Here is a 115,343-nt window from a genome sequence, read left to right as displayed (position 1 = left end):
GTCGACGCCGCGATCTTCCTGCTGGTGGTCAAGGTGCTGGCCGACGAGCACCCGCCGCGGCGGGACCTGATCGGGGGAGCCGTGATCGCGGCGTCGGGCCTCGCGGTCGTGCGGCTGCTCGGCACGACCGTCGTCGCGGGGAGCGTGAGCAAGAACCCGCTGTTCACCTCCGTCGCCGTGCTCGTCACGCTGCTGGTGTGGGTCAACCTGATCGCACGGATCGTCCTGCTCGCGGCGGCATGGACCGCCGACCCGCCGTACGTCGAGCCCTCGGGCGAGCCTCAGGCGGTGTGAGCGGTCAGCCTGCCTGGCGACGTCGTCCGGCCACCGCGACTCCTGCGCCACCGGCCAGGATCAACGCGGCCGCCAGCGCGGCGAGCCCTCCGGAGGACGACGACCCGGTGACCGCCAGGATCGGGCCTGTCGTCGGGGCGGGCGTGGGTGACGGGCTCGGCGGCGGCGGCGCGGTGACCGTGAGCGTCGCCGACTCCGACTGGGTCCCCGGGAACACGATGCTCGACGCGAGGACGCGGAAGCGAGCACCGTTGTCGGCCAGGGTCGACGTGAACGAGTACGTGGGTTCCGTGGCGTCCGGGATCGGGGACCACGTCGTCCCGCCGTCGTTGCTCCGCTCCCACTGCAGCCCGGTCACGTCGCCCTGCGTGGTCACGGAGAACGTCACGGCCGCGCCCGGGCCGACCGACACGTCGGCCGGGGTCGTGACGCTCGGCGCGGTGAAGGGCGAGACGGTGCCGTCGCCGGCGTTCGTCACGTAGACGTGCAGGCCGTCGCTCGACGCGGCGACCCCCTCCGAGCCCGTGCCCACCACGGCGGTGCCGCCGAGGGCCGGGTCCGCGCGGTTGAGCACGCGCAGGAGGCCGTCCGTCTCCGAGACGTAGACGCGGTCGCCGTCCGGGGACACCGCTGCCGTGCGGCCGCCCGGCCCGATGGGGAGCGTCTCGATCACGGTGTTGCTGGACGTGGAGATCACCGACAGCGTCGCGGACGTCGCGTTCACGACGTACATCTCGCCGCGCACCGGGTTGTACGCGATGCCCCACGGGCCGACGCCGACCGGGATCGCTGCGGCGGCGGGTGGGCAGGCGAACGTGGTCGTGTCGACGACCGCGACCGAGTTCAGCGCGTTCTGGGTCACGTAGGCGGTCGTGCCGACGAGCACGACGCCGCGGGTCGGCGTCTGCAGCTCGCAGCCCTGGGCCGCGCCCCCGGCCGCCGGCCAACGCGTGAACTGCCCGGTCGCGTTCGTGGCGTAGACGAACGACGCATCCGCGGCCACCCCGCTCGGGTTGCCCAGCGGACCGGTCAGACGCGTCACCGTCGCGGACGCGGGATCGACGAGGTCGACGGACGGGATGGTCGGGCCGTCGCCCGTGGTCGACGTGTAGACCGTGGTCGGGGAACCCGGGGACGTGGTGACACCGAACGGGAGAGGCGACGTCGGGATCGTCGCGACGACCGCCCCGGTGGCCGGGTCGATGACGCTGAGCGTCGAGTCGTCATTGTTGGCGACGAACGCCTGGCTGCCGTCCGCGGAGAACGCGACGCCGAGCGGGCGCGCGCCGACGTCGATCAGTGGGTCGGCGGCGGCACCGGCGCTGGTCGCGGCCAACGGGGTCGCGACGACGGCGAGCAACGTGGCGGTGACGGCCACGCTGCCGGCTCGGCGAGAGTGCATGGGCTGCTCCGGGATCGGCGACGCTCACCGCACGCTATCAACCGGACATGCCGGTCACGACCCGGGGTGTGCTCAGCCGGCGTCGAGCGCCGCGTGCAGTTCCGGGAGCCGCGCACCCAGGACCGCGAGCCGTGCGCGCGTGGCCGCCGGCTCACCGACCGTGCCGAGGCGCAGCATCCCCGGGTCCCCGGCCGCCTGCGCCGCCGCGATGCGGTCGGCAGCGTCGGTCATGCGGACCACCACATGCTCGAGCACCGCGTGCGGGTCGAGGTCGCCGTAGCTGTCGGCGATCGTGCGCAGGACGTGGGCGGCCTCGGCGGGGTCCGCGTCGGGGAACAGGACGGCGGTGTTCCACGCGAAGATCGCGACGTCGTCCAGCGGGATCCCCGGTCCGGCCACGTCCCAGTCGAAGACACCCGCCAGGTCGTCGCCGTCGAACGCCATGTTGTACATCGCGCTGTCGTGGTGGCAGACGATCTCGCCGGGCCGCAGCGCACGCTCCACGAACCGCCATCGCCGGCTCTCGCGCGGGAAGCCGGCGACGACCGCGTGGTACTCGCGCAGCCAGTGCATGGCCGACCGGACCTGGGCGTCGCTGAGCGTCTCCCGGCCGATGTCGAGCACCCGTCCGGGCAGGAACGTGAGGATCTCGCGGTCGCGGGCGTCGATGCCCAGCACGCGCGGGATGCGGGGGAGCCCGGCGTCGGCCAGGAAGTGGAGCAGCTCGTGCACCGCGGGCGTCCACGGGCCGGTCGGGCGGCGGACGGTGTCCCCGACGCGGACGGCCCCGCCGACGTTTCCGCCGGGCAGCGGGATCTCGTCGGCGGGGCCGTCGGGCGTCACGATGGAGTCAGAAGGCACGCGTGATCATCGCGCGCTTCGCTGGTTCCACGCGACCGAGTTCCGGTCGAGTCAGAACGCGCGGGTGATCATCGCGCGCTTGACCTCTTGGATCGCCTTGGTCACCTCGATGCCACGCGGGCACGCCTCGGTGCAGTTGAAGGTGGTGCGGCAGCGCCACACGCCCTCCTTGTCGTTGAGGATCTCGAGGCGCTGGGCGCCACCCTCGTCGCGGCTGTCGAAGATGAACCGGTGCGCGTTGACGATGGCGGCGGGGCCGAAGTACTGCCCGTCGGTCCAGAACACGGGGCAGGACGAGGTGCACGCGGCGCAGAGGATGCACTTGGTGGTGTCGTCGAACCGCTCGCGCTGCTCGGCGCTCTGCAGGCGCTCCTTGGTCGGCTCGTTCCCGGTGGTGATGAGGAACGGCATGATCTCGCGGTAGGAGGCGAAGAACGGCTCCATGTCGACGACCAGGTCCTTGATCACCGGGAGGCCCTTGATGGGCTCGACGATGATCGGCTTGCTGGGGTCGAGGTCCTTGAGCAGCGTCTTGCAGGCGAGCCGGTTGCGACCGTTGATCCGCATCGCGTCCGAGCCGCACACGCCGTGCGCGCAGGAGCGACGGAACGTCAGCGAGCCGTCCTCCTCCCACTTGACCTTGTGCAGGGCGTCGAGGACGCGGTCGGTGCCGTGCGCGCGGACCGTGAACTCGTCCCAGTACGGCTCGGGGGCGCCGGCGCCGTCGTCCGGCAGGTAGCGCCGGATCTTCAGCGTCACGTCGAACGACGGGATCGCGCCGACCTCGGAGACAGGAGCGTCAAGAGTCGCGGTCATCAGTACTTACGCTCCATCGGCTGGTAGCGGGTCATCGTGACGGGCTTGGAGCCCAGCACGAGCTGGTAGTCGTCGAACAGCGTCGTGTGCGCGAAGGAGCCCTTGTGGTCGCCGTCGCCCTCGGTGCCCCACAGGCGGTGCCCCTTGACGGGCAGCGGCCGGCGATAGGCCATCGTGTGGCGCATGTAGTTCTTGTCGTCGCGGTCCGGGAAGTCCTCGCGGAAGTGCCCGCCGCGCGACTCGTCGCGGTTCAGGGCGCCGACGACGACCGTCTCGGCGATGTCGAGCAGGAAGCCCAGCTCGACGGCCTCGAGGAGGTCGGTGTTGAACATCTTGCTCTTGTCCTGCACCGACACCCGGCGGAAGCGCTTGTGCAGGGCCTTGATGTCGGCGAGCGCCTGGGTCAGCGACTCCGACGTGCGGAAGACCTGGGCGTTCAGGTCCATGGTCTCCTGCAGCGCCTTGCGGATGTCCGCGACGCGGTCGCCGTCGGGACGCGTGCGGATCTCCTCGAGACCGGCGACGACGGTGGCCGCGGGGTTCTCGGGGAGCTCGACGAACCGTGCGGTGAGCGCGTACTTCGCGGCCGAGATGCCGGCGCGCTTGCCGAACACGTTGATGTCGAGCAGCGAGTTGGTGCCGAGGCGGTTGGAGCCGTGCACGCTCACGCAGGCCACCTCGCCGGCCGCGTACAGGCCCCGGATGACGTCGGTGGAGTTCCGCAGGACCTCGGCCTCGATGTTGGTGGGGATGCCACCCATCGCGTAGTGGGCCGTGGGGTACACGGGAACCGGCTCGGTGTACGGCTCGATGCCGAGGTAGGTGCGCGCGAACTCGGTGATGTCCGGGAGCTTGGCGTCGATGTGCGCCGGCTCCAGGTGCGTCAGGTCGAGCAGGACGTAGTCCTTGTTGGGGCCCGCGCCGCGGCCCTCGCGCACCTCGTTGGCCATGGACCGGGCGACGATGTCACGCGGTGCCAGGTCCTTGATGGTCGGGGCGTAGCGCTCCATGAAGCGCTCGCCCTCGGAGTTGCGCAGGATGCCGCCCTCGCCGCGCGCCGCCTCCGACAGGAGGATGCCGAGGCCCGCCAGACCGGTCGGGTGGAACTGGAAGAACTCCATGTCCTCCAGCGGGATGCCGCGGCGGTACGCCAGCGCCATGCCGTCGCCTGTGAGGGTGTGCGCGTTGGACGTCGTCTTGTAGATCTTGCCCGCGCCGCCGGTGGCCAGGACCACGGACTTGGCCTGGAACACGTGGATCTCGCCGGTGGCCAGCTCGTAGGCGACGACGCCCGAGACGTTGACCTCCTCGCCGTCCGGCACGTGGCCGGCCGCGAGGTCGTGGTCGACCAGCAGGTCGAGGACGTAGAACTCGTTGAAGAACTCGACGTCGTTCTTCACGCACTGCTGGTAGAGCGTCTGCAGGATCATGTGACCCGTGCGGTCCGCGGCATAGCAGGACCGGCGCACGGCCGCCTCACCGTGGTTGCGGGTGTGCCCGCCGAACCGGCGCTGGTCGATCCGGCCCTCGGGCGTCCGGTTGAACGGCAGGCCCATCTTCTCCAGGTCCAGCACCGCGTCGATGGCCTCCTTGGCCATGACCTCGGCGGCGTCCTGGTCCACCAGGTAGTCACCGCCCTTGACGGTGTCGAACGTGTGCCACTCCCAGTTGTCCTCCTCGACGTTGGCCAGCGCGGCGCACATGCCGCCCTGCGCCGCGCCCGTGTGGGACCGCGTCGGGTAGAGCTTGGAGATGACGGCCGTGCGCACGCGCGTCGAGGACTCCAGGGCCGCGCGCATGCCGGCGCCGCCCGCGCCGACGATCACGACGTCGTACTGGTGGGTCTGCATCGGGGTCGATGCCTTCCTGTTGCTTGCGGGGGGTCGTCAGGCCGTGCAGAACGACGGAAGGAGATCCGCCGGCGCGCCCGACGGGCACGGGTCGAACGTGAAGATGACGAGCGTGCCGAGCACGACGACGATGACGAACGCGAGGTACAGCGACGCCTTGAGGGCCAGGCGGACACCGTCGCGCTCGGCGTAGTCGTTGATGATCGTCCGCACGCCGTTGGTGCCGTGGATCATCGCGAGCCAGAGCATCAGCAGGTCCCAGACCTGCCAGAACGGCGACGCCCACTTGCCGGCGACGAAGCCGAAGTCGATCGCGGAGACGCCCTCACCGGCGACCAGGTTGACGAACAGGTGCCCGAAGATCAGCACGATGAGGATCACGCCGGACGCGCGCATGAACACCCAGCCGTAGAGCTCGGTGTTCCCGCGCGTGGTCAGGCGTGCGGGGCGGGGCTTGGGAGGGCGCGGCGCCTTCGGGTCGGCGATCGTGGTCATCACTCGCCTCCGAACACGTGCATGAGGTGCCGGGGCAGGAAGCCGGCCATGGTGACGACGAACAGGCCGATCACGACCCAGAGCATCACGCGCTGGTACTTGGGGCCCTTGGCCCAGAAGTCCACGAGGATGATCCGGATCCCGTTGTACGCGTGGAACACGATGGCGGCGACGAGGCCGGCCTCACCGAGTCCCATGATCGGGTTCTTGTACGTGGCGATGACGTCGTTGTACGCCTCGGGCGAGATGCGCACGAGCGACGTGTCGAGCACGTGCACGAGCAGGAAGAAGAAGATGGCGACGCCGGTCACACGGTGGGCGACCCACGACCACATGCCTTCCCGCCCGCGGTAGAGCGTTCCGGCCGGCACCTTCCGGGCAGCCGGCGCTGGGGGCGCTGCAGGCACTGGGGGGCCTCCCTGGCGAGTCAGAGGTTCGGACGACGGCGTCCTTGTCTCGTCAACTGTAGTGAACCGATCAGTACGCAACCCGTCGGCAGAGGCCCGCTGTGAGGTATTGCACAGCGCAGGACGGCATCTCGGGGCTCGCTACCCTGGCGCCCATGTCGACTCCGCCCTCAGTGGTCCCCGGATTCCACGCCGTCGTCCCGGCCGGGGGTGCGGGAACCCGCCTGTGGCCGCTGTCGCGCGCCGGCCACCCCAAGTTCCTGCTCGATCTCACGGGATCAGGCCGCACGCTGCTGCAGGCCACGGTCGACCGGCTGCTGCCGCTCACGGGCACCGGGGGCGTGCTCGTCGTGACGGGCACCCGGCACGCCGACGCGGTCGCTGCGCAGCTCCCCGAGCTCGGTGCCGACGACGTGCTCGCGGAGCCGTCGCCCCGCGACTCGATGGCCGCGATCGGCCTGGCCGCGGCGGTCCTGCTCGAGCGGCACGGTGAGGACGTGGTCCTCGGGTCGTTCGCCGCCGACCACGTCATCGACGGCACCGAGGCGTTCGAGCAGACGGTGCGCGAGGGCGTCGTGGCGGCCCGGGCCGGGAACGTCGTGACGATCGGCATCGCCGCGACCGGCCCGTCGACCGCGTTCGGCTACGTCCGCTCGGGGGCGCCCCTCGGACTGGCCGGCGCCCCGACCGTCACCCGTGCTGCGGGCTTCACGGAGAAGCCCGACGCCGTCACCGCGACCGCGTACCTGGCGACCGGCGAGTACCGCTGGAACGCCGGCATGTTCATCGTGAAGGCGCGTGTGCTCCTGGACCACCTGGCCACCCAGCTGCCGGCCCTCGCGGCGGGTCTGCAGGAGATCGCCGCCGCGTGGGACGGGCCGGACCGCGGGGAGGTCCTCGACCGGGTCTGGCCGGGGCTGACCAAGATCGCGATCGACCACGCGATCGCCGAGCCGGTGGCCGCCGCCGGCGGCGTGGCCGTCGTGCCGGGCGACTTCACGTGGGACGACATCGGCGACTTCGACTCGCTCGCGCAGCTCCTGCCGGTCGACACCCTCGGCGACGAGGGTCTCGTCCTGCGGATCGACGCCGACGGTGCGTTCGTCGTGCCGGGCACCGGGCGGACCGTGTCCGTGGTCGGGCTGGCCGACGCGGTGGTCGTCGACACCCCTGACGCCCTGCTCGTGACCACGCGGGCGCACGCGCAGTCCGTCAAGGGGGCCGTGGACGCCTGGCGGGCGCGCGAGCGCGAGGACCTGCTCTGACGCGGACACCCTCCACCTGTCCCGAGCGGCGCGGCTAGGGTCGAAGCCGTGCCTGATGCCCTCGTCGCTCCGCTGACCAGCCTCCGACCCGACCCGACGGAACCGATGTCGGCCCGGCTCGCGGCCATCCTCGCGGGACTGCGCGACGAGCTCATCGCCATCCGTCGCGACATCCACGCGCACCCCGAGCTGGGCCGCACCGAGGTACGGACCACCGCGCTCCTGGCCGAGCGGCTGCGCGCCGCCGGGCTCACCCCCCACCTGCTGCCGGGCAGCGGCCTGCTCTGCGACATCGGTCCCGGGCCGGCCGCGAGCGGGCGCAAGCGGATCGCCCTGCGCGCGGACCTCGACGCCCTGCCCGTGCAGGACACCAGCGGCGTGCCGTGGGCGTCGACCGTGCGCGGGGTCACCCACGCCTGCGGGCACGACGTGCACACCACGGCGGTCCTCGGCGCCGGGCTGGCGCTCGCGCAGGTCGCCGACGAGCTCCGCACCGGCGTGCGGCTGGTGTTCCAGCCCGCCGAGGAGGTGCAGCCCGGAGGGGCGCTCGACGTGGTCGCGGCGGGCGGGCTGGACGGCGTCGCGGAGATCTACGCGTTCCACTGCGACCCGAAGGTGGACGTCGGACAGGTCGGGACCCGCATCGGGCCCATCACGTCCGCCAGCGACGAGGTGACCGTGACCATCTCCGGGCCGGGCGGGCACACGTCGCGACCGCACCTGACTGGCGACGTGGTCTTCGCGCTCGGCCAGGTCATCACGCAGGTGCCGGCGATCCTGGGCCGGCGGCTGGACCCGCGCTCGGGGGTCAACCTGACCTGGGGCGCCGTGAAGGCGGGATCGGCGCACAACGCGATCCCCTCGACGGGCACCGTGAAGGGAACGCTGCGGTGCCTCGACGTGCGGGCGTGGGAGAAGGCGTCGGAGGTGTTCCACGCCGCCGTCGAGCAGGTCGTCGCGCCGTTCGACGTGACGGTGGACGTCCGGCACCATCGCGGTGTGCCGCCGGTCGAGAACGGCGAGCACGCGACGGGGATCCTCGAGGCCGCCGCGCGCGACGTCCTGGGTGCCGGGTCGGTGCTGCTGACCGAGCAGTCGCTGGGTGGCGAGGACTTCGCGTGGTACCTGACCAAGGTGCCCGGGGCGATGGCCCGCCTCGGCACGCGGACGCCCGGCGGCCACACGTTCGACATCCACCAGGGCGACCTGCGGGTCGACGAGCGCGCCATCGAGGTCGGCGCGCTGCTTCTCGCGCGGACAGCAGTTCTCGCGGGCTGAGACGGAAAGTCCGTCACCTGGGCGAACACATACCAAGTCGGTAACGGAACCTGGGCGGATACCAGTCGGTAACCTGCGCGACACCTCGGCATCGTTATGGTCCGAGAATCAATGCCGGGCAGCCCCAGACCTTGTGGTGGCACACCGTCGTGCCACCCGCACGGTCGGCCCAGCCGGACCGGCTGCTGACGAGATTCAGGAGAGTCGCGTGAAGAAGATCATTCGAGTGGCCGCGCTCGGCGGGGCGGTCGCCCTTGCGCTTGCGGCGTGTGGCAGTGCACCCGAGGAGACGAACGAGTCGGCCGGCGGCGAGACGTCCGCCGCGACCGTCGACTTCAAGGCCTGCATGGTCTCGGACGCGGGCGGTTTCGACGACAAGTCGTTCAACCAGGCCGGCTTCGAGGGGCTGACGCAGGCCCAGGACGAGCTCGGTGTCGAGATCGCCAGCGTCGAGTCCGCTGCCGACACCGACTACACGCCGAACATCGACAGCCTGGTCGCCGAGAACTGCGACCTGATCATCGGCGTCGGCTTCCTCCTCGAGGACCCGATCCAGACCGCCGCTGAGGCGAACCCGGACGTCAACTTCGCCCTGGTCGACAGCTCCTTCTCCGACGCCGACTTCGCGCCCGTCACCCTGGACAACGGCAAGCCGATCCTCTTCGACACGGCGCAGGCGGCTTACCTCGCCGGCTACGTCGCCGCGGCGACCTCCACCACCGGCAAGGTCGCGACCTTCGGTGGCATCCAGATCCCGTCCGTCACGATCTTCATGGACGGCTTCGCCGACGGCATCGCCAAGTTCAACGAGGACAACGGCGGCTCCGTGCAGCTGCTCGGCTGGGACAAGGCGACGCAGCAGGGCGTCTTCGCCGGCAACTTCGACAGCCAGGACGACGGCAAGAACATCGGCCAGTCCTTCATCGACCAGGGCGCGGACATCATCATGCCCGTCGCCGGTCCGGTCGGTCTGGGCACCGCGTCCGTCGCGCAGACGGCCGGCAACGTCTCGATCATCGGTGTCGACGCCGACTGGTTCGAGACCACCGAGTACGGCCCGATCGTCCTCACCTCGGTCATGAAGGAGATCGGCCCGGCCGTCTTCGACACGATCAGCGAGGCCGTGGACGGCAGCTTCAGCTCCGACCCGTACGTCGGCACGCTGGAGAACGAGGGCCTCGGCCTGGCGCCGTTCCACGACTTCGAGTCGAAGGTCCCCGCGGACGTCGTCACGAAGCTCGACGAGCTCAAGGCGTCGATCATCTCCGGTGACATCGTCGTGGAGTCCGACGCGTCCCCGAAGTGATCTGACGCAGGACCGCAGGACGACGGCCCGGGCCCAGCGCCCGGGCCGTCGGCCTGTCCAGCACCGACCTCGCGAGGGGATGGATAGTGTCTGAGGACAGTCGTGACGTCGAAGGAGACGACCGGTGAAGCTGGAGCTGCAGGGCATCACCAAGACCTTCGGGTCGTTGGTCGCCAACGACCACATCGACCTCGTCGTCGAGCCGGGGGAGATCCACGCGCTGCTCGGGGAGAACGGTGCCGGCAAGAGCACGCTGATGAACGTGCTCTACGGGCTGTACGACCCCGACGGTGGCCAGATCCTCGTCGACGACGCGCCTGTGACGTTCGCCGGCCCCGGCGACGCGATGGCCGCCGGCATCGGCATGGTCCACCAGCACTTCATGCTCGTCCCGGTGTTCACCGTCGCGGAGAACGTGGTCCTGGGCCACGAACCCGTGCGCGGCGGCGGGCTGATCGACCTTCCCGAGGCGCGTCGCCGGGTCAAGGAGATCTCCGACCGGTTCGGCTTCCACGTCGACCCCGACGCGTACATCGAGGACCTGCCCGTCGGCGTCCAGCAGCGCGTCGAGATCATCAAGGCCCTGTCCCGGCAGGCCAAGGTCCTCATCCTCGACGAGCCCACGGCCGTGCTCACGCCGCAGGAGACCGACGAGCTGATCGTGATCATGCGGCAGCTCAAGGAGTCCGGGACGTCCATCGTCTTCATCACGCACAAGCTGCGCGAGGTCCGTGCCGTCGCTGACCGGATCACCGTCATCCGGCGCGGCAAGGTGGTCGGCAGCGCCGAGCCGACGTCCACCGAGACCGAGCTCGCCTCGCTCATGGTCGGCCGGTCCGTGTCCCTGGGGGTCGCCCGCACCACCGCGGTGCCCGGCGAGGCGACGGTCCAGGTCCGCCACCTGACCGTCATCGACGAGGCCGGCGTGCGGCAGCTCGACGACATCTCGTTCGACGTGGCCCGCGGCGAGATCGTCTCGATCGCCGGCGTCCAGGGCAACGGCCAGACCGAGCTCACCGAGGTGATGCTCGGGCTGCAGGCGCCCGTCGCCGGGTCGGTGAAGCTGGACGGCATCGAGCTCGTGGGCAAGTCCGTCAAGGACGTGCTCGCCTCCGGTCTCGGGTTCGTCCCGGAGGACCGCTCGACCGACGGCGTCATCGCGGACTTCTCCATCGCGGAGAACCTCATCCTCGACCTGCACCGGCAGGAGCCGTTCGCCCGGGGCGTCGCGCTCAAGCCCGCCGCCGTGCGGGCCAACGCGGAGAAGCGGATCGCGGAGTTCGACGTCCGTACCGGCTCGATCGACGCGCACGCGAGCACCCTGTCCGGCGGCAACCAGCAGAAGGTCGTGCTGGCGCGCGAGATGTCGCGGCCGCTGCGGCTGCTCATCGCGTCGCAGCCGACCCGTGGCCTCGACGTCGGCTCGATCGAGTTCGTGCACTCCCGGATCGTGGAGGAGCGCGACAACGGCACCCCCGTGATCATCGTGTCGACGGAGCTGGACGAGGTGCTCGCGCTCGCGGACCGCATCCTCGTCATGTACCGCGGACGGATCGTCGGCGACGTGCCGGGCGGGACCGACCGCGACGTGCTGGGCCTGATGATGGCCGGCGTCCCGCTCGAGGACGCCGTGCGGCAGGCCGCCGAGCACCACACGACGCTCGGTGAGGCCGACCTCGAGGCGGTCGACGAACCGACCGCCGCCGAGCCCCCGCCCACGACGACGACCACCGCCGACACGGCGTTCCCCCAGGAGGAGCTGTGAGCAGCCAGACGCCGGCCCCGCTGCCGGACGCCCAGGTCCCGCCGCCCGGGCAGACCGGCGTCGTCGAGCCGGCCGAGGAGTCCGACGGCGGTCGCCGCATCCTGCACGAGATGCTGTCGAGCAGCTGGCTCGTGTCGGTGCTCGCGGTCGTGCTGGCCCTGATCCTCGGAGGCCTGCTCATCGCGGCGGCCGACGCCGAGGTGCAGGCCGCGGCCAGCTACTTCTTCTCGCGTCCCGGGGACCTCATCTCCGCGGCGTGGACGGCCGTCTCCGAGGCCTACGCAGCGCTCTTCGCAGGTGCCATCTACGATCCCCGGGCCGAGACGTTCCAGCGGGCGATCCGCCCGCTGACCGAGACGCTCACCGTCGCGACGCCCCTGATCCTCGCCGGTCTCGGCCTCGGCATCGGCTTCCGGGCCGGGCTGTTCAACATCGGTGCCCAGGGCCAGATCATCCTCGGTGGCATCTTCGCCGGGTTCATCGGGTTCACGTTCGACCTCCCGTTCCCGCTGCACCTGCTGCTCTGCGTCATCGGCGCCGCGCTCGGTGGTGCGCTGTGGGCGGGCATCGCCGGTGTGCTCAAGGCGCGCACCGGCGCGCACGAGGTCATCGTCACGATCATGCTCAACAACATCGCGATCTACCTGGTCGCGTACCTGCTGAGCATCGACGCGTTCCAGCGTCCGGGCAGCAACAACCCGGTCAGCCCACCCATCCCCGACAGCGCGGCCTACCCGCTGCTGCTGGGCAGCGGGTACCGGCTGCACACCGGCTTCCTGGTCGCCATCGCCGCCGCGGTGTTCACCTGGTGGCTGATGGAGCGCTCGACGATCGGCTTCCGGTTCCGCGCGGTCGGGTCCAACCCGCACGCGGCGCGCACCGCGGGCATCTCGGTGAACGCGACCTACGTGTGGGTCATGCTCACGGCCGGTGCGTTCGCCGGGCTCGCGGGCTCGGCCCAGGTGCTCGGCACGGAACGGGTGCTCACCGCCGGGGTCGCGGCGAGCTACGGGTTCGACGCCATCACGGTCGCGCTGCTCGGTCGCTCCAAGCCGCTGGGCACGGTCTTCGCGGGCATCCTGTTCGGCGCCCTGCGCGCCGGCGGCGTGGTCATGCAGGCCCGCACCGGGACGCCCATCGACATCGTGCTCGTCGTGCAGTCCCTCATCGTCCTGTTCATCGCGGCCCCGCCGCTGGTCCGGGCGGTGTTCCGGCTGCCGTCACCGGACACGCCACGCGCCCCGAAACCGGTCGCGCCCGTCACCGCGAAGGAGGTCAGCGCATGAGCGCCCCCACGATCGATGCGACGGCGTCGGCGTCCGCCCGTCCTGCCTCCGAGCTGGTCCTGCCCCCGATCAAGTGGCACGCGCCGATCGCCTACGCGACGGTCGCAGCTCTCGGTCTCGTGGTCTTCGGGCTGCTCGCACCGACCGGCGAGCACAGCACGTTCGCCATCTCGACCCCGCGCGACTTCATCCAGTTCACGCCGTTCTCCGTGCCGTCGAAGCTGACCGCGATCATCCTGTGCCTCGCGGCGCTCGCGCTCGCCGGGGTGTCGTTCTACGAGACGCGCCGCCGGGAGAAGGCCGGTGCCTGGCTGCCGATCACCTACGGGTTCCTCATGGTGTTCGCGTTCCTGGTGTGGGCCGTCGCGGGCAAGGACAGCGGGCTGCCGCTGACCGGCCTGCTGCAGGGTTCGCTGTTCCTCGCGATCCCGCTGGTGTTCGGCGCCCTGGCCGGTCTGCTCTGCGAGCGGTCCGGCATCATCAACATCGCGATCGAGGGCCAGCTGCTGGGCGGCGCGTTCCTCGCGGCCGTCGTCGCCACCCTGACGGGCAGCGCGTACGCGGGCCTGATCGCCGCCCCCGTCGCGGGTGCCCTGGTGGGCCTGCTGCTGGTGCTGTTCTCGATCAAGTACGTGGTCAACCAGATCATCGTCGGCGTCGTGCTGAACGTGCTGGTCATCGGCGTGACCAGCTACCTGTTCTCGACGGTGCTCAAGGAGAACCCGGACACCTGGAACAACCCTCCGGGGCTCCCGGTCATCAGCATCCCGGTGCTCTCCCAGATCCCGATCATCGGGCCGGTGCTGTTCCGGCAGACCGCGCTCGTCTACATCATGTACGTCGTCGTGATCGTGCTGCAGATCATGGTCTTCCGGTCCCGGTGGGGCCTGCGGCTGCGGTCCGTCGGGGAGCACCCCAAGGCGGCGGACACCGTCGGCATCAAGGTCAACCGGACCCGCTTGCGCGCCACGGTGCTGGGCGGCGCGGTGGCCGGTCTCGGCGGTGCGTTCTTCACCGTCGCGGCGGGGCTGGCGTTCGGCAAGGAGATGACGAACGGCAAGGGCTACATCGCGCTCGCCGCGATGATCCTGGGGCGCTGGAGCCCCAAGGGTGCGCTGGCGGCCGCGCTGCTGTTCGGGTTCGCCAACAACCTGCAGCTCCAGCTGAGCATCATCCAGACGCCGATCCCCAGCCAGATCATGCTGATGACGCCCTACATCGTGACGATCTTCGCCGTCGCGGGGCTCGTCGGACGGGTGCGCCCGCCGGCCGCCGAGGGCATCCCCTACACGAAGTGAGCGTTCCTGTGGACATCGATTGGGACGCCCTGCGTTCCGCAGCCACCGAGGTCATGCACAAGGCGTATGCGCCGTACTCCCACTTCCCGGTGGGCGCCGCCGCGTTGGTCGACGACGGCAGGGTGGTCGTCGGCTGCAACGTGGAGAACGCCTCGTACGGCGTCACGCTGTGCGCCGAGTGCTCGCTCGTCTCGGGGCTGCACGTCTCCGGCGGCGGGCGGCTGGTCGCGTTCACCTGCGTGGACAAGCACGGCAACGTGCTCATGCCGTGCGGCCGGTGCCGGCAGCTGCTGTGGGAGCACGGGGGAGCGCGGCTGCTGGTGGAGACCGTGCACGGCATCAAGCCGATGACCGAGGTGCTCCCCGACGCCTTCGGGCCGGCCGACCTGGAGGAGCGAGCATGAGCACCGAGTCGTTCGACGCCGTCGACGTCATCGTCACCAAGCGCGACGGGCACCGCCTGTCCGACGCGCAGATCGACTGGGTCATCGACGCGTACACGCGCGGGGTCGTGGCCGAGGAGCAGATGTCGGCGCTCAACATGGCGATCCTGCTCAACGGGATGGACCGCGCCGAGATCGCCCGCTGGACCGCGGCGATGATCGCGAGCGGCGAGCGGATGGACTTCTCGGGGCTGTCCCGTCCGACGGCGGACAAGCACTCGACCGGCGGGGTGGGCGACAAGATCACGCTGCCGCTGGCGCCGCTCGTGGCGGTGTTCGGGGTCGCCGTCCCGCAGCTGTCCGGTCGCGGCCTCGGCCACACCGGCGGCACGCTGGACAAGCTCGAGTCGATCGCCGGCTGGCGGGCCGCGCTGAGCAACGACGAGATGATGGCGCAGCTCGACGACGTCGGCGCCGTCATCTGCCAGGCGGGCTCCGGGCTCGCTCCCGCCGACCGCAAGCTCTACGCGCTGCGCGACGTCACGGGCACGGTCGAGGCCATCCCGCTGATCGCGAGCTCGATCATGAGCAAGAAGATCGCCGAGGGCACCGGCGCGCTGGTCCTCGACGTCAAGGTGGGCTCCGGGGCGTTCATGAAGGACGTCGACCGCGCCCGCGAGCTGGCCCGGACGATGGTCGCGCTCGGCACCGATGCCGGGGTGCGGACCGTCGCGCTGCTCACGGACATGTCGACGCCGCTCGGTCTGACCGCGGGCAACGCTCTGGAGGTCCGCGAGTCGGTCGAGGTGCTGGCCGGCGGGGGACCGGCGGACGTCGTCGAGCTCACGGTCGCGCTGGCCCGGGAGATGCTCGCTGCCGCGGGCCGGCCCGACGACGACGTGGCAGCCGCCCTGCAGGACGGCCGGGCCATGGACGCGTGGAAGCGGATGATCGCCGCCCAGGGTGGCGACCCGGACGCGACGCTGCCGGTCGCGAAGGAGACGTCGCAGCTGCTCGCGGACACCGACGGCGTGCTCGCCGAGCTGGACGCCTACGCCGTCGGCATCGCGGCGTGGCGGCTCGGTGCGGGCCGCGCGCGCAAGGAGGACCCGGTGCAGGCCGGCGCGGGCGTCGAACTGCACGCCAAGCCCGGGGACACCGTGCGGGCGGGGCAGCCCCTCATGACGCTGCACACCGACACGCCGGAGCGGTTCGGGCGGGCGCTCGACGCCCTCGCCGGCGCGGTCGTCGTGGCCCCCGAGGGCACCGTCGTGCCGTTGCGGCCCCTCGTGATCGACCGCATCGACGCCTGATCCCCTCGCGGCGTCGCGCGGACGGGGGCACGATGGACAGATGAGCACCGTGCCCGGAAGTGACGCCTGGAAGGACGCCGGCCTGGTGCCGGTGGACCCGGACGGACCTCGCAGCCTCACGGACGACGTGGACGGCTCCGAGGACCCTGAGGAGTACGAGCCGGGGTTCGCGCGCGCCGACCGCGAGGGCCGGGCCGACGAGGCGGACGTGGTCGAGCAGGACACCGAGGTGCCCGCCGACGATGAGGATGCTGACACCTGATCCCGTTCGAGGGGTTCCGTCCCGGTACGGTGAGCCCATGACCTCCCCCTCCGAGCCCTCGGTGGCTGACGCCCCCAGCGACCCGTCCGAGGCCACCGACCCCACCGGCGCCACCGACGCCACAGCTGCCCTCGTCGCCCTCATCCCCAGCCTGCCCAAGGTCGTCCTGCACGACCATCTCGACGGCGGTCTGCGCCCCGCGACGATCATCGAGCTCGCCGCGGAGATCGATCACGAGCTGCCCGCGACGGACCCCGACGAGCTGGGCCGCTGGTTCGTGGAGGCCGCGAGCTCCGGGACGCTCGAGCGCTACCTCGAGACGTTCGACCACACGGTCGCCGTGATGCAGACCGAGGACGGCCTGCGCCGGGTCGCCCGCGAGTCCGCGATCGACCTGGCCGCCGACGGCGTCGTGTACGCCGAGCAGCGGTACGCGCCCGAGCAGCACCTCGCGAAGGGGCTGACCCTCCAGCAGGTGGTCGACGCTGTGCAGGCCGGGTTCGCCGAGGGCATCGCCGAGGCCGCCGCCGCAGGACGCTCGATCCGGATCGGCACCCTCATCACCGCGATGCGGCACGCCGACCGTGCCGACGAGATCGCCGCGCTCGCCCTGGAGAACCGGGACAACGGTGTCGTCGGCTTCGACATCGCCGGTGCCGAGGACGGGTTCCCGCCGTCGCGTCACGCCACCGCGTTCACCACGCTCGCGGAGGCCGACTTCCCCACCACCGTGCATGCCGGGGAGGCGGCCGGCGTCGAGTCGATCGCGGAGGCCGTGCACGTGGCGCACGCGTGCAGGATCGGGCACGGCGTGCGGCTCATCGAGGACGTCACCACCGACGAGCTCGGCGACCGGCTGGGCACGCTCGCGCACTGGATCCGCGACCGTCGCATCCCGCTCGAGCTGTGCCCGTCGTCCAACGTGCAGACGGGCGCCGCCGAGTCGGTGGCCACCCACCCCGTCACGCGTCTGCGGAACCTCGGCTTCGCCGTCACGGTCAACACCGACAACCGGCTGCAGTCCGGGACGTCCATGACCCGCGAGCTCACGCTGCTGGTCGAGGAGGCCGGCTGGGACCTCGTCGACCTGCGCGACGTGGCGGTCACGGCCGCGGCGCACTCGTTCCTGCACCACGACGAGCGCTCCGCCCTGATCGACCAGGTCATCCGCCCGGCCTACGCGTCCGCGCGGGGTGGGCGCCACCGCGCCTGACCCGAGGCGACCACTGTCGGGCGACCGCGGACGTTGCGCGGCGAGAACGCCATGGGACGCGCCACCGCACCGGATGACGCGCCCTATGGCGTTCTCGCGCGCGCGTCCGCATCGGTCGACGCGGACGCGACAGGTCAGATCAGGCCCTTCGTGTGCCAGACGGTCTTCGTCTCCACGAACGCGGTGATGCGGTCCAGCGACGGGGCGGCGGCGTCGGGGCCGTTCTCCGGCGGGAGGACGCGCTTGAGGGTGTCGGCCGCGGCGATCTGCAGGTCGATCCAGTCGAGGTCGCCCGCGCCGACGAGGTCGAGGGCGTTGACGTCCTGGTGGCTGGCCAGCCACGGGGCGATCTCCGCGGGGGAGCCCGTGAGCACGTTGACCACACCCTTGGGCACGTCGCTCGTGGCGAGGACCTCGGACAGGCTGATCGCGGACAGGGGCAGCTTCTCGCTGGCCACCACGACGACCGTGTTGCCGGCGACGAGCGCGGGAGCGACCGCGGACACCAGCCCGAGCAGGGACGAGTCCTGCGGCGCGATGATCGCGACGACGCCCGTCGGCTCCGGCACCGAGATGTTGAAGTACGGCCCGGAGACGGGGTTGGCGTTGCCGGCCACCTGCGCGTACTTGTCGGTCCAGCCCGCGTACCAGACCCAGCGGTCGATGGCCGTGTCCACCTGCGCGTTCGCGACCGCCGCGGACACGCCCTCGGCGTCGACGATCTCGGCGACGAACTGCGCCCGACGACCCTCGAGGAGCTCGGCGATCCGGTAGAGCACCTGCCCGCGGTTGTACGCGGTCGCGCCCGACCAGCCGCCGACGGCGCTGCGGGCGGCGACCACCGCGTCGCGGGCGTCCTTGCGGGACGCCTTGGCGGCGTTGGCGAGGAACGCCCCCTTCGCGCTGACGATCTCGTAGGTGCGGCCCGACTCGCTGCGCGGGAACGCCCCGCCGATGTACAGCTTGTAGGTCTTGGGGACGGCGAGGCGGGTCACTTGGTGGCTCCCTTGCTGACGGTCTTGCGCGCGGTCGCGGAGGGCAGGGCGACGGTGGGTGCCGCGGTCTTCAGGTACGCGGCGATGCCGTGGCGGCCACCCTCGCGGCCGTAGCCGGACTCCTTGTAGCCACCGAACGGGCTGGACGGGTCGAACCGGTTGAACGTGTTGGCCCAGACGACGCCGGCGCGGAGCTTGTCGGCGACGGCCAGGATGCGGCTGCCCTTGTCGGTCCAGATGCCCGCGGACAGGCCGTACGGGGTGTTGTTGGCCTTGGCGATGGCCTCGGTGGGGGTGCGGAACGTGAGCACGCTCAGCACCGGCCCGAAGATCTCCTCGCGGGCGATCCGGTGGCTGGTGGACACGTTGGTGAAGATCGTCGGCGCGTACCAGAACCCGTTCTCGGGGATGGTGCACGCGGCGGTCCACCGCTCGGCGCCCTCGGCCTCGCCCACGTCGCTCAGCTCGCGGATCCGCTGGAGCTGCTCGGCGCTGTTGATGGCGCCGATGTCGGTGTTCTTGTCCAGCGGGTCACCCAGCCGCAGCGTCGACAGGCGCGTCTTGAGGCGGTCGATGACCTCGTCGTGGATCGACTCCTGGACCAGCAGGCGGCTGCCCGCGCAGCAGACGTGACCCTGGTTGAAGAAGATCCCGTTGACGATGCCCTCGATGGCCTGGTCGATGGGGGCGTCGTCGAACACGATGTTCGCCGCCTTGCCGCCCAGCTCGAGGGTCAGCTTCTTGTTCGTGCCGGCGACCGACCGGGCGATCGCGCGACCGACGGACGTCGACCCGGTGAACGCCACCTTGTCCACGTCGCCGTGGCCGACGAGCGCGGCGCCCGTCTCACCCGCGCCCGTGATGATGTTGACCACGCCGGGCGGCAGGTCGGCCTGCTGCACGATCTCGGCGAACAGCAGGGCGGTCAGCGACGTGGTCTCCGCCGGCTTGAGCACGACCGTGTTGCCCGCGGCCAGGGCGGGGGCGATCTTCCACGCCAGCATGAGCAGCGGGAAGTTCCACGGGATCACCTGCGCGGCGACGCCGAGCGGTGCGGGGGCGGCGCCGAGGCCGACGTGGTCCAGCTTGTCGGCCCAGCCCGCGTAGTAGAAGAACCAGGCGGCCACGAGCGGGACGTCGACGTCGCGGCTCTCCTTGATGGGCTTGCCGTTGTCGAGGCTCTCCGCCACCGCGAGCTCGCGGCTGCGCTCCTGGACCAGGCGCGCGATGCGGAACAGGCACTTGCCGCGGTCGGCGCCCGACATGCGCGACCAGGTGCGGTCGTAGGCGCGGCGGGCGGCGGCCACCGCGGCGTCGACGTCGGACGCGTCGGCGTGCGCGATGGTCGCGATGTGCTTCTCGGTGGCCGGCGAGATGGAGGCGAACGGCGTGCCGTGGCCCTCCCGGAACTCGCCGTCGATGAAGAGGCCGTAGGAGTCGCGCAGGTTCAGGATCGCCTGCGACTCGGGCGCCGGGGCGTACTCGAGGAATGACATCTGTGGGCCCTTCAGTCGATCGTCACGTAGTCGGGGCCGGAGTAGTGCCCGGTCGTCATCTTCTGGCGCTGCAGCAGCACGTCGTTGAGCAGGCTCGAGGCGCCGAACCGGAACAGGTGCGGCGTCAGCCACTCCTCCCCGGCCGTCTCGGCGACCGTCACCAGGTACTTGATCGCGTCCTTCGATGCGCGGATGCCGCCGGCGGGCTTCACGCCGACCTTCTCACCGCTGAGCCGGTGCCAGTCGCGCACGACCTCCAGCATCAGGAGGGTGACCGGCAGCGTCGCCGCGGGGGCGACCTTCCCGGTGGACGTCTTGATGAAGTCTCCGCCGGCCAGGATCCCCAGCCAGGAGGCGCGGCGCACGTTGTCGTAGGTGTTCAGCTCCCCGGTCTCGAGGATGACCTTGAGGTGCGCGTAGGTGCCGTCGGCGCGGCGGCACGCCTCCTTGACCGCGACGATCTCGTCGTAGACCTGGCCGTAGCGCCCGGCGAGGAACGCCCCGCGGTCGATGACCATGTCGATCTCGTCGGCACCCGCGGCGACGGCGTCGGCCGTGTCCTCGAGCTTGATCGACCGCGACGAGCGGCCGCTCGGGAACGCGGTGGCGACCGCGGCGACGGCGATCTTGCCCTGGTCCGGGTCGCCGTGGGCCGTGCCGAGCGCCTGGACGGCGTGCGGCACCATGTCGCCGTACACGCAGACCGCGGCAACCCGCGGGCAGCTGGGATCGGCCGCGTCGGGCGTGACCGCCTTGGCGACGAGCGAGCGCACCTTGCCCGGGGTGTCCGCGCCTTCGAGGGTGGTCAGGTCGATGAGCCCGATGATGCGGTCCAGCGCCCAGGCCTTCGACGTGGTCTTGATCGAGCGGGTCCCGAGGCCGGCCGCCCGTTGCTCCAGCCCGACGGCGTCGACGCCCGGGATGCCGTGCAGGTAGCGACGCAGGTTGGCGTCGTTCGCCTCGCCGCCCAGGAGCGCGATGGCGCGCTCTCCGGGGACGATCTGGGTGCCTGTCATGCGTGGTCCTCGCTGTCCTGTACCGATGGATGGTTCTCGATGAGATAGAGCGCGGTCTCCTCGTCGGTGACGAGCACGGTGCACAGTCCGCTGGAGACGACGGCCCGCGCGACGGCGTGCTTGGTCGGCCCCGCGATGACGGCGATGCTGAGCTGCGCCGCGCGCAGGCTCTCCAGCGGGAGGCCGATGGTCCGCTCGTCGAGCCGTTCGTCGACGATCGCCCCCGAGGCGTCGATGTACCGCCCCACGACGTCGCCGACCGCGCCGCGGCGCACGAGCCCCGCGACGTCGTCGGGGGTCAGGTAGCCGCTGTCGACGAGCACGGAGCCCGCGTCGGCCGCTCCGGCGCTGAACAGGTAGGCGTCGGCGGTCGACGCCAGGTCGAGCACGGCGGCCACGGCGCGGTCGGACTCGATGGCGCGCTTGGTCTCCAGCCGCTCGAGGATCGCCGGGCTCGGGAGCAGGGTGGCGTGCCCGCCTGCCTTCTGGGCGATGGCGACGGCCGTGGAGGCCGCGGTGCCGGCCCGGCGGTTCAGGCTGACGCCGCCGTTGATCTGCACGACGTCGACCCCGCCGGCCCAGCCGTCCTCGAGGTGCCGCGAGATGTCGTCGAGCGTGCGCCCCCAGCTGATCCCGAGCGTGCGCGGCACGGGACGCAGGGTGGCGAGGTAGTCCGCGGCGGCCTGCGCGGTGCGCGCCTGCAGCTCGTCCTGGTCGTCGACGCCCGACGTCGAGACGACGATCGCGTCGGCGAGGCCGCAGGTCTCGCGCAGACGGCGCTCGACGGGCAGGCGGCGTGCCCGGGGGTGGACGATCTCGATCCGGATGAAGCCGTTCGCCTTGGCCTGTGCCAGCAGGCGCCCGACCTTCCAACGGGTGAGCGCCAGGATCGACCCGATCTCGTCCTGGGTCTTGTCCTCCTCGTAGTACAGCTCGGCGGCGCGGATGGACAGCAGCTCGTCCGACTCGATCATGCGGTTCCTCTCACGTCGTTCCACAGTAGGCACGGTCCGCGCGCATCGCAACACTCGTAGCGATCTCTGCTCATATGAGCACGCCGCACTCCTGCACGCCCGAATCACCCGATCGGTGGTTGTGCTCGCGATTGACTCGCTCCGACCGGTCAGCGACAGTGGGGCAGCCATCCGGCGGGAGCCGGAGCGCACCATGCGAGAGGCAGGCGAGGGGACAGCACGGATGGGACGGTGGGGACGCGGCGGGATCGCCGCAGTCGTCGTCCTCGGGTTCCTCGCCGCCGGGCTCGGCGTCGGTGCTGCTGTGCGCAACCTCCAGGCCGGCAAGAGCGTCGTGGTGCCCGCCGCGTGGGAGCCGGCGTGGCAGGACGCCCACGTGCGCGAGGGGCAGGACGTGGTCCTGGCCTGGGGCGACCGGGCCGGTGCCGACCCCACGAGAGCGCCCGCCGAGGTGCGGTTCGACGCGGCGCGCGCCGTCGACCAGCTCGACGCCCTGTACGCGCTCGACGTGCACGACCTCGACGTGGTCGCCGAGGACGGCGCGATCGCGCGGCACAAGATCGTCGTCGTCGTCGACGGGACCTGGTCGAGCGGTCCCGGAGCCCCCGCCAGCGTCGTCGTCGTACCGCAGAGCGGCGGGCTGGCCGAGGCCGAGCGCGGGGCCACCGGCACCGTCATCGACGGTGTCGGGCTGCTGCGCGTGGACGTCGCGTCCCTGACCGCGCGCGGCCACGAGTCCGCGACCGCGCCCGTGACGGGGGACCCGACCGTCGTCGGCGGCTCCGAGTTCGACCCGTCCTGGGAGCTGGCCCGCGGCTTCGCCGAGGTCGTGCAGGGCTTCGCCGTCCTCGACAGCCCTGGCGGCTTCGCCTCGAACGACGCTGCGACCTTCTGGGCCGCCAGCGCCGCCTACCTGGCCACCGTGGCCGCACCCGGGGGGATCGGGAACCCCGCGGACCTGGTGCGCAGCCCGCAGCTGCACTGGGCGAGCCCGCGGCTCGGCGACGGCAGCTGGCTGCTGCTGCAGTACCTGGCGGAGCGGGACGGCGAGCAGCTGCTCGGGAGCATGTGGCGCGAGGCGGAGGCCGGCGAGGACCCGCTCACCACGTACAAGCGGCTGACGGGCCTCAGCCAGTCGGACCTGAACCGGCGCGTCGCGGAGTACGCCATGCGCACCGTGGCGTGGGACTTCATGGACCGCAGCGCGATCGCCGCCGGGGTGGACCTGCTCGACCCCGTCCTGCTCGCGGACCGGACCACCCCCGTCGAGGCCGTGGACGGCGACCCCGGCCACTACCGGGTGCTCGACGCCTTCGCCCCCTCCGACTACGGCTTCACGATCGTGCGGCTCGAGCCCGACCCCGGGGTGCAGGACATCCGCGTGCGCGTGCGGGGCCACGACGACGACCCTGACGCGGGCCTGAGCTTCGGGTTCGTCGCCATGCGCGGGGGCGTCCCCCGGTACAGCCCCGTGACCGAGAGCCTCGACGAGCAGGTCCAGCTCAAGCTGCGGTCGGGCGAGCAGGAGGCGTATTTGGTGGTCGTCGGCACCCCGACGGTGAACCACCGGCACGGCTCCGCCGAGGCGTACGGCGAGGTCGCCCGGTACGCCTACGAGTTCCGGGTGTCGGGCGCGACCGTGGCCGACGACATCCCCGCCCCCGCCGACCTGGGCGGGCACCGGCACGCCAACGGCGGTGGCTTCGTCGACGACACCGCGACGGTCGACCCGACCGCCTACGTCGGCCCCGACGCCGTGGTCCGCGGGGATGCGCAGGTCCTCGGCGGTGCGCGCATCGAGGGCCGCGCGTGGGTCGAGGCGGGCGCGGTCGTCGAGGGCGAGGCGGTCGTGCGGGATGTGGCCGTCGTGCGGTCGGGGGCCCACCTGAGCGGTACCGCCCTGGTCGCGGGGGACGCCGTCGTCGACTTCACGTGCGGGTCCGGGAGCTACACGGCGTTCGACCCGGCGCGCTGGTGCGACGGTCGCCCGGCGAAGCCGGACGTGTCCCCGGTTGCCGTGCCGTTCGCGGCGGCCGACCTGCTGCTCGCCACCGAGCCCACCGTGGCCCCGACTCCCGACCCGACCCCGACGCCGACGCCGACCCCGACGCCCACCCCGACGCCGACTCCGAGCGCGACGCCCCGACCGGCGCCGACCACCCCCGTGGAGCCCCCCGTCGGAGCCGGCGTCGAGCCGCCGGAGCCGATCCCCGCGAGCGCGTGCTCCGCGACGTACACGGTCGTCAACCACTGGACCTCGGACGGGCAGAATTGGTTCCAGGCCGAGGTGGTCGTCACGGCGGGCAGCTCCGGGGTCGACGGGTGGGCCGTGTCCTGGGCGCTCCCGCAGGGGGTCCAGATCTCGACCGTCTGGAACGCGCGCCTGGGCACCAGCGGCTCGACGGCGACCGCCGAGAACATGAGCTACAACGGCAGCCTGCGCGACGGCGCCACCACGACGTTCGGCTTCCAGGGGACCGGACCGGGAGACGCCGGCCTGCAGGTCCCGCAGGTCAGCTGCTCCCGGACGCGCTAGATCCCCAGGGCCGACCGCACGTCGGCCGCGACCGCGTCCAGGCGGGTGCGCGCGTCGTGCCGCGCCCGGCCGACGGCCTTGTGGTCCGCGGCCGGGTCGAGGGGCACGACGACCTCGAGGTAGCACTTGACCTTCGGCTCGGTCCCGCTGGGCCGCACGATGACGCGTGACCCGTCGGCGGTCAGCAGCCGCAGGCCCTCGGTGGGCGGCAGCCCGTCGCGGTCGTCCTCCGACCCCGTGGCCAGGTCGACGACCTCGGTCACGCGGGACCCGGCCAGCGACTTCGGGGGCCGGCTCCGGATCCGGTGGACGGTCTCGCCGATCTGCGAGAGGTCGGCGAACCGCGCCGAGACCTGGTCGGTCAGGTGCAGGCCGTGCTCGCGGGCGAGGTCGTCGAGCGCGTCGACGACGGTCCGCCCCTCGGCCTTGAGGCGCGCCGCCAGGCCCGCGACGAGCAGCGCCGCCGAGATGCCGTCCTTGTCGCGCACGTGCGCCGGGTCGACGCAGTAGCCGAGCGCCTCCTCGTACCCGAACACCAGGCCGTCGACGCGGGAGATCCACTTGAACCCCGTGAGCGTCTGCGCGTGTCGGTAGCCCGCGGCGGCGGCGATCTTGCCGAGCAGCCGGGAGGAGACGATCGAGCTGGCGAACGCGGCCCCGTTCTGCGGTGCGGTGCCCGCCAGGCGCGCCCCCAGGAGCGACCCGGTCTCGTCGCCGTGCAGGATGCGCCAGCCCTCGGCCTCGGCGGTGTCGGGCCCCCGGAACGAGCGGTGGCGCAGATCCTGGATCCCGACCCCGCAGCGGTCCGCGTCGGGGTCGAGCGCGATCACCAGGTCCGCACCCTCGTCGCTGGCCAGCCCGATGGCCAGATCGATCGCACCGGGCTCCTCCGGGTTGGGGAAGGCGACGCTCGGGAAGTCGCCGTCCGGCTCCGCCTGCTCCGGCACCACCAGCACGTCGGTGAACCCCGCCTCGGCGAGCACCCGCTGGGCGACGTCGCCGCCCACGCCGTGCAGGGGGGTCAGGACGATGCGCAGGCGCTTGGCGGCGGCGCGGGTGGCGTCGTCGGTCGGGGCGAGGGCGACGACGGACGCCACGTACGCGTCGAGCACCTCGGGCCCGAGCACGGTCCAGCCGTTCGCGGCGCGCGGCACGGACGCGACCGACGGGACGTGCGCGATCTCGGCGGCGATCGCGGCGTCCGCGGGCGGCACGATCTGGGCGCCCTGGCCGGAGTCGGTGACCACCCGGCCGCCGAGGTAGACCTTGTAGCCGTTGTCCTGCGGCGGGTTGTGCGACGCGGTGACCATGATCCCGGCGTCGGCGTCGAGGTGGCGGACCGCGAACGCGAGGACGGGCGTGGGCAGCGCCGACGGCAGGACGAGCACGTCGATGCCGACCGCCGTCAGGACCGCCGCCGAGTCGCGCGCGAAGTCGATCGACTTGTGCCGGGCGTCGTAGCCGATGACCACGCGCGGCCGGGGCTGCACGCCGTCCAGCTCGCCCAGCAGGTAGTCCGCCAGCCCCGACGCGGCGCGGATGACCACCGCGCGGTTCATCCGGTGCGGGCCACCACCCAGGCGCCCGCGCAGCCCCGCGGTGCCGAACTGCAGGAGGCCCGAGAAGCGGTCCGCCAGCTCATCGCGCGCGGCGGTCCGGGCGTCGAGCGCCTGGCGCTGCGTCGGGTCGGGCTCGCGACCCGGCGCGATCGTCGGCGGTGCGGCACGCGCCATGTCGAGCAGGTCGCGCAGCTCCTGCGCCGTCTGGGGGTCGGGGTCGTCCTCGATCCACGACTGCACCTGCGCCTCGAGGCCTGCCCATGCGTCGTCGCCGGTCATGGGGCCAACGTACTCAGCCGGTCCGGCCGGCGCTCCCCGACGTGCCCGGCAGGACCACCACGACCTGGCCGTCCTCGACGCGCACCGCGTAGGACGCCACGTCGCTCTGGCCCGAGCGGCACGCGCCGGTGCTCAGGTCGAAGACGTGGGCGTGCAGCGGGCAGATGACGACGTCGGCGTCGGTCTGCCCGTCGGCGAGGGGACCGCCGCGGTGCGGGCACACCGCGTCGAGGGCTCGGACGGAGCCGTCGCGCAGCCGGAAGACGGCCACCTGGCGGCCCGCCACCGCGTACGCGCGGCCCTCCCCGGCCGGGATCTCCGACAGCGCCCCCAGCACGTGGGCCGCGTCCAGCTCGACCGCGCTCATCGGACCGGGACCTGCGGCAGCACGGTCAGGGGCAGCGCGGTCCGGAACTGGCCGGGCTCGGCCGGGTCGTCGCGCTCCTTCCAGGGATCCCGGTAGGCGTCGACGGAGGCCTCCACGGCGGCGTCGAGGGTCGCGGCGATGCCCTCGGCATCGTCGACGACGACGGCCCGGACGTGCTCGATCCCGAGCCGGGGCACCCACGCGTACGTCCGCTCGAGCCAGTTCGCCGTCTCGCGGTAGTACTGGATGAACCGGCCCGTCAGCGTGACGACCTCTTCGGGGGTGTCGACCGTGGTGAGCAGGTCGCCCTTGCGGATGTGGGCCCCGGCGGCGCCGCCGACGTAGATCTCCCAGCGCCCGCCGTCGACGGCCACGACCCCGAGGTCCTTGACGTAGGCCTCGGCGCAGTTGCGGGGGCAGCCCGTCACGGCGAGCTTGAGCTTCGCCGGGCTCTCCAGGCCCTGGTACCGAGTCTCGAGGGCGATGCCGAGCGCGGTGGAGTCGCCCAGTCCGAACCGGCAGAAGTCGCTGCCGACGCACGTCTTGACCGTCCGGAAGGACTTGCCGTACGCGTACCCGGACGGCATGTCGAGGTCCGCCCACACGGTCGGCAGGTCCTCCTTGCGGATGCCGAGCAGGTCGATGCGCTGACCGCCGGTGAGCTTGATCATCGGGATGCGGTGCTTGTCCGCGACGTCGGCGATGCGGCGCAGCTGGTCCGCGGAGGTGACTCCACCCTTCATCTGCGGAACCACGGAGAACGTGCCGTCGCGCTGGATGTTGGCGTGCACGCGGTCGTTGATGAACCGTCCGTCGCGCTCGTCGACGACGTCGGCGCCCCAGATCGTGCGGAGCAGGGAGGTCAGCCCCATCTTCGACCGGGCGTCCTCGACGCCCTCCGGCGCGAGCTCGGCGAACACCGCCGACACCGAGCGCAGGTCGCGCTCGCGGACGAGCGCCACGAGCTCGGCCTTGGCGTAGGGGACACCGGGCACGTACCAGGAGGCGGACTCGTCGACCTCCAGGTCACCGTCGGCGGCCCACTCGACGACCTGCGCGACGAGCGACTTGCACGACCCGCAGCCCTTGCCGGCGCGGGTCGCGTCCATGACGCCCGACACGGAGGCGACGCCGCCGCGCACGCATGCCGCGATCGTGCCCTTGCTGACGCCGTTGCAGTTGCAGACGGTCGTCTCGTCGGGCAGCTCCGCGACACCCACCGCGGCGGGCGCGGTGCCCAGGTCAAAGAGCAGCGCGATGCGGTCCTCGGGCAGCGGCGAGCCGAGGTCGAACGCCTGGATGAGAGGAGCGACCTTCTCGAGGTCGCCCACGAGCGTCGCGCCGATGAGCCGGTCGTCGCGCACCACCACGCTCTTGTACAGCCCGCGGCGCGGCTCGGAGACGATGATGTGGTCGTCGTCGGGACGTTCGGGAGCCGTGACGCCCATCGACGCGACGTCGATGCCCGCGACCTTGAGCTTCGTCGCGGTGCGGGAGCCGTGGTACTGCGCCGACGGGTCGGCGCCGGTGAGCACGTCGGCGAGCACGCGGGCCTGCTCCCACAGCGGAGCGACGAGCCCGTAGACCTGGTCGCGGTGCTGCACGCACTCGCCGACGGCGAAGACCGCGGGGTCGGGCGTGCCCTGGTCGTCGAGCGCGCGCATCTGGTCGTCGACGACGATGCCGCGCTCGACCAGGAACCCGCTCGTGGCGGCCACCGAGGAGTTGGCCCGGATGCCCGCCGCCACGACGACCATGTCGCACGGCAGCACGCGCCCGTCGGCGAGCTGGACGCCCGTGATCTCCGTGTCGCCGAGCACCCCGACCGTGCGGGCGGACGTCACGACCGCGATCCCGAGCGTCTCGACGCCGCGCCGCAGCACGTACCCGCCCGCGGCGTCGAGCTGCTGGTTCATGAGGTGCCCCGGACCGTGCACCACGGTGACGTCGACTCCATGGGTCTGCAGACCGCGCGCCGCCTCCAGCCCGAGCAGGCCCCCGCCGATGACCACGGCACGCTTGTGGGTGCGGGCGTACCGGATCATCGCGCGGGTGTCGTCGAGGGTGCGGAACCGGAACACGCCCTGGTGGAAGCCGCGCCCGACCGTGCGCATCCCCGGGATGTCCGGGACGAACGCGCTGCTGCCGGTCGCGATCACGAGCGCGTCGTACGGCGTGCGGCTGCCGTCGGTGGCGCGCACCGTGCGCGCGTGCCGGTCGATGCGGCCCACCCGCACCCCCGCGTGCAGCGTGATCGCGTTCTCCCGGTACCAGGCCATCGAGTTGAGGAAGATCGCCTCCTCGCTCTCCAGCCCGGCCAGGACGTTGGACAGCATGATCCGGTTGTAGTTGCCGTAAGGCTCTTCTCCGAACATCGTGATCCGGAAGCGCTCCGCGCCCCCACGCTCGAGGATCTCCTCGACCGTGCGTGCGCCCGCCATGCCGTTGCCGACGACGACGAGGTCGCGCCGCCCGTCGTCGTCGCGCGCGCGCCGGGCCACGTCACACCTCCACGAGGCCGAGGTCGATGATCAGGACGCCCGAGACACCTGCCGCGCCGGCCGCGTGCACCTCGAGGGTGGTACCGGGTTCCAGGTCCTCGACGACGCGCAGCGGGACGTGCACGTCGCCCTTGGCGCCGATGGGGAAGTACCGCATGGGCACCCCGTCGCGCACCAGCACGACGACGACGAGCTCGTCGGTGCTGTTGCCGCCGCGGAAGTACACCGTCTGCGCGACCGAGCCGTCGGGCACGGTGTAGCTCAGGCTCGGGTCGAGCAGCTCCGGGGCGGCCAGGCCCTTGCCGGTCAGCGCGTAGACGCCCTGCAGGAAGGTCGGGTGACTGTCCAAGGCGAGTCCCTTCGGTCGGGCCGGCGGCCACGGCGCGCGGGTGCGCTCCGCGGTCGTTCCGGCCTGTGGTGTGCTGCGTGCGGGTACCGGGATCGGACCGACAGCCACGGCGCACGCCTTGAAAGCAGGCATGCGCGAGACCGGGTCGAGGGCGTCGTGCGTGAGGGTGTTCGCGCGGGACTCGCCCGACCAGTGGAACGGGACGAACACCGTGTCGGTCCGGATCCCTGTGGTGAGCCGTGCCCGGAACACCGCGACGCCCCGGCGGGTGCGCAGCTGCACGGGCTCGCCGTCGACGACGCCGCAGCGGCGGGCCAGGTCGGGGTGCAGCTCGGCGTGCGGCAGGACGGTCCCGTCGGGCCCCACCTCGTCGCCGGCGAGCGCCGCGACCCGCCGGGTCTGCGTGCCGCTCTGGTACTGCCGCATGAGCCGTCCGGTGGTCAGGACGTACGGGAACTCGGGGTCGGTGCGCTCCGCCGGCTCGCGGAACTCGGCCCTGGTGAACCGGGCGAGCCCGTCGGGGTGCGCGAACCGGCGTCCGAACAGCCGCGGTGTGCCCGGGTCGTCCGCATCGGTGCACGGCCAGAACACGCCCTGCTCGTCCTCGATGCGGTCGTAGGTGATGCCGCCGTAGTCGGCGACGCCGCCCGCGCTCGCCCGGCCGAGCTCGTCGAACGCGGTAGCCGCGTCGGTCGTCATGAGGTGCCCGTGCCCCAGCCGGTCGGCGACGCCCGCCAGCACGTCGAGGTCGGTCCGCACGCCCGGCGGTGGGTCGAGCGCGCGGCGACGGCGCAGCACCCGGCCCTCCAGGTTCGTCATCGTGCCCTCCTCCTCGGCCCACATCGACACGGGGAGCACGACGTCCGCGCGCGCGGCCGACTCGGACAGGAACAGGTCGGCGACCATCAGGAAGTCGAGGGCGTCGACCCGGTCGGTCACGGAGCCCGCGTCCGGTGCGGAGACGGTGACGTTCGACGCGAGCAGCAGGAGCGTCCGCACTCCGCCGGGAGTGCCCAGGGCGCGCAGCATCTCCGTGGCGGACACGCCAGGGCCCGGCAGCCGCGTCGGGTCGACACCCCACACTCCCGCGACGTGCGCGCGGTCCGCCAGGTCGGTGATCTTGCGGTAGCCGGGCAGCTGGTCGGCCTTCTGCCCGTGCTCCCGGCCGCCCTGGCCGTTGCCCTGGCCCGTGAGCGTCCCGTAGCCCGACCCCGGCCTGCCCGGCAGCCCGAGCGCGAGCGCGAGGTTGATGAACGCCTGCGCCGTGGCCGTGCCCGACGCGTGCTGCTCGGCCCCCCGGGCCGTGATCACCATCGCCGTCGACGCCGTGCCCAGCAGCTCCGCCACGGCCTCCAGGTCCGCGGCGGGCACCCCGGTGATCCGCTCGACGCGGTCCGGCCAGTAGCCCGTCACCGACTCCCGGACCGCCTCGAACTCCACCGTCCGGGCCGCGACGTACTCCTCGTCCACCCACCCGCGGCGCACCACCAGGTGCAGCAGACCGTTCGCGAGCGCTGCGTCGGTCCCGGGTCTCGGCTGCAGGTGCACTCGCGCCGTGCGGGCCGTCGCCGTGAGGCGTGGGTCGACGACGACGTGCTGCGCGCCGCGCTCGCGGCCCGCCTCCAGGTGCTGCATGAGGGGCGGCATGGTCTCGGCCGGGTTGGCGCCGACCAGCAGCAGGACGTCCGCGAGCGCCAGGTCCGCGACGGGGAACGGCAGCCCGCGGTCGATCCCGAACGTGCGCGTCGACGCGGCGGCCGCGGACGACATGCACCAGCGGCCGTTGTAGTCGATCGACCGCGTCCGGAGCACCGTCCGGGCGAACTTGCCCAGCAGGTAGGCCTTCTCGTTGGTCAGCCCGCCCCCGCCGAAGCAGCCCACCGCGTCCCGCCCGTACCGGCGCTGCGTGGCGCGGACGGCCTCGGCCACCGCGTCGAGCGCCTCGTCCCACGTCGCGGGCCGCAGCGGCGACGAGCGGTCACCGGGGATCGTCCGCACCAGAGGAGCGGTGAGCCGGTCGGGGTGGGTGAGCAGGTCGGCGGCCGACCAGCCCTTCGCGCACAGCCCGCCGCGGTTCGTCGGGAAGTCCGTCGGGCTCAGGCGCACGTCGGGGCGTTCGAGCCCTGGGCGCGGCGTCACGGAGAGCTCCATGCCGCACTGCAGCGCGCAGTACGGGCAGTGGGTCGCGACGGTCCGGGCAGCGTCAGCCACCCGTCCGACCGTCGGCGACCCGAGATCCTGCCTCATCGCTCGATCGTGCGGTGCGCCCGTTACGCGCGGCCTGCCGCCCGGTTACCGCAGCGTTTCCCTGCTCCTCGCTGTGCTAGAGCCGCCGCACGATCTGCGCGAGCAGCGCGCTGATCCGCGGGCCCGCGGCGCGACCGGCCTCGAGGACCTCCTCGTGCGACAGCGGCTCGGGGCTGATGCCGGCGGCGAGGTTGGTGACGAGCGAGATGCCGAGCACCTCGAGCTTCGCCTGCCGGGCCGCGATCGCCTCCAGGGTGGTCGACATGCCGACGAGGTCGCCACCGAGCGTCCCCGCCATCCTGACCTCGGCCGGCGTCTCGTAGTGCGGTCCGCGGAACTGCACGTAGACGCCCTCGTCGAGCGTCGGGTCGACCTCGCGCGCGACGGCCCGCAGACGGCTGGAGTACAGGTCGGTCAGGTCGATGAACGTCGCACCCTCGAGCGGGGACGTCGCTGTGAGGTTGAGGTGGTCGTTGATCAGCACCGGCGTGCCAGGGCCCCACAGGGGGTTGAGCCCGCCGCAGCCGTTGGTCAGGACGATGGTCGACGCCCCCGTCGCGGCCGCTGTCCGGACCCCGTGCACCACGCGGCGCACCCCACGGCCCTCGTACAGGTGGGTGCGCGAGCCGAGGACCAGCGCGTGGCGGTCGGTGCCCTCGATCCGGATGGACCGGATGGTGCCGACGTGCCCGACCACGGCCGGTGCGGCGAACCCGGGGACGTCGTGGCTGGGCAGCTCCGCGACGGTCTCGCCCAGCAGCTCCGCGGCACCGCCCCAGCCGGAGCCGAGGACGAGGGCCACGTGGTGGCGCTCCACACCCGTGGCCTGCGCGATGTACGCGGCGGCGGCTCGGGCGACGTCGAACGGGTCGGTCGCGGGGTCGTCGAGGTCAGGGGCCGGTGTGACGTCGCTCATGGACCGAGGCTAACGCGCTGGCCGCCGGCCGCCGGACGGGCAGAATGGGTTGTCGTGAGCACCCCTGCGCCCGAATCGCCCGCCGCCCGCGTCGTCATCGTCGGCGGCGGACCCGGAGGCTACGAGGCGGCCCTCGTCGGCCGTCGGCTCGGGGCGGACGTCACCGTCGTCGAGGCCGCCGGGCTGGGCGGCGCCGCGGTGCTGACCGACGTGGTTCCCTCCAAGACGCTCATCGCCACCGCCGAGTGGATGACGATCGCGGACCGCGCGCCCGAGCTGGGCATCCGGCTCGACGGCACGCCGCTGTCCAGTGCGGTCGGAGGGACGCTCGAGCAGCTGCGGCACCGCATCGACCTGGCCGCCGTGAACACGCGCGTCAAGGCGCTCGCGGCCGCGCAGTCCGCCGACATCCGCGCGCGCCTGGAGCGCGAGGGCGTGAAGATCGTGCTCGGGCACGGGCGGCTCGACGGCCCCTCGCGCGTCGTCGTGACCCGGCAGGACGGGGTCGAGGACCTCACGCTCGAGGCGGACGCCGTCCTGGTCTCCACCGGTGCGACCCCCCGCACCCTCGACACCGCACGGCCGGACGGCGAGCGGATCCTGACCTGGACCCAGCTCTACGACCTCGACACCCTGCCGAAGCGGCTGATCGTCGTCGGCTCGGGCGTGACCGGGGCCGAGTTCGCCGGTGCGTACACCTCGCTCGGCGCCGACGTCGTCCTCGTCTCCAGCCGCGACCGCGTGCTGCCGGGGGAGGACGCGGACGCCGCCCAGCTGCTGGAGGACGTGTTCAAGCACCGCGGCATGACGGTCATGTCCCGGTCGCGTGCCGCGGGCGCCCAGCGGACCGCCGACGGCGTCGAGGTCACCCTCGCCGACGGCCGCGTCATCGAGGGGTCCCACGTCCTGTTCGCGGTCGGCTCGATCCCCACCACGGCGGGCCTGGGCCTCGAGGAGGCCGGCGTCCGGCTCACGCCGTCCGGGCACATCGAGGTGGACAAGGTCTCGCGCACCAACGTCCGCGGGATCTACGCCGCCGGTGACGTCACCGGGGTGCTGCCCCTGGCGTCCGTCGCGGCCATGCAGGGCCGGCTCGCGATGGCGCACGCGCTCGGCGACGCCGTGAAGCCGCTGTCGCTGCGAGGGGTGTCCGCGAACATCTTCACCTCGCCCGAGATCGCGACCGTCGGCTCGTCCGAGGCGCGCCTGCAGGAGCAGGGTGTGAAGTACTCCGTCAGCATGCTGCCGCTGGCCCGCAACCCCCGCGCCAAGATGCTCGGCGTCCGCGACGGGTTCATCAAGATCTTCGCCCACGCGGGCACGGGGACCGTGCTCGGCGCCGTGGTGGTCGGCCCGCGCGCCAGCGAGTCGATCTACCCGCTGACGCTCGCCGTGACGCACCGCCTGACGACCGACCAGCTGGCCGAGACCGCGACGGTGTACCCGTCCATGTCCGGCACGATCGCCGAGGTCGCCCGCATCCTCCACCACCGCATCGACGACTGATCCGCTGACATGCGCTACCCCGCGCCCCTGAGCCCCGGTGACGTCATCGGCGTCACGTCGCCGTCCTCGGGCGTGCCGGACAACCTGCGGCCGCGGCTCGACGTCTGCGTCGAGCACCTGCGGCGCTGCGGGTTCGAGGTCGAGGTCGGGCAGTGCATGGACGGGACGGGCCCGACGAGCGCACCGGCTGCCGACCGCGCCGCCGAGCTGACCGCGATGCTGCTCGACCCACGCATCCGGGCGGTCGTGCCGCCGTGGGGCGGCGAGCTGGCGATCGACCTGCTGCCGCTCCTCGACTTCGCGGCGATCGGGGACGCCGAGCCGACGTGGCTCGTCGGCTACTCCGACACCAGCACGCTGCTGCTCCCGCTGACGCTGCTCACCGGCGTAGCGACCCTGCACGGGCCCGGGCTGATGGACACGCCCTTCCGGGTGGCCTCGCCCCTGCTGCACTGGCTGGATGTCGCGACAGCCCCTGCCGGTGCGACCCTCACGCAGGGCTCGGCGAGCCACAGTCAGGAGCAGTGGCCGGACTTCGAGTCGGATCCGGCGGTGACCGAGCTCGTGCTCACGCGGCCGACGCGCTGGCGCACCCTCGGGGACGGCGACGTCGGCACGCTGCGCGGACGCCTGCTCGGCGGCTGTCTGGAGACGATCTCGATGCTGCCGGGCACCCCGTACGGGAACCTCGACGCGTTCGCTCCCGGGGACGACCTGCTCGTCTACGTCGAGGTCGCGGAGGTCGGTGCGTACACCGCCGCGCGGATGCTGCACCACCTGCGGCTCGCCGGCTGGTTCGACCGCGCGACGGGCATCCTGGTCGGCCGGAGCAGCGCGCCGGACTCGTCGGACTACACGCAGGCCGACGCGGTACGAGACGCGCTCGGCGGGCTCGACATCCCCGTGCTGTACGACGTGGACCTCGGCCACGTCCCGCCACAGCTCGCCCTGGTCAACGGCGCCCTGGCGGAGGTCGCGATCGACCCCTCGGGCGCGGGGACGCTGGTCCAGCACCTGGTGTAGTCGGTATACCTCTGGGTACCCTCAGGGTATGTCCACGATGACTACCATCAAGGTGCCCAAGGACGTTCGTGATCGGCTGGCTGCGCTCGCGGCCCTGGAGGGCACCTCGCTGGCTGGGGCCCTGGTGCACGCGCTCGACCGGGCTGACGAGCAGACGTTCTGGCAGCAGGTGCACGAGGCGAACGCCCACGTGACCGACGAGCAGCGCTCGGTGCAGCGGGACGCCGGGATCGCCACGCTGCGCGAGAACCTCGCCGACGACGCCGACGAGCAGATCAGCGCTGCGGGCGACTGGTGAGGCGCGGCGACATCTACCTCGCCGACCTCGGGCGGCCTGTCGGGCACGAGCAGGGCGGCACCCGGCCCGTCCTCGTGCTCAGCGCGCAGCCGTGGCTGGACTCGAACCCGCCCGTCGTCACGGTCGTTCCGATCACCAGGACGCCCTGGGTCTCCCCGACCCGGATCGAGATCGAACCGGGCGGCTCAGGGCTGAAGGCGACGAGCTACGCACGGTGCGAGGACACCGCCGCGATCTCGCCGCTGCGCCTCGTGTCGCGGTTCGGGTCGGCCGACCCGCTCGTGGTCCTGGGCGTGGAGCAGGCCGTCCGGAGACTGCTCGGACTCTGAGCCGGGCGACGAACCCGACACGGGTATCGGCACGCGGTCGGTTCACGGCACCCAGGTCGGGTTCGGACCGGCCCCGACTGCTGTGAACGGGATCTGTGGATCGGTCAGGTGCGAGCCAGGAGGAGCTCGCCGACTGCTGTCGCGAGCGGGGGGTCCAGCGCGAGGGACTGCAGGTGGGACGCGCGGACCGACAGCGGGGCGTCCGACGTCGCGATCTGGTGGATGCGGGTCTTGAGGTCGTAGCTGATCTGGGCGCGGTCCAGCAGGGTGAACAGGCGGTCGGCCACGTCGTTCGGGGCGAGCTGCGGGTCCGGACCGAGCTCGACCCTGAGCGTGGCGTCGACCGGGACGTCGTCGACGGTCACCGAGACGCGACCGTCGTGACGCTCCAGCCGGCCGGCGAACCCGGGGACCTCCGGGGTGCCGTCGAACGCCAGGAACGTCACGGTCCACGTGCGCGTCGCGGGCAACGCCGCGAGGACACCGTCGGCCGGGTGCACGGTGAAAGTGCCCTGGGAGTAGGTCAGCGTCGTGCGGGCGACCCCGTCGCCACCGTCGTCCTCGACCAGCGTGAACGACCCGTCCGCGCCGACGACGACCAGGACCTCGAGCGACGCCGGGTTCGCCGGGTCGTTCCCGGGGACCGGTGCGCCGTCGAGCGGGACGATCGCGCCGGCCGCCGCGAGCACAGGGATGCTGGTCAGGTCGCGGTGCAGCAGCAGCTCGCGGCCGCCGTCGTAGACGACTCCCGTGAACAGGTCGACCCAGGTGCCCGCGGGCAGCCAGGCCCGGACAGAGGCGAGCCGGGTGCGCAGGTCGGCGGGCGTCGTCAGCGGCGCAACCACCAGCTCGCTGCCGAACAGGAACTGGTTCGGCTGGTCGTACGCCTCGTCCGCCGACGGCCACCGGTGGTACAGCGGCTCCACCAGAGGGCGTCCCCCGGACGCGGCGCGGTGGTTCATGGTGTGCAGGTACGGCAGCAGACGGTGGCGCAGGCGCAGGTGCTCGGTCATCACCGCGCGTGCGGCGGGCTCGAACGTCCACGGCTCCTTCGCGGTGAAGGGGTTGGCGCCCGAGTGCAGGCGCAGGATCGGCGAGAACACCCCGAGCTGCACCCAGCGCGTGGCCAGCTCGTCGTCCTTGCCGCCGAACATGTGGCCGCCGATGTCATGGCTCCACCAGCCGTAGCCGATGTTGGACGCCGTGGCCGTGAAGTACGGCTGGAACGCCAGGGACGCCCACGAGATGACGGTGTCGCCGCTGAACCCGACGGGGTAGCGGTGGCTGCCGGGGCCGGCGTAGCGGGAGAACGTCAGGGGCCGACGACCGTCCCGCGCGCTGTCGAGGAAGTGGAAGTGGTTGAGCATCCACAGCGGGTCGATGCCGGCGACGCGCGAGTGCGGACCGGACTGCCAGTCGAGCCACCAGAAGTCGACGCCGTCGTCCTCGAGGCCGCGATGCAGCACGTCGAAGTAGGCGTCGAGGAACGCGCGGTCGGTGACGTCGAACGGGATCGCGTCGTCCGTCGTGCGGCCGAGCGCCGCGGCCATCGCCGGGAACGCGTCCTCGTGGGGCCGGACCCCGTCGGCGGGGTGCACGTTCAGCGTCACGCGCAGTCCGCGCTCGTGCACGGAGGCCAGGAACGCCGCCGGGTCGGGGAACAGCGACCGGTTCCACGTGTAGCCGGTCCAGCCGCTGCCGAGGGCGGGGTCCACGTCGGTGACGTGCCAGTCCATGTCGATCACGGCGACGGAGAACGGGATGCCCTCGGCGTCGAACCGGTCGAGGAGCGTCGAGTAGCTCTCGGCGGTGTACCGGTGGAAGCGGCTCCACCAGTTGCCGAGGGCGAACCGGGGGAGCAGGGGAGTCGGGCCGGAGACCGCGTAGAACGCCTGGATGGCGGCGGGGTAGTCGTGGCCGTACGCGAACACGTACAGGTCGGTCCGGGACCCGTCGCGCGGTGAGACCCAGCCCTCGTCGTCGAAGACCATCGAGCGGGAGTCCTCGAGGACCGCGAAGCCCTGCCGGGACACGACGCCGGGTTCCAGCGGGATCGCGCCGTCGGCCAGGTCGAGGGTGCGCGCGGTACCACCCAACCCGGACGGATCCTCGCCGTACCGCCAGACGGAGTGGTACGAGCTGATGCCGCCGAGCACCGCCAGGCTGAGGCCGCTCGTGCTGAACGGGCGGCGGTCGTAGACGAGGTGGAACCTGGCGGTGACCACCTCGACGTGCGTCTCGGTCTCGATGACCCGGAAGTCGGGCACCGGCAGGTCGCGGTTCAGCGCGAACGTCGACGCGCGGTCCTCGAACACGCCGTCGGCCGAGTGCTCGAGCCGCACGAGCCCGTCGGTGAGCACCGAGATGCGGTACGTCGGTCCGACGACGACCGCGCGGGGGTCGGCGACCGGGCGCGAGGGCAGGGGCGGACGCGACGTCATGAGTCGAGTGTGCCCCGGGGTGGGGCTCGCGTCGTCCGGGTCAGTCGTCGACGGAGAACTCGGCGACCAGGGGGCGGTGGTCGGACAGGGGGGTGACCGCGGCGCTGGTCTGGAGGAACGTCACGCCCTGCCCGAACACCCAGTCGATCTTGTACGCGGGATCGATGGCCGGTGACGTGAGCATCTCGTCGTCGGCCGGGACCCAGCCCGCTGCCTCCAGCAGCTCGATCTCCGGCCAGCCCGGCTCCGCGTTGAAGTCGCCGGCCAGGATCGCCGGCGGCGTGACCGGCTCCGCCTCGGCGAGCGCCTCCAGCTGGTCCAGCCGGGTCGGCGTGTTCGACTCGCGGTGCTGCGTGTGGATCGACGTCACGCGCAGCGGCGTGCCGTCGGCCGTGGTCAGCGTGGTCGACAGGGCCGAGCGGCTCTGCGGGCCGGCGCCGTACGGGAGGGGATGGACGACGACGTCGGTCAGCTCCGACCGCGCCAGGACCGCGTTGCCGAACTGGTGGTCCGCCGCGGGCGCGAAGTGGATGGTCATGTCCAGCCGGTGCGCCAGCCAGGTGGCCATGTCGGACCCGCCCCCGAACACCCAGCCGCGCTGGACCTCCTGCAGCGTGACGACGTCGGGGTCCTCCGCCTCGATGGTCACCGCGATGCCCTCCAGGTCCACCGCCGTCAGCGGCGAGACGCCGTAGTGCAGGTTCCAGTCGACCAGCGTCAGCGGCTCGTCGGCCGCCCGCGCGGGCACGTCGGCACCCGTCGTGCTCGTGGTCGACGGCACCAGCCCGATCGCGGCAAGGACCACCGCGGGCAGGATCAGCAGCCGCACGGAGCTGGTCCGGGCGGGCAGCCGGTCGGGGCTGGTGAGCGCGGGGACCGCCCCCGGGGTGCGCCGGCGCAGGCCGGACAGCGCCAGGCCGAGCGCGGCGAGGACGATCACCCAGACGTTGTCGACCGGCAGCGGGACGTCGTAGTCGAGCATGTAGAGCAGCAGCGGGCCGATGGCGCCGAGCCCGACCACCAGCGCCGCGGCGCCCGCGCGCGGGATCCCGCGCGGGGCGGGCCGGTGGGCGCTGAGCGCCGCGGACAGCACGATGCCGAGCGTCAGCTGGAGCACCACGACGGCCACCAGCGCCGCGATCCCGGTGAGCCACAGCGCGCACCCGACGCCCGCGACCAGCAGCACGGCGGCACCCACGCGCACCCCGCCCGGCCACGGGTCGGGCCGCAGCAGGGTCCAGGCGCCGAGCGCGTTCGCGACGACGACCACGAGCCCCGCCCACCCGAGCGCGACCCCGGACTGCGAGGCCACGAACGCAGGGTTCGCGACGATCATCGCGGCGATCGCCAGGAACAGCCCGAGCACCCACAGGCGGCGCGGGCGACCCGTGGCCTCCGACGACGACGCGGCGGTGAACGCGACGAGCCCGCGGGCGGTCACGACGACCCCGACCGAGAGGACCACGGCGACCACCCAGCCGGTCCACCCGTCGCGCCACACCGCGTCCCACGTCCCGAGCACCAGCTGGAGCCCGACGGACAGGCCGCAGCCGATCATCAGCCCGATGGCCGCCTGACGGCCTCCCGCGGGGCGGCCCGCGACGAACGCGACCGCGAGCGTCAGCACGCCGACCGCCACGGCGACGGTGACCAGGCCGACGACGAACAGCGCTCCGCCGTCGAGGGCCTGGATGACGAGGCGCAGTGTCCCCAGCACGGCGGAGCCGACCAGCAGGGTGCGGGCGTCGGGCGTCCCCGACGTGCGGCGGACTGCGAGCAGCAGGAGGGCCGCGACGAGCCCGGCGGCCGCGTACGTGCCCAGCGCGGTCGCTGCGGCGTTCACGACGCCGGCCGCGAACGCCCGGTCCAGCAGCGGACCGCTCGCGCGGATCATCTCGACGCACAGGACGGTCAGCAAGGCGACGAGCCAGACCCGCGTCGGGGTGCCGGCGTCGGGCGGCGTCCGGACGGGGGAGTCGGCAGGCGGCGTGGACGTCACGCGCGCGAGATTACCCCGCGGGGTCAGGCGAACAGCTGCTGCCCCACGAACGGGCTCTTCTCCGTGGTCACCGGCGTGCCGTCCTCGCCCGTGACCAGTGCGCCGTCCGGCACGCCCGGTGGCACCGCGAACAGCCCGGAGCCGGTGTGCGTGAGGTACTCCATGAGGACGTCGTCGCGCGACAGCATCGACTGCACGGGGATGTAGTGGGTGCGCGGGTCGCGCACGAACGCGAGGAAGAACAGCCCCGCGTCGAGCCGGCCGAGCGAGTCGTTGCCGTCGGTGAAGTTGTAGCCGCGGCGCAGCATGCGGGCGCCGTCGTGGGTCGACGGGTGCGCCAGGCGGACGTGCGAGTCGACCGCGATGAGCGGCGCGCCGTCGCGGCCCTCCTTCGCGAAGTCCGGCTCGGTGAACTCGGTGCCGCCCGACAGCGGCGCACCCTCGCCCTTGGTGCGGCCGACGAGGTTCTCCTGCTCGCGCAGCGAGGTGCGGTCCCAGGTCTCGATGCGCATCCGGATCCGGCGGGCGACGAGGTAGGAGCCGCCGGCGAGCCAGGCCGATGAGGCCTCGGTGTCAGTGGCGGGCACCCACACGTGCTCCTCGAGCGCGTCGCTCTCCTCCGCCTTGACGTTCGCTGTGCCGTCCTTGAACCCGAACAGGTTGCGCGGCGTCTTCTGCGCGGTGCTCGTGGACGACGTGCGGCCGTACCCGAGCTGCGTCCACCGGATCGTCGCGGTGCCGAAGGCGGCCCGGGACAGGTTGCGGATGGCGTGCACCGCGACCTGCGGGTCGTCCGCGCACGCCTGGACCACCAGGTCGCCGTCGCTGCGCGCGGGATCGAGGTCGTCGGCCGCGAAGTGCGGGAGCTCGACGAGCCCGTCGGGCAGGCGGTCCGCGAGGCCGAACCGGTCCTCGCCGGGGGTCCCGTCGGGTCCGGGGGTGCCGACGAACATCGACCGGCCGAAGCCGAACGTGATCGTCAGCCCCGCCGGCGGCAGGTCCGCGGCCTCGCCGGTGTCGTCCGGGGGTGCGTCGTACGGTCCCGACGCCGGCCCGAACGGCCCGGCCGACAGCCCCTGGGTGAGCCGCGCGGCGATCGTGGTCCACCGGCGGAGCAGCTCGACCAGCTCGTCGCGGGACGTCGTCGTGAGGTCGAACGCGGCCAGGTAGAGCCGGTCCTGCGCGGGCGTGACGATGCCCGCCTGGTGCGCGCCCGTGAACGGGTAGGTGCCGGCGGCCGTGCTCGCCACAGCCGGTGCAGGCGCCGTCGCGCGACCGAGCCCGAAGCCGGCGACGACCCCGGCGGCGGCGAGGCCGCCGCCGAGGCCGAGCACGGCGCGCCGGGACATGCCGCTGCTCGTCGCGGTGGGTTCGTCCTGCGGGTCCGTGGGGGCGGACACAGGCACTCCTTCGGTCAGGCTCCGGTCACCGTGGCGGTGAGCTGGGACAGCGGCTCGGACAGGGCGTCGACCGCGGCGGCGAGGGCCTTGACCTGCGCCTCCGTCAGCTCGTCGTAGTAGGTGAAGCCGGTCTCGAGCGAGCCCTGCTCGGCGAGCAGCGCGTCGATCTCCTCGAACCGGGTGGCCAGCGTGTCGGCGAGCTCGGGGTTCTCGGCCTCGACGACGTCGGCGAGCACCTCGTAGCCCACGCGCGCGCCGTCGACGTTCGCCTGGAAGTCCCACAGGTCGGTGTGCGACCAGATCTCCTCCTCGCCGGTGACCTTGCCGGTGGCGACCTCGTCGAGCAGCTCCTTGGCGCCGTTGGCGATCTGGAAGGCCTCGAACGTGAAGTCGGGGGAGTTGACCTCGTCGACCAGCTGCTGGGTGTACGTCACCAGGTCGGCCGCGGCGGACTCGCGCTGCTCCTGGGTCAGCGGCACGTAGGCGACTCCGCCGTTGGCCTCGGGCGACGGCTGCCAGAGGTCCTTCTCGATGAGGTGCCAGCCGCTCCAGGTGGCGCCCTCCTCGACGTCCGCCTCGCGCAGGTCGAGCAGCGGGTCCAGGTCACCGAACGACTCCGCGACGGGCTCGACCCGCTCCCAGTGCGCGCGCGTGTCGGCGTACAGGGACTTGGCGGTCTCGTCGTCGCGCGCGGTGTACGCGGCGGCGAACTCCTCCGTGCCGGCGATGAGCGAGCCCACCTGGTCCTTCACGTACGCGACGTAGGACGCCTCCGCGGCCGCGAGCTGGTCCGCGGTGTCACCGCTGGGTCCCACCTCGACGCCGCTGTCGTTCACGGTGAACTCCGCGCGGATGCCGTCGCCGACCATGCCGGGCTTGCAGGCCGTGTAGTACGTGCCGGGCTTGACCTGGACGACGAGGTCCCGGGTGAGGCCGGGGCCGACGTTCTCGACCTCGGAGATCACGCGCAGACCGTCGTCGCCCAGCAGGTAGAACTCGGTGACGTCGTCGCCGTCGTTGGTCACCGCGAACCGCACCGTGCCGGAGTCGACCTCGGCCGCGGACACCTCGCACGCGTCCGCCGTGGAGGTCACCGTCAGCACGCCCGCACCGCCGGACGCGCCGGCCCCTGAGGAGTCATCGGGGGCGTTGGGGACACAGGCCGCAGCGAGCGGCAGGACGAGCGCGGCCAGGGCAGCGGCGACGACGGTGGAGCGGCGGGACATGGGTCTCCTCGGAGAAGAGCGGCGACGGGGGTCAGGCGGCGGAGGCGCGGACGGCAGGCTGGACGGCGGGGGCCGTCGGCCGCGCGGGCGCGGAGCCCCACGTGGTGCGGATGAAGAAGTACATCGTCGGCACGAGGTAGGCCGTCCAGGCGAACAGCTGGAGCCACGTCGTGGCCGGCGAGAAGTTGAAGACGCCCTTGAGCACGGTGCCGTACCAGCTGCTCGGGGGGATCGTCGCGGAGACGTCGAACGCGAGGTTGTTCAGGCCGGGCAGGATCCCGGCCTCCTGCAGGTCGTGCACCCCGTACGCGAGCACGCCCGCGGCGATGACCACGAGGAACAGGCCGGTCCAGGCGAAGAACACGCGCATGTTGAGGCGCAGCGCGCCCCGGTAGATGAGCCAGCCGAACAGCACCGCCGTGCCGAGGCCGAGGGCCGCACCGACCAGCGGGGCGAGGTTCGGGCTCGCGTTCACGGCCGTGCCGCTGGTGGCCTGCGCGCTCGCCCACAGGAACAGCGCGGTCTCCAGACCCTCACGCCCCACGGCGAGCATCGCGACGACGACGACGGCCTTCTTGCCGGCGCTGAGCGCGTCGTCCAGCTTGTGGTGCAGGTCGGACTTCATGTGCCGCGCCGTCCGCGCCATCCAGAAGATCATCCAGGTGACCAGGCCGACCGCGACGATCGACAACGTCCCGCCGATGGCCTCCTGCGCCTCGAACGACAGCCCCGAGGGGCCGAAGGTGAGCAGCGCGCCGAACCCGAGCGAGACCGCGATCGCGATGCCGACGCCGGCCCACAGCGCGGGCAGGTGGTCGCGACGGTCGGTCTTGACCAGGTAGGCGACGAGGATGCTGACGACCAGCGCGGCCTCGAGGCCTTCGCGCAGGCCGATCAGGTAGTTGGCGAGCATGGAGCGGCTTTCGGCTGGGGAGTGATGAGGCGAGCCTTACCTCACCTGGCGGAGACTACTCCCCGGAACAAGTCGGGCGCGACGCGATCCCAGGATCGGACCTGTGATGCGGGTCACCGGCCGCCGAGGGCCACCAGCCGGTCGAGGAGGTGCGGCCACGCCGCGGCGAACGCGGGGAGCAGCGGGAGGTCGGCGACCTCGCCGACCGGCACCCAGCGCAGCTCGACGCTCTCGGCGTCGGTGACGGTGGGGGAGACAGGGCTGACCTCGTCGGCGATCACCGTCGTGTAGGACCAGTCGTCGTGCTGCAGCACCCGCGACTCGCGCAGCCGGACGCTCACACGGTCGATCCCGGCCTCTTCCTCGGCCTCCCGCAGCGCCGCGTGCTCCGGGGACTCACCCGGCATCCGCGCGCCGCCCGGCACACCCCACGTGCCGCCCTGGTCGCTCCACAGCGCCCGGTGCTGCAGCACGACGGCGACCGGGGAGCCGTCGGCGTCGCGGCGCACCAGCAGCAGCCCCGCGGCGCCGTGCAGGCCCCAGTGCCGGCGGCCGCACGCACACTCGACCCAGCCGTCACCCGGCTGGCGCTGGCGGTGGAACGGAGGCGCGTCGCTCACGCCCGGGTCAGCCGACGATCTCGCAGATGGCCGTGCCGGCGCTCACGCTGGACCCGACGCCCGCGGACAGTGCCGTGACCGTGCCGGCGCGGTGCGCCACGAGCGGCTGCTCCATCTTCATGGCCTCGAGGACGACCACGAGGTCCCCCTCGGCCACGGTGGCGCCCTCGGCGACGGCGACCTTGACGATCGTGCCCTGCATGGGCGAGCTCAGCGTCGTGCCGTTGCCGTTGCTCGCGGCGCGCGCCACGCGGCGCACGGGTCGCCGGGCGGACGGGCCGGACGTGCCGCGACCGGCGCTGCCGGGTCCGCGGCCCAGGGCCAGCGCCGCCGGCAGGACGACCTCGAGGCGCTTGCCGCCGACCTCGACCACCACGCGCTCGAGCGCAGCCGGCTCGTCGTCCTCGTCCTGCGTCGGCTCGGGCGCGGCGCTGAGCCCCGCGACCGTCTCGGCGAACTCCGTCTCGATCCAGCGCGTGTGCACCGAGAACGGCTGCGCGGGGTCGGCCGGGGCGTACGCCTCGGCGTCGAGCACCGCGCGGTGGAACGGGACGACCGTCGGGATGCCGACGACCTCGAGCTCGGCCAGCGCGCGACGAGCCCGCGCGAGCGCCTGCGGGCGGTCGGCGCCCGTCACGATCACCTTGGCGATCATCGAGTCGAAGAGACCGGAGACGCTGTCACCCTCGACCACCCCGGAGTCGACGCGCACCCCGGGACCCGACGGGAACCGCAGCCGGGTGATCCGGCCGGGGGCCGGCAGGAAGCCCTTGCCCGGGTCCTCACCGTTGATGCGGAACTCGATCGAGTGGCCCCGGGACTCCACGTGGTCGTAGCCGAGCGGCTCGCCCGACGCGATGCGCAGCTGCTCGCGGACCAGGTCGACGCCGCTGATCTCCTCGGTGACCGGGTGCTCGACCTGCAGACGCGTGTTGACCTCGAGGAACGAGATGATCCCGTCGGCGGAGACCAGGAACTCGCAGGTCCCGGCGCCGACGTACCCGGCCTCGCGCAGGATCGCCTTCGACGACTCCACCAGCTGGGTGTTCTGCGCGTCGGTGAGGAACGGGGCGGGCGCCTCCTCGACCAGCTTCTGGTGCCGGCGCTGCAACGAGCAGTCGCGGGTGGAGACCACGACGACCGTGCCGTGCTGGTCCGCGAGGCACTGCGTCTCGACGTGCCGCGGACGGTCGAGGTACCGCTCGACGAAGCACTCGCCGCGCCCGAACGCCGCGACCGCCTCGCGGGTGGCGGACTCGAACATCTCGTCGATCTCGCTCGACTCGCGGGCGACCTTCAGGCCACGGCCACCGCCGCCGAACGCCGCCTTGATGGCGACGGGCAGGCCGTGCTCCGCGACGAACGCATGGATCTCCTCCACGCCTGCCACGGGGTCCGGCGTGCCGGCGACCAGCGGTGCGCCGGCGCGCTGCGCGATGTGGCGTGCGCTGACCTTGTCCCCGAGGGCGTCGATGGCCGACGGCGGGGGACCGATCCAGACCAGGCCTGCGTCGATGACGGCCTGCGCGAAGCCGGCGTTCTCGGCGAGGAAGCCGTATCCGGGGTGCACGGCGTCGGCCCCGGAGCGCCGCGCGACGTCGAGCAGCTTGGGGATGTCGAGGTACGTCTCGGCCGCGCGGGCGCCGTTCAGCGCGAACGCCTCGTCCGCGACACGCACGTGCAGCGCCTCGCGGTCGGTGTCGGCGTAGACGGCGACGGAACCGATCCGGGCGTCGCGACAGGCACGGGCGATGCGGACGGCGATCTCACCGCGGTTGGCGATGAGGACCTTGGAGATAGCGGGCACGGCTCACCGTAACGCCCTCGACGATCCGCACCGACGCGCGCGCGGCGTGCCCGGGCAAGACTGTCGATCCGGCCAAGGTCGTCGTGGGCTCCTTGTAGGGATCCTCAGACGCCGGGCTCGTGACGACGCCTGTGCGGTGGGCCGGTTGTCAGGTCACCACAAGAAGAGCGAGCCCGGCCCCGTGTGGGGCCGGGCTCGCAGAGCGTGCGTCAGACGCTGGCGAGACGGTTCTCGTCGGTCTGCGCGGGAGCGATCGTGACCGCCGGGGCGAGGCGCCGCAGGGCGAAGCCGATCATCCCGAAGACCACGCCGACGCCCACGACCAGGGCGGCGACGCCGAACGCGACCACCGAGGTGAACAGCGACGCCCGCAGGAAGGAGCCGTTCATCGCGACGGCGCGCAGCGGGTCCTCCTTGTCGAGCTCGGCGTACGTCTTGCCGCCCGTCGCCTCGAGGGCGTGGTGGTTGATGATCTCCGCCTGTGCGTACGCCTCCCACGGCGTGTCGACGGTCTGCCCGGCGAAGGCCGCGGCGTCGTCGGCGACCGTGATGTTCTCGGCGGCGAGGTGCGTCGAGACCGCGCCCCACGTCACGCCTCCGGCGATGATGAACACGGCGCCGGCGATGATCGCCAGGAGGCCGGAGATGCGGACGAAGCGATTGCTCGGTGCTACTGGCTGGGTCGACATGAGAGTCCTTGGGCGCCCATCGCGGACCCGGCCTACCCGGGCTCCGATGGGCCTCTCGGGCTGGCCCACGGGACGATCGTCGCGTGCCGGTGGCGTGCCCCGTTAGGGACCTAGGTCACGCCTTTCGCCACAGGTCCGGGATGCTCACGCCCACCTCGCCGAGGAGCTCCCGCAGCAGCGGGAGGCTCAGGCCGACGACCCCGTGGTGGTCGCCCTCGATCCGCTCGACGAACGGGCCGCCGAGGCCGTCGATCGTGAACGCGCCGGCCACCGCGAGCGGCTCGCCCGTGGCGACGTACGCGTCGACCTCCTCGTCGGAGAGGTCCGCGAACCGCACCGTCGTCGACGACGTGGCTCCGAGCATCGCCGGCACGCTGCGCTCGTCCATGAGCCAGTGCCCGGTGTGCAGCACGCCCGACCGTCCGCGCATCGCGCGCCACCGGGTCGTCGCCTCGGCAGCGTCCACGGGCTTGCCGTAGATCTCGCCGTCCAGCTCCAGCATCGAGTCGCAGCCCAGCAGGAGCAGGTCGTCCGCGTCCTCGAGCTCGTCGGGGAGGTTCCGCGAGACGTCCTCCACCTTCGCCTGCGCCAGCAGCAGCACCGCGTCCGCGGGGTCCAGCCCACCGAACCGCTCGTGGGCGGCAGCGAGGACCGCATCCTCGTCGACCCTCGACACGGCGACGAGCGGCTCGATCCCGGCGGCGAGCAGGGTGGCGCGGCGGGCGGGCGAGGCGGAGGCGAGCAGCAGACGGGTCACGGGTGGCGAGCCTAGTTCGACCGGCCGCCGTACGAGACCCCGGACCTTGCGATCTCGGGACCTCCGACCGTGCACCTCGAACAGGGCATCAGGGCACAATGGGCGCGCTGTGGTCGGGTGCGGCGGGCGGTACCGCCGGTCCGAGGTCACGAGGGACGCGAGGAGACACCGTGGGTGACGCGACGAGGTCGTCGGCACGAGCGACGGATGACGACATCGACGACGTCGACGAGTACGACGAGATCGACCCCGACCCGGACCTGCTGGAGCCACCGTCGAACGCGTGGCGGACGCGGACGGCGCTCGAGATGGTCGTCTCCGGCGCGATCGGCCTGCTCGCGTCGTTCGTGCTCTCGATCGAGGCCCTCACGCTCGCGCTGGACCCGACGGCGTCGCTGGGCTGCGACCTCAACTCGGTGATCAGCTGCAGCATCGTCGCGCAGAGCTGGCAGGCGTCGCTGTTCGGGTTCCCCAACGCCTACCTCGGCATCGCCGCCGAGGCCGTGGTCATCACGGTGGCTGTGGCCATCCTCGGACGCGTGGTGTTCCCGCGCTGGTTCATGCTGGGCGCGCAGGTGATCTACACGCTCGGCTTCCTGTTCGCCTGGTGGCTGTTCTACGAGGCGTACGTCGTCATCGGGGCACTGTGCCCCTGGTGCCTGCTCATCACCGTCACGACGACGCTCGTGTGGGCCGGGCTGACCCGGCTGAACGTCCGTGAGGGCGCGATCACGTTCCCCGGTCGCTGGGGTCCGGCCGCCCGGCGCTTCGTCGACCACGGCAACGACTGGTTCGTCACCATCGCGCTCATCGTGCTGCTGGCGGTCGCGATCCTGGTGAAGTACGGCTCGATCATCCTCGCCTGACCGCGGACGCACGAAGGGCCGGTGGCGCGCTGCCACCGGCCCTTCGCTCGTTCAGCCCGCGAACGCCGTCTTCAGCACGTCCAGCGGCAGGGCGCCCATGCTCAGCGCGCGGGCGTGGAAGGCGCGCCGGTCGAACTCCTCGCCCTTCGCCTCCGCCTCGGCGGCCGCGGCGTCACGCGTCTGCTCCCAGAGGCGCTGGCCGATCTTGTACGAGGGCGCCTGGCCAGGCCAGCCCAGGTACCGGTTCCACTCGAACCGGATGAACGCCTCGGGCATGTTCACGTTGGCCAGGAGGAACTCCCAGCCCTTGTCGGCGTCCCAGGTCCCGCCGCCCCACTCCTCGGGCGCCTCGAGCCCGAGGTGGATGCCCAGGTCGAACACCACGCGGGCGGCGCGCATCCGCTGGCCGTCGAGCATGCCCAGCCGGTCGCCCGGGTCGTCGAGGAAGCCGAGGTCGGCCATCAGACGCTCGGCGTACAGGGCCCAGCCCTCGCCGTAGCCCGACGTCCAGCACGCCAGCCGGCGCCACGTGTTCAGCGTCGCGCGCTGGAAGACGGCCTGGCCGATCTGCAGGTGGTGGCCGGGGACGCCCTCGTGGTAGACGGTCGTCTTCTCGCGCCAGGTGTTGAAGGTGGTGACCTCCGGCGGGACCGACCACCACATGCGGCCCGGGCGGCTGAAGTCGTCGCTGGGACCCGTGTAGTAGATGCCGCCGTTCTGCGTCGGGGCGATGCGGCACTCGAGGGTGAGCACCGGGACGGGGATGGCGAAGTGCGTGCCGTCGAGGGCCGCGATCGCCGCGTCCGACGTCTCCTGCATCCACGCCTGGAGCTCCGCCGTGCCGTCCAGCCTGCGGTCGGGATCCTCGTCGAGCTTGGCCACGGCGTCCGCGACGGTCGCGCCCGGCCCGGCGATCTGCGCGGCGACGGCCTCCTGCTCGGCGACGACCCGGGCGAGCTCCTCGAGCCCCCACTGGTACGTCTCCTCCAGGTCGACGGTCGCGCCGAGGAACGCGCGCGACCACAGGGCGTAGCGCTCGCGGCCGGCCGCGTCCTCCTGCGGGGCCTGCGGCGACAGCTCGTCGCGCAGGAACGCCGCCAGGGTCGCGTACGCACCGCGCGCCGCGGTGGCGCCGTGCTCCAGCTCGGCGCGGACCAGGGAGCACGCGGCCGAGTCGTCCAGGACGGCGTCGACGTCGGCGCCCGTGATGAAGGTGGTGAAGAACGACGTCGCCGGGTCGGCCAGCTCCTCGGCCTGACGGGCGGCCTCGTCGACCTGGCGGACCGCGGCGACGGCACCCCTGCTCGCGGCGAGCTGCAGCGACTCGATGTAGCCGTCGACCGCGAACGGCAGCGCGTTCAGCCGGGCCGCGATGTTCGACCACGCCTCGACGTCGTCGGTCGGCATCACGTCGAACACGTCGCGCAGGTTCTGGACCGGGGAGGCGATGTTGTTCAGGTACCGCAGGAACTCGCCCGCCTCGTGCAGCTCGAGCTCCAGGCCGAGCCGCTCGCGCATCGCGGCGAGCGTGATCTGGTCGATCTCGTCCGTCGGGGAGGCGCCGTCCAGCGCCTGCAGGGTGCTCCTGGTGAGCTCCGCGCGGGCCTCGAGACCGGCCGGGGAGTGGTCGGTCATCTCGTGGTCGTGGCCCGCGATCCCCATGCTGGTGGCCGCCAGCGGGTCGAGGGTCGCGTACTGGGTCATGTACGCCTCCGCGATCGTGTCGATCGGGGAGGGTGCGCGCTCGGTGAGCGCGTCCAGGCGGGAAGGCGGGGTGGTGGGCGTCGTCGTCACCCGCTCGACCCTACCGGCGGGTACCGGCGATCCCGAGCGCTCAGGCGCGCAGGCTCCAGCGCCACGCGTCGGGGCCGGGGCGCAGGCCGACGCGGCTGCCGCGCATCGTCCGGCGACGGTCCGCCCAGGGTGCGGCGACCGCGTGGTCCCGCTCCTCGGCCAGCCGCGCACGCTCGGAGGCCGCAGCCATCAGGCCCGCTACGAGGGCGGCCAGCTCCAGGTCGTCCGGGGTGCCCCGGACCACCTGCACGTCGGCGTCGCGCGTGCTCATGCGCTCCCCGTCACGTCGTCGTCCTCGTCGTCATCGTCCTCGTCGTCGTCCTCCTCGAAGGCGACCGCTGCCCCGCGGGACGCGCCCCACTCGCCGACCTCGAACCCGGCGTCGACCAGCCGCTGCGCCAGGTCCGCGCCACCCTGCTCGACGACGTCCAGGACGGACTCCAGCGACAGGTCCGACGTCCCCGGCGGCGGTCCGACGACGAAGCCGAGGTGGAACGTGTCGATCTCGGCGTCGCTGCGCGGTGCGTCCGCGTCGCCGTGCTCGTCGTCGCCCCACGACATGCCCGTGAGGTCGGCGTGCAGGCCCAGACGCTCGTGCAGCAGGTCGTACAGCTGCGCGTTGAGCCCGCCGATCTCCGACTCCAGCACCAGGATCCGGGGATCCTCGTCGGCCTCCCGCGACCCGAACTCGGCGCGGACACCCACCGCCGCGTCGACGTACCCGTGCAGCGCGACGGCCAGGGCGGCGACGGCCGCGTGCAGGTCCGTCGCGTCGACGCCGACCAGCGGCTCGGGGCCGTGCGCGGGGTCGTCGTGACCGCCGTGCTCGTCGTGCTCGTGCTCGCTCACAGGGGGATGTTCCCGTGCTTCTTGGGGGGCAGGCTCGCCCGCTTCGTGCGCAGCAGGCGCAGGGCCTTGGTGATCTCGACGCGGGTCTGCGACGGCGCGACGACCGCGTCCACGTACCCGCGGTCGGCTGCGTCCCAGGGGTTCACGATCGCCTCCTCGTACTCGGCCGTCAGCCGCCGACGCTCGGCCTCGGCGTCGCCGCCCGCGTCCGCGACGGACTTCAGGGCGCCACGCTGCAGGATGTTCACCGCGCCGCCGGCACCCATGACGGCGATCTGCGCGGTCGGCCACGCCAGGTTCACGTCGGCACCGAGCTGCTTGGAGCCCATGACGATGTACGCGCCACCGTACGCCTTGCGGGTGATGACGGTGACGAGCGGGACGGTGGCCTCGGCGTACGCGTAGATGAGCTTGGCGCCGCGCCGGATGATGCCGTTCCACTCCTGGTCCGTGCCCGGCAGGAAGCCGGGGACGTCGACGAACGTGAGCACCGGGATGTTGAACGCGTCGCACGTCCGCACGAAGCGCGCGGCCTTCTCGGCGGCGTTGATGTCGAGCGTGCCCGCCATCTGCAGTGGCTGGTTGGCGACGATCCCGACGGGGTGCCCCTCCACGTGCCCGAAGCCGATCAGCACGTTCTTCGCGTACAGCGGCTGGACCTCCAGCAGGACCCCGTCGTCCAGCACGTGCTCCAGGACGGTCCGCATGTCGTACGGCTGGTTGTCCGAGTCGGGCAGCAGCGAGTCGAGCTCCTCGTCGACCTCGCCGACCTCCAGGTCGGCCTCGTGGTCGAACGTCAGCGGGTCCGTGAGGTTGTTCTGCGGGAGGTAGATGAGCAGGGAGCGCACGTAGTCGAGCGCGTCGTCCTCGTCGGACGCCATGTAGTGCGCGACGCCGGAGCGCGTGTTGTGCGTCGTCGCCCCACCCAGCTCCTCGAACCCGACGTCCTCGCCGGTGACCGCGCGGATGACGTCGGGACCCGTGATGAACATGTTCGACGTGCCGTCGGCCATGACGATGAAGTCCGTCAGCGCCGGGGAGTACACCGCGCCACCCGCCGACGGGCCCAGGATCAGGCTGATCTGCGGGATCACCCCGGACGCGGCGACGTTGCGACGGAAGATCTCCGCGAACTGCGTCAGGCCCGCCACGCCCTCCTGGATCCGGGCGCCGCCGCCGTCGCTGATCCCGATCAGCGGGACGCCCGTGCGCAGCGCCAGGTCCATCACCTTGGTGATCTTCTGGCCGTGCACCTCACCCAGGCTGCCGCCGAAGACCGTGAAGTCCTGCGAGTAGATGCACACCGGGCGGCCGTCGACCGTGCCGTGCCCGACGACGACGCCGTCGCCGGGCACGCGCTTCTTGTCGAGGCCGAAGTTGGTCGAGCGGTGCCGGACGAACGCGTCGAGCTCGGTGAACGAGCCCGGGTCCAGGAGCTGCTCGATGCGCTCGCGGGCGGACCGCTTGCCGCGCGCGTGCTGCTTGTCGACGGCTCCCTGCTCCGCGGCGGCGGCCGCCTCGTACCGTTCTGCGAGGTCGGCCAGCTTGGCGGCCGTGGTGCGCGGGGCCGTCTCGACGGGCTGCTGCGTGTCAGTCACTCGACCGAGGCTAGTTGTCGGAGCCCTCCATGCACGTGCAGGCGGATCACGGTGTTGCCCGCGTCGGGGTGTCGGGTTCCCACAAGGCGGGCCATCATGTTCGTCGTGCCCCTCCTTCGCGTCGCCGAGCTCCGCGACCTCCTGCTTGCTCCCGCCGGTCCGCTGACCCGGGTCGAGGTGGTCGACGTCACCGCGTCCACCAACACCGACCTCGCCGACGCGCTGCGTGCCGACCCGACCTCCTGGCCGGACGCGAGCGTGCTCGTCGCGGAGCACCAGACCGGCGGTCGCGGCCGCGCCGGCCGCACGTGGGAGACGCCTCCTGGGACGTCGTTGACCTGCAGCTTCGTCGTGCACCCGCCCGTCCCCGCCTCGTCCTTCGGCTGGATCTCGCTGCTTGCCGGCCTCGGCGCCGTCAACGCGCTGCGGGCCACGGCGGGCGTCGCCGCCACGCTGAAGTGGCCCAACGACCTCCTGGTGCCCGCCGACACCGAGGTCGAGGGCTGGGGAGAGGCGCGCAAGGTCGGCGGGATCCTCACGGAGGTCGTCGCGCTGCCGGCCGGGCAGCCGCCCGCGGTCGTCATCGGGATCGGGATCAACGTCCTGCAGGGGGCCGACGAGCTTCCCGTGGAGAGTGCGACGTCCCTCGCGCTCGCGGGGGCGCAGCACGTGGACCGGGAGGGGATGCTCGTCGCCCTCGTCGCGGCGCAGCTCGAGGTCGCCCAGCGGTGGCGGGACTCCGGCGGGGACGCCGCCGGCTCCGGCCTGGCCGGCGAGGTCGCCGCCGTGTGCAGCACCCTCGGCACCCGGGTGCGCGTGGAGCTGCCGGGCGACGGGTCCGTGAGCGGCGTCGCCGCGCGGCTCGACGACGACGGAGCCCTCGTGGTCGTCGACGACGACGGCGTGCCCCACCGCGTTCTCGCGGGTGACGTACGCCACGTCCGCTCCGCCGGGTGAACTACCCTCGTCCCGTGCCGGACGATCGATCGCAGGACCTCGACTTCCTCGAGTCGACGGTCGGGGAGCTGGACGCCGAGCTGCTCGGCGGCCCCCGCACCCTCAGCGCGCACGACCTGGCCCAGCGCGCCGGCATCGACATCGACGTCGTGCGCGGCTTCTGGACCACGATGGGCCTGCCGCACGCCGACCCGGACGAGCCGGTCTACACCGAGCGCGACGCCGAGGCCATCGACCGCGCCGCCGCCCTGGTCCGCGAGCACGGGCTGGACCTGCGCACCGTCATCACCGTGACCCGTGCCCTGGGGCACACCTCGGACCGCCTGGCCCTGTGGCAGGTCGAGGCCCTCGTCGAGGACATGGCCGGCCGGTACGAGCTCGACGACACCTCCGCGCGGCTGCTCGTGCTCGACCGGCTCGCGTCCCTGGCGCCCGTCCTCGAGGCGCAGCTGGTGCACTCCTACCGGCGACAGCTCGCCGCGATCGCGGGCCGCTACGCCGCCGAGTTCGGCCAGCTCCGCGACCCCGGTCCCGACCGCTCCGTGCTGCCGCTGGCACGCGCCGTCGGGTTCGCCGACATGGTCTCCTTCACCCGCCGCACCGCCGGGCTCGGCTCCACCGACCTCTCCCAGTTCGTCCAGCGCTTCGAGGCCGCAGCGCGCGACATCGTCTCCGCCAACGGGGGCCGTGTCGTGAAGACGATCGGCGACGCGATCCTGTTCGTCGCCGACAGCGCCGCCACCGGTGCCCTGATCGCCCTCGACCTGGCCGACACGCTCGGCAAGGAGCTCGACGTCGACCGCGAGACCACGACCGGTGGGCTCTTCGAGGGTGCGCGTGGCGTGACTCCCGTGCGGGTCGGGCTCGTGTGGGGGCGGGTGCTGTCGCGGTTCGGCGACGTCTTCGGGCCCGACGTGAACCTGGCCGCTCGGCTCACCGACATCGCCGATCCCAGCACCGTGCTCGTCGACGAGGCGACCGCCGCGGTGCTGTCCGCCGATCCGCGGTTCGTGCTCGAGCCCCGGCCTGCGCGGCGGCTCGCCGGGATCGGGTCCGTGGCGCCGGTGCGGTTGAAGGCTGCCGGGGCCTGACCCGTCCCTAGATCGCGGGTTGGGCGCGACAGTGCGCGGTCGCCGCGACGCCGACCTACGCGGGGTCCGCCTCCGGTTCGACCTCGTCCACCAGGGACGGGCCGTTGTTGGCGACGGTGTTGACGGCCGTCGAGACCGGGGTGGCGACGATGTCCGGCCCGGGCGTCTCCAGCAGCTCGCGGGCGCCGTCGGCGCCGACGGCCGGGTCGAGCCAGGCCGACCAGGCGTCGGACCGCAGCATCAAGGGCTGGCGGTCGTGGATGTGGGCGAGCTCGTCGGAGGCCGGCCGGGTGATGACGGTGGCGCTGACCACCCACCGCGCGGGGTCGTCGTCGGCCTTGGTGGGGTCCTTCCAGAACTCGTACAGGCCCGCGAGCGCGACGAGGTCGCCGTCGGCGGGGTGCAGGTAGAACGGCTGCTTGCGCTTGCCTGCGGGCCCGGGCCCGCCGGGTGCAGCCTTCTTCCACTCGTAGTAGCCGTCGGCGGGCAGCAGGGCGCGGCGGACGGCGAACGGACGGGCGAACGCCGACTTCTCCTCGAGCGACTCCACGCGGGCGTTGATCATCCGGCTGCCCACGGAGATGTCCTTCGCCCACGACGGCACCAGGCCCCAGCGGGCGACGCGCAGCTGCCGGGTGATCTCCCCGGTCTCCTTGTCCGCGCGCTCGACGACCATGCGGACGCCGTCGGTGGGCGCGACGTTCCAGGACGGGCCCAGCAGCCGGACGTCGTCGGCGATTGTCGCGATGGCGAACTCGTCGGCCAGCGCCTGGTCCTCGCGGAAGGAGGCATATCGACCACACATGGGGCCAAGCCTGCCAGGTGCCGGTGACATCACACCCCGCTCGGATCGAATCGATTCGTTGTTTGTGGGAGAATCGGTCCAATGAGCTTGCGCACCACCACCCCCTCCGCCGCGACCAGCCACGAGCCCGTCGCCGCTGTCGTGGCCCCCGGGGTCGGTCCGGCCGTCGACTCCGCGGCCACCGCGCAGTTCCGTCCGAACGCCAAGTACATCCTGATGCTGGGGCTGATGTGCGCCCTGCCGGCCGTGTCCACGGACATGTACCTGCCGTCGCTGCCGGACGTGGCGCGTGACCTGAACACGTCAGCCACGGCGGCGCAGCTGACGATGACGGCGATGCTCATCGGCGGCGCCGTGGGGCAGCTGGTCATCGGGCCGCTGTCGGACCGGTTCGGCCGACGCAAGCCGGTGCTGATCGGTGTCGTCCTGCACGTCATCACGTCGCTGCTGTGCGCGATCGCACCCGCCATCTTGCCGCTGATCGGGCTGCGCACCGTCCAGGGCTTCTTCAACGCGTCGGCCACGGTCGTGGCGATGGCGATCATCCGCGACCGGTTCGTCGGCGCCGACGCATCGCGGCTCATGTCCCGGCTCATGCTCGTCATCGGCGTCGCGCCCCTGTTCGCACCGTCGCTGGGCGGGGTCATCGCCGGGCAGTGGGGGTGGCGGTCGGTGTTCGTCGCGCTCGCGGTCTTCGGTGCCGTGCTGTGGGTCGTCGTCTGGCGTCGGCTCCCGGAGACGCTGCCGCCCGCGCGGCGCCGGCAGGGTGGCCTGCGCACCGCGGTGTCCGGCTACCGCTCGCTGCTCCGGGACCGGCACTTCGTCGCGCTCGCCATCCTGCCCGGGCTCGGCATGGCCGTACTGATGAGCTACGTGGTCGCGTCGCCGTTCGTGCTCCGCGAGGGCTACGGGCTGTCGGCGACCGAGTTCTCCCTGCTCTTCGCGGTCAACGGCATCGGTCTGGTGCTGGGTGCCCAGGTGAACGCTTCCCTGGTGCGGCGGGTCGCACCGATCCGGATCGTGCGCGTGGTGCTGCCGGTCTCGCTCGGCCTCACCGGTGTCCTGCTGGCCCTCGCGGTGACCGGCTGGGGTGGGCTGATCGCGCTGCTCGTGGTGCTGTGGCTGATCCTCGCGCTCGTCAACTTCGTCCCGCCGAACGCGTCGGCGCTGGCGCTCACCCGGCACGGGGAGATCGCGGGGACCGCCGCCGCGGTCATCGGGTCCCTGCAGGCCGGTGTCGCAGGGCTCGTGAGCCCGCTGTCAGGACTGCTGGGCGGCGACGCGGTCGCGATGGCGGCCGTGATGGTCGGCGCGTCCATGGCGGGCCTGCTGGTGCTGGCGCTGGCCACGCCCGCGTACCGCCGCGACGGCGCCTGGGCCGTCTGAGGGACGCCCGCGCGGACGGGCTCCGGCGCGCCGACCCGTTCGGGTGACGCGCTGATCAGGCGTTTCGCCCGCCACCGGACAAGTCGCAGGGTGAGATGCACCCTCTGGGTGGTCTGACACGTCCGGCCCTGCCGCGGGGGCGCCGTTGTGCCTAGCGTGCCCGTCGCGCGCCTCGAGAACCCGGGGCGGGCGCGGCCATGGAAGGACCGACCCCGCGATGCTGCGTCGCCTGGTGCTCAGCCTGCTCGTCGGCGTGCTCGCGCTCGGCGGAGCGGCGGTGCCCGCGGTCGCGTCGGGAAGCGCCGACCTGTTCCCGCAGGTGGGCGGGTCGGACGCCGCCTGCGACGCCACCCACCCGTGCCGTGCGGCGCTCGAGTGGCGCACCAACGCGTACGGGCCGGCGGGGGACACCCAGATCCAGCGCCGGACGCTGTTCACCGTGTACGCGGACGCGGGCGACCAGATCCTCACGGGGTCGTCGTCGATCGGGTCCGGCAGCGCGGACGTCGCCATCTGGAACCCCGGGGTGGTCACGGACACCGAGGCGGCGACGCTGCCGGCCGTGGTGGACGGCACCAACGGGTTCAGCTGCGCGGCGCACCGACCCGACGCGTCGAGCCTCGTCGGCACCCTCACCACGCGCACCCAGGAGCTCGCCGGTGCGCAGTCGGTCGACGGCACGCAGAACCTGACGGGCTACGTCCCCTGCGTCTACACCGCTCCTGTGCCCGGCCTGTACCGCGTGGCGTTCTACGGAGCCGCGGGGACGGGCAACGCCGCCGACGGCAGCCCGGACCAGGACCTCGCCCCGGCCAGCGGCTTCCTGGCTGCGGCAGGGTCGTCGATCAACGCCTGGGACATCACCGTCCGCGACGGCGACGACCCGGCGTCGGTCGTCGACCTGCCCGGGCGGACCTTCACGTACGTGCTCGCGGGCTTCACGGGCGGCAACCCGCGACCGGTCACGATGCGCCTGTTCCTCAACACCCTGGACGGCTACCGCTACTCCGTCGACACCCGCGGCTTCGACCCGAACGGCTTCGTCTTCTACGGCAACCGCGCGGGCTTCTTCGACGCCGACGGGACGACGCCGCTGAACCACGACGTCGTCGGCACGGGCACCAACCCGCAGACGCTCCCGTCGCTGGTGGGCGGGGTGCACCTGGCCCCGCCGGAGTACCCGTTGTCGTTCGAGCCGCTGGCGACGCAGACCCTGGCAGCGCTGGGCATCCCCGCCACCCCGGTGCCGCCGACCCTGAGCGCGGTCGACTTCACCGGTCGCGCGACGGCGCACGGCAGCTTCGTCGGGCAGGGCGGGACGTTCTCGCTGGACGCGGGGTCCGGGGGCACCTACGAGATCGTCATCTCGCGCGACGGCGTCGACTTCGACCCGGGGCTGCCCGGAAACCGCGCGCTGCGCGGGCTGGTGCCTGCCGGGACGTTCACCGTGGCGTGGGACGGCAACGACAACACCGGCGTCGCGCTCCCCGTCAAGGACGGGTACGCGGTGCGCGCGGTGCTGCGCGCCGGTGAGTACCACGCCCCGATGCTCGACGTGGAGAGCTCGACGCAGGGCGGCCCGAGCATCACGCTGCTCAACCCGCCGAACGGCGTCTGCCCGTTCACGGGCGCGGCGAGCACCGGCACCAACTGCACGCGCGTGTTCTTCGACGACCGCACCTACGTGACCAGCGCCGGGACGCGGGTCGGCAGCCTCACGTCCGGCACCCTGTGCCCGGCGTTCGCGGGCCTGATGCCCGCAGGACTGTTCGCCGACCCGCAGGGCGGCGTCGACAGCACGACGGACGCGCGGAAGTTCGGCGACGGCGGTGGCCTGAACGCCAACCAGCACTGCCCGGCGACGGGCGGCACGCTCGGGGACGCCAAGGGCCTCGACCTGTGGACCTACTTCCCGTCCCAGCAGACGGAGACGTGGCTCGACGTGCTCCCGAACCTCGCCGGACAGGACGACGCCTACACGACCCCGGTCGGCACGCCGCTCGTGGTGCCCGCCCCGGGCGTGCTGACCAACGACGTGACCGACGACCCGGACGGCGAGCTCACCGTGCCGAGCTCCACGGCCACGGCGCACGGCACCGTGACGTCGAACGCGGACGGCTCGTTCACCTACACGCCGACGGCCGGCTACACGGGCCCCGACCAGTTCGACTACGTCGTCACCGACGACCAGGGGCGGACCGACGTCGCCACCGTGCACCTCACCGTCACGCCGACCGCCGTCGACGACACCTGGACGACCCCGGTGAACACGCCCCGCACGGTCGCCGCGCCGGGCGTCCTGGGCAACGACCTCGGCAGCCACCTGACCGCGGGCTCGGCGTCGGACCCGGCGCACGGCTCGGTGACGCTGGACCCGTCCGGCGCGCTCGTCTACACGCCCGACCCCGGCTTCTCCGGCACCGACACCTTCACGTACGCGGCGTCGGACGGTGCGCTCTCCGACGAGGCCACGGTGACCATCGTCGTGACGCCCGCCGCCGCCGACGACGACCTGGGCACGGTGCCGGCCAACACCACCGCCTCGGGGACGCTGCCCGGGCTGCTGGCCAACGACGCCGGGTCGGCCCTCACGGTGACCCACGTCGGAGCTCCCGCGCACGGCACGGTCACGGTCGGGCCGGACGGCAGCTGGGCGTACACGCCACCCGCCGGCTGGGGCGGCACGGACACCTTCACGTACACCGCGACCGACGGGTCCGGGCAGACCACGGACGCCACCGTGACGATCCACGTGACCCCGCCGACCCGGTTGGCGGCGGCCGCCGACGACGCCGCGACCGGTGTGCCGGGGCAGCCGGTGAGGCTGAGCGAGCTCACGAACGACACCCCGGGCGACCACCTGGGCTGGGACCTCACGTCGGTCCGGCTGACCGACCCCGTCAGCGGTCTGCCGGTCTCCGCCGTGACGGTGCCGGGCCAGGGGACCTGGACGGTCGAGCCGGGCCAGGTCCGGTTCGCGCCGGTCGCGGGCTTCCACGGGGACGCCCACCTGGGCTACCAGGTGACCAACAGCGCCGGGCAGACGGTGACCGCGATCCTGACGGTCACCTACCCGCCGCTGTCGCAGCTGAGCGCGCCCCCGATCCTGACGGTCGCGACGCCGGTGGCCTCGACGACGCCGACCGTGCGGCGACCGACCAGCCTGTCGGTGACCGTGACGATCCGTTCCGGTGGGTCGGCGGGCCTCGCGACCACCGGCGCCGACCCCGTGTCGGCCCTCCTTCTCGCGTTCTCGCTGGTGGGCGCGGGTGTGGCGCTGTCGCTCGGGCGCCGCCGGCTCCGTCGGGACTGACCGCAGTCAGCCCCGGTGGAGCCGGTGCAGACCGGCGACGGCCTGCGTCAGCACCTCGTCGCGCTTGACGAACGTGAACCGCACCCAGGACCGCAGCGCGCGGTCGACGTCGGAGCCCGCGTGCGTGAAGGCGGTGACGGGTACGCCGACCACCCCGGCCAGCCCCGGCAGGTCCCGGCACAGGGCTGCGCCGTCGGCGTACCCGAGGGGCGCGGCGTCGGCGAGCACGAAGTAGGTGCCCTGCGGCCGGACGACGGTGAAGCCCGCGTCCTCGAGGCCCGCGCACAGCAGGTCCCGACGCCGCGACAGCGAGTGCGCGAGCTCGACCACCCAGGCGGCGACGTCGGGGTCCCGCAGCGCGAACGCGACCGCCGGCTGGAACGGTGCGCCGTTGACGTAGGTGAGGAACTGCTTGACGGTGCGGACGGCGGTGACCAGCGGCTCCGGTCCGGTGACCCAGCCGATCTTCCAGCCGGTGAACGAGAAGGTCTTGCCGGCCGAGGAGATGGTCAGCGTCCGCTCCGCCATCCCGGGCAGGGTCGCGATGGGCACGTGGGTGGCTCCCGACCCGTCGAGCACCAGGTGCTCGTACACCTCGTCGGTGACGACGAGCGCGTCGTGCTCGACGGCGAGCCGGGCGATCGCGGCGAGCTCGTCGCGGGTCAGCACCGTCCCGGTGGGGTTGTGCGGGGTGTTCACCAGGACCAGCCGGGTCCGCGGGGTGAACGCGGCGGCGAGGGCGTCCAGGTCCAGGCGGAAGCCCTCGGCGGTCGCGACCAGCGGCGCGGTCGTGTGGGTGGCGCCAGCGAGCGCGACGACGGCCGCGTAGGAGTCGTAGAAGGGTTCGAGCGTCAGCACCTCGTCACCGGGGCCGGCGAGCGCGAGCACGGTGGCCGCGAGGGCCTCCGTCGCGCCGGCGGTGACCAGCACCTCCCGGTCGGGGTCCCAGCGCAGCCCGTAGTGCGACGCCTGGTGCTCGGCGATCGCTGAACGCAGCGCCGGGATCCCCGGGCCGGGCGGGTACTGGTTGGCGCCGGCCGCGATCGCGTCCGCGGCGGCCTGCGCGACCGAGGCGGGGCCGTCGACGTCGGGGAACCCCTGCCCGAGGTTCACCGCACCCGTGCGGGCGGCGAGCGCCGACATCTCGGCGAACACGGTGGCCCGGGGGACGTCGTCGTCGCCCATCAGCCCGGTCGCGCGGGCGACGTCCTGCCAGCGAGGTGGGGTCATGCGACGAGGCTAAGGGGTGCCGAGGGCGACCCGTCGGCGACGGGTCGGGAGCGCAGGTGCGCTCAGACCACCAGTCCGGCCGCGGCGGTCAAGCCTGCGACCACGACGAGTGCGAGGGACGCCCAGGCTCCGACGATCCACCACTCCACGTGGTGTCGCCGCAGAACCCGCTGCGCCTGTCGTTCGGCCATGCTCTGAAGATCGGCACGGGATCGCTCAGGTACAACATCCCGCGCCGATGAGCGTGGAATTCACCCGAACACCACGCAACGGATCGCCGTCCGGGCACAGATGGGCGGCGATCCGTGCTGTCCCCTGCGCGTGGCCGCGCAGCTTCAGCTTCCGGCAGCGGTCTCGAGCTTGTCGCCGAGCGTCGTGAGCTGCTGCGCGAGCTGGTCGAGGGAGTCGGCGGCCTCGCCGGCGGCGTTCGCCTTGGCGGCGTCGAGCTCCGCCCTGGCGTCGGCGACCTGGGCCTCGGCGTCGGCCAGCGCCTGCTGCGACGCGGCGGTGCCCTCGGCCTCGGCCTGCTCGAGCGCCGCCTGGGCGTCGGTGACGGAGGCCTGCGCGGCCGTGACGGCCTCCTCGGCCTGCGCCTTGGCGGAGTCGTCGAGCGACTCGAGCTGCGCCTTGGCGTCGTCGATCCTCTGCTGGGCGGCGTCGGCCTCGGCCTTGGCGTCCTCGACCTGCGCCTTGAGGTTGTCGATCGCGCTGCGGGCCTCGCTCGCGGCGTCCTTGGCCTGCTGTGCGGCGTCGTCGATGTCTCCGTCGGAGCACGCGGCGAGGCCGAGCGCGAGGAGTGCGGCGACGACAGGGGCGCCGGCGCGGGCGAGTCGCGGGCGGATCGGGCTCGTCGGGGCGGGCATGGCGTCCTCCGGGGGTCGGGGTGGGTGCGGGGTGGTCCCACAGTCTGCCCGCGTAGCGGCCGACTCGCCTAGCGACGACATGCCGACGCCCCGCCGGCTGGTGCACGGCGGGGCGTCGGGGGCGAGCGGCTAGGACGCGGGGGAGGGGACCCGGTCGGTCGCGAGCTGCTCGCTGCGGCGGCTGCGGACGTCTGTCAGCGACGTGCCGTAGTAGGCCGCGGTCATCAGGTCCTTCATGTCCTCGATCATCGGCATCCGAGGGTTGGCGGGGGCGCACTGGTCCTCATAGGCACCCATCGCGACCTCGTCGAGCCGGGCGAGGAACTCGTGCTCGTCGACACCCTGCGCGTGGAACGACGCGGGGATGCCGACCTTGGCCCGCAGCGACTCGACGGCCAGCGCGTACGACTCGACGCCCTCCGCAGGGGTCGACGCGGGGAGTCCGAGCATCGCGGCGAGCTGCTGGAACCGCTCGGGTGCGACGTAGTGCTCGTACTTGGGCCAGCTCGTCAGCTTGGTCGGGACCGTGCCGTTGTAGCGGATCACGTGCGGCAGCAGGGTCGCGTTCGTGCGGCCGTGCACCAGGTGGTACGTGGAGCCGACGACGTGGGCCATGGCGTGCACGATGCCGAGGAACGAGTTGCCGAACGCCATGCCGGCGATGGTGCCGGCGTTGTGCATGGTCTCGCGGGCGTCCTGGGTGGCCGGGTCGTCCGGGTCGCCGTTCACCGACGTCGCCAGGTTCTCGAAGATCAGGCGCACGGCCTGCATCGCCATGCCGTCGGTGAAGTCGTTGGCGTAGACGCTGACGTACGCCTCGGTGGCGTGCGTGAGGGCGTCGAAGCCGGAGTCGGCCGCGAGCGACGGCGGCATCTTCGACGTCAGGACCGGGTCGATGATGGCGACCGACGGGGTCAGCGCGTAGTCGGCCAGCGGGTACTTCTTCCCGGTGGACGGGTCGCTGATCACCGCGAACGGCGTCACCTCCGCACCGGTGCCCGAGGTGGTCGGGATGCACACCAGCTGCGCGAGCTCGCCCAGCACGGGGAACTTGAACGCGCGCTTGCGGACGTCGAAGAACTTCTGCTTGAGGTCGGAGAAGTGGATCTCCGGGTGCTCGTACAGGAGCCACATGACCTTGGCGGCATCCATCGGCGAGCCACCGCCGAGCGCGATGATCGTGTCGGGCCGGAAGTGGCGCATCTGCGCGGCCCCGGCCTGCACGGTCTGCACCGACGGCTCGGGCTCGACCTGGTCGATGATCTGCAGGGCGACCTTGGTCGACCGACGGTTCAGGACGTCGATGATCTTGTCGACGAACCCGAGGGTCGTCATGGTCGCGTCGGTCACGATGGTCACGCGCTCGACGTCGGGCATGTCCGCGAGGTACCGGATGGCGTTCGGCTCGAAGTACGTCTTGGCCGGCACCTTGAACCACTGCAGGTTGTTGTTGCGACGGCCGATCCGCTTGATGTTCACCAGGTTGACCGCCGAGACGTTGTTGGACACCGAGTTGTGGCCGTAGGAGCCGCAACCGAGCGTCAGGGACGGGATGAACGCGTTGTAGATGTCGCCGATCCCGCCGAGCGACGAGGGCGCGTTGGCGATGACCCGCACGGCCTTGACCCGGCTGCCGAACTCCTCGGTCAGCGCGTCGTCCTGGGTGTGGATCGCGGCGGAGTGGCCGAGGCCGTCGAACTCGACCATCTTCTCGGCCAGCTGGATGCCGTGCTCCGTGGACTCGGCGCGCAGGACGGCCAGCACCGGGGCCAGCTTCTCGCGCGTCAGGGGCTCCTGGGGGCCGACGCCGCTGACCTCGACCAGGATGATCGAGGTGTCCTCGGGGACGGTGAAGCCGGCCTGCTGCGCGATCCACTGCGGCGTCTGACCGACGACCGACGCGTTCAGCTTGGCCTCGCCGCAGTTCTTGCCGTTGGCCTTGACCCCGAAGATGAACGACTCCAGCAGCGCCTTCTCCTTGGTGTTCGCCCGGTAGGCGTGCAGGACGGCGAACTCCGCGAGCGCGGCGTCGTAGATGACGTCGTCGATGATCACGGCCTGCTCCGACGCGCAGACCATGCCGTTGTCGAACGCCTTCGAGAGCACGACGTCGTTCACGGCCCGCTTCAGCTTCGCGGTCTTCTCGATGTAGGCGGGCACGTTCCCCGCGCCGACGCCGAGGGCCGGCTTCCCGCACGAGTACGCGGCCCGGACCATCGCGTTGCCGCCGGTGGCCAGGATGAGCGCGATGCCCGGGTGGTGCATCAGCGCGGTGGTCGCGCCGATCGACGGCGTCTCGACCCACTGGATGCAGTGCTCGGGGGCCCCGGCGGCCACGGCGGCGTCGCGGACCACGCGGGCGGCGGCGACGGAGGACGCCTGCGCGCTCGGGTGGAAGGCGAACACGATCGGGTTGCGGGTCTTCAGCGCGATGAGCGACTTGAAGATGGTCGTGGAGGTCGGGTTGGTCACCGGGGTGACGCCGCAGATGACACCGACGGGCTCGGCGATCTCGGTGATGCCGGTGAGGTCGTCGCGGGAGATGATCCCGACCGACTTGAGGTTCGCCATCGAGTTGGTGACGTGCTCGCACGCGAAGATGTTCTTCACGGCCTTGTCCTCGAACACGCCTCGGCCGGTCTCGTTCACGGCGAGGAGAGCGAGCTCTCCGTGCTTGTCCAGCGCGGCGACAGACGCCTTCTTGACCAGGTGGTCGACGTCCTCCTGCGTGAATCGCGCGTACTCGTCCAACGCCTTCGAGGCCTGGGCCACGAGCTGGTCGATCGCTGTGTCGATGTCGCTGCCTGTCGTGCTGACGGTCGTGCTGACGGTCCTGCTGGAGGTCACCGTTCATCTCCCTGTCGAGGCTTCCGGGCCCCCTTCGACCCGCTGACCTCGACGTTACGGAACGCGGGTGGCGCCCGTGATGGGCCGAAGGTCCTCGGGACACACGACGGGCCGGTCCCCGGGTGGGGGCCGGCCCGTCGTACGCGAGCGTTCTGGTTACCGCTGGAGGGTCAGCAGACCCGGCCGGTAGGGCAGGTTGTTGTAGTCGGGGTTCACGTTGGGGTCACGACCCTGGTAGAGCAGCTGCAGGTTGCAGGGGTCGATCGTCTTGGTCTGGTCGGGGTTGGACCGGACCAGGTCACCGTGGCTGATGTCGTTGGTCCACGTCGCGCCGCTGTTGGCCTTGCCCGCGAACGGGTTGCTCTCGCTGGCGGCCTGCGGCGTCCACGTGCCGTCGAGGCTGGAGGACGTGAACGAGCGGAAGTACCGCCCGCCCGAGCCCATCGCCTCGACGATCATCAGGTACTGGTTCTGACCGGCGACCTTGTACACCTCCACGCCCTCGAACAGGTTGGCCTGGGTGTCACTCATGATCGTCGTGTAGCTCGACCCGAAGCTGCTCGGGAAGTTCCCGATCGGCATGCTCGCCCGGTAGATCTTCCCGTTGTCGCCGGCGAAGAACAGGTACATGTTCTGCCCGTCACCGATGAGCGTCTGGTCGATCGGACCGGTTCCGGACCCGGAGATGCTGCCCGTGAACAGCGGCTGCGGCGACGACCACGAGTTCACGTTCGTCGGGTCGGTCGAGGTCCGGTAGATGAACGGCCACTGACCCCACTGGTAGGCCAGCACCCAGATGTTCTTGGGCGCGAAGTAGAACAGCGTGGGTGCGACCGTGCCCGACGGGAGCGCGTTCTGGCTCGCGCTGGCCATGTCCGACCAGTTGGTGAACGGGGTGAACGCCATCGAGCCGTAGTTGCCGTTCGCGACGTTCGACGCGTACACGATGTGCTTGCCGTTGTAGACGACGTTCGTGAAGTCCTTCAGCGACGTCCAGCCCGACTTCGGCTGGGCCAGGACGCCGGAGGAGGTCCACCGGTAGCTCGACGGCAGGGAGCACGTCGGGTTGCTGGTGGGCGTCGGGGTCGGGGTGGCGGTCGGGGTCGGGTTGGTGGTCGGCGTCGGAGTCGGGGTCGGAGTGGGTGTGACACCCCCGTTGCACACTGTCCCGTTCAGGCTGAAGCTCGTCGGCGACGGGTTGCTGCCGCTGTACGCGCCGTTGAACCCGAACTCGATGGTCCCGCCCGCAGGGATCTGCGGGTTGTAGCCGACGTTCTTCGCCGTGACCTGGTTGCCGCTCTGCGTGGCGGTCGTGCTCCACGCCTGCGTGATGGTCTGGTTGCCGGGGAAGGCCCAGTTGAGCGTCCACCCGTTGATCGCCGACCCCAGGTTGGTGATCTTGACGCTGGCGGTGAAGCCGGTGCTCCACGAGGTCGCGGTGTAGCTGACCGAGCAGCCCGTGCCGGGTCCCGAGGTCGGCGTCGGGTCGGGCGTGGTGGGAGTGGGGTTCGGCGTCGTCGGGTTCTGGGTCGGCGTCGCCGCGTTGAGGGCGTTCAGGACCGAGGTGTAGGCGGCCTTCTTGTTGCCCGAGGAGTCGAACAGCAGCGGGTTGGCCCCGGTGCGCCACGAGTCGTTGTCCCGCACGCCCCACACGGTGATGCCGGTGCAGCGGGCCACGGCCAGGCACGCCCGGGTGACGGTCTGGTAGATGTTCGCCTGGTTGCCGCCCTGCTCGACGTCGAGCTCGGTGATCTGCACGTCCACGCCGAGGTCCGCGAACCGCTGGATGTTCGCCTGGTAGTCGCTCGCGATGGTGGTGCCCAGGTGGCTCTGGAGGCCGACGCAGTCGATGGGGACGCCACGGGACTTGAAGTCCTTGACCATGTTGTAGATGCCGGTGGACTTCGCGTTGATGCCGTCGGTGTTGTAGTCGTTGTAGCAGAGCTTGGCGCCGGGGTCGGCGGCCCGGGCGGCGCGGAACGCAGCCTCGATCCAGTCGTTGCCGGTGCGCTGCAGGGCGGAGTCACGACGGCCGCCCGAGCCTCCGTCGGCGAACGCCTCGTTGACCACGTCCCAGGAGTGGATCTTGCCCTTGTAGTACGTGGCGACCTTGGTGACGTGGTTGATGGCGGCGTTGCGCAGGGCGCTGCCGGACAGGTTCTGGGCCCAGCCGGGCATCTGGTTGTGCCAGAGCAGGGCGTGGCCGCGGACCTGCTTGCCGTTGTTCCGGGCCCAGTTCACGATCTGGTCGCCGCGGCTGTAGCTGAAGGAGTTCTGCGAGGGCTCGGTCGCGTCCCACTTCATCTCGTTCTCGGCCGTGATCATGGTGAACTCACGGTTGGCGACCGTCGTGTACGTCGAGTCGCTCAGCTTTCCCGCGGCGATCGCGGTGCCGTAGTACCGGCCGGACTGGGCGGCGGCCGCGCCGAGCGTGCTGGCGGCTGCCTCCGCGGGGAGAGCCGCGGCCAGGCCGGCCGCGGCCACCGCGAGGCTCAGGGATGCGGCGACGAGGGAGCGTCGCCCTCGTCGTGGTGTCGTGGTCATGGAGCACCTCTCTGGGAGCACCGCCCGGGGGTCCGGCGGTGTGTGCTGTCGGCCGGGGAGCTCGCGGACGGACGGCATCGGGCGCCCACGAAGCTGCAGGTCGCACGGCTGGGTACCGTGAGAACAGCCGTGTGAGCGCTCACATTTGCACGACGGTGGGTGGGGGACCAGGGGCAAAACGTTTCGCCTTTTAACGATCCAAGGTGGGCGCCGCAGGGTGGCTAGCGCCGCTGCACGCGGGTGACCCACGACGACGACAGGCTCTCGTCCTCCAGGTCGAGCTCGCGCATCATCCGGCGCATCACGGCCTCGTCGAGCTCCCCGGAGTCCCGGCGGTCCATGAGGACCTCGCGCTGCGCGGCGACGATCTCGCGGCGCAGCCGCTGCGTGCGCAGCCCCTCCTCGGCGGTGGGCACCTGGGAGGTGCTCACCTGACGCATCACGCCGGTCAGCCCGGTCGGCTCGTCGGGCTCGTCGGGCAGCAGCTCGTCGGCCGAGTCCGGGTCGAGCATGACCGCGGCCGCGGTCGCGCGGGCACGCCAGGCCCCGGACATGCGGTCGATGAGCTCGTCGGCGCGCTCCGGTCCGAGGTGCGCGCTCCAGTCGTCGCGCTGCCGCTCCAGCACCTCCTGCACCGCGTCGGCCGTCGCGACCCGGACGGCGGCCTCCTGCGCGGCGTCGCGTGCGGTCTCGTCGGCCGACCCGACGCCGAGCCGCCGGATGACCCACGGCAGGGTCAGCCCCTGGACGAGCAGCGTGCCGATGGCCACGGTGTACGCGGCGAGCTGGATCGTCGCGCGCTCGGGGAACGGCTCACCCGCGCTGGTCAGGGGGATGGCGGCCGCGGCGGCGAGGGTCACCACGCCACGCATCCCGGCCCAGGACACGACGGCGGACTCGCGCGGCGACAGCGAGTCCCCGGGTGGTCGGTGGCTGCCGCGCAGGCGCAGGTGGTCGAACCGTGCGGTGACGAAGATGTAGGCCGGGCGCACCAGGATGGCGACGAGCAGGACGAGGAGGGACACCGCGATCCCGTGCCTGAGCCCCTGGTCGGAGGCGATGACGTCGCGCACCACCCACGGGAGCTGCATGCCGATGAGCGCGAACGTGAACGCCTCGAGCAGCAGGTCGACGGTGGACCAGATCGGCTCCTCGTAGAGCCGGGTGGCGTAGCCCGCCCGCGGGGAGGTGTGGCCGAGGTACAGGCCCGCCGCGACGACCGCCAGCACGCCCGAGCCGGCCAGCGCCTCCGCGGACCAGTAGGCAGCGAACGGCGTCAGCAGCCCGATCGCGGAGGCGACCACCGGATCGTCGAGCCGCAGCCGGACCATGTGCACGACGAACGCGATGACGAGCCCGACCGCCACCCCGGCGCCCACCGCGAGCGCGAAGATGGTGAGCCCCTCGGCGAACGCCCACGCACCGGTCGCGACGCCCGCGAGGGCCACCTTGTAGAGCGTGAGGGAGGTGGCGTCGTTGATGAGGCTCTCGCCGGACAGGAGCGTCATGACGCGGCGGGGCAGGCCGAGGCGCTTGCCGACGGCCGCCGCGGCGACCGCGTCCGGCGGAGCGACGACTGCCCCCAGCACGAGCGCGGCCAGGAACGGGACGCCGGGCTCCATCCACCAGAACACCAGCGCGACGGCCACTGCGCTGACCAGCACGAGCCCGACGCCGAGCCGGGTGATCGAGTTCAGCGACGTCCGGAAGTCGCGGTAGGAGCTCGACAGCGCCGCGGAGTAGAGCAGCGGCGGGAGCACGAAGTCGAGCAGGATCTCCGGCTCGATCTCGAAGCGCGGGATCCCCGGCACGACCGAGACGACGATCGCGGCGGCGACGAGGACCAGGGGAGCCGGCCACCCGCGCCGTCGGCACACCGCGGTGACCGCGACCGCGCCCGCGACCAGCAGGAAGACCTCGACGCTGTGCACGCAGAGCCCTCCGTCCGCCCCGTGCTGCTCCTCGCCGACCCTACAAGCGGGTCGCGGCGACGGTCAGGTCAGGAGCCCGGCGCCCGGCCAGGGCCAGCGCGACCCCGACGGCCGCGACGACGATCCCGACGACCGCGAGGACCCCCGCCGACGACGGCGGGATGCCCAGGTGCACGGTGATGCCGAGGATCCGCGAGAGACCCCACGGCAGGAGTGCCATCTGGTCGTTCCAGATGGTCAGCGCCCTCTCGAGACCGATCACCGCCACCCCGCCGGCCACGACCGCGAGCGCAGTCCCGCCGGCCACGAGCGTCGCGCCGAGGGACCGGGTGGTGCCCAGCCCGTAGGCGCGCCGGAGCACCAGGGCGACGACGACGAACAGCCAGCAGAACGCCGCGAACGCCACGGTGATGTACGCCGTGCGAGCGGCGGGGTCGGTCCAGAAGCCGAACCAGTAGCGCCCCGGACCGCGGACCACGAGCGCGACGAGCAGAATCACCGTGCGCAGCAGCACCACGCCGCCGAGGGCCGCCCACAGGTGGAACGGGTCCCGGCCGCGCACCACCCAGCGCAGCACTCCGGCGAGCACGAGCCAGGCGCCGAGCGTGGCGACGAGGTGCGCGGGCGCCGCGAACCACGTGTACACGCAGCGACTGAGCACGAGGACGACCGCGGGCAGCGCCCACACGAGGACCCGGTCGGCGCGGGTGGTCGGGGCGGGCACGTCACCGAGCCGCCACGGGCGGGTGGCCGCGACGACCAGCGCTCGCAGTGCTGCCGCGCCCGGGAGGCGCGCGGACGTGAACCCGAGCACCAGCACGACGACGACCGCGAGCAGCAGGCCGCGGGCCGCCCAGGCCATCGCGGGATCCCGGTCGGCGCGGTCGCTGCCCAGGTCGGCGGCCGTGAAGAGGTACGCGGGCAGGTCGAGGTCACCGGAGTACCGCTCCACGTGCGCGGCGCGCGCCGCCCGGTAGTCCTGCTCCGCGGCACGCCACTGGTCGTGCGCAGTGGCGCTGCCTGTGTCGAGCCACTCCGCGTGCCGGAGCACCGTCTCGCGGTACGCCGCGAGCGTGCCCAGCAGGTCCGTCTCGTAGTCGAGCGCGTCGACGAACGACCGGTAGAGCTCGGGGGAGTGCCACGTGTCGGGGGAGGTCGACGCGACCTGCTCCCGCATCCCCGCGGACACCTCCGCCGCCCCCGCGCCGTCGGCGATGGCGACGTCGAGACCGTCGCGGCTGACCTCGTAGATGCTGTCGAGGGCCGCGGAGTCGCCGGTGACGATGTCCCACTCGAAGATCCACATCATCGGCGGCGGCTCGAGGCCGAGAGCCTTGACCGTCTGCTCCGCGAACGGCTGGATGTACAGGCCGCGGGTGATCGCCTCGCGCGACCTCGCGAGCGCCTCGGTGATCTCCGTGGACGTCGCCGGGTCGGACGACAGCGTCTGCCGCACCCAGTCGCCGGTCACCTGCGACGGCTCCAGGTCGGGGTCCCACGCGAGCCGTGCGGTGCCGTAGGTGTTCAGGTCGTACATCTGCCAGAACCCGGTCCGCAGGTACAGCGTCATCGGTCCCGCCCGCAGCGGGCCGCCGTCCTGGGTCCAGTTCCAGACGCCCTCCACGTGCGGGTTCGCCGCGAGGAACTGCTGCAGCGCCTGGGCCTCGTCGGCCACCAGGTCGTTGGGCAGGGCGCCGAACCCCTCGAACTCCCGACGCGCCTGGAACTCGACGATGCGGCGGTGCGACCCGGTCTCGAGCGTCGGGTTGAGCGGGAGGTGGCTGTAGAAGTCACCCATCGTGTACTTGGTGGACACGATCAGGTGCGGGTCGTCGATCCCGCCCAGCACGGCCTCGTAGGACTTGGGGTTGGTGTGCAGGTCACCGACCGCCCCGACGCCCACGGTCCACGTGCGGAAGATGATCTCGCGGTCGTGCGCGCTCGCGGTCTCCAGCAGCGCATTCAGCATCGCCTGGACGGAGGACTGGGACGTGACCGCCAGCCGCGACGAGAAGTCCCAGCCGGCCTGGTAGACCGCGCCGCCCTCCCCCACGCGGACCATGAGCCCGTCGACGAACGGCATGCTCTCGAACAGCTCGGACAGCCCCGCCTGGTAGACCGACCACAGCGCGGGGTCGTCGACGTCGAGACCGCCGACCGTCCGCTCCAGGTACGCCTCCAGCGGCGGCGAGACGGCGAGCATGTCGGTCAGCAGGTAGACGTGCATCCCCATGTCCTGCGCGTAGGCGAAGACCGGGCCGAACGCCTCGACCATCGCCTCCGCCCGGGCCACGTGCGGGTCGCCCTCGGGGTAGACCTCGTGCCCGTCACCGACGCCGCTGAACGTCACGTACTCGAGGAACCCGGGCACGACGACGCCGTTGTACCCGTGCCGCAGCGCGTGCTGGACCAGCTGGCGGAACTGCGCGTCGATCTCGTCGACGACGTCCTGGTCCACCCACGGAGCCTCGGGCAGCACGGCGCCGGCGACGACGTCGGTGTTGAGGGAGTAGTCGGTGCCGGTGGCGAACGCTGCCGGGTCGGCCTCGCGGCCCACCGAGCCCGAGTCGACGAGCCGCAGGCCGAGGCGGGGCTCGACGGCCGCGCCGTCCGCCGGGAGGGCGGCACCGGAGCGGATCCGGTCGGCCAGCGCGTAGAGGCCGGCGGCCGCACCGGCCGTCTCCGACGCCTCCAGGACGAGCCGGCCGGCCGTCCGCACGCGGTACGCCTCGGCGGAGTCGGTGAACGGCGGCACCAGGCTGACCGTCAGATCGGCGTCGCCCGTCCCGACACCGACGGTCGGCGCGGGCAGCCCGCGGGTTGTCAGCGCGTCGCTGACGGCCGAGGCCGCGAGCGCCACCTGCTCGCCGGCGGGCACGTCGATCGTGGCGATCGCGGGCGCGGGGACCAGTGGGTCGAGGTCGACGGCCGACACCGCGGCGGGCGGGGTGTCGGCGGGCTCGTAGCTCAGCCCGAGGGCCTGCCCGACGCCCACGGCGACCAGGGCGCCGAGCGCGAGGACGACGAGGGCCGCGACGAAGGACGGCCAGGCACGGGAGCGGGACACCGGCGCAGTGTAGGAACGCTTCCTGAGTCCCTGTGGCGGCGGTCACAGGCGCCGCAGGATCAACCGGACGAAACGCCCGGCCGACGTCACCCGATCGGCCTACCGCGCCACTCGTCGGCGAGCAGCGCGTACGTCAGGCCGTCGACCCAGCCCCGCGACCGGTGCAGAGCGTCACGGACGCTGTGCTCCTCGCGCCGCATGGCGAGCCGCTCCATCAGGCGCCACGACGGCTCGTTCTCGGCGAAGCAGACCGCCCGCACCCGTCGCAGGCCGAGGTCCTCGAAGCTGATCCGGAGCAGCTCGGCGACAGCCTCGGTGGCGTAGCCCTGACCGCCGTGCTCCGGGTCGAGCACCCAGCCCAGGGTCGCCTGGCGAGGCCGCTCGACGTCGCGCTGCGACCAGGAGTCCTCGAGCTGCAGCATCAGGTCGCCGATGATGCGTCCGTCGAGCTCGATCACCAAGGTCATGGCGAGGCGGTCGGGGTCGCGGAGGCGGGCGACGTAGGCGTCGCGCTCGCCGACGTCGTGGCTCAGCCAGTCGTCGACACCCGGGCGCCGACGCACCTTCCAGATGGCGTCGGCGTCGTCGGGGGTCGCCGGCCGCAGCGACAGGCGGGCGGTGCGGACGGGCCAGGGGACGGCATCGAGGTCCTGGGGCATGGCGGCATTCTCGCGGAGGGCACCGACAGCGGTGACGACCTGCCGCGGCGCGCTCCCGCTCACCGGCAGCCAGCGCGTCGTCGAGCGGACGAGGCCGGGACGACGCGCCGCCTCAGGCCAGTCCGTCCAGGTAGCGCAGGATCAGACCCTCGCGCAGCGCCCACGGCGACACCTCGAGCTCGGCGAGCCCGAAGGCCCGCATCGTCTCGGCCAGCACGATGCCGCCCGCGACGATCTGGAACGTCCGGTCCGCGGTGATGCCGGGCAGGGCGGGACGCGCGTCGGCGGGGATCTTCGCCAGGCGCGGCACCCAGTCCTCCAGCTCGGTGCGCCGCAGCAGCCGGCGGTCCTGCGGGCCGACGCCGTCCGCGCGGGAGCCCGCCAGGCGGGCGAGCGAGCGGATCGTCTTGGACGACCCGACCACGTGCGCGGGATCGGGTCGGTCGGCGAACCGCGACCGGGCCTCCCGCAGCTGCTCGCGCGCGTGCTGCCGGAGCGCGGTGACCTGGTCGGCGGTGGGCGGGTCGTCGTGCAGGAAGTTCACCGTCGAGCGCCCGGCGCCCAGGGGGAGCGAGACGGCCACGTCGGGGAACTCGCTGCCGCCGGCGGCGAGCTCGAGCGAGCCACCGCCGATGTCGACGAGCAGGATCTCGCCCGCCGACCAGCCGAACCAGCGCCGGACCGCGAGGAACGTCAGGCGCGCCTCGTCGTCCCCGGTCAGCACCTGCAGCCGGACCCCGGTCGTCGACTCGACGAGGGCGAGCACCTCGGGACCGTTCGCGGCCTCGCGCACGGCGGACGTGGCGAACGGGAGCAGCTCCTCGATCTCGGCGGCCGCCCCGGCGGCGACGGCGTCGGCCACCGCGGTGACGATGGCGTCGACGCCCTCCGCGCTGATCGCGCCCGACGGCGTGAGGTAGCGCATGAGGCGCAGCACGGACCGGTGCGACGACTGCGCGACCGGCGGCCCGCCGCGGTGGGCGTCCACGACGAGCAGGTGGACGGTGTTCGATCCGACGTCCAGCACCCCGAGTCGCATGACTCGCACGCTACGGCCTCCCGGTGCGCCACAGGAGGTTCACGGGCTGGTCATCCGGACGTGTCCGAGTTGTCTGGCGAGCGTCGCCGGGGCGGAGTTCCCTGGACTGCATGAGACGCACCGCAGCACTCTCTGTCCTCGCGGCGACCGTGACCGTCGCCCTGCTCGCTCCGACCCCGGCGACGGCGGGTGACCGCGGCGGCGACCGCGGCCCGCAGCACGTCGTCCGACCCACGCTGGTGGCCCGCGCCACGCTGTCCGCGGACTTCCAGGCCCCCGGACCGCCGTCCGGCGCGCTGGCCACAGCAGCCAACGGTCGCCAGGGTCCCTTCCCAGGCCAGGTGATCCCGGGCTTCTCCGGCATGGTCGACGCCGGGGACGGCGCCTTCTGGGCACTTCCCGACAACGGCTTCGGCACCAAGGCGAACTCCGCCGACTTCCTCCTGCGGCTCTACCGCGTGACGCCGGACTGGCAGACCGCCCGCGGCGGAGCCGGTCAGATCGGCGTCGGGGAGTTCCTCTCCCTGAGCGACCCGGACCACCGGATCGACTTCCCGATCGTCAACGAGACCACCCCCGACCGCCTGCTGACGGGTGCGGACTTCGACGTCGAGTCGGTGGTCGCCGCGCAGGACGGCAGCTTCTGGATCGGCGAGGAGTTCGGCCCGTTCCTGCTGCACGTCGACGCCACCGGGAAGCTGCTCGCGGCGCCCGTGCCGTTCGTCGGCGGGAAGTCCCCGCAGAACCCGTACCTGCAGCCGGGCGAGACCCCGAACGTGCGCGCGAGCCGCGGGTTCGAGGCGCTCGCCGGGTCGCGCGACGGTCGGTTCCTGTACCCGATCACCGAGGGCGCGTTCGTCGACGACACCCAGCAGCGCCGCCGGACGATCTACGAGTTCGACACCATCGCCGGCACCTACACGGGCCGCACCTGGGCCTACCAGACGCACCAGGACGCCAACGTCATCGGCGACGCGTTCCTGACCGGCAAGCGGGAGCTGCTCGTCATCGAGCGGGACGACTTCCAGGGCCCCGCGTCGGTGATGAAGCGCGTGTACCGGGTCGACCTCTCCTCGGTCGACGCCGACGGCTACGTGCGCAAGACGCTGGTCCTCGACGCCCTGAAGATCGCGAACCCCGACCACCTCGGCTCCGGCGACGGCTACGGCACCGACGACCCGTTCTCCCTGCCGGTGCAGTCGTTCGAGACGGTCGTGCAGCTGCGCGACGGCCGGCTGCTCCTCGCCAACGACAACAACTACCCGGGCAACGCGGCACGGGTCGCGGGCACGCCGGACGACACGGAGATGCTGCTCGTCGACCTGCGGCGGGTCCGGGCTGCCACAGCCGGTGACGTGACCGTCGTCGGGCACCGCGGCGCCAGCGGCTACCGACCCGAGCACACGCTCGCGTCCTACGAGACGGCGATCCTGCAGTGCGCCGACTACATCGAGCCCGACCTCGTCGCGACGAAGGACGGCGTGCTCGTCGCCCGGCACGAGAACGAGATCAGCGGGACGACGGACGTCGCCGCCCGCGCCGACTTCGCGGCCCGCAAGGCGACCAAGACCATCGACGGGCGTTCCGTCACCGGCTGGTTCACGGAGGACTTCACGCTCGCGGAGCTCAAGACGCTGCGCGCCAAGGAGCGGCTGCCCGCGGTCCGGCCGGCGAACACCGCGTTCGACGGGCTCTACGAGGTCCCGACGCTCGACGAGGTGCTGGACCTCGCCCGCCACTCGGTGACCTGTGACGGCCGGCCCGTCGGGGTCTACCCGGAGACCAAGCACCCGACGTACTTCGACTCGATCGGCCTCTCGCTCGAGGAGCCGCTGGTGGCCCAGCTCACGGCGAACGGTCTGAACGACCGCCGTGCGCCGGTGATCATCCAGAGCTTCGAGACGGGCAACCTGCGCCAGCTCGACCGCGTGACGAACGTGGACCTGGCCCAGCTGGTCGACTGCTCGGGCGCGCCGTACGACCTGGTGGCCGCCGGTGACCCGCGCACCTACAAGGACCTCGTGACGCGTGAGGGGCTCAGGCAGGTCGCCCGGTACGCCGACGGCGTGGGCCTGTGCAAGGACGTGATGATCCCGCGGGACCCCGACGGGACGCTCGGCACGCCCACCTCGGTCATCCGGGACGCCCACAAGGCCGGCCTCGAGGTGCACGGGTGGACGTTCCGCCGCGAGAACCAGTTCCTGCCCGCCGAGTTCCGCAGCAGCGCGGACCCGATCGCGGTCGGTGACCTGGCCGGGGAGATCCGCGTGTTCGTCGACGCGGGCATGGACGGGCTGTTCAGCGACAACCCGGACATCGCGGCGGCGACGGTGGGCTGACGCCACAGGGGACGTGCCGGTGCCGGCCGCTCAGGACTCGCGCCCGGGCGGCCGGCGCTGTCATCCGCTGACCTGCGTGCCGACGGCCAGCGCCATCGCCTCGAGGTCCTGCCGTGCGTGGCGGTGCGCCGCCGACGCGTGCGCGGTCGACCGCACCCCGTGCGGCTCCTCGGTGGCTTCGGCGGTGAACAGCACGAGGGTCCGGTCGGCGCCCATCGGGACGAGGTGCACGGCCACCCGGAAGTCCAGCCCCTCCCAGTGCCCGTCACCGCCGGCGGCCTCACCGGCCGTGACGGAGTCCAGGACGACGTCCGTGTGCTCGAAGTGCAGCACCTGGTCCGGGCCGTCTGTGGCGAGCCCCGCGGCACTCGCCAGCGCCCGCCACGCGTCGTCCTTGGCCACGGGGAGCTCGATGCTCGCGGACGTCTCTCTCGGAATCATCGAACAGCCTCCGCGCCTCGGTACCCGTCCGGCCATCATCGGCCTGTGTCGAGCGCGTGAGAAGGCCCCGACCGCCGCAGCGGCCGGGGCCTCTCTCGCCGTCAGGCCTTCCAGACCTGGATGACGCTGGGCCGCGGACCGCCCCACCGTCCACCGGCGAGCGTGCCCGGCGCCACGTAGTCGGGGAAGAACGAGCGCTGCTGCGCCCAGGTGCCGTTCTCGCCGGGGTGCTGCACGGCGACGTAGACCATCCCGTCGTCGTCGCGGACCACCGGCCCGCACGTCTCCGACTCCGCGGGGACGGACAGGAACTGCTGGACGCGACCCCGCTCGGGGCCCTCGAGCGGCACCTTGAACAGGCCGTCGCAGTACCCGATGACGCTCGGGGCGCCGTCGGTCGCCAGCCACATGTTCCCCGCCGAGTCGAACGTGACGTTGTCCGGGCAGGAGATGGGGGAGACCTGGTCGGCCGGGAAGCCCGCGAAGTAGGTCGACGTGTTCGTCGCCGGGTCGCCGCAGAGCAGGAGGATGCTCCAGCCGAACGTGGTCGCCGCGGCGTCGTCGCCCGCCTCCGTGATCTCGATGACGTGACCGTCCCGGTTGCCGCTGCGCGGGTTCGGCTCGGTCGCGCCCTCCTTGCCGACCTTGCCGCGGTCGGTGTTGTTGGTGCAGACGACGTAGACGCGACCGGTCTTCGGGTGCGGCTCGACGTCCTCGCAGCGGTCCATCTTCGTGGCGCCGACGGCGTCCGCGGCGAGCCGCGCGTTGACCAGGACCTCGTCGGCACCGAACCCGGGCACCTGGCTGACCCCGTCGATCATGAGCGGGATCCACTGGCCCGTGCCGTCGAAGGCTCCGTCGGACGGGAGCGCCCCGGTCCCGGTGATCTCCTCGACCGGCGAGTCGCCGGAGAACCGGGCGACGTACAGGCTGCCGGCGGTGAGCAGCGTCTTGTTGTGCCGGCGGGCGCGCAGGCTCGCACCCGGGCGGTAGGTGTCCGTCGAGACGAACTTGTACAGGTAGTCGAACCGCTCGTCGTCGCCCATGTACGCCACGGCACGGCCGGTGCGCCCGATGACGACGTTGGCGCCCTCGTGCTTGAACCGGCCGAGCGCGGTGTGCTTCACGGGCGGGGTGTGCGGGTCGAGCGGGTCGACCTCGACGATCCACCCGAACCGGTTGGGCTCGTTCTCGTAGCCGGGCGTCCGCGCGTCGAACCGCGGGTCGACGGACTCCCAGCCGCGGGAGGTCGCCCGGTCCGCGAGGCCGTAGCGCAGGTCCGCGGCGCTGGTGCCGGCGGTGCGGAAGTAGCCGTTGAAGTTCTCCTCGCCGGACAGCACCGTCCCCCACGGGGTGGTCCCGCCCGCGCAGTTGCCGAGGGTGCCCCGCGCGGTCGTGCCGGTCGGGTCCTCCACCGTCGTCAGCAGCGCCGAGCCGGCCGCCGGCCCGCTGAACGTGAAGGGGGTGTTCCCCGTGATCCGCCGGTTCAGCGGTGCACCCACGGCGTACGTCCACGGCTTGCCCTTGCGCGTGCGGTACAGCTGCACGACGGCCATGCCGTGCGCGGCGATCGCGATCCGGCGCTGCTCGTCGAGGGCCTCCGGCGTGGTGGCCGGCGGGAACATGATGTTCTCGTTCGTGTACTCCTGGTTGGCGACGAGGACGGCGCCCAGCCCGGCCGGCCCCTCGATGATGTCCAGGTAGTCGTTGTTGTAGCCGAACTGGCGCTCCTGCAGCTGCGCGGTCTGCGTGTTCGGGTCGAAGACGTCGCGCTTCGAGAACAGCGGGTCGCCCCAGCGGATGATCGGGGACCACGTGTAGCCGTCCGGCACGACGAACGCGTCGACGGAGGCGGCCACCGGCGCGATCGGCGTGAAGGGGAGCTTGCCCTTCGGACGACCCCACGCCGCGGCGGGCTGCGCATCGCCCACGGCTGCGCCGATGACGATCGCACCGCCGGCGGCGACCGCGCCCCAGAGCACCGACCGCCGGGTCAGGCTCGCGCTCGCGATGTCGCGGAAGTACTCGTTGTCGCTGGTGTTCGGCACCGGGTGGAAGCACGCGTCGGCGCACTTCAGGTGGCAGGTGACCGGGGACCGCTTGCCGGCGGTGTGACCGGCCATGGGCAGCAGGAGCCGCCGGGACACGCCGCGCACGGCGTCCCGGTCGTCGGTGGTCGTCATGGGGGGAAGCCTCCGTCGCGAGTGGGTGCTACCACCGTGCCGGTCGGTCGGATGCGGCAGAACGGACACCGGGTGACGAGCGCGTGAACGATCGCGACAGGTTGCCGACGAGCCGCCTCCCGGGAGTCATGGGCCGTTCATCCGCGCCGACCACGATGGACCCCACCACCATCGCGAAGGAGCCTGCCGTGCGAGTCGAACGTGGTCTGACGCCCTACTCGTCGACCGTGGTCACCGAGCCCGTCTACGTCGTCGAGTTCTGGACGAGCGGCGGCGAGAGCGAGTTCTGGCGCGTGCTCGACGCGGAGGACGTCGACGACGTCATGGACTGGGCACGCAGCCGTCAGGTCGGCCGCGTCCTGTCCGTGAGCATCGAGCACCACGACGAGTACGGGACGTCGGTGCTGCGGCTGCTGGGGGAGCCCCACGCTCCCCGTCGGGTGATGCGCTCGGCCTGAGTGTCGGCTGGTCTCCGGCGAGTTGGTGACTGGAGCGCCTGGTCACGGCACTATGGGCGCGTGGGCGACGCGCCCGACGGCTCGGGCGAGGGGGTCAATGATGGAACAACGGCTGAGGGTTCGGCACGTCGGCGCGCTCCTGGCGGTGCTGGGTGCACTGTCGCTGTCCGGCTGCGCGTCCCCCACCGCGATCGAGGACTTCTCCGGGCTTCCGCAGGTCCCTGTCGCGGCCGCCGCGGGCGCCGACGAGGAGGCCGAGCCGGAGCTCGAGGAGATCGAGGTCCCCGAGGGTGAGACCGCCGTGGTCTACCTGGACTACGGCGACCGTCTGGCCCTGGTGACCTGGGGGAGCTCGACCTGCCCGGTCGTCGGGTCGGACATCGTCGTCGTGGAGGACGCGGACAGCGGGAACTCCGTGCGGATCGAGACGGTCGCGATCCCCGACGACGCCATCTGCACCGCCGACCTCGTGCCGCACACGACCATCTTCGGCACGCCCGAGAACACGACGACGACGAAGCCGCTGAACGTCGACGTCAACGGCGAGCAGATCGTCGTCCCCGTCAAGTAGTCGGGGGGACGGGGCGCGCCCGCAACCAGATCGGGGCATTTCACCCGCGTCGGGACCTTCTGCTCCTACGCTGCGAAAGTGATGACAACACCTGCGGAGCCGGCTCCGCCGCTCGACCGGCGCCTGGCCGTCCTGCTCGCGATGGCGATGTTCGTCCTGGTGGTCGACACCTCCTTCATGAACGTCTCGATCTCGGCCGTCGTCGAGGACCTGGACACCACGGTCAGCGGCGTCCAGTCCGCGATCGCGCTCGAGGCCCTCGTGTCGGCGGCGTTCATCCTCATCGGCAGCAAGGTGGGTGACCTCGCCGGGCGCAAGCGCGCGTACGTGCTGGGCCTGCTCGCGTACGCGACCGGCGCGGTCGCGATGATGCTGGCGCAGAGCCTCACGGCGGTGATCATCTTCTGGGCGATCATCGGCGGGCTGGGCGCATCGCTCCTGCTGCCGTCGATGCAGTCGCTGATCCACGGCAACTTCACCGGCGGCGCCCAGGTCAAGGTCTACGCGCTGGTCGGCGCGTCCGCATCGATCGCCGCGGCCGTCGGGCCGCTGCTCGGCGGGTTCATCACGACCTACCTGTCGTGGCGGGTGGCCTTCGGGCTCGAGGCGCTGATCATCGTGGTCGTGCTCAGCGGCATCAAGCTGGTCAAGGACGTCAAGTACACGGGAGACCGCTCGATCGACCTCGTCGGCGCGGGACTGTCCGCGCTCGCCATGGGCGGCATCGTGCTCGGGATCCTCGTGTGGCAGGAGGGCGGCGAGGCGGTCGGTGCGCTGATCGCCCTCGGCGGCATCGCGCTGGCGGCACTCGTCTGGTGGCTGCTGCGCCGCAAGCGTCAGGGCAAGCCCGTGCTGCTCGACCCCGACCTGTTCCGGCTCCCGCTGTTCCGGGTCGGCGTGTCCCAGCAGACGCTCCAGCAGATCACGCTCGGCGCCGCCATGATCACGCTGCCGATCTTCCTGCAGATGGTCCTCGAGTACGACGCGATGGCGGCCGGCCTCTCGCTGGCACCGCTGTCGCTGAGCATGTTCGCCCTGGCGCTGCTCGCAGGGAAGCGCTCCGGTCGGCGCCGGCCCGCCAGCATCGTCCTGGCGGGCTTCTCGCTGGTCGTCGTCGGCATCGTCGCGCTGATCCTCGTGGTCCCGCGCGCGACGTCCGGCTGGTACCTCGTGCTCCCGCTGCTCGTCGTGGGCTCCGGCCTCGGCCTGCTGGTCTCGCAGCTGAACAACTACACGCTGTCGCCGATCACGGAGCAGCGCGTCAGTGAGGCCGCCGGCGTCAACTCGGCCGCGGGCTCGTTCGGCCTGTCGTTCGGGCTCGCGTTCGCCGGTGGCGTCATGCTCGCGGCGCTGTCGCTCGGGTTCACCGCCCAGGCCGACGCGAGCACGGTCCTCTCGCCCGAGGAACAGACCCAGGTGGCCACCGCGCTGGAGGAGGACGCCGAGCTGATGAGCAACACGGCGCTGGAGGAGACCCTCGTGGGCCAGCCGGCCGACGTGCAGGCCGAGATCCTGCGCATCAACACCGAGGTCCGGCCGCAGGCTCTGCAGATCGCGCTCCTGGTCCCGCTGCTCGCCGGCCTGGTCGGGGTGGTGAACGGCTTCCGGATGCGGCGGCTGCCCGACCCACAGCCGAACGCGGCGGTCGAGGGGGCGTCGCTCGGCGGCTAGGTCGCCTCGGCGACGGCGGCGGCCAGACGCGTGACCGCCTCGTCCAGCCGCGCGTCGACCAGGTTCCCGTACCCGACGACGAGCGCCGGAGCCGACGCCGCCGGGTCGATGCGATAGCGGCTCGCCGGCATCGCACGGACGTCGCGCCGGGCGGCCAGCCGGGCCACGCGGTGCTCGTCGACACCCGGCGGCAGCCCCAGCACCACGTGCAGCCCCGCGGCCAGCCCGGTCACGGGCAGCCCGGGCAGGTGCCGGTCGAGGGCCACGAGCAGCGCCGCCCGCCGGCGCCGGTACCGGGTGCGCGCCGACCGCAGGTGCCGGTCGTAGCCGCCGTCCGTGAGCAGGGCCGCGCAGGCGAGCTGGTGCAGCGACGGCGGGGCGCTCGTGTGAACGTCGAGCCCGGCGCGTGCGGCGGGGACGTCGTCGGGGGGGACCAGCCACCCGACGCCGAACCCGGCCGCGAGCGTCTTGCTGAGCGAGCCGAGCAGCGCGACCCGGTCGGGTGCGAGCGCGCGCAGGGCGGCCACCGGGCGGCGGTCGTAGCGGAACTCGGCGTCGTAGTCGTCCTCGACGACCACCCCGTCGACGGAGCGGGCCCAGTGCACGAGCGCTTCGCGACGCGCGGGCACGAGCGCGGCGCCGACGGGGAACTGGTGCGACGGCGTCACGAGGGCAGCGCGCGCGCCGGTGCGCCCGGCCGCGGCGACGAGCGCGTCGGTGTCCACGCCGTCCTCGTCGACGGGCACCGGCACGGGCCGCAACCCGGCCGCAGCGGCGACGTCGCGCAGCCGCGGCCAGCTCGGGTCCTCGACGAGCACGGAGTGGTGGCCGGCGGCACGCAGCGACCGCGCCAGGCGCGTCATTCCGTCCGCCGCGCCGTGCGTCACGACGACCGCGTCCGCGTCGACGAGCACCGCACGCGTCACGGCCAGCCTGTCCGCGAGCGCCTGCCGCAGGGCGGGCACGCCGCGGGGATCGGGGGCGACGAGGTCGCCTGGTGTCGCGGACGCGACCGCCGTGCGGACCGCGGCGACCCACGCGGCGCGCGGCAGGTGGCGCAGGTCCGGCACCCCCGGTCCGAGGTCGAACCGAGGCCTCGGCTGGACGGGCTGCTCGACCGCCCGGGTCGCGGTGATCGTCGGCCACGACGTCGAGGCGATGCGCGTCCCGGCGCCCGTGCGGGCGTCCAGGGCACCCTCGGCCACGAGTGCCCCGTACGCCTGCGTGACCACCCAGCGCGAGACGCCCAGGTCGCGGGCCAGCGCCCTGCTCGGCGGCACCGGGTCGCCCGGGCGCAGGCGGCCCTCGCGGACGGCGGCGCGCAGTGCCCGCTCGAGCGCCACGTGGACCGGCTGGCCGCCCTCGATCGTGACGAGCGCGTCGCCGACCCAGCGATTGGTCTGGTCATCTGCCACAGGAATGGACCGTACTCCCGGTCCGCTGCCCGCCTAGCGTCGGAGCTGTCACCAGATCGACGAGGAGAACACCATGCAGCAGCGCACCATCGGCTCCGGACCCACCTCCACCGAGGTCAGCGTCCTGTGCCTCGGCACCATGCACTTCGGCACGCACACCCCGCGCGAGACGGCCTTCGAGGTCCTCGACCGCTTCGTCGATGCCGGCGGCACGTTCCTCGACACGGCGAACAACTACAACGCCTGGGACGAGGGCGGTCACGGGCACGAGAGCGAGGACGTGATCGGCGCCTGGCTGGCGTCGCGCGGGCTGCGGGACCGCGTCCGCATCGCGACCAAGTGCGGCGCCGGCAAGAAGGACCCGGCGCTGCCGCTGTCGAACACGGCGCCGACGAACTTCGAGGGCCTGGCCGCCGAGACCATCCACCGCGAGGCCGCCACGAGCCTGCGCCACCTGGGTGTCGACCGGCTCGACGTCCTCTACGGGCACGTGGACGACCGCGACACCGCCCTGGAGGAGACCGTCGGCGCGTTCGGCAAGCTCGTCGCCGACGGGCTGATCGGGGTGCCCGGGATCTCCAACGTCACGACGTGGCGGGTCGTCGAGGCGCGCGAGACCGCCGCCCGCCTGGGCGTCGAGCCGTACGGCCTTGTGCAGCAGCAGGGCAGCTACGTGTACCCGAGCCCGACGCCGTTCCGGTCCAACTGGGTGTCGGGCGACCTGCTCGACTACGCGGCGTCCACGGGCGTCGACGGCCGCCCGCCGCTCGCGGTGACCGCGTACTCACCGCTGCACCAGGGGGCGTACACGCGCGCCGACAAGTCCCTGTTCGGCGGCGCCGACCACCCGAGCAGCCGACGCCGGGTCGAGGTGCTGCACGAGGTCGCGCGCGAGACGGGCGCCACGGCGAACCAGGTCGCGCTCGCGTGGCTGCTCGGCGGTCCGACACCGGTCATCCCGATCGTCGGGGCGCACACGGTCGCGCAGCTCGACGAGTCGCTGGGCGCGCTCGACCTGGTACTCGACGACGAGCTGCGCACGCGGCTCGACGAGGCCTGACGGACGCCCGTCAGGCGTCGGTGGCGAGGCGTCGTTCCATGAGGACGACGTCTCGCCACTGTCCGGCCAGCGGCCCGTAGGTCATGCGGCCGAGCCGCTCCCGGGTGCCGACGACCCGGAACCCGGCTGCGGTGTGCAGGGCGATGCTCGCGGAGTTCTCCGGGAAGATGCCGGACTGCACGGTCCAGACGCCGCCGGCGGCCGCCGAGTCGAGCAGCGCCTCGAGCAGCGCCCGGCCGACGCCGCGACCGCGCGCTGCCGGGTCGACGTACACCGAGTGCTCGATCACCCCGGCGTAGACGCACCGGTCGGACACCGCCGACGCGGCGGCCCAGCCGAGGACCCCGCCGTCGTCGTCGAGCGCGACGAACCGGTGCTCGCGCACCTTGCCGGCGTCGAAGGCCTCCCACGTCGGCGGTGCCACCTCGAAGGTGGCGTGCCCGGTCGCGATGCCCGCGGCGTAGATGCGCTCGACGTCCGCCCAGTGCTCGGCGGCCAGGGGTCCGATGTGCACCCCGGTCACGCGGCGCTCCTGGTCAGGTGGGTACCGAGGTGGCGGGTCACCTGCTCGAGCGCGCCGGGCACCAGGGCGAAGTAGGCCCACACGCCGCGCTTGTCCCGGGTGATCAGCCCGGCGTCGGTGAGCACCTTGAGATGGTGCGAGACGGTGGGCTGGCTCAGGCCGACGGGCTCGATGAGGTCGCAGACGCAGGCCTCCGCGCCGTCGTGCGCCGCGATGAGGGACAGCAGCCGCAGTCGTGCCGGGTCCGCGAGGGCCTTGAGCGTGCGAGCGAGCTGGACGGCATCCTGCTCGCTCATCGCCGAGCTCGTGGCGGGGGTGCAGCACGCGGCGGGGGTCGAGACGGGCAGCAGGTCCAGAGGCATGTGGCAATCATGCCGCGGAAATTGACGGCTGTCGATATTGACACCCATGGATGTCTGGTGCAGAGTCAGGCCCTGTACACATCGACACGCATCGATATCTGAGGAGACATCATGGACGACGTCCGCGAGCAGGTCCGCCAGCGCTACGCCTTGGCGGCGGTGCAGACCACGAACGACGGGTGTTGCGGCGGGTCGTGCGGCCCCACGGACGAGAGCTTCGGCCAGGCGCTCTACGACGCGACGGAGGTCGCGGGCCTCCCCGTCGAGGCGGTCGCCGCGTCGCTCGGCTGCGGCAACCCCCTCACGGTCGCGGAGCTCGCGCCGGGGGAGCGGGTGCTCGACCTCGGCTCGGGCGGCGGCATCGACGTGCTGCTGTCGGCCCGCCGGGTCGGACCGACCGGCTTCGCGTACGGCGTCGACATGACCGACGAGATGCTCGCGCTGGCACGGGCGAACGCGGCCAAGGCAGGGGCGACCAACGTGGAGTTCCGCAAGGGCACCATCGAGGAGCTGCCGTTCGCGGACGGCTCTGTCGACGTCGTCATCTCGAACTGCGTCGTCAACCTCTCGCCCGACAAGTCCGCCGTCCTCGGCGAGGTCTTCCGGGTGCTCGCCGACGGGGGCCGGGTCGGCATCTCCGACGTCGTCGCCGAGGACCACCTCACCCCCGAGCAGCGCGCTGAGCGCGGTTCCTACGTCGGTTGCATCGCCGGCGCCCTGTCCCGCTCCGAGTACCTCTCCGGCCTGGCCGACGCCGGGTTCGTCGACACGGACGTCACCTTCACCCACCAGGTCGCCGACGGCATGCACGGCGCCGTCGTGCGCGCCCGCAAGCCCGTCAGGGAGGACTGATGCACCCCGACCTGTACTTCGTCGTCCACCAGCAGCGCGAGCGCGAGCTCGACGCGATGCTGCGTCGGCGGCTCGTCGCCGAGGAGCGCGCGACAGCGAGGACCGAGCGCGCACCCCGCCCGCGGCTCACGCGGTTCGTCTCCTGGGTGCAGGCCGCGCGACCCGCACCCCGCCCCGCGCCCGTCTGCTGCCCCGCCTGAGTCCCGCCACGACCGAAGGATCCGCATGACCATCCAGCACCCCGACCTGCCCGTCGTCGTCATCGGCGCCGGGCCGGTCGGCCTCGCCGCCGCCGCGCACCTGCGCGAGCGCGGACTCGAACCGCTCGTCCTGGAGCAGGGCGATTCCGTCGGGGCCGCGGTCGCGTCGTGGGGCCACATCCGTCTGTTCTCGCCGTGGCGGTACGCGATCGACGGCGCCGCCCGCCGGCTGCTCGACGCGACCGGCTGGGTCGCCCCCGATCTTGAGGAGCTCCCCACGGGGGCCGATCTCGTCGAGCGCTACCTGACCCCGTTGGCCACGACGACGCCCATCGCCGCGCACATCCGCACCGGCACGCGGGTCCTCGGCGTCTCCCGGGACGGCGCCGACCGGACGCAGTCCCTCGGCCGCGAGCGGCGCCCGTACCGCGTCCGGACGATCGCCGCCGACGGCACTGTCAACGACGTCATCGCGGCAGCAGTCCTGGATGCCTCGGGGACCTACGGGCACCGCAACCCCGTCGGCTCCGGTGGTCTGCCTGCCGTCGGTGAGGCCGAGGCGCAGAGCTACCTGACCGGACCGCTCCCCGACGTCCGCGGCGCCGACCGTGCACGCTTCGCCGGCCGGCACACCCTCGTGCTCGGCATGGGCCACTCCGCCGCGAACAGCCTGCTGGCCCTCGTCGACCTCGCGCGCGACGAACCCGGGACGACCATCACCTGGGCCATCCGCGGGGGATCGGCCCGTCGGCTGTTCGGCGGAGGCGCCGACGACGCGCTGCCCGCCCGGGGTCTGCTCGGCAGCCGCCTGCGCGCCGCGGTCGACGCCGGTGCTCTGACCCTCCTGACGCGGGTCTCGATCGATCGCCTCGCCCCCGACGGCGACACCGTGCACGTCTCGGGGACCGCACGCGACGTGCCGATCGGGCTCGACGTGCACGCGATCGTGGACGCCACGGGCTTCCGGCCCGACCTCGACCTGCTGCGCGAGATCCGCCTGGACCTCGACCCCGTCGTCGAGGCACCCCGGGAGCTCGCGCCGCTCATCGACCCCAACCTGCACTCGTGCGGGACGGTCCCGCCGCACGGCGAGAGCGTGCTGGCCCATCCCGATGCGGGGTTCTACCTGGTCGGGATGAAGAGCTACGGCCGCGCGCCGACGTTCCTGCTCGCCACCGGCTACGAGCAGGTCCGCTCGATCGCGGCGGCGCTCGCCGGCGACCGCACCTCGGCCGACGAGGTCCAGCTCGAGCTGCCCGCGACCGGGGTCTGCTCGACGGACGCCGCCGTCGACGGCGCGGAGGCGGCATGCTGTGGCACGGCGGCCGGCCCGGTCGCCCTCTCGTTGACCGCACCGGTGCTCGGCTTCCGGTCCGGTGTGCTGCACGGACGGAGCGGCGACCTCCAGGGGGACCTCACATGACCACGATCCTGTTCGTCTGCGTCCACAACGCAGGGCGCTCGCAGCTCGCCGCCGGCCTGGCCGCCGCACGTGCGGGCGACGACGTCGTCATCGCGTCGGCGGGCACGGACCCGGACGAGGCCGTCAGCGCCACCGTCCTCGCGTCGCTGGCCGAGATCGGCATCGACCGCCGTGCCGAGGTCCCGCGCCGGCTGACCGCCGAGATCGCCGCCGGGGCGGACCTCGTCATCGCCCTCAAGCCGGGGCTCGACCTTCCTGCCCACGACCGGGTCGAGACGTGGTCGCTGCCCGACCCGGCGGAGTGGGACGTCGACGGTGTCCGACCGCTCCGCGAGCACATCGACGGCCTCGTGGCCGATCTGCTGCGGCGGGAGTCCGACCAGCACCGGACCGTCGCCGCCGGGGAGGCAGGAAAGGCAGGGCCGGCGGGAACGCCGCGGCGTCGTTGAGTGTTCAACCTGATGAAATCTCGCCGAAACGGCGAGGTGTGACTCTTGACGGAGCATCCCGGGGGCCCGGTTCGAGCAGGCTCCCGGGTCCTCGGGACGCCAGAGCCCCCGGATCGAGGAACAGATGAGACCACATGACGTGCTGGTGGTCGGCGAGGCCCTGACGGACCTCCTCGACGACGGCATGACCATCCGCGAGCGCGTGGGCGGGAGCGCCGCGAACATCGCCGTGGGCCTCGCCCGGCTGGGGCGGGACGTCGTGCTGCACACGGCGCTCGGGCCGGACGAACGTGGCGACGAGATCGCGGCGTACCTGACCGACGAGGGCGTGCAGCTCTCCGGGTCGTCGTTCGGGCCGGTCGCCTCGTCCGTCCAGCGGGCGGTCGTGCGGATCGACGGCTCGGCGGCGCGCGACTTCCGGGTCCACTGGGCGCCCTCGCCCGACCCCGGGACCTTCGACGCCCGGTGCGTCCATGCCGGGTCGTTCGCGGCGTACCTCGAGCCGGGCGCGAGCACGGTCCTGGACCTCGTCGAGCAGGCGCACGGCCGGTCCCTCATCACGTTCGACGCCAAGGTCGAGCCAGCCCTCGTCGTGTCGCGGGAAGTGGCGGTCCGTCGGACCGACGACTTCGTGCAGCTCGCCGGGATCGTCAAGACGAGCGAGGCCGACCTGGCCTTCCTCCACCCGGACGTCCCAGCGGTCGACGTGCTGCGCGACTGGGTGGCTCGCGGTCCCGACCTCGTCGTCCTGACCCGCGGCGCACGCGGCGCGACGGCCGTCACCGCGCGCGGCATCGTCGACGTGCCCGCCGTGCCGGTCCTGTACGCGGACGAGGTGGGCGGTGCCGGTGACGCCTTCATGTCGAGCCTCATCGACACGGCCCTGAGCTGGGACGCGGACGTGAGCATGCGCTGGCTGCGGTCGGGCGCCCCGGTGGTGGAGCAGGTGCTGGTCCGCTCCGTGCGTGCCGCGGCCCTGACCATCGCGAGGCTCGGGGCGGTGCCGCCGACCGCGGCGGAGCTCGCGCTCGCCCCGACCAGCGCCTGAGCGATCAGGACAGGGTGACCTACTTCCCTGCGGCGGCGACGCCGAGCGAGTCCAGAAGTCGTAGCACCCGTCGCTCGATGTCGTCGCGCACCGTTCGGACGCCGGTCAGGTCGAGCTCGGCCGGGTCGTCGAGCTCCCACTCCTCGTATCGCTTGCCGGGGAAGATCGGGCAGGCGTCTCCGCAGCCCATGGTGATGACGACGTCGGCGGCGCGCACGACCTCGTCGGTCCACGGTTTGGGGTACTCGCTCGTGATGTCGATGCCGCGCTCGGCCATCGCGGCGACGGCGCCGAGCTCGATGGCGTCGCCTGGTTGCGAGCCGCCGGACCAGCCGACCGCGGCCTCGCCGGCGTGGTGCTGCAGGAAGCCGAGCGCCATCTGCGACCGCCCGGCGTTGTGGACGCAGAGGAACACGACGACGGGACGCCCGTCGAGGGACTTGCCTTCGACCTTGGCCAGGGCATGCAGGCGCTGCCGGGCGAACCGCTCGGCGAGCAACGGCAGGTAGTGGGGGATCCTCGCGCGACCGGCGAACTGGTCGTAGGAGGACGTCAGGAAGCGGTCGATGGTCTCGACGCCGAAGACGCCGGCGAACTCCGTCGAGAGCCGGGTGGCGGCCGTCAGGAGCGCGTGGCGCTGGTCGATGCTGAGATCCGGGTGATCGTGCGGGGCCATGGCGTCGTCTCCTTCGACACGTTCAGGCGTGGGCGACACGAGGGGCAAGGTCCTGGACCCTGCGGGCGATCTCGTCGAAGGCGGCGTCGAACGCGGCGTCGTCGCCGGCCGGGACCGGATCTGGGACGGACCAGTGCAGGTCTGCAAGGGGGCCGATCTCTTCGTGGGCGTTGTCGCACACCGTGACGACGAGGTCGCCGTCTCGGCGGACGTCGTCGAGCAACCGAGGGGTGGCGTCCTCGAGCGACAGGTCGTGCCGTGCTGCTGCTGCGACCGCACCGGGGGCCACCGACGAGGCGGGATGCGTCCCGGCGGACGCGGCGCGCAGGCGGCTCGTGCGGTGCCACAGGGCAACGGCGAGGTGGGACCGAGCCGAGTTGGCGGTGCACACGAACAGCACGCGGTCGGGTCGCGGCATCATCCAGCCCGCCGGCACGACGGCCGCGTCGGGTGCCAGGTGGACGTAGGTCCGGCGACGGTCGCCCTCGGACCGTCGTCGGGTGACCAGGCCGTGCTCGAGCAGGACTCCCACGTGGTGCGCGACCAGGTTGGAGGGCATCCCGAGCTCTGCCGACAGCTCGGACGGCGATCGGTCGCCCAGTGCGAGCAGCTCGACGACCGCGAGGCGACCGGGGTCGGCGAGCACGGCGTGCAGGGCAGCACGCCGTTCGATCTCCGCCTGCCACTCAATGTTCATTGAGTCAATATTGACTGAGTGACTGTGCTCAGGTCAAGATGCCGCCGTGACCCGAGCATCAGCAACCGAGCCCTTGCCCCTGCCACGACGCCTGGCTGCGGAGCTCGTCGGCACCGCGCTTCTCGTCGCCGTCGTGGTGGGCTCCGGGGTGATGGCACAGCGACTCACCACAGACGTGGGGCTGCAGCTGCTGGCGAACTCCCTGGCGACCGTGTTCGGCCTGGTCGTCCTGATCGTCGTGCTCGGCCCCGTCTCAGGCGCCCATCTCAACCCGGTCGTGACCGTCGCCGAACGACTCCTGGCCCGCGGGACCGACCAAGCCCGACCATCGCTCGAGGTCGCGGCCTACGCCGCGGCGCAGCTCGCCGGCGGCATCGCGGGAGCGGTGCTGGCGAACGCCATGTTCGACGTCTCTCCGGCGATCGCGACGACCGACCGCACCGGTACGGGGGTGCTGATCGGGGAGATCGTCGCCACGTCCGGACTCGTCCTGGTGATCTTCGCCCTCGTGCGCAGCGAGCGGTCCGCACTCGTTCCCGCCGCCGTCGCGGCGTGGATCGGCGCGGCGTACTGGTTCACGTCCTCGACGTCGTTCGCCAACCCCGCCGTGACGGTCGGGCGGATGTTCACCGACACGTTCGCCGGCATCGCCCCGGCCTCGGTGCCGCCGTTCCTCGCCGCGCAGGTCGTCGGCGCCGCGATCGGGCTCGGCGCCGTCGTCGCGTTCTACCCGAGCCGACGAGCGCGGACCGGACCGGCGGCGGCGACCGTCCACCAGCCCGTGGGCGTGATCTGATGCGACTCGTCGTGGTCGGCGGCTCCGACGCCGGCATCAGCGCCGCGCTGCGTGCACGCGAGCTCGACGACACGACGGACGTCACCGTGGTCGTCGCGGACGCGTTCCCGAACTACTCGATCTGCGGCATCCCGTACTTCGTCTCGCGGGAGGTCCCCGACTGGCGAGACCTCGCACGCCGCACCCGGGACGACCTCGAAGCCACGGGGATGCGGCTGCGCCTGGAGACGTTCGCCACCGACATCGATGTCAGCGGGCACCGGCTCCGGATCGTGCACGACGGGGCGGCCGACTGGCTCGACTACGACGCGCTCGTCGTCGGCACCGGCGCTGTCCCCGTCCGCCCGCCGATCGACGGCCTGGACCGCCTCGGTCCCGAGCAGGGGGTTCATCTGCTGCACACGATGGGGGACACCCTCGACCTCGAGCGCACGCTGGACCGGCGCGAACCTGCGACGGCACTGATCATCGGGGCCGGGTACGTCGGGCTCGAGATGGCCGAGGGCCTGACCGCACGCGGCATCCACGTCACCCAGGTGGAACGGCTCCCGCAGGTCCTGCCCACCGTCGACCCCGAGCTCGGGGCACTCGTCCGCGAGGAGCTCGAACGCCACGGCGTCGACGTCCACACCGGCACCACGGTCACCGGTCTGACCGCCCGACCCGGCGGTGGCTTGCACGTCGACGCCCACGAACCTGACGGCACGCCGGTCGGCTGGGACGTCGACCTGGTCCTCGTCGTCGTCGGTGTCCGGCCCGACACCGACCTGCTGCTGCGCGCAGGCGCGACCACCGGCCCGGCCGGCGCCGTCGACGTCGACCAGTCCATGCGCACGGGCCTCGACGCTGTGTGGGCAGCGGGCGACTGCGTCGTCACGCACCACCGCCTGCTCGGCCGCACCTACCTTCCGCTGGGCACCACCGCCCACAAGCAGGGACGGGTCGCCGGCCAGAACGCCATCGGCGGCTCCACGCGTTTCGCCGGCAGCCTCGGGACCCAGGTGGTCAAGGTCTTCGACCTCGTCGTTGCACGCACCGGGCTCCGCGACACGGACGCGACGGCCACCGCGTACTCCACGCTCACCACGCAGACCCGCGCGGACGACCACAAGCGCTACTACCCGGGCGCCCAGCCCATCACCCTGCGGGTCACCGGAGACACCAGCACCGGGCGACTGCTCGGGGCGCAGCTCGTGGGCTCCCTGACCACGCAGGTAGCAAAGCGGGTCGACACCTTCGCCACCGCGTTGTTCCACGAGATGTCCGTCGACTCGATCAGCCAGCTCGACCTGTCCTACACCCCGCCCCTCGGCTCGCCCTGGGACGCCATCCAGATCGCCACCCAGGACTGGGTGCACCACGCCGGAGACCTCACATGACGACGATCCTGTTCGTCTGCGTCCACAACGCCGGACGCTCCCAGCTCGCCGCCGGCCTGGCCGCCGCACGTGCCGGCGGCGACGTCGTCATCATCTCCGCAGGCACCGAGCCCGAGGACGCCGTCAGCGCGACCGTCCTCGCCTCGCTCGCCGAGGTCGGCATCGACCGGAGTGCCGAGGTCCCGCGACGGCTGACCGCCGAGATCGCCGCCGAGGCCGACGTCGTCATCGCGCTCAAGCCCGGCCTCGACCTCCCCGCCCACCCCCGGGTCGAGACCTGGCCGCTGCCCGACCCGGCGGCGTGGGACGTCGACGGTGTCCGGCCCCTCCGCGACCACATCGACGGCCTCGTGGCGGACCTGCTGCGACGGCAGTCCGAGCCGCACCGGACGGCCACGGCCGGGTAGCCGCCGGGCCGCCCGACAAGGTTCCGGCAAAACTTCGGGTGGAGGCGTCAAGGTTCCGTCAACACCACCCGTCTGCGCCCTGATGCGGGCGTAGACCTGCGGTTGCGGCCCTGGTGAGAGGGCCGTCGGCGGCTCCGAGAAGGCGCCGCCGACCGTCGTCGAAAGCGCTGTGAGACCCATGGCCGACCTGGCCTTCCTCGCGCTGACCGTGGCCTTCTTCGCCACCGTCGCGCTGCTCGCCCGCCGGGCGGACCGATCATGAGCGGCCTGGACATCACCGGCCTGGTCGTGGCCGGTGCGCTCCTCGTGTACCTGGTGGTCCAGCTGCTGCGCTCGGACAAGGTCCGATGAGCGCCACGTGGACCGCGATCGGCCAGATCGGGATCGTCGTCCTGGTCCTCGCCGCCGCGCACCGACCCCTCGGTGACTACATCTTCCGGGTCCTGACCTCGCCCAGGCACCTCGCCGTGGAGCGGGTCGGGTACCGCGTCATGCGGGTCGACCCCGACGCCGAGCAGAGGTGGAGCACCTATCTGCTGTCCCTGCTCGGCTTCTCGCTGGCGTCCGTCCTGGTCCTGTTCGGCCTCGGCCGGCTCCAGGACAGGCTCCCGCTCGACATCGGGATGTCCCCGCTCGACCCGGCGGGCGCGTGGAACACCGCGGTCTCGTTCGTCACCAACACGAACTGGCAGTGGTACTCGGGTGAGGCGGCCGCCGGCCACCTGTTCCAGATGGCCGGGCTCGCGGTGCAGAACTTCGTGTCCGCCGCGGTCGGCATCTCCGTCGTCGCGGCGCTGACCCGTGGGTTCGCGCGGCACGGGACCGACTCCCGCGTCGGCAACTTCTGGGCGGACCTCGTCCGGGTGACCGTGCGGGTGCTGCTGCCGCTCGCGTTCGTCGCCGCCCTCGTGCTCATTGCCGGCGGCGTGATCCAGAACCTCAGTGCCCACACCGAGATCGGGACGCTGGCCGGCGGCACGCAGTCCGTGCTCGGCGGGCCGGTCGCCTCCCAGGAGGCCATCAAGGAGCTCGGGACCAACGGCGGCGGCTTCTTCAACGCCAACTCCGCGCACCCGTTCGAGAACCCGACCCCGTGGACCAACGCCCTCGAGGTCGTCCTGCTGCTGCTCATCCCGTTCAGCCTGCCCCGCACGTTCGGCCGGATGGTCGGCGACCGCCGGCAGGGCTGGGCGATCCTCGCCGCGATGTCGACCCTGTGGATCGCTGCCGTCGGCCTGCTCACCTGGGCCGAGCTGGCCGGGCCCGGCCTGGTGCCTGCGGCTGCCGGGGGCGCGATGGAGGGCAAGGAGCTCCGCTTCGGCGAGGCCGCGTCGGCGCTGTTCGCCGCCTCGACGACGATGACCTCGACCGGTGCCGTCAACTCGATGCACGACTCGCTGACCGCGCAGGGCGGCGGTGTCGCCCTCGTCGGGATGCTGCTCGGGGAGGTGTCGCCGGGCGGCGTCGGCAGCGGGCTCTACGGGATGGTCGTGCTGATCATCGTCGCGGTGTTCCTGGCCGGACTCATGGTCGGGCGCACGCCCGAGTACCTGGGCAAGAAGATCGGCCGCCAGGAGATCACGCTCGTCGCGCTGTACGTGCTGACGATGCCCGCGGTCGTGCTCATCGGCTCCGCGATCGCCGTCTCGGTGCCCGCGGGCCTGGCCGGGCAGCTGCAGGGCGGTCCGCACGGGCTCTCGGAGATCGTCTACGCCTTCGCGTCCGCCGGGAACAACAACGGCTCCGCGTTCGCGGGCTTGACCGTGGGCACGCCGTTCTACAACACGCTGCTGGGCCTCGCGATGCTGGTCGGCAGGTTCGTGCCGATCGCGCTCGTGCTGGCCCTGGCCGGCCGGTTCGCCAGCCAGCGCAAGGTGCCCGAGGGCGCCGGCACGCTGCCGACCCACACGCCGTTGTTCGTCGGCCTCCTGGTGACTGTGACCCTCGTGGTCGTCGGCCTCACGTTCGTCCCTGTCCTGTCCCTCGGTCCCGTCGTGGAGTCCCTGTCATGAGCACCACCCTTCTCGAGAATCCGCCGGTCACCCCGCACAAGGTGGCCGCGGCTCCGACGGCCCTGTCCCCGCGACAGCTCGCCGCCGCTCTTCCCGGCGCACTGCGCGGGCTCGACCCGCGCAGGCTCTGGGACTCGCCGGTCATGTTCGTCGTCGAGGTCGGTGCCGCGTTCACCACGGTGCTCGCGGTCGCCGAGCCGAGCGCGTTCGCCTGGTCGATCACCGTCTGGCTGTGGCTCACCGTCGTGTTCGCGACGCTCGCGGAGTCCGTGGCTGAGGGGCGTGGCAAGGCACAGGCGGCCAGCCTGCGGGCCACGCAGCGGGAGACGACTGCCCGCAAGGTCGTGGGATCCAGCACCGCCGAGGTGCCCTCGTCGTCGCTGCAGGTCGGCGACGTCGTGGTCGTCGTCGCGGGGGAGACCATCCCCGGTGACGGCGACGTGATCGAGGGTGTCGCGAGCGTCGACGAGTCCGCGATCACGGGCGAGTCGGCACCGGTCATCCGGGAGTCCGGCGGGGACCGGTCCGCGGTCACCGGCGGCACGGTCGTCCTGTCGGACCGGATCGTCGTGCGGATCACCGCGCCGGCCGGCCACACCTTCGTCGACCGCATGATCGCGCTGGTCGAGGGCTCGGAGCGGCAGAAGACACCGAACGAGGTCGCGCTCAACGTCCTGCTCACCACGCTGACGATCGTGTTCCTGCTGGCGGTCGTCACGCTGCAGCCGTTCGCGGTGTACTCGGGCGCGCCGCAGACCCTGATCGTGCTGGTCGCGCTCCTGGTCTGCCTCATCCCGACCACCATCGGCGCCTTGCTGTCCGCGATCGGCATCGCGGGCATGGACCGCCTGGTCCGCCGCAACGTGCTCGCGATGTCCGGTCGCGCGGTCGAGGCCGCGGGCGACGTGGACGTGCTGCTGCTCGACAAGACCGGCACCATCACGCTCGGCAACCGGCAGGCCGCGGACCTCATCCCCGCCGCCGGGATCGACCCGGCGCTCCTCGCGGACGCCGCCCAGCTGTCGTCGATGGCCGACGAGACGCCGGAGGGGCGCTCGGTGCTGGTGCTGGTCAAGGAGCGGTTCGGGCTCCGCGAGCGGCCCGAGGGTGACCTCGTCGGCGCCGAGCTGGTGCCGTTCCAGGCGCGGACCCGGATGAGCGGCGTCGACCTGCCCGCCGCGGCAGACCGACCCGCGCGGTCGGTCCGCAAGGGCGCTGCGGCCGCGGTCACCCACTGGGTCCGGTCCACGGGCGGCCACGCGGGCGACGACGTCGCGGCGACCGTCGACGCGATCTCCGCGTCGGGCGGTACCCCGCTGGTCGTCGCAGAACAGCTCGACGACGACCCGGCGCGCGTCCTCGGGGTCATCCACCTCAAGGACGTCGTGAAGGAGGGCATGCGCGAGCGGTTCGACGCGCTGCGGGCGATGGGCATCCGGACCGTCATGGTCACCGGCGACAACCCGCTGACGGCCAGGGCGATCGGGCTCGAGGCGGGCGTGGACGACGTGCTCGCCGAGGCGACCCCCGAGGACAAGCTCGCCCTGATCCGCCGTGAGCAGGAGGGCGGTCGGCTCGTCGCGATGGCCGGTGACGGCACGAACGACGCCCCGGCGCTCGCCCAGGCGGACGTCGGCGTCGCGATGAACACCGGGACGACCGCCGCGAAGGAGGCCGGCAACATGGTCGACCTCGACTCGAACCCCACCAAGCTGCTGGAGATCGTCGAGATCGGCAAGCAGCTGCTCATCACGCGCGGGGCACTGACGACGTTCTCGGTGGCGAACGACGTCGCCAAGTACTTCGCGATCCTGCCCGCGATGTTCGTCGTCGCGTTCCCGCAGCTGGGCGTGCTCAACGTCATGTCCCTGACCAGCCCGCAGTCGGCCATCCTCTCGGCCGTCATCTTCAACGCGCTGATCATCGTGGCGCTGCTCCCGCTGGCCCTGCGCGGCGTGCGGTACACGCCGTCGTCGGCCAGCGCCCTGCTGCGCCGCAACCTCCTGGTCTACGGGCTCGGCGGCGTCATCGCCCCGTTCCTCGGGATCAAGCTCATCGACCTGCTCGTCACTGCCCTGGGGATGTCCTGATGACGATCACACGCCAGCACTATTCGTCCGGCTCCGACACGGTCGCGTTCGCGCGCCAGACGTGGGCAGGCCTGCGCGTGCTGCTCGTGCTCACGGTCCTGCTCGGGTTCGTCTACCCCCTCGCGGTCACCGGCATCGCGCAGGTCGCGTTCCCGTGGCAGGCGAACGGGTCGCTCGTCTCGTCGACGGGGGAGCGCGTGACGTCGCGCGACGACGCCGTGGGCTCGCTGCTGATCGGCCAGGGCTTCGACGGCCCGGAGTGGTTCCACCCGCGTCCGTCGGCCGCCGGCGACGGCTACGACACCCTCGCGTCCGCCGGGTCGAACCTGGGCCCGCTCAACGAGGACCTCCTGGCCACCGTCGTGGAGCGACGGACCGCGGTGGCGGACGCGGAGGGCGTCGAGCCGCAGGACGTCCCCGTCGACGCCCTGACGGCGTCGGGATCCGGGCTCGACCCGGACATCTCGCCGGAGTACGCGGAGCTCCAGGTCGCTCGTGTCGCGCGGGAGCGGGGGCTCTCGCAGGACGAGGTTCGCGCACTCGTCGAGGACGCCACCGTCGGTCGCGATCTCGGCGTGCTCGGCGAGCCTCGGGTGAACGTGCTCCGCCTGAACCTCGCACTGCAGACAATGGGCACATGATCCGACCCGACGAGGGCGGCGCCGGCCCGCGCCGTGGCCGGCTGACCGTCTACCTCGGCGCCGCCCCCGGCGTCGGGAAGACGTACGCGATGCTCGACGAGGCCCACCGCCGCCTGTCCCGCGGGACGGACGTGGTGGTCGGCTTCGTCGAGGACCACGGCAGGCTGGCGACGGCGGCACTGCTCGAAGGGCTGGAGGTCCTGCCGCGCCAGGTCCTGACCCATCGCGGGAGCGAGTTCACGGAGCTGGACGTGCCCGCGGTGCTCGCCCGGGCGCCGCAGGTGGTGATGATCGACGAGCTCGCGCACACCAACGTGCCCGGCAGCGTGCACGCCAAGCGGTGGCAGGACGTGCACGACCTCCTCGCGGCCGGGATCGACGTGGTCACGACCGTGAACGTGCAGCACCTGGAGTCTCTGAACGACGACGTCGAGGCGATCACGGGCGTCAAGCAGCGCGAGACCGTGCCGGACCACGTCGTGCGCGACGCGGACCAGATCCAGCTCGTCGACCTCGCGCCCGAGGCCCTGCGCCGACGGCTCGCGCACGGCAACGTCTACCGGGCCGAGCAGATCGACGCGTCCCTGACGCAGTACTTCCGTGTCGGCAACCTCACGGCGCTGCGCGAGCTGGCGCTGCTGTGGCTGGCGGACCGGGTGGACGACGCGCTGACCACGTACCGGCGCGACCACCGGATCGAGTCGCCGTGGCCGGCCCGCGAGCGCGTCGTCGTGGCCGTCACGGGAGGGCCGGAGGGGGACACGCTCCTGCGGCGCGGGGCGCGGATCGCCCAGCGCGCGGCGGGCTCGGAGCTCCTGGCTGTGCACGTGCTGGCCACCGACGGGCTGCCGAGCGCCCCGCCCGCGCGCATCGCGGAGCAGCGCGCTCTGGTCGAGTCGCTCGGCGGGACGTTCCACACGGTCGTGGGGGAGGACGTCCCGAGCGCCGTCGTGGACTTCGCGCGCGGGGTGAACGCCACGATGATCGTCGTCGGTGTGTCCCGGCGCAGTCGCTGGAAGGAGGCCGTCCGGGAGAGCAACGGGACCGAGATCGCGCGCCTCGCCGGCATGATCGACGTCCACCTGGTGACCCACGAGCGGGCTCGGGCCGGCAGCCGCCGGACCGGCCGCGGCTCCGCGTTGTCCGGGCCGCGGCGGACCGCCGGCTGGGTGGTCGCCCTGCTCGGGCCCGTCCTGCTCACGCTCCTGCTCTCGGCGATGGGCGAGCTCGTCAGCCTGCCCACCGACCTCATGCTCTTCCTCGCGCTCACCGTCCTGGTCGCGCTCGTCGGCGGACTCTGGCCCGCCATCGTCAGCGCGGTCGTCGGCTTCCTGCTGCTCAACTGGTTCTTCACGCTCCCCACCGGGAAGCTCACCATCGCCGAGCCCGAGAACGCACTCGCGCTGGGGGTGTTCCTGCTGGTCGCGGCCGGTGTCGCCTCGGTGGTGGACCTGGCAGCCCGGAGGACGACCGAGGCGTTCCGCGCCCGCGCCGAGGCGTCCGCCCTCGCCGCGATCTCCCGGTCGGTCCTGTCGGGCGAGGACACCGCGGCCGCGCTGGTCGCCCGGCTGCGCGAGACGTTCACGCTCGAAGCGGTCTCGCTGCTCGCCAAGAGCGGCAGCGGGTGGGAGGTCCTGGCGACGGACGGCGTCGCCCCCGCGCTGGACCCTGAGGCCGCCCAGGCGGTGCTCGTGGTCGACGACGAGCGGGTGCTCGCGCTCACGGGCCGGGTGCTCCCCGCGAGCGACCGCCGGGTGCTGGAGGCCTTCGCGTCGCAGGTCGGGATCGTGCTCGAGCAGGAGCGCCTGCGCGCCCAGGCCGAGCAGGCACGCATCCTCGGTCAGGCGGACGCCACCCGCACCGCTCTGCTGGCCGCCGTCTCGCACGACCTGCGCACGCCGCTCGCGACCATCCGCGCCTCCGTGGACGGCCTGACGTCCACGGACCTCGACCTCGACGACGCCGACCGCACGGCCCTCGTCGGGACGCTGGAGGAGTCCACCGCGCGCCTGGAGCGGCTCATCGACAACCTGCTCGACCTGTCCCGGCTGCAGACCGGTAGCGTCCGACCCGTGCTGCGGGCGACGAGTCTCGACGAGATCGTGCCGTTCGCGGTCGAGGGCTACCCGCCGGGCGCCGTCGTGCTTGACGTCCCGGACGACCTGCCGCTCGTGCACACCGACCCGGGCCTCCTGGAGCGCGTCGTCGCCAACCTCGTCTCCAACGCCGTGCGGCACGCGAAGGCCGGCAGCCCTGTGGTCGTGGGGTCGGTGGTAGTCGGCAACGACGTCGTCGTCCGGGTGGTCGACGACGGACCCGGCGTCCCCGACGACGTCAAGGAGCACATGTTCGCCGCCTTCCAGCGGCTGGGAGACACCAGCGGCACCGGCCTCGGGCTCGGTCTGGCCGTCGCCGACGGGCTCGCGACCGCCGTCGGCGCCGAGCTGAGCGTCGAGGACACCCCGGGCGGCGGTCTGACGATGCTGGTGACGGTCCCGCTCGCGGAGACGGCAGCCTGATGGCCGGCAACAGGATCCTGGTGGTCGACGACGAGCCCGGGCTCGCGCACGCCCTGTCGATCACGCTGCGCGCCACCGGCTGGGACGTCACGACCGCCGGCGACGGCGCCTCGGCGATCTCGGCGGCGGCGGCGCACACCCCCGACGTCGTGCTGCTCGACCTCGGCCTGCCGGACATGAGCGGGCTCGACGTCATCACCGCGATCCGCGGGTGGAGCCACGTGCCGATCGTGGTCCTGTCGGCCCGGCAGCACGGGGAGGACAAGGTCGACGCCCTCGACGCCGGGGCCGACGACTACGTGACCAAGCCGTTCGCCATGAACGAGCTGCTCGCCCGCCTGCGTGCGGCGGTCCGGCGGGCGTCCGTCCCGTCCGACACCGACGACGCGGTCGTCACCGCGGGGTCGCTGACCGTCGACCTCGCCCGCCGGCGCGTGCTCCGGGACGGGGTCGAGGTCCGGCTGAGCCCGACGGAGTGGTCGATGCTCGAGGTCCTGGTCCGCAACCGCGGCCGGCTCGTCGGCCGCGTCCAGCTGCTCCAGGAGGTCTGGGGCCCGGGGTACTCCGACGAGACCCACTACCTGCGCGTGTACTCGGCCCTGCTGCGCCGCAAGCTCGAGGAGGACCCGGCCCACCCGCGGCACATCATCACGCAGCCGGGCATGGGATACATCTTCGAGACGTGATCGGCCCGGACCGCGCGCTCAGGACCCCCGGGGCGCGTACATGATCACGGAGACCCCGAGCAGGCAGATCGCGGCGCCGATGATGTCCCAGCGGTCGGGCTGGAACTTGTCGACGAGCACTCCCCAGGCGAGGGACCCGGCGACGAAGATGCCGCCGTACGCGGCGAGGATACGGCCGAAGCTGGCGTCGGGCTGCAGGGTGGCGACGAACCCGTAGGCGCCCAGAGCGAGAACCCCGGCACCGATCCACAGGACGCCGCGGTGCTCTCGGACGCCTTGCCAGATGAGCCAGGCGCCCCCGATCTCCGCGACCGCGGCCAGCGCGAACAGGGCGACGGAGCGCAGGAGGGTCATGGGCAGCGAGTCTGCCTGCTCAGGCCGCCGACGCGGCACTCTGCCAGGGGCAGACCGGCGGCGAACCGGTCTGCCCTGCCACCGCGGTGGACGGCGACGTTGTCAGGTGTGCTCTCCCGGCCGTGGTGGGTCGCACCGGCTCGGATCATCAACCGCAGCCACCACCGCACTCGCAGGACGCCGCGGCCGCCTGCTGACGACGGCGGCGGACCCACCACGTCGTGGCGGCCGCTCCGGCCAGCACGAGCAGTGCGACGGCGACCCACCCGAACCCCGTCGTGAAGGCTGCGACCGAGGCGAGCACGCCGGCGCCGGCGAGCAGCGGAAGCGAGCAGGCGACGGCGCAGGCCACCACCACACCCAGGAGGGCGAGGCCGCCCTTGGCGGTGGTCGTGGCGGTGGTGCTGGTGGCGGTCATGTGGTCGGCTCCAGGGTCGGGTACGGCCGTGTCGCCGACCGGCGGCACGGTGTCGTGCGGGTGGGGTCAGACGGGTGCGCCGAACATCGCGGCGACGATCTCGGCGGCGTCGGCGGGTGCCTGCACGTCGAGTCGGATCTGGCCGGGGGTCAGGCGGACGGTGAAGGTGAAGAAGGTGCAGCAGTCCTGCTCGGCTGCGGCCAGGCGAGCGATCTGCGCCGCCAGGTCTCCCTCGGCCGGGAAGACCAGTGAGACGCCGCCGTCGATGGTCCGGCGGTCGACGGCGCGCGCGACCAGCTCCTGCCAGTCGGAGACCTGGTCCGGGACGGCGTCCGGCCGCAGCGTGCAGGCGATCGCCTCGTTGTCGGCCGTCAGTGGCGTGAGAGTGAGCGGGACGAACGTCCGCCGCGGGCTCGTCGGCTCGATCGTCACGGTGGTGCACGGGCAGTCGGCACCGCATGCTCCGGCGGTCGGGGCGGCGGCCAGGCGGCCCGAGACGTCCTGCAGCTGAGCGGCGAGCGCGACGAGCTCACCGATCCGGGTCTGCGTCTCGGCCAGTCGCACCGCGACCATCTCCACCACCTGGTGCGCCACGCTCGTGCAGTCCTCGACGTCGTAGGCAGCGGCCAGGGCCTTGACGTCGGCGAGCGGGATCCCGAGGTTCTTGGCCGCGGTGATGAAGCGCAGCCGGGCGAGATCGCTCTCGTCGTACACCCGGTACCCGTTGGGCCTGCGCCCCGGCGCGGGCATCAGACCGATGTCCTCGTAGTAGCGCAGGGTGGTCCTCGGCACCCCGACGACGTTCGCTGCTTCGGCGATGCGGTAGGTCATGTGGTGACCGTAAACCTTCGACCCGACTCGAAGGTCAAGAGGCAGCGGCGACGTCGGTGGACACCGGGTCGTCGCCGGGTCTACGTCTGTGGCTGAGATGCGCCTTCGACCGTGGGATCTGCCGCAGGGGCGGGGCGAAGGGCGGTGGCGCTCACGGCTGCGGTACCGGCGGTGACCGCTGCCAAGACGCCGAGCGCCACGGGCAGGCTCGCCGCGACGGCGACCGCGCCGACCAGCAGCGGACCACCCGCGTCACCGATCTCCCGGCCCAGCTCAGCGGTACCCATCGTGCGGCCCATGCGCTCCGGGGGTGTCGTCGCCGCCAGGTGGGCGAACGCGAGGGGTGTGGCGACCCCGATTCCCAGACCGACCAGGAGAGCGGCTGCGTAGATGGTGACCGGGTGCGGTGCCGCCGCGACGAGGAGGACCCCGACCGCCACGGCGACCAGGCCGGCGGGCGCCCAGCGCCGGGTGTCGATCCGGCCGTCGTCACGCAGGCGGCCCACCAGCGGCTGCACGGCGGTCGACGCGAGCGCGAGGACGGTCACCACCCCCATGCTGGCGGCCGTCCCGAGCCCGAGGGTGGTGCCGAGCAGGGGGAGGAAGCCCACCGCGACCCCGAGCGCCGCGGTGCTCGCCGCGAGCACGGCCGTCGGGACCAGGAACGACGGGACCGCCAGCTCGCGCGCGAGGTCCGCGACCGTGGAGCGCTGCCGCGGCAGGACGGGGAGGTTCGGCACCGCGACCGCGGCCCAGACCGTCGCGCCGGTCGCCAGCACCGCCAGCGCGATGAACAGCGCCTGCAGTCCGCCGAGGACCAGGAGCCCTGCGCCGAGCAGCGGACCGATCGCGTACCCGAGGCTCTTCCACGCGCCGTACCGGCCGAACGACCGCCCCGCGGCGGCAGGCCCGGCCACCCGCGCGACCGCCGACGACGATGCCGGGGAGAACGCCGACGCGGCGGCGCCCTGACCGAGCCGGGCCACAGCGAGCATCGCCGGTGCCGTGAGCACTGCTCCGAGCAGCGAGACGATCGCGAACGCGAGGAGTCCCCCCACGATGACGGGCTTGACGCCGATCCGGTCGCTCAGGGCCCCGAAGACGGGTTTGAGGATGACCTCGGCGAGGTCGTAGAGCGCGAGGAGCGCGCCGAACGCCAGCAGAGTCAGCCCGACGTCGTCGGTCTGGGTCCCCAGGGCGGCTGCGAGGCCGTGCGCCCCGAACGCGGTGGTGAACCCCGCGAGGTAGAGCGGAGCGATCGCCCGGACGGGCAAGGGGCGACGTGCTGAGGACGACTCGCTCACGCCCAGGACGTTACCGGCGGCCGACAGCGGCGCCGGGTGTCTGGGCGGTCAGGACGGGCACGGCGCCGGAGTCGCGGGCTCGACGAGCGCCCGCGCGGCTACCGGTGGGGCGTCGGGCGCGGCGCTCGACCGCGTCGCGAGGACCAGCCCGACCGCCGCCACGGCCACGACGAGCGCCGCGGGCACCGGCAGGGCGGCCGGTGCGGACCGCTCGACGACGAGACTGCCGACAGCCGCCCCCACCGCGATCCCGAGGTTGAAGACGACCGGGATGACGCCGCCGGCGGTGCCACGGTGCTCGGGGCCGGCGATCCGCATGATGAGCGTCTGGGCGAGCGGCGGGAGCGTGCCGGACGTGAGGCCCCACGCCACGAGCACGACGATGCCGACGGCCGGGCGGCCGTCGACCACGACCAGGGCGAGCAGCGACACCGCCACGAGGAACGTCGTGGTGACGAGCACCGGCGCGGTCCAGCCGTCCCGCACCCGGCCGACGAGCGCGAGCCCGAGGGCCGACGACGCCCCGAACACCAGGAGCGCCCCGCTCACGCCGCCGGGCAGCCCCGCGGACGCGTCGGCGACGAGCCGGGTGACGAACGTGAAGGCCGCGAAGTGCCCGACGAGCACGAGGCCGACCAGGCCGGCGACCACGAGCACCGGTCGCAGCTGCCCGACCGGGGCGGCGGCGCGCTCGTCGGCGGACCCGGTCACGACGGCGCGCGTCACGACCGCCCGCGCCAGCGCCGCCGCCACGCCGCCGAGCACGGCGAGCGACCCGAACGCCACCCGCCAGTCCCAGCCATGGGCGACGAAGCTCGCGAGGGGCACCCCGATGACGGTGCCGAGCGTCGCCCCTCCGAGCACCACCGCGACGCCCGTGGCGAGGTGGCGCGACGGCACGATGTCGGCGACGTGCGCGTTGACGGTCGCCCACAGCAGCCCGCACACGGCGGCGCCGAGCAGCCGGCTGGCGACGGCCGCCTCGTAGGTGGGTGCGACGGCGGTGAGCGCGGACGCGGCGGCGAAGACGACGAGCGCCCCGGCGACGACCGAGCGGCGGTCCCACCGGCGCGTGAGCCGGACCAGGGGGAACGTCGCGACGACCACGGTCAGGGCCCACAGCGAGACGAGCAGTCCGGTGCGCGCCTGCGTGACGCCGAGGTCGGCGCTCATCTGCGGCAGGACGGCCGTGGGGAGCATCTCGCCGGTGACCATGACGAACGTCGCACCGCCGAGGACCGCGAGGCTCGGCCACGGCAGCCGGGTGCGAGTGAGGGCGGGGGTGGTGGTCATGTCTTCGACGCTAAACTTTGACATCAGTGTGAAGGTCAAGCGGACCGGAGGATCGTCGTGAAGATCGGTGAGCTCTCCCGCCGCACCGGGGTCTCCACCCGGGTGCTGCGGTACTACGAGGAGCAGGGCCTCATCACGCCGGCGCGCACCACGAACACGTACCGCACGTACGACGAGCAGGACGTCGTCCGTGTCGAGCAGGTCGTCGGCCTGGTCCGGGCCGGTGTTCCTACCCGGCTGGCGAGGGTGCTGCTCGACCTCGAGGACACCCGGGCCGACGAGCTCGCCGCGTCGTGCACCCGACAGGTCGCCGAGATGCTCGCCGAGGAGCTGACCGGGCTCGACGAGCGGATCGCCTGCCTGACCAAGAGCCGCCGCACCCTGTGCGACTACCTCCAGCGGACCGAGCACGCGACCGCCGTGCTGGAGGGCGCCGTCGCGGCACCGGCCACGAGGTCGTGACTGCTCGTCGCGGTCCTGCGATCAGCCCGATCAGCGAGGGAAAGGTCCAGGACCCGTGCTCCGGAGTCCGACCGGTCACGTGCCTCCGGCACGACTTGGCTGCGAACCGGCGGCCAGGGCGGAGCCGACCTGGTCGGCGAGCAGCACGACGACACGGCGCTGTTCGACGGTGGGTCGGACGACTCGCGTCGATGCTGTGAGTGCGAAACGGCCCCGGACGACACCGCGGTGGCTCACGTCGAGCGCGATGACGTCGTCGGTCGGCAGTCCATGACGGTCGACGTCGACCTCGGCGCCGCGCTGCGTGACCGAGCCGTCGTGGTTCAGGCGGGTGGTCGAGCGCCCCTCGGTTCCGCTGGGCTCGAACCGGCACGCGTCGATCTCGAGTATCGCGACGATCTGCCGCCGGACGCGGTCGATCAGTGCCTCGGGCGTGGTCCCGACCTGGGCGACGATGTCTGCGGTGCCGAACACGCCGTCGAGGTAGCCGGCGCGGCGACTCGCCCGCGCCTCCTGGCGGCGACCCCACAGCGCGAGCTCGCTGACGGCGAAGCCGACGACCAGCAGCAGCACCGTCGCCTGGATGTCGTCGCTGTTCGTGACCTTGAAGCTGCCGTAGGGCTCGGTGAGGAAGAAGTCGAACCACGCGCCGGCGGACAGAGCGGCGAGGATGCCCGCCGAACGGAGGCCGGTGGCGGCGGCGGCGACCACCAGGAGAACCATGACGAGGGCCGCCGTGGTGGTCGTCACCCGGTCCCCGAGCGCGTGCAGTGTCGCCGCGACGATCAGTGGTGCCAGCGCCGCGTAGGCAAGCAGGACCCTTCGAGGGAACCGGACGAACGACGGGCTGTCCACCATCACTCCTCCTCTTGCGCGTGGCCCGGGATCGGTCGGCGGCCGGTGTCGACCGCGCGATCATCGAGCCTGGGCGGCGGCTCGAGTGCCCGTGCCGGGTGTTCCTCGAGCATGACGCCGTCGACGCCGCGCGGGCCGACAACGTTGCGTCAAGACCTCGGCCGAAGCCGTCAAGATTCCGTCAAGCACCCTGCGGCTCAGCCCGGAACGGACCTCGTCGAACCGTGAGCGACCGCCGTCACCCCTGCTGCACGTCGCGGCGGGTGAACCGGTGGATCCCGGTCCAGACGAGCGCGCAGGCGAGGAGGGTCAGGACCACGACCGGGGTCCACGACATCGGCTCGAGCGGCAGGTACGGCACGGCCGAGAAGGGCAACCCGTCCAGGAGCCACTGCGGCAGGCCGAACACGTCGCCGAGCATCGCGGCGAACCACATGGCCGCCAGGAGTCCCCACGTCAGGGGGACGGCGAGGCGGGGCAGCCAGCCGAAGAGCGCCACCGCGATCCCGACCAGCAGCATGACCGCGGGCCAGTACACGAGCGCGGCCCCGGCCATCGTCGCCGCCTGCGACGAGTCACCGACCACCGAGCCGTAGACCGCGCCGAGCAGACCACCGCCGACGAGCAGCAGCACGGCCGAGCCGACGACGGGTATGAGGAGCCGCTGCAGCGTCCAGCCGGTGCGGGACACTGCCCCGGCGAGCTGTGGCTCGATGAGCCCGCTCGCCTCCTCGGTGCGCAGGGAGACGGCCTGCTGGGTCGCGAAGATCGCGGTGACCAGCGCGATCATCCCCGCGAGCAGCGCGAGCAGCGCCTGGACGCCAGAGCCTCGCAGCAGGTCGTCCGCACCGCCGCCGGCGTCGTCGAGCAGGGCGGTCATCGCGTCGATGATCGAGCCGAACAGCAGGGCGGCGAGCACCACCGCGATGGACCAGCCGACGATCGGACCGCGCTGCAGGCGCAGACCGAGCCCGAGTGGCGACGCGAGCCGCACCGGTGCGTCGGCCGGTCCCGGTCGCTCCGGGCGCAGCCCGGCGCCATGGTCCCGCGTCGCCTCGATCCTGGTGGCGACGGCCAGCAGCGCGCCGGCGAGCACGAGGAGCAGCGCGAACGGCCACCACCGGTTGCCGGCGTACGGCTGCATGTACTCGCCCCAGCCGATCGGGGAGGCCCACGTCAGCGCCCCGCTACCGAGGTCACCGATCATCCGCACGACGTAGAAGCCGATGATCACGGTCGACGCCAGCGCGTTCGCGCCGCGTGACGTGGACGCCACCTGGCCGGCGACCGCACCGACGCCGAGCCCGAACAGGCCTACGCCGACGACCGAGGCGCCGAGGACGAACGACCCGGCGACGCCGGTTCCCGCGGGATCGAGCCCGTTCGCCGCGGAGAGCAGGGCGATGCCGAGCCCGACGGCGACGCAGAGCACACCGTGGACCACCCAGGACGCTGCGGAGTACGCGTGCACGCCCAGCATCCGCGAGCGCAGCAGCTCCGTGCGGCCGACCTCCTCGTCGGCCCGGCCGTTGCGCGTGACGAGGAACGCCACCCCGATCGCCAGGCTCAGGGCGATGGTCATCCAGCCCTTCGTCCAGACCGCCCCGCCGAGCGTGTCCGCCGCAGCCGACAGGCCGGTCAGCGCCTTGATGCCGGGGGTGTCGGACAGCGCGGCGAAGTCGTCGAGCGACGTCTGGGTCGGGAACAGCTCCTTGTAGTACGTCGCGATGTAGGCGAACATCCCGACGAGCACGACGAACCACACGGCCAGCCGGACACGGTTGCGGCGCAGGACGAACCGCACCATCGGTCCGGTGCCGGCGAGCGTGACCGCGGCGTGTCGGGGTGCGGCCGGCGCGACCTCGGGGGCGCGGACGGTGGCAGTCATCTCTGGCTCCCGCCGGAGAGCGCCGCCAGCTCGTCGCCGTAGTGGCGCAGGAACAGGGCCTCGAGCGACGGTGGGTTGGCCTCGAGCGAACGCGGGCGCAGGGCTGCGACCGCGGCCAGCACGGTGGGCAGCTCGGCGTCGTCGACCGCGAACGTCGTTCGGCCGTCGATGACCGCCAGGTCGTGCACGCCCGCGAGGGTCGCGAGCCCGTCGGCCCCACCGTCGAGCACCGTGCTCACCTGCGTGCGCGTGAGGTGCCGAAGCTCGGCGATCGTGCCGGACTCGACCGTCACGCCGTCGCGGATGATCGTCACCCGGTCGGCGAGCTTCTCGACCTCGGAGAAGATGTGGCTGGACAGCAGCACGGAGCGTCCGGCGGCCTTCACCTCGCGGATCGACTCGGTGAACGCCGCCTCCATGAGCGGGTCGAGCCCACTGGTCGGCTCGTCGAGCAGCAGCAGCTCCGCGTCGGAGGCCAGGGCCGCGACCAGGGCGACCTTCTGCCTGTTGCCCTTCGAGTACGTGCGGGCCTTCTTGGTCGGGTCGAGCTCGAACCTGTCGAGCATCGCCCTCTTGCGCGCGGGGTCGAGCGGCGCCGACAGGCGGCACAGGATGTCGATCGCCTCGCCGCCGGTCAGGTTGGGCCAGAGCGTGACGTCCCCAGGCACGTAGGCGATCCGCCGGTGCAGGGCGACGGCATCGCTCCACGGGTCACCGCCGAGGAGGCTCGCCCGTCCGCCGTCGGACCGGAGCAGGCCCAGCAGGATCCGGATCGTCGTCGTCTTGCCGGACCCGTTCGGTCCGAGGAACCCGGTCACCTGGCCGGTCGGGACCGCCAGGTCGAGCCCTCGAAGCGCGTGCACGGTTCCGAAGCTCTTCTCGAGGCCCTCGACCTGCAGGGCCATGGCGTTGCTGGACATGCCTGTTCCTTCGATTCATTGCCGGGGAGGGGTCGGTCGAGCGCTCTGTGTCGTTCTCGGTTCGGCGGGCTGGGACGCCTGCTGCTACCGCGGCGGGTCGCCGACGTAGAGGAGGTAGTCGTCGAGCATCCGCCGGGTGGTGAGGAAGCCCTCCGTGAACAGCTCGAGCGTGGGCAGGATCTGGTCCCGTTGTCCGTCCCGGGCCGACGTGACGAACTCCTCCGGCGTCGCCCCCGGGGACGTGAGGAACTGGATGAGCAGAGCGCCCATCGTCTGGTAGGTGAGGTACCGCAGGCGTGCCTCCTCGTCGCGCGACGGCCGCACGACGCCGGTCTCGACCCCCACCCGCATGACCTCCCGGACGCCGTCGATGAGGTGCTCGAGGAACTCTTGTGCGGGTTTCCCGCCGGCATGGATCGCGCGTAGCAGGTACACGACCAGCGGAGCGGCCGTGCTGGGTCCGGTGAGGTTCTGCAGGAGAGAGGCGCTGGGATCGGCGAGGCTGCTGGTCTTCAGCTCCTGGTAGTGGCGCAGCACCTCGGCGTCGCACTCCGCGCGCAGCGCCGTCTTCGAACCGAAGTGGTGGGTGATCAGCCCAGGAGAGACGCCTGCACGCTGAGCGATGGTCCGGAACGAGGCGTCGAAGCCCTCGTCGGCGAAGCACGCGATGGCCGCGTCCCGGATCCGGGCGCGCGCGGTGAGGTCGGACGCCCGAACCGCTCGCGACGCGGCTGTATGCATGACCAACACGCTATACACGTGACCAGCGACGAGCAAGGGATGGTCGACTGTGGACCCGTTCGGACGATGGGGGCGCGTCGGTGCGAGGAACGGCTCGAGCCTGCGGACAGGGTTGGCCGGCCGCTGCAGATCACGCGGCGGGGAGGACACGACGGGCTGGTGCCGTCCGTGGTCTTGTGTGTGCCCGCGAAAGGACTCGAACCTTCGACCTTCTGCTCCGGAGGCAGACGCTCTATCCACTGAGCTACGCGGGCCGCTCACCGACCCGGGGGTCGATGCGGAGCACGACACTACCAGCCGTCGCCGGCTCAGGCGGCAGCGCGCAGGGGGTCGGGCTAGTCGCTGAGGACGACCTGATCGACGATCAGATGCCCCCATGCGCCGGTCGCGTCGTCGAGCACCTGGACCTGGGCCTGCCGGCCGGCGAGGTCCGTGAGGTCCCATCGGACCGGCCGCAGCCGTCCGGTGTTGTCTCCGGTGGCTGTGCGGACGGGGCGGCCGTCCACCAGGAGGTTGACGGACGTGGCCGGCTCGATGCCGAGCGGGTGGTCGCCTCCGCCGACCAGCACGTTCAGGTACCGACGGTCCACCGTGAACGGTGGCGACGTGATCGTGCCGGTCGCGGGGTCCCCAGCACCCACGAAGGTGTCCAGCACCTGGGCGCCGACCTGGCCGGGGAGGGCCGTGGCGGTCGGGCCCGCACCGGCGAAGCTGCCGCTCGCGGTCCATCCCGAACCCCAGGAACCGGCCTCGAAGTCGCCCAGCACGCGCGCGGGCCGCTGCTCGGCGCCGGCGAGCTCCGTGATGGTCACGTCGGAGAACGTGGCGGCGCCGCCCGAGGTGTACAGCGCGATCCCGGTGTCGTCGGGGTCGGCGAACACCTGGCTCGAGTGGACATAACGACCCTCGTCGACGAACACCTCGACGGTCGTCCGGTCGACGAGGATGCGCAGGTGCACGCGGTCTGACGTCGGGTCGAACGGTGCGTGGCTCTCCCACTTCTCGCCCGACGGGTCGGGGTTGCCGGTGCCGCCACGGTTGAGGTAGCTGACGTCGCCGAAGATGCCGACGTCGGCGTGCCGGGTGCCGTCGGCCGACCTGCGCAGCTGCAGCCCGACGTTGTCGAGGTCGTCCCAGCTGATGTCGGCCTCCAGCTGGTAGGCGTCGCCGTGGTGGTCGAGCGGGAGGTGCCCGTCGACGCGGAACGTGCCGAGGTGGGCGACGGAGGTCGCCAGGTCCTCCAGGGCCGCGACCGGCTGCGAGACGAGGCTGTACTCAGCGCCGAAGCGCGCCAGCCGGATCTCGCGCACGATCGAGTCTGTGCCGTTGAACCCGTCGGCCGCCCACGTCGGTGTCGTGTACGGGTAGGACCAGCTGTTCATCCACCCGACAGCTAGCCGGCGAGCCTGCTGGCTGTCCGCCGGATCGGCCCAGGTGACGGCGCCGTACCAGTCGAACCCGTGGTCGAGCCACTGCGGGTCCGGGGCGTCGGGCACGAAAGTCGTCCCGTCGAACGAACCGGTCCAGTAGGCGTAGGTGCTCGGTGCTCCCGTGAGGTACCCGTTGCCGCTCAGGCCCATGACCCAGTGCAGGGTGCCGTCGTCGGCGCGGATCTGGAACAGGTCGGGGCACTCGAGGACGCCGAGCCCGGTGTTCACGTACTCCGAGACGCGGACCCAGTCCCGCAGGTTCGACGACGTCCAGAACCCGATGCGCTGCCCTTCTGCGATCAGGGCGACCCAGCGCTGCCGCTCGGCGTCCCAGATCACCTTGGGGTCGCGGAAGTCGCGGCGGCCGCCGTTCGGGATGACCGGATCCTCGCCGGCGGGCCGGAAGTTCCGTCCGCCGTCGGTGGAGTACCAGAGGAACTGCGCCTGCGGTCCGGACGCGTCCAGGATCTGCGCCGGTGTCGGGTGGTCCATCTGGGTGACCAGCATGATCACCGCACCCGGGCCGAAGCCGGCGGTGCCCGCGGTGTCCACGACGGCGGAGCCGGACCACAGGTCGTAGTTGGCGTTGGAGGCCTTCGGGGCGGCGACTCCCTGGTCGTGGAACACCACGTTGTCGGTGGTCGTCGCCAGCCGCCATGCCGTGCCCACGGCATCGTCGTAGTCGGCGTTGTACAGGTAGTAGTAGTGCGTCGTGCCGTCGATCACGACCGGGCGCTGGGGGTCGTTCTTCCAGTGGTCGGGCACCGTGAAGTGGTAGCGCGCGCGGTAGGAGTCAGCCACGTCGGCCGCCTGGGCGGGGGTCGGGTGCGGTGGGCCGACGGCGGCTGCGGCCACCAGAGCGGCGGCGAGCAGCAGCACACCGGAACGACGCAGGGATCGGCCAGCGGGGTCGTGAGTCATCGTCGACTCGCCTCTCGACAACGAGCGTGCTCGTCACCTCACGACGGCCGACGCTGGACGCGGAGGGGTGGAGCAGCTGCCTTCGGGGTGCTAAATCGATTGATCAAGCACATGGGACAAAGCCTTTCCCGGATGGACGGCAGGCGTCAAGAGCGGGCGGTCCAGCCCTCCCGCGCAGCCGCTGCACGGGAGGGCTGGACCCGCTGTCAGACCGCTGTCGGGCCGTTCCACGCAGCACCGTCGGGGCACCACGGGAGCCACGGCAGGAGCCGGCACAGGAAGTCACCGATCGCCGTGGGGACCTGCGTGGACCGTAGCGAGTCCGACTGGAGCAGCGCGGTGCTGTCCAGCTGGCCGTCTCGGGTGTCCGCCACCGAGATGCGCACCGTCGTCGGCTGCCGCGGGATGACGGTGGCGGTACAGGTCAACGGCACCGTGAACGCGTTCATCTCCGTGTCCTGGCCGACGGCGCCGGGGTCGTTCGGCGCGAAGTTCGCTACGTAGTACTCGCTGTTGACCGACGCGTTCACGGTCGAGGTCCCGACGAGCGTGTCGGATCCGGGGACGAACGAGCACGGGGTGCCGTCGACCCAGACCGCGAAGGCGTCCCCGTACCCGGTCGCCGCCCATGTGGCGTACTCCTCCGAGCCGAGGACGTAGGTGAGCAGGAGCCTGCGGCCCTGGGGGACGACGTCGATGGTCAGGGTGGCCGCGTCGTAGGTCGTGGCGCCGACCAGGTCGGTGAGAGGTCCGTCACCCGCACCGCCGAGGTCGCCGGTCGTGGTGAGCGAGCTGTTGGGGCCGAGCACCGCGGACCGTGTGAAGTCCACGTCGTCGTCGGAGGTCGGGTCCGCGTCGATCAACGAGCCGGACGTCAGCGCCACGCCGGTCGTCGGGAAGGCGCCGAAGCCTGAGTCCGCGAAGAGTCCGGCCTGCACGGCCGCACCGGAGAATGCGGCCGACCTGACCGTCACGTTCCGGCCCGTGAGCGCGCTGGCCAACGAGATCGGGTTCGTCTCGCGCAACGTCGTCACGCTCTGGCCGGGGGAGGCCTGCGCCGCGCTCGTCAGTGAGCCGGCGGTCAGTGCCGTCAAGGCGATCCCTACGATCGCCGCGCGTGCGCCCCTTCGCGCACCGCGTCCTGTCATCGGAGGCTTCATGATGCTCCAGGTCCTCGTCGGGTGCGTCGACCGGGCTCGTGCCTGGCCGGCGCGGGCGCGCTGGGCGCGCCGGGTCGCGATGGGGGATGCATCGGTCGTCTACCCGAGGTGGTGCACCGCCTCAGAGCCGAGGCGTGCACCTGGAGCTGCGTCGCCGACGGGTCGGCGACGGTCGTTCGCGTTCCCTTCTCCGTGCCGACCGCGGGGCTCGCGGGATGGTCAGCTGAAGCAGCTGAGGGCGGCCGTGTCTCGACCGCGGGGACCCCGGAGGGCGGCCCTGCGAGAGCCGCTCCGGGGGTTACGAGAGTCAGGCGTACACCCGCACCCGGATGCCGTCAACCGGGTGGTGACGGTTGTCACGACGAACTGTGATGCGCCCCTTGACAGGTCATCAGACGCGGTGCCTACCCTGACCGCGGTGGGGGAGGACGGGGTCGTCGCTCGAGTATCTGCACGTTCACTCGAGGGAGCGAACCGACGTGAATTCATCGACCAGCACACCCCGGCGGCGTGCGGCCGGCAGGACGGCGACAGCCGTCGTGACCGCGTCCGTGCTCGTCGCGACCGGCCTGCTGGGCGCACCCGCTGCGCTCGCAGACGACCCGGCGGCAACCAGCTCGCCGACCACCAGCCCGACGGTCACCGACGACCCGACGACAGCGGACCCGACCGTCACCGACGATCCGGCTGCCACGCCCGACCCGACCCCCAGCACCGAGGCGCCGGTGACAGAGGCGCCTGCGCCGCCCGCCGAGGACGACGGCGACGTGTCCGTGCTCCGGCTGCCCGGCTTCCCGGCGCCCTCGATCCACAGCCAACGGGCCTACGACCCGGAGGAGAACTTCACGGCGAGGTGGACCCGGGCCGACGCGCTCCAGCTGCGCGCGATGTCCGACCCGGACGCTCCGGCGGGCGCGAACTCCATGCCCCCTGAGTACTCCATGCCGGAGATCCCGCAGGACTTCCCGATCCTCACGGAGCCCGACGGCACCCAGGTCTGGGTGTGGGACACGTGGACCCTCACCGACGCGGTGTCCGACCAGCTCAGCTTCAAGGGCTGGGAGGTCATCTTCGCGCTGACGGCGGACCCGAACGCGGGCTACACGTTCGACGCCCGGCACACGCACGCGCGCCTCGGGTTCTTCTACCGGAAGGCGGACGTGCCGGCCGAGCAGCGACCTGAGAACGGGGGCTGGATCTACGGCGGCCTCGTGTTCCCGGACGGTGCCGCGGGCGCCATCTTCGAGGACCAGACCTTCACCACGGTCACCGAGTGGTCCGGATCGACGCGC

98 protein-coding genes and 1 tRNA gene (2 of these 99 cut by a window edge) are annotated in these 115,343 nt (G+C 72.5%); 42 read left to right on the top strand and 57 right to left on the bottom strand.

Translation table 11 applies throughout. The annotated features are described in order from the left end of the window. Positions 1–294 carry the end of a YihY/virulence factor BrkB family protein gene (locus tag J2X26_RS00745; protein WP_307488956.1) on the top strand. 696 nt of this gene lie to the left of the window's left edge, so only the last 294 of its 990 coding nucleotides appear in the window; its start codon lies beyond the left edge, outside the window; it ends in the stop codon at positions 292–294. A 4-nt stretch (positions 295–298) separates the two neighbouring features. Here the strand turns inward: J2X26_RS00745 and J2X26_RS00740 are convergent, their stop codons facing one another. The 6 genes from J2X26_RS00740 to sdhC all read right to left on the bottom strand — a co-directional run bounded on the left by J2X26_RS00740 (position 299) and on the right by sdhC (position 6,089). Further along, the gene (locus J2X26_RS00740) at positions 299–1,696 is read right to left on the bottom strand and encodes a YncE family protein (protein WP_307488955.1); all 1,398 of its coding nucleotides are present in this window, start codon (positions 1,694–1,696) and stop codon (positions 299–301) included. Between the two features lie 72 nt (positions 1,697–1,768). Further along, positions 1,769–2,557 (bottom strand): phosphotransferase, encoded by a 789-nt coding sequence (locus J2X26_RS00735; protein WP_307488954.1) that lies wholly within the window; start codon positions 2,555–2,557, stop codon positions 1,769–1,771. Positions 2,558–2,608: 51 nt separating this feature from the next. Next, entirely contained in the window at positions 2,609–3,373 is a 765-nt protein-coding gene (locus J2X26_RS00730) for a succinate dehydrogenase iron-sulfur subunit (RefSeq protein ID WP_307488952.1), read from the bottom strand. Next, on the bottom strand, positions 3,373–5,223 hold the full coding sequence (gene sdhA / locus J2X26_RS00725; RefSeq protein ID WP_307488950.1) for a succinate dehydrogenase flavoprotein subunit: 1,851 nt from the start codon (positions 5,221–5,223) through the stop codon (positions 3,373–3,375). The genes J2X26_RS00730 and sdhA overlap by 1 nt, the downstream gene beginning before the upstream one ends. Positions 5,224–5,259: 36 nt before the next feature. Then, positions 5,260–5,718, bottom strand: a complete 459-nt coding sequence (gene sdhD, locus J2X26_RS00720; protein WP_307488948.1) for a succinate dehydrogenase, hydrophobic membrane anchor protein — start codon at positions 5,716–5,718, stop codon at positions 5,260–5,262. Continuing rightward, on the bottom strand, positions 5,718–6,089 hold the full coding sequence (gene sdhC, locus J2X26_RS00715) for a succinate dehydrogenase, cytochrome b556 subunit (protein ID WP_439897816.1): 372 nt from the start codon (positions 6,087–6,089) through the stop codon (positions 5,718–5,720). The genes sdhD and sdhC overlap by 1 nt, the downstream gene beginning before the upstream one ends. A gap of 191 nt (positions 6,090–6,280) precedes the next feature. Here sdhC and J2X26_RS00710 point away from each other — a divergent pair, with 191 nt between their 5' ends. The 10 genes from J2X26_RS00710 (at position 6,281) to J2X26_RS00665 (ending at position 17,494) form a co-directional block, all read left to right on the top strand. Continuing rightward, complete coding sequence (locus J2X26_RS00710) at positions 6,281–7,390, top strand: mannose-1-phosphate guanylyltransferase (protein WP_307488944.1); 1,110 nt, start codon at positions 6,281–6,283, stop codon at positions 7,388–7,390. A gap of 105 nt (positions 7,391–7,495) precedes the next feature. Then, complete coding sequence (locus J2X26_RS00705) at positions 7,496–8,668, top strand: amidohydrolase (protein ID WP_307490677.1); 1,173 nt, start codon at positions 7,496–7,498, stop codon at positions 8,666–8,668. A 208-nt stretch (positions 8,669–8,876) separates the two neighbouring features. Beyond that, positions 8,877–9,974, top strand: coding sequence for a BMP family lipoprotein (locus J2X26_RS00700; RefSeq protein ID WP_307488942.1), 1,098 nt, complete (start codon positions 8,877–8,879; stop codon positions 9,972–9,974). Positions 9,975–10,098: 124 nt separating this feature from the next. Continuing rightward, positions 10,099–11,739 (top strand): ABC transporter ATP-binding protein, encoded by a 1,641-nt coding sequence (locus J2X26_RS00695; RefSeq protein ID WP_307488940.1) that lies wholly within the window; start codon positions 10,099–10,101, stop codon positions 11,737–11,739. Beyond that, complete coding sequence (locus J2X26_RS00690) at positions 11,736–13,025, top strand: ABC transporter permease (protein ID WP_439897801.1); 1,290 nt, start codon at positions 11,736–11,738, stop codon at positions 13,023–13,025. Before J2X26_RS00695 ends, J2X26_RS00690 begins: the two co-directional genes overlap by 4 nt. Then, complete coding sequence (locus J2X26_RS00685; RefSeq protein WP_307488938.1) at positions 13,022–14,323, top strand: ABC transporter permease; 1,302 nt, start codon at positions 13,022–13,024, stop codon at positions 14,321–14,323. The genes J2X26_RS00690 and J2X26_RS00685 overlap by 4 nt, the downstream gene beginning before the upstream one ends. Beyond that, a complete protein-coding gene (locus J2X26_RS00680) occupies positions 14,320–14,727 on the top strand; it encodes a cytidine deaminase (RefSeq protein WP_307488936.1) in 408 nt (135 codons plus the stop codon). The genes J2X26_RS00685 and J2X26_RS00680 overlap by 4 nt, the downstream gene beginning before the upstream one ends. After that, positions 14,724–16,019: a thymidine phosphorylase gene (locus J2X26_RS00675; RefSeq protein ID WP_307488934.1), complete on the top strand. Its 1,296-nt coding sequence runs from the start codon at positions 14,724–14,726 to the stop codon at positions 16,017–16,019. The genes J2X26_RS00680 and J2X26_RS00675 overlap by 4 nt, the downstream gene beginning before the upstream one ends. Before the next feature lie 40 nt (positions 16,020–16,059). Further along, a complete protein-coding gene (locus J2X26_RS00670; protein ID WP_307488932.1) occupies positions 16,060–16,281 on the top strand; it encodes a hypothetical protein in 222 nt (73 codons plus the stop codon). Between the two features lie 37 nt (positions 16,282–16,318). Beyond that, positions 16,319–17,494, top strand: a complete 1,176-nt coding sequence (locus J2X26_RS00665; protein ID WP_307488931.1) for an adenosine deaminase — start codon at positions 16,319–16,321, stop codon at positions 17,492–17,494. Between the two features lie 134 nt (positions 17,495–17,628). On the opposite strand, the gene J2X26_RS00660 is transcribed toward J2X26_RS00665, so the two are convergent. Genes J2X26_RS00660 through J2X26_RS00645 form a run of 4 tightly spaced genes read right to left on the bottom strand, consistent with a single transcriptional unit; the run spans position 17,629 to position 21,975 of the window. Next, entirely contained in the window at positions 17,629–18,489 is an 861-nt protein-coding gene (locus tag J2X26_RS00660; protein ID WP_307488929.1) for an aldehyde dehydrogenase family protein, read from the bottom strand. Continuing rightward, positions 18,486–19,985: an aldehyde dehydrogenase family protein gene (locus J2X26_RS00655; RefSeq protein ID WP_307488927.1), complete on the bottom strand. Its 1,500-nt coding sequence runs from the start codon at positions 19,983–19,985 to the stop codon at positions 18,486–18,488. The genes J2X26_RS00660 and J2X26_RS00655 overlap by 4 nt, the downstream gene beginning before the upstream one ends. Positions 19,986–19,996: 11 nt before the next feature. Beyond that, positions 19,997–21,001 carry a deoxyribose-phosphate aldolase gene (gene deoC / locus J2X26_RS00650; protein ID WP_307488925.1) on the bottom strand — a complete coding sequence of 335 codons (1,005 nt, stop codon included), beginning with the start codon at positions 20,999–21,001 and terminating at the stop codon, positions 19,997–19,999. After that, positions 20,998–21,975 carry a sugar-binding transcriptional regulator gene (locus J2X26_RS00645; protein WP_307488923.1) on the bottom strand — a complete coding sequence of 326 codons (978 nt, stop codon included), beginning with the start codon at positions 21,973–21,975 and terminating at the stop codon, positions 20,998–21,000. The genes deoC and J2X26_RS00645 overlap by 4 nt, the downstream gene beginning before the upstream one ends. Before the next feature lie 193 nt (positions 21,976–22,168). Between J2X26_RS00645 and J2X26_RS00640 the strand changes: the two genes are divergently transcribed. After that, positions 22,169–24,511 carry a DUF6055 domain-containing protein gene (locus J2X26_RS00640; protein ID WP_307488921.1) on the top strand — a complete coding sequence of 781 codons (2,343 nt, stop codon included), beginning with the start codon at positions 22,169–22,171 and terminating at the stop codon, positions 24,509–24,511. Here J2X26_RS00640 and J2X26_RS00635 read toward each other — a convergent pair. The 5 genes from J2X26_RS00635 to J2X26_RS00615 all read right to left on the bottom strand — a co-directional run bounded on the left by J2X26_RS00635 (position 24,508) and on the right by J2X26_RS00615 (position 32,729). After that, positions 24,508–26,349, bottom strand: coding sequence for a phospho-sugar mutase (locus tag J2X26_RS00635; RefSeq protein ID WP_307488919.1), 1,842 nt, complete (start codon positions 26,347–26,349; stop codon positions 24,508–24,510). The genes J2X26_RS00640 and J2X26_RS00635 overlap by 4 nt on opposite strands. A 13-nt stretch (positions 26,350–26,362) precedes the next feature. After that, complete coding sequence (locus J2X26_RS00630; protein ID WP_307488918.1) at positions 26,363–26,716, bottom strand: Rieske (2Fe-2S) protein; 354 nt, start codon at positions 26,714–26,716, stop codon at positions 26,363–26,365. Further along, positions 26,713–29,217, bottom strand: a complete 2,505-nt coding sequence (nirB, locus tag J2X26_RS00625) for a nitrite reductase large subunit NirB (RefSeq protein WP_307488916.1) — start codon at positions 29,215–29,217, stop codon at positions 26,713–26,715. The genes J2X26_RS00630 and nirB overlap by 4 nt, the downstream gene beginning before the upstream one ends. Position 29,218: 1 nt before the next feature. Further along, on the bottom strand, positions 29,219–31,813 hold the full coding sequence (locus tag J2X26_RS00620) for a molybdopterin oxidoreductase family protein (protein ID WP_307488914.1): 2,595 nt from the start codon (positions 31,811–31,813) through the stop codon (positions 29,219–29,221). Between the two features lie 76 nt (positions 31,814–31,889). Continuing rightward, positions 31,890–32,729 (bottom strand): purine-nucleoside phosphorylase, encoded by an 840-nt coding sequence (locus J2X26_RS00615; protein WP_307488912.1) that lies wholly within the window; start codon positions 32,727–32,729, stop codon positions 31,890–31,892. A 54-nt stretch (positions 32,730–32,783) separates the two neighbouring features. Between J2X26_RS00615 and J2X26_RS00610 the strand changes: the two genes are divergently transcribed. Genes J2X26_RS00610 through J2X26_RS00595 form a run of 4 tightly spaced genes read left to right on the top strand, consistent with a single transcriptional unit; the run spans position 32,784 to position 35,885 of the window. Further along, positions 32,784–34,235, top strand: coding sequence for an NAD(P)H-quinone dehydrogenase (locus J2X26_RS00610; RefSeq protein ID WP_307488910.1), 1,452 nt, complete (start codon positions 32,784–32,786; stop codon positions 34,233–34,235). A gap of 9 nt (positions 34,236–34,244) precedes the next feature. After that, positions 34,245–35,258, top strand: coding sequence for a S66 family peptidase (locus J2X26_RS00605; protein ID WP_307488908.1), 1,014 nt, complete (start codon positions 34,245–34,247; stop codon positions 35,256–35,258). Positions 35,259–35,286: 28 nt separating this feature from the next. Next, positions 35,287–35,556: a hypothetical protein gene (locus J2X26_RS00600; RefSeq protein ID WP_307488907.1), complete on the top strand. Its 270-nt coding sequence runs from the start codon at positions 35,287–35,289 to the stop codon at positions 35,554–35,556. Next, complete coding sequence (locus tag J2X26_RS00595; protein ID WP_307488905.1) at positions 35,553–35,885, top strand: type II toxin-antitoxin system PemK/MazF family toxin; 333 nt, start codon at positions 35,553–35,555, stop codon at positions 35,883–35,885. The genes J2X26_RS00600 and J2X26_RS00595 overlap by 4 nt, the downstream gene beginning before the upstream one ends. A gap of 104 nt (positions 35,886–35,989) precedes the next feature. On the opposite strand, the gene J2X26_RS00590 is transcribed toward J2X26_RS00595, so the two are convergent. The 9 genes from J2X26_RS00590 to J2X26_RS00550 form a co-directional block, all read right to left on the bottom strand. After that, positions 35,990–38,326: a glycoside hydrolase family 31 protein gene (locus J2X26_RS00590; RefSeq protein WP_307488903.1), complete on the bottom strand. Its 2,337-nt coding sequence runs from the start codon at positions 38,324–38,326 to the stop codon at positions 35,990–35,992. Between the two features lie 40 nt (positions 38,327–38,366). Further along, entirely contained in the window at positions 38,367–40,325 is a 1,959-nt protein-coding gene (locus tag J2X26_RS00585) for an endonuclease/exonuclease/phosphatase family protein (protein WP_307488901.1), read from the bottom strand. 23 nt (positions 40,326–40,348) lie between these two features. Then, positions 40,349–41,674: an iron uptake transporter deferrochelatase/peroxidase subunit gene (gene efeB / locus J2X26_RS00580; RefSeq protein WP_307490673.1), complete on the bottom strand. Its 1,326-nt coding sequence runs from the start codon at positions 41,672–41,674 to the stop codon at positions 40,349–40,351. Positions 41,675–41,739: 65 nt separating this feature from the next. Further along, positions 41,740–42,951, bottom strand: a complete 1,212-nt coding sequence (efeO, locus tag J2X26_RS00575; protein ID WP_307488898.1) for an iron uptake system protein EfeO — start codon at positions 42,949–42,951, stop codon at positions 41,740–41,742. Positions 42,952–42,982: 31 nt separating this feature from the next. Next, positions 42,983–43,864, bottom strand: coding sequence for an iron uptake transporter permease EfeU (gene efeU / locus J2X26_RS00570; RefSeq protein ID WP_307488896.1), 882 nt, complete (start codon positions 43,862–43,864; stop codon positions 42,983–42,985). 113 nt (positions 43,865–43,977) lie between these two features. Then, positions 43,978–44,484, bottom strand: coding sequence for an NUDIX domain-containing protein (locus J2X26_RS00565; RefSeq protein WP_307488894.1), 507 nt, complete (start codon positions 44,482–44,484; stop codon positions 43,978–43,980). 7 nt (positions 44,485–44,491) lie between these two features. Then, positions 44,492–46,291 carry an ATP-binding protein gene (locus J2X26_RS00560; RefSeq protein ID WP_307488892.1) on the bottom strand — a complete coding sequence of 600 codons (1,800 nt, stop codon included), beginning with the start codon at positions 46,289–46,291 and terminating at the stop codon, positions 44,492–44,494. Between the two features lie 209 nt (positions 46,292–46,500). After that, positions 46,501–46,980: an aromatic ring-opening dioxygenase LigA gene (locus J2X26_RS00555; protein ID WP_307488890.1), complete on the bottom strand. Its 480-nt coding sequence runs from the start codon at positions 46,978–46,980 to the stop codon at positions 46,501–46,503. Positions 46,981–47,095: 115 nt separating this feature from the next. Further along, positions 47,096–47,737 (bottom strand): Maf family protein, encoded by a 642-nt coding sequence (locus tag J2X26_RS00550; RefSeq protein WP_307488888.1) that lies wholly within the window; start codon positions 47,735–47,737, stop codon positions 47,096–47,098. A gap of 170 nt (positions 47,738–47,907) precedes the next feature. Here J2X26_RS00550 and J2X26_RS00545 point away from each other — a divergent pair, with 170 nt between their 5' ends. Next, positions 47,908–48,603: a vitamin K epoxide reductase family protein gene (locus tag J2X26_RS00545; protein WP_307488886.1), complete on the top strand. Its 696-nt coding sequence runs from the start codon at positions 47,908–47,910 to the stop codon at positions 48,601–48,603. A gap of 51 nt (positions 48,604–48,654) precedes the next feature. Here the strand turns inward: J2X26_RS00545 and J2X26_RS00540 are convergent, their stop codons facing one another. From J2X26_RS00540 to J2X26_RS00525, 4 genes are all read right to left on the bottom strand, one after another. Next, a complete protein-coding gene (locus J2X26_RS00540) occupies positions 48,655–50,307 on the bottom strand; it encodes a DUF885 domain-containing protein (protein ID WP_307490671.1) in 1,653 nt (550 codons plus the stop codon). A gap of 130 nt (positions 50,308–50,437) precedes the next feature. After that, positions 50,438–50,668: an acyl-CoA carboxylase subunit epsilon gene (locus tag J2X26_RS00535; RefSeq protein WP_307488885.1), complete on the bottom strand. Its 231-nt coding sequence runs from the start codon at positions 50,666–50,668 to the stop codon at positions 50,438–50,440. Further along, a complete protein-coding gene (locus tag J2X26_RS00530; protein ID WP_307488883.1) occupies positions 50,665–51,246 on the bottom strand; it encodes a hypothetical protein in 582 nt (193 codons plus the stop codon). The genes J2X26_RS00535 and J2X26_RS00530 overlap by 4 nt, the downstream gene beginning before the upstream one ends. Continuing rightward, complete coding sequence (locus J2X26_RS00525; protein ID WP_307488881.1) at positions 51,243–52,844, bottom strand: acyl-CoA carboxylase subunit beta; 1,602 nt, start codon at positions 52,842–52,844, stop codon at positions 51,243–51,245. Before J2X26_RS00525 ends, J2X26_RS00530 begins: the two co-directional genes overlap by 4 nt. Before the next feature lie 105 nt (positions 52,845–52,949). Between J2X26_RS00525 and J2X26_RS00520 the strand changes: the two genes are divergently transcribed. Together J2X26_RS00520 and J2X26_RS00515 are read left to right on the top strand one after the other, a co-directional pair. After that, positions 52,950–53,801, top strand: coding sequence for a biotin--[acetyl-CoA-carboxylase] ligase (locus J2X26_RS00520; protein ID WP_307488878.1), 852 nt, complete (start codon positions 52,950–52,952; stop codon positions 53,799–53,801). Positions 53,802–53,815: 14 nt separating this feature from the next. Then, positions 53,816–54,892, top strand: coding sequence for an adenylate/guanylate cyclase domain-containing protein (locus J2X26_RS00515; RefSeq protein ID WP_307488876.1), 1,077 nt, complete (start codon positions 53,816–53,818; stop codon positions 54,890–54,892). Positions 54,893–54,947: 55 nt separating this feature from the next. Here the strand turns inward: J2X26_RS00515 and J2X26_RS00510 are convergent, their stop codons facing one another. Continuing rightward, complete coding sequence (locus J2X26_RS00510; protein WP_307488874.1) at positions 54,948–55,697, bottom strand: SOS response-associated peptidase; 750 nt, start codon at positions 55,695–55,697, stop codon at positions 54,948–54,950. Positions 55,698–55,778: 81 nt separating this feature from the next. Between J2X26_RS00510 and J2X26_RS00505 the strand changes: the two genes are divergently transcribed. Further along, on the top strand, positions 55,779–57,083 hold the full coding sequence (locus J2X26_RS00505; RefSeq protein WP_307488872.1) for a multidrug effflux MFS transporter: 1,305 nt from the start codon (positions 55,779–55,781) through the stop codon (positions 57,081–57,083). A 217-nt stretch (positions 57,084–57,300) separates the two neighbouring features. Beyond that, positions 57,301–60,396, top strand: a complete 3,096-nt coding sequence (locus tag J2X26_RS00500; RefSeq protein ID WP_307488870.1) for an Ig-like domain-containing protein — start codon at positions 57,301–57,303, stop codon at positions 60,394–60,396. Between the two features lie 6 nt (positions 60,397–60,402). Here J2X26_RS00500 and J2X26_RS00495 read toward each other — a convergent pair whose 3' ends face one another. The 9 genes from J2X26_RS00495 to J2X26_RS00455 all read right to left on the bottom strand — a co-directional run bounded on the left by J2X26_RS00495 (position 60,403) and on the right by J2X26_RS00455 (position 74,576). After that, on the bottom strand, positions 60,403–61,626 hold the full coding sequence (locus J2X26_RS00495; RefSeq protein ID WP_307488868.1) for a pyridoxal phosphate-dependent aminotransferase: 1,224 nt from the start codon (positions 61,624–61,626) through the stop codon (positions 60,403–60,405). 62 nt (positions 61,627–61,688) lie between these two features. After that, entirely contained in the window at positions 61,689–61,817 is a 129-nt protein-coding gene (locus J2X26_RS00490; RefSeq protein WP_055917908.1) for a hypothetical protein, read from the bottom strand. Positions 61,818–61,961: 144 nt separating this feature from the next. After that, a complete protein-coding gene (locus tag J2X26_RS00485) occupies positions 61,962–62,489 on the bottom strand; it encodes a hypothetical protein (RefSeq protein WP_307488865.1) in 528 nt (175 codons plus the stop codon). A gap of 129 nt (positions 62,490–62,618) precedes the next feature. Next, positions 62,619–65,285, bottom strand: a complete 2,667-nt coding sequence (gene adhE, locus J2X26_RS00480; RefSeq protein WP_307490669.1) for a bifunctional acetaldehyde-CoA/alcohol dehydrogenase — start codon at positions 65,283–65,285, stop codon at positions 62,619–62,621. Positions 65,286–65,492: 207 nt separating this feature from the next. Then, a complete protein-coding gene (locus tag J2X26_RS00475) occupies positions 65,493–67,880 on the bottom strand; it encodes a non-reducing end alpha-L-arabinofuranosidase family hydrolase (protein ID WP_307488862.1) in 2,388 nt (795 codons plus the stop codon). Positions 67,881–68,101: 221 nt separating this feature from the next. Continuing rightward, the gene (locus J2X26_RS00470; RefSeq protein ID WP_307488860.1) at positions 68,102–69,811 is read right to left on the bottom strand and encodes a cation:proton antiporter; all 1,710 of its coding nucleotides are present in this window, start codon (positions 69,809–69,811) and stop codon (positions 68,102–68,104) included. A 40-nt stretch (positions 69,812–69,851) separates the two neighbouring features. After that, on the bottom strand, positions 69,852–72,878 hold the full coding sequence (locus J2X26_RS00465) for a hypothetical protein (RefSeq protein ID WP_307488858.1): 3,027 nt from the start codon (positions 72,876–72,878) through the stop codon (positions 69,852–69,854). A gap of 86 nt (positions 72,879–72,964) precedes the next feature. Beyond that, complete coding sequence (locus J2X26_RS00460) at positions 72,965–73,537, bottom strand: GNAT family N-acetyltransferase (RefSeq protein WP_307488856.1); 573 nt, start codon at positions 73,535–73,537, stop codon at positions 72,965–72,967. A 112-nt stretch (positions 73,538–73,649) separates the two neighbouring features. Beyond that, positions 73,650–74,576: a Ppx/GppA phosphatase family protein gene (locus J2X26_RS00455; protein ID WP_307488854.1), complete on the bottom strand. Its 927-nt coding sequence runs from the start codon at positions 74,574–74,576 to the stop codon at positions 73,650–73,652. 110 nt (positions 74,577–74,686) lie between these two features. Between J2X26_RS00455 and J2X26_RS00450 the strand changes: the two genes are divergently transcribed. Beyond that, positions 74,687–76,915 (top strand): esterase-like activity of phytase family protein, encoded by a 2,229-nt coding sequence (locus J2X26_RS00450; protein ID WP_307488852.1) that lies wholly within the window; start codon positions 74,687–74,689, stop codon positions 76,913–76,915. A 60-nt stretch (positions 76,916–76,975) separates the two neighbouring features. Here the strand turns inward: J2X26_RS00450 and J2X26_RS00445 are convergent, their stop codons facing one another. Both J2X26_RS00445 and J2X26_RS00440 read right to left on the bottom strand, forming a co-directional pair. Then, positions 76,976–77,356, bottom strand: a complete 381-nt coding sequence (locus J2X26_RS00445) for a hypothetical protein (protein WP_307488850.1) — start codon at positions 77,354–77,356, stop codon at positions 76,976–76,978. Between the two features lie 101 nt (positions 77,357–77,457). Next, the gene (locus tag J2X26_RS00440) at positions 77,458–79,539 is read right to left on the bottom strand and encodes a PhoX family protein (protein WP_307488848.1); all 2,082 of its coding nucleotides are present in this window, start codon (positions 79,537–79,539) and stop codon (positions 77,458–77,460) included. Positions 79,540–79,727: 188 nt separating this feature from the next. Between J2X26_RS00440 and J2X26_RS00435 the strand changes: the two genes are divergently transcribed. The 3 genes from J2X26_RS00435 (at position 79,728) to J2X26_RS00425 (ending at position 82,239) form a co-directional block, all read left to right on the top strand. Beyond that, entirely contained in the window at positions 79,728–79,997 is a 270-nt protein-coding gene (locus tag J2X26_RS00435; RefSeq protein ID WP_307488847.1) for a hypothetical protein, read from the top strand. Between the two features lie 100 nt (positions 79,998–80,097). Then, positions 80,098–80,568, top strand: coding sequence for a hypothetical protein (locus J2X26_RS00430; protein WP_307488844.1), 471 nt, complete (start codon positions 80,098–80,100; stop codon positions 80,566–80,568). Positions 80,569–80,649: 81 nt separating this feature from the next. Next, a complete protein-coding gene (locus tag J2X26_RS00425; RefSeq protein ID WP_307490668.1) occupies positions 80,650–82,239 on the top strand; it encodes an MFS transporter in 1,590 nt (529 codons plus the stop codon). Here the strand turns inward: J2X26_RS00425 and J2X26_RS00420 are convergent. Next, positions 82,236–83,654: a PLP-dependent aminotransferase family protein gene (locus J2X26_RS00420; RefSeq protein WP_307488842.1), complete on the bottom strand. Its 1,419-nt coding sequence runs from the start codon at positions 83,652–83,654 to the stop codon at positions 82,236–82,238. The two genes, J2X26_RS00425 and J2X26_RS00420, sit on opposite strands and share 4 nt — an antisense overlap. A gap of 73 nt (positions 83,655–83,727) precedes the next feature. Between J2X26_RS00420 and J2X26_RS00415 the strand changes: the two genes are divergently transcribed. Next, on the top strand, positions 83,728–84,714 hold the full coding sequence (locus tag J2X26_RS00415; protein WP_307488840.1) for an aldo/keto reductase: 987 nt from the start codon (positions 83,728–83,730) through the stop codon (positions 84,712–84,714). 10 nt (positions 84,715–84,724) lie between these two features. Here the strand turns inward: J2X26_RS00415 and J2X26_RS00410 are convergent, their stop codons facing one another. Together J2X26_RS00410 and J2X26_RS00405 are read right to left on the bottom strand one after the other, a co-directional pair. After that, positions 84,725–85,237, bottom strand: coding sequence for a GNAT family N-acetyltransferase (locus tag J2X26_RS00410; protein WP_307488838.1), 513 nt, complete (start codon positions 85,235–85,237; stop codon positions 84,725–84,727). Next, positions 85,234–85,599 carry an ArsR/SmtB family transcription factor gene (locus tag J2X26_RS00405; protein WP_307488835.1) on the bottom strand — a complete coding sequence of 122 codons (366 nt, stop codon included), beginning with the start codon at positions 85,597–85,599 and terminating at the stop codon, positions 85,234–85,236. Before J2X26_RS00405 ends, J2X26_RS00410 begins: the two co-directional genes overlap by 4 nt. A gap of 111 nt (positions 85,600–85,710) precedes the next feature. On the opposite strand from J2X26_RS00405, the gene arsM reads away from it, so the two are divergent. The 5 genes from arsM (at position 85,711) to J2X26_RS00380 (ending at position 89,571) form a co-directional block, all read left to right on the top strand. Further along, positions 85,711–86,451: an arsenite methyltransferase gene (gene arsM / locus J2X26_RS00400; protein ID WP_307488833.1), complete on the top strand. Its 741-nt coding sequence runs from the start codon at positions 85,711–85,713 to the stop codon at positions 86,449–86,451. Next, positions 86,451–86,651 carry a hypothetical protein gene (locus tag J2X26_RS00395; protein WP_307488832.1) on the top strand — a complete coding sequence of 67 codons (201 nt, stop codon included), beginning with the start codon at positions 86,451–86,453 and terminating at the stop codon, positions 86,649–86,651. Before arsM ends, J2X26_RS00395 begins: the two co-directional genes overlap by 1 nt. A gap of 25 nt (positions 86,652–86,676) precedes the next feature. Next, positions 86,677–88,074: an FAD-dependent oxidoreductase gene (locus tag J2X26_RS00390; RefSeq protein ID WP_307488831.1), complete on the top strand. Its 1,398-nt coding sequence runs from the start codon at positions 86,677–86,679 to the stop codon at positions 88,072–88,074. Beyond that, positions 88,071–88,523 (top strand): arsenate-mycothiol transferase ArsC, encoded by a 453-nt coding sequence (locus tag J2X26_RS00385; RefSeq protein ID WP_307488829.1) that lies wholly within the window; start codon positions 88,071–88,073, stop codon positions 88,521–88,523. Before J2X26_RS00390 ends, J2X26_RS00385 begins: the two co-directional genes overlap by 4 nt. A 124-nt stretch (positions 88,524–88,647) precedes the next feature. Further along, a complete protein-coding gene (locus tag J2X26_RS00380) occupies positions 88,648–89,571 on the top strand; it encodes a PfkB family carbohydrate kinase (RefSeq protein WP_307488826.1) in 924 nt (307 codons plus the stop codon). 19 nt (positions 89,572–89,590) lie between these two features. Here J2X26_RS00380 and J2X26_RS00375 read toward each other — a convergent pair whose 3' ends face one another. After that, a complete protein-coding gene (locus J2X26_RS00375) occupies positions 89,591–90,247 on the bottom strand; it encodes an arsenate reductase ArsC (RefSeq protein ID WP_307488824.1) in 657 nt (218 codons plus the stop codon). Between the two features lie 22 nt (positions 90,248–90,269). Further along, a complete protein-coding gene (locus J2X26_RS00370; RefSeq protein ID WP_307488822.1) occupies positions 90,270–90,944 on the bottom strand; it encodes an arsenate reductase/protein-tyrosine-phosphatase family protein in 675 nt (224 codons plus the stop codon). 46 nt (positions 90,945–90,990) lie between these two features. Between J2X26_RS00370 and J2X26_RS00365 the strand changes: the two genes are divergently transcribed. The 9 genes from J2X26_RS00365 to J2X26_RS00330 all read left to right on the top strand — a co-directional run bounded on the left by J2X26_RS00365 (position 90,991) and on the right by J2X26_RS00330 (position 101,474). Further along, complete coding sequence (locus J2X26_RS00365; RefSeq protein WP_307488821.1) at positions 90,991–91,740, top strand: aquaporin; 750 nt, start codon at positions 90,991–90,993, stop codon at positions 91,738–91,740. Continuing rightward, positions 91,740–93,119, top strand: coding sequence for an FAD-dependent oxidoreductase (locus tag J2X26_RS00360; RefSeq protein WP_307488819.1), 1,380 nt, complete (start codon positions 91,740–91,742; stop codon positions 93,117–93,119). Before J2X26_RS00365 ends, J2X26_RS00360 begins: the two co-directional genes overlap by 1 nt. Then, the gene (locus tag J2X26_RS00355) at positions 93,116–93,526 is read left to right on the top strand and encodes an arsenate-mycothiol transferase ArsC (protein WP_307488817.1); all 411 of its coding nucleotides are present in this window, start codon (positions 93,116–93,118) and stop codon (positions 93,524–93,526) included. The genes J2X26_RS00360 and J2X26_RS00355 overlap by 4 nt, the downstream gene beginning before the upstream one ends. 258 nt (positions 93,527–93,784) lie before the next feature. Continuing rightward, positions 93,785–93,877 carry a potassium-transporting ATPase subunit F gene (locus J2X26_RS21675; RefSeq protein WP_175346430.1) on the top strand — a complete coding sequence of 31 codons (93 nt, stop codon included), beginning with the start codon at positions 93,785–93,787 and terminating at the stop codon, positions 93,875–93,877. Further along, positions 93,874–95,538, top strand: coding sequence for a potassium-transporting ATPase subunit KdpA (gene kdpA, locus J2X26_RS00350; protein ID WP_307488815.1), 1,665 nt, complete (start codon positions 93,874–93,876; stop codon positions 95,536–95,538). The genes J2X26_RS21675 and kdpA overlap by 4 nt, the downstream gene beginning before the upstream one ends. After that, positions 95,535–97,628, top strand: a complete 2,094-nt coding sequence (gene kdpB, locus J2X26_RS00345) for a potassium-transporting ATPase subunit KdpB (protein WP_307488813.1) — start codon at positions 95,535–95,537, stop codon at positions 97,626–97,628. Before kdpA ends, kdpB begins: the two co-directional genes overlap by 4 nt. After that, positions 97,628–98,269, top strand: coding sequence for a potassium-transporting ATPase subunit KdpC (gene kdpC, locus J2X26_RS00340; RefSeq protein ID WP_307488811.1), 642 nt, complete (start codon positions 97,628–97,630; stop codon positions 98,267–98,269). The genes kdpB and kdpC overlap by 1 nt, the downstream gene beginning before the upstream one ends. Then, a complete protein-coding gene (locus J2X26_RS00335) occupies positions 98,266–100,788 on the top strand; it encodes a DUF4118 domain-containing protein (protein WP_307488810.1) in 2,523 nt (840 codons plus the stop codon). The genes kdpC and J2X26_RS00335 overlap by 4 nt, the downstream gene beginning before the upstream one ends. Next, positions 100,788–101,474 (top strand): response regulator, encoded by a 687-nt coding sequence (locus J2X26_RS00330; RefSeq protein WP_307488808.1) that lies wholly within the window; start codon positions 100,788–100,790, stop codon positions 101,472–101,474. Before J2X26_RS00335 ends, J2X26_RS00330 begins: the two co-directional genes overlap by 1 nt. Before the next feature lie 18 nt (positions 101,475–101,492). Here J2X26_RS00330 and J2X26_RS00325 read toward each other — a convergent pair whose 3' ends face one another. From J2X26_RS00325 to J2X26_RS00305, 5 genes are all read right to left on the bottom strand, one after another. Next, positions 101,493–101,828, bottom strand: a complete 336-nt coding sequence (locus tag J2X26_RS00325; RefSeq protein WP_307488806.1) for a YnfA family protein — start codon at positions 101,826–101,828, stop codon at positions 101,493–101,495. 148 nt (positions 101,829–101,976) lie between these two features. Next, entirely contained in the window at positions 101,977–102,246 is a 270-nt protein-coding gene (locus J2X26_RS00320; RefSeq protein WP_307488805.1) for a hypothetical protein, read from the bottom strand. Between the two features lie 66 nt (positions 102,247–102,312). After that, on the bottom strand, positions 102,313–103,077 hold the full coding sequence (locus J2X26_RS00315; protein WP_307488803.1) for a MerR family transcriptional regulator: 765 nt from the start codon (positions 103,075–103,077) through the stop codon (positions 102,313–102,315). Between the two features lie 80 nt (positions 103,078–103,157). Continuing rightward, positions 103,158–104,381, bottom strand: coding sequence for an MFS transporter (locus J2X26_RS00310; RefSeq protein ID WP_307488802.1), 1,224 nt, complete (start codon positions 104,379–104,381; stop codon positions 103,158–103,160). A gap of 48 nt (positions 104,382–104,429) precedes the next feature. Beyond that, positions 104,430–105,674 (bottom strand): MFS transporter, encoded by a 1,245-nt coding sequence (locus tag J2X26_RS00305; RefSeq protein WP_307488801.1) that lies wholly within the window; start codon positions 105,672–105,674, stop codon positions 104,430–104,432. Positions 105,675–105,731: 57 nt separating this feature from the next. Between J2X26_RS00305 and J2X26_RS00300 the strand changes: the two genes are divergently transcribed. Then, entirely contained in the window at positions 105,732–106,136 is a 405-nt protein-coding gene (locus J2X26_RS00300) for a MerR family transcriptional regulator (RefSeq protein WP_307488800.1), read from the top strand. A 75-nt stretch (positions 106,137–106,211) separates the two neighbouring features. Here J2X26_RS00300 and J2X26_RS00295 read toward each other — a convergent pair whose 3' ends face one another. The 7 genes from J2X26_RS00295 to J2X26_RS00265 all read right to left on the bottom strand — a co-directional run bounded on the left by J2X26_RS00295 (position 106,212) and on the right by J2X26_RS00265 (position 113,985). Continuing rightward, positions 106,212–106,994: a DUF4118 domain-containing protein gene (locus J2X26_RS00295; RefSeq protein ID WP_307488798.1), complete on the bottom strand. Its 783-nt coding sequence runs from the start codon at positions 106,992–106,994 to the stop codon at positions 106,212–106,214. A gap of 235 nt (positions 106,995–107,229) precedes the next feature. Continuing rightward, positions 107,230–108,879 (bottom strand): ABC transporter permease, encoded by a 1,650-nt coding sequence (locus J2X26_RS00290; protein WP_307488797.1) that lies wholly within the window; start codon positions 108,877–108,879, stop codon positions 107,230–107,232. After that, complete coding sequence (locus J2X26_RS00285) at positions 108,876–109,799, bottom strand: ABC transporter ATP-binding protein (RefSeq protein ID WP_307488796.1); 924 nt, start codon at positions 109,797–109,799, stop codon at positions 108,876–108,878. The genes J2X26_RS00290 and J2X26_RS00285 overlap by 4 nt, the downstream gene beginning before the upstream one ends. Before the next feature lie 84 nt (positions 109,800–109,883). Next, the gene (locus J2X26_RS00280; RefSeq protein ID WP_307488795.1) at positions 109,884–110,540 is read right to left on the bottom strand and encodes a TetR/AcrR family transcriptional regulator; all 657 of its coding nucleotides are present in this window, start codon (positions 110,538–110,540) and stop codon (positions 109,884–109,886) included. Between the two features lie 181 nt (positions 110,541–110,721). After that, positions 110,722–110,794 (bottom strand) — tRNA-Arg (locus J2X26_RS00275). Between the two features lie 81 nt (positions 110,795–110,875). Beyond that, a complete protein-coding gene (locus J2X26_RS00270) occupies positions 110,876–112,891 on the bottom strand; it encodes a glycoside hydrolase family 32 protein (RefSeq protein ID WP_307488794.1) in 2,016 nt (671 codons plus the stop codon). 206 nt (positions 112,892–113,097) lie between these two features. Continuing rightward, a complete protein-coding gene (locus tag J2X26_RS00265) occupies positions 113,098–113,985 on the bottom strand; it encodes a choice-of-anchor L domain-containing protein (protein WP_307488792.1) in 888 nt (295 codons plus the stop codon). Positions 113,986–114,590: 605 nt separating this feature from the next. Here J2X26_RS00265 and J2X26_RS00260 point away from each other — a divergent pair. Further along, a protein-coding gene (locus J2X26_RS00260; protein ID WP_307488789.1) for a glycoside hydrolase family 68 protein crosses the window boundary here: on the top strand, positions 114,591–115,343 show its 5' end (the start). The gene runs 1,026 nt beyond the window's last position; the window shows 753 of its 1,779 coding nt (coding positions 1–753); the start codon lies at positions 114,591–114,593; its stop codon lies off the right edge, out of view.

Source organism: Cellulomonas humilata, assembly GCF_030814415.1.
GTDB classification, from domain to species: Bacteria; Actinomycetota; Actinomycetes; order Actinomycetales; family Cellulomonadaceae; genus Cellulomonas; species Cellulomonas humilata_A.
The sequence above is the reverse complement of the archived record's forward strand: the minus strand, read 5'-3'. Positions and strand labels throughout refer to the sequence as shown.

Excerpts from the sequence above, each read along its gene's own strand:
- J2X26_RS00285 (WP_307488796.1), bottom strand. The coding sequence starts at position 109,799 with ATGTCCAGCAACGCCATGGCCCTGCAGGTCGAGGGCCTCGAGAAGAGC.
- J2X26_RS00320 (WP_307488805.1), bottom strand. The coding sequence starts at position 102,246 with ATGACCGCCACCAGCACCACCGCCACGACCACCGCCAAGGGCGGCCTC.
- J2X26_RS00605 (WP_307488908.1), top strand. The coding sequence starts at position 34,245 with ATGCGCTACCCCGCGCCCCTGAGCCCCGGTGACGTCATCGGCGTCACG.
- J2X26_RS00620 (WP_307488914.1), bottom strand. The coding sequence starts at position 31,813 with ATGAGGCAGGATCTCGGGTCGCCGACGGTCGGACGGGTGGCTGACGCT.
- J2X26_RS00305 (WP_307488801.1), bottom strand. The coding sequence starts at position 105,674 with ATGACCACCACCCCCGCCCTCACTCGCACCCGGCTGCCGTGGCCGAGC.
- J2X26_RS00675 (WP_307488934.1), top strand. The coding sequence starts at position 14,724 with ATGAGCACCGAGTCGTTCGACGCCGTCGACGTCATCGTCACCAAGCGC.
- efeO (WP_307488898.1), bottom strand. The coding sequence starts at position 42,951 with ATGTCCCGCCGCTCCACCGTCGTCGCCGCTGCCCTGGCCGCGCTCGTC.
- J2X26_RS00460 (WP_307488856.1), bottom strand. The coding sequence starts at position 73,537 with ATGCCCCAGGACCTCGATGCCGTCCCCTGGCCCGTCCGCACCGCCCGC.
- J2X26_RS00280 (WP_307488795.1), bottom strand. The coding sequence starts at position 110,540 with ATGCATACAGCCGCGTCGCGAGCGGTTCGGGCGTCCGACCTCACCGCG.
- J2X26_RS00485 (WP_307488865.1), bottom strand. The coding sequence starts at position 62,489 with ATGCCCGCCCCGACGAGCCCGATCCGCCCGCGACTCGCCCGCGCCGGC.
- J2X26_RS00670 (WP_307488932.1), top strand. The coding sequence starts at position 16,060 with ATGAGCACCGTGCCCGGAAGTGACGCCTGGAAGGACGCCGGCCTGGTG.
- J2X26_RS00455 (WP_307488854.1), bottom strand. The coding sequence starts at position 74,576 with ATGCGACTCGGGGTGCTGGACGTCGGATCGAACACCGTCCACCTGCTC.
- J2X26_RS00630 (WP_307488918.1), bottom strand. The coding sequence starts at position 26,716 with ATGAGCGCGGTCGAGCTGGACGCGGCCCACGTGCTGGGGGCGCTGTCG.
- J2X26_RS00685 (WP_307488938.1), top strand. The coding sequence starts at position 13,022 with ATGAGCGCCCCCACGATCGATGCGACGGCGTCGGCGTCCGCCCGTCCT.
- J2X26_RS00600 (WP_307488907.1), top strand. The coding sequence starts at position 35,287 with ATGTCCACGATGACTACCATCAAGGTGCCCAAGGACGTTCGTGATCGG.
- J2X26_RS00445 (WP_307488850.1), bottom strand. The coding sequence starts at position 77,356 with ATGATTCCGAGAGAGACGTCCGCGAGCATCGAGCTCCCCGTGGCCAAG.
- J2X26_RS00590 (WP_307488903.1), bottom strand. The coding sequence starts at position 38,326 with ATGACGTCGCGTCCGCCCCTGCCCTCGCGCCCGGTCGCCGACCCCCGC.
- J2X26_RS00355 (WP_307488817.1), top strand. The coding sequence starts at position 93,116 with ATGACGACGATCCTGTTCGTCTGCGTCCACAACGCCGGACGCTCCCAG.
- deoC (WP_307488925.1), bottom strand. The coding sequence starts at position 21,001 with ATGACAGGCACCCAGATCGTCCCCGGAGAGCGCGCCATCGCGCTCCTG.
- J2X26_RS00505 (WP_307488872.1), top strand. The coding sequence starts at position 55,779 with ATGAGCTTGCGCACCACCACCCCCTCCGCCGCGACCAGCCACGAGCCC.
- J2X26_RS00325 (WP_307488806.1), bottom strand. The coding sequence starts at position 101,828 with ATGACCCTCCTGCGCTCCGTCGCCCTGTTCGCGCTGGCCGCGGTCGCG.
- efeB (WP_307490673.1), bottom strand. The coding sequence starts at position 41,674 with ATGTCCCGGCGCGCCGTGCTCGGCCTCGGCGGCGGCCTCGCCGCCGCC.
- J2X26_RS00290 (WP_307488797.1), bottom strand. The coding sequence starts at position 108,879 with ATGACTGCCACCGTCCGCGCCCCCGAGGTCGCGCCGGCCGCACCCCGA.
- J2X26_RS00475 (WP_307488862.1), bottom strand. The coding sequence starts at position 67,880 with ATGACCACGACACCACGACGAGGGCGACGCTCCCTCGTCGCCGCATCC.
- J2X26_RS00510 (WP_307488874.1), bottom strand. The coding sequence starts at position 55,697 with ATGTGTGGTCGATATGCCTCCTTCCGCGAGGACCAGGCGCTGGCCGAC.
- J2X26_RS00395 (WP_307488832.1), top strand. The coding sequence starts at position 86,451 with ATGCACCCCGACCTGTACTTCGTCGTCCACCAGCAGCGCGAGCGCGAG.
- kdpB (WP_307488813.1), top strand. The coding sequence starts at position 95,535 with ATGAGCACCACCCTTCTCGAGAATCCGCCGGTCACCCCGCACAAGGTG.
- J2X26_RS00375 (WP_307488824.1), bottom strand. The coding sequence starts at position 90,247 with ATGGCCCCGCACGATCACCCGGATCTCAGCATCGACCAGCGCCACGCG.
- J2X26_RS00385 (WP_307488829.1), top strand. The coding sequence starts at position 88,071 with ATGACCACGATCCTGTTCGTCTGCGTCCACAACGCAGGGCGCTCGCAG.
- J2X26_RS00360 (WP_307488819.1), top strand. The coding sequence starts at position 91,740 with ATGCGACTCGTCGTGGTCGGCGGCTCCGACGCCGGCATCAGCGCCGCG.
- J2X26_RS00450 (WP_307488852.1), top strand. The coding sequence starts at position 74,687 with ATGAGACGCACCGCAGCACTCTCTGTCCTCGCGGCGACCGTGACCGTC.
- J2X26_RS00390 (WP_307488831.1), top strand. The coding sequence starts at position 86,677 with ATGACCATCCAGCACCCCGACCTGCCCGTCGTCGTCATCGGCGCCGGG.
- J2X26_RS00710 (WP_307488944.1), top strand. The coding sequence starts at position 6,281 with ATGTCGACTCCGCCCTCAGTGGTCCCCGGATTCCACGCCGTCGTCCCG.
- kdpA (WP_307488815.1), top strand. The coding sequence starts at position 93,874 with ATGAGCGCCACGTGGACCGCGATCGGCCAGATCGGGATCGTCGTCCTG.
- J2X26_RS00645 (WP_307488923.1), bottom strand. The coding sequence starts at position 21,975 with ATGATCGAGTCGGACGAGCTGCTGTCCATCCGCGCCGCCGAGCTGTAC.
- J2X26_RS00640 (WP_307488921.1), top strand. The coding sequence starts at position 22,169 with ATGCGAGAGGCAGGCGAGGGGACAGCACGGATGGGACGGTGGGGACGC.
- J2X26_RS00425 (WP_307490668.1), top strand. The coding sequence starts at position 80,650 with ATGACAACACCTGCGGAGCCGGCTCCGCCGCTCGACCGGCGCCTGGCC.
- sdhA (WP_307488950.1), bottom strand. The coding sequence starts at position 5,223 with ATGCAGACCCACCAGTACGACGTCGTGATCGTCGGCGCGGGCGGCGCC.
- J2X26_RS21675 (WP_175346430.1), top strand. The coding sequence starts at position 93,785 with ATGAGCGGCCTGGACATCACCGGCCTGGTCGTGGCCGGTGCGCTCCTC.
- J2X26_RS00615 (WP_307488912.1), bottom strand. The coding sequence starts at position 32,729 with ATGAGCGACGTCACACCGGCCCCTGACCTCGACGACCCCGCGACCGAC.
- J2X26_RS00740 (WP_307488955.1), bottom strand. The coding sequence starts at position 1,696 with ATGCACTCTCGCCGAGCCGGCAGCGTGGCCGTCACCGCCACGTTGCTC.
- J2X26_RS00405 (WP_307488835.1), bottom strand. The coding sequence starts at position 85,599 with ATGCCTCTGGACCTGCTGCCCGTCTCGACCCCCGCCGCGTGCTGCACC.
- sdhD (WP_307488948.1), bottom strand. The coding sequence starts at position 5,718 with ATGACCACGATCGCCGACCCGAAGGCGCCGCGCCCTCCCAAGCCCCGC.
- arsM (WP_307488833.1), top strand. The coding sequence starts at position 85,711 with ATGGACGACGTCCGCGAGCAGGTCCGCCAGCGCTACGCCTTGGCGGCG.
- kdpC (WP_307488811.1), top strand. The coding sequence starts at position 97,628 with ATGACGATCACACGCCAGCACTATTCGTCCGGCTCCGACACGGTCGCG.
- J2X26_RS00500 (WP_307488870.1), top strand. The coding sequence starts at position 57,301 with ATGCTGCGTCGCCTGGTGCTCAGCCTGCTCGTCGGCGTGCTCGCGCTC.
- J2X26_RS00655 (WP_307488927.1), bottom strand. The coding sequence starts at position 19,985 with ATGTCATTCCTCGAGTACGCCCCGGCGCCCGAGTCGCAGGCGATCCTG.
- J2X26_RS00535 (WP_307488885.1), bottom strand. The coding sequence starts at position 50,668 with ATGAGCACGCGCGACGCCGACGTGCAGGTGGTCCGGGGCACCCCGGAC.
- J2X26_RS00665 (WP_307488931.1), top strand. The coding sequence starts at position 16,319 with ATGACCTCCCCCTCCGAGCCCTCGGTGGCTGACGCCCCCAGCGACCCG.
- J2X26_RS00370 (WP_307488822.1), bottom strand. The coding sequence starts at position 90,944 with ATGAACATTGAGTGGCAGGCGGAGATCGAACGGCGTGCTGCCCTGCAC.
- J2X26_RS00730 (WP_307488952.1), bottom strand. The coding sequence starts at position 3,373 with ATGACCGCGACTCTTGACGCTCCTGTCTCCGAGGTCGGCGCGATCCCG.
- J2X26_RS00440 (WP_307488848.1), bottom strand. The coding sequence starts at position 79,539 with ATGACGACCACCGACGACCGGGACGCCGTGCGCGGCGTGTCCCGGCGG.
- J2X26_RS00540 (WP_307490671.1), bottom strand. The coding sequence starts at position 50,307 with ATGACCCAGTACGCGACCCTCGACCCGCTGGCGGCCACCAGCATGGGG.
- J2X26_RS00490 (WP_055917908.1), bottom strand. The coding sequence starts at position 61,817 with ATGGCCGAACGACAGGCGCAGCGGGTTCTGCGGCGACACCACGTGGAG.
- J2X26_RS00315 (WP_307488803.1), bottom strand. The coding sequence starts at position 103,077 with ATGACCTACCGCATCGCCGAAGCAGCGAACGTCGTCGGGGTGCCGAGG.
- J2X26_RS00495 (WP_307488868.1), bottom strand. The coding sequence starts at position 61,626 with ATGACCCCACCTCGCTGGCAGGACGTCGCCCGCGCGACCGGGCTGATG.
- J2X26_RS00705 (WP_307490677.1), top strand. The coding sequence starts at position 7,496 with ATGTCGGCCCGGCTCGCGGCCATCCTCGCGGGACTGCGCGACGAGCTC.
- J2X26_RS00380 (WP_307488826.1), top strand. The coding sequence starts at position 88,648 with ATGAGACCACATGACGTGCTGGTGGTCGGCGAGGCCCTGACGGACCTC.
- J2X26_RS00635 (WP_307488919.1), bottom strand. The coding sequence starts at position 26,349 with ATGACCGGCGACGACGCATGGGCAGGCCTCGAGGCGCAGGTGCAGTCG.
- efeU (WP_307488896.1), bottom strand. The coding sequence starts at position 43,864 with ATGCTCGCCAACTACCTGATCGGCCTGCGCGAAGGCCTCGAGGCCGCG.
- J2X26_RS00430 (WP_307488844.1), top strand. The coding sequence starts at position 80,098 with ATGGAACAACGGCTGAGGGTTCGGCACGTCGGCGCGCTCCTGGCGGTG.
- J2X26_RS00335 (WP_307488810.1), top strand. The coding sequence starts at position 98,266 with ATGATCCGACCCGACGAGGGCGGCGCCGGCCCGCGCCGTGGCCGGCTG.
- J2X26_RS00415 (WP_307488840.1), top strand. The coding sequence starts at position 83,728 with ATGCAGCAGCGCACCATCGGCTCCGGACCCACCTCCACCGAGGTCAGC.
- J2X26_RS00295 (WP_307488798.1), bottom strand. The coding sequence starts at position 106,994 with ATGGTGGACAGCCCGTCGTTCGTCCGGTTCCCTCGAAGGGTCCTGCTT.
- J2X26_RS00330 (WP_307488808.1), top strand. The coding sequence starts at position 100,788 with ATGGCCGGCAACAGGATCCTGGTGGTCGACGACGAGCCCGGGCTCGCG.
- J2X26_RS00270 (WP_307488794.1), bottom strand. The coding sequence starts at position 112,891 with ATGACTCACGACCCCGCTGGCCGATCCCTGCGTCGTTCCGGTGTGCTG.
- J2X26_RS00555 (WP_307488890.1), bottom strand. The coding sequence starts at position 46,980 with ATGTCGACCCAGCCAGTAGCACCGAGCAATCGCTTCGTCCGCATCTCC.